82 protein-coding genes, 2 tRNA genes and 3 pseudogenes are annotated in these 89,989 nt (G+C 71.9%); 35 read left to right on the forward strand and 52 right to left on the reverse strand.

Features of this window, described 5'->3' with window-relative positions; all coding sequences use genetic code 11:
* The first annotated feature begins 81 nt into the window (after nt 1-81).
* Nucleotides 82-531 carry a DUF4265 domain-containing protein gene (locus tag ACIQV3_RS34990; RefSeq protein ID WP_403719743.1) on the forward strand — a complete coding sequence of 150 codons (450 nt, stop codon included), beginning with the start codon at nt 82-84 and terminating at the stop codon, nt 529-531.
* A gap of 119 nt (nt 532-650) precedes the next feature.
* On the opposite strand, the gene ACIQV3_RS34995 is transcribed toward ACIQV3_RS34990, so the two are convergent.
* From ACIQV3_RS34995 to galU, 7 genes are all read right to left on the reverse strand, one after another.
* Nucleotides 651-724, reverse strand: a tRNA-Ala gene (locus ACIQV3_RS34995).
* Nucleotides 725-802: 78 nt separating this feature from the next.
* On the reverse strand, nt 803-1,813 hold the full coding sequence (locus tag ACIQV3_RS35000; protein ID WP_403719746.1) for a hypothetical protein: 1,011 nt from the start codon (nt 1,811-1,813) through the stop codon (nt 803-805).
* A gap of 157 nt (nt 1,814-1,970) precedes the next feature.
* Nucleotides 1,971-2,591, reverse strand: coding sequence for a GNAT family N-acetyltransferase (locus ACIQV3_RS35005; protein ID WP_403719748.1), 621 nt, complete (start codon nt 2,589-2,591; stop codon nt 1,971-1,973).
* A 17-nt stretch (nt 2,592-2,608) separates the two neighbouring features.
* Entirely contained in the window at nt 2,609-3,211 is a 603-nt protein-coding gene (locus ACIQV3_RS35010; RefSeq protein WP_403719750.1) for a molybdenum cofactor biosynthesis protein B, read from the reverse strand.
* On the reverse strand, nt 3,208-3,711 hold the full coding sequence (moaC, locus tag ACIQV3_RS35015; RefSeq protein WP_403719751.1) for a cyclic pyranopterin monophosphate synthase MoaC: 504 nt from the start codon (nt 3,709-3,711) through the stop codon (nt 3,208-3,210). Before moaC ends, ACIQV3_RS35010 begins: the two co-directional genes overlap by 4 nt.
* Before the next feature lie 73 nt (nt 3,712-3,784).
* Complete coding sequence (gene glp / locus ACIQV3_RS35020) at nt 3,785-5,128, reverse strand: gephyrin-like molybdotransferase Glp (RefSeq protein WP_403719755.1); 1,344 nt, start codon at nt 5,126-5,128, stop codon at nt 3,785-3,787.
* A 4-nt stretch (nt 5,129-5,132) separates the two neighbouring features.
* A complete protein-coding gene (galU, locus tag ACIQV3_RS35025) occupies nt 5,133-6,035 on the reverse strand; it encodes a UTP--glucose-1-phosphate uridylyltransferase GalU (RefSeq protein WP_327253136.1) in 903 nt (300 codons plus the stop codon).
* A gap of 92 nt (nt 6,036-6,127) precedes the next feature.
* On the opposite strand from galU, the gene ACIQV3_RS35030 reads away from it, so the two are divergent.
* Entirely contained in the window at nt 6,128-6,739 is a 612-nt protein-coding gene (locus ACIQV3_RS35030; RefSeq protein ID WP_403719758.1) for a 5-formyltetrahydrofolate cyclo-ligase, read from the forward strand.
* Nucleotides 6,740-6,748: 9 nt separating this feature from the next.
* Here the strand turns inward: ACIQV3_RS35030 and ACIQV3_RS35035 are convergent, their stop codons facing one another.
* Complete coding sequence (locus ACIQV3_RS35035; protein ID WP_403719761.1) at nt 6,749-9,649, reverse strand: penicillin acylase family protein; 2,901 nt, start codon at nt 9,647-9,649, stop codon at nt 6,749-6,751.
* A 301-nt stretch (nt 9,650-9,950) separates the two neighbouring features.
* Between ACIQV3_RS35035 and ACIQV3_RS35040 the strand changes: the two genes are divergently transcribed.
* The 7 genes from ACIQV3_RS35040 to mscL all read left to right on the forward strand — a co-directional run bounded on the left by ACIQV3_RS35040 (nt 9,951) and on the right by mscL (nt 16,311).
* Nucleotides 9,951-11,501: a potassium/proton antiporter gene (locus tag ACIQV3_RS35040; protein WP_403719764.1), complete on the forward strand. Its 1,551-nt coding sequence runs from the start codon at nt 9,951-9,953 to the stop codon at nt 11,499-11,501.
* A 365-nt stretch (nt 11,502-11,866) separates the two neighbouring features.
* Nucleotides 11,867-13,207 (forward strand): MFS transporter, encoded by a 1,341-nt coding sequence (locus ACIQV3_RS35045; protein ID WP_403719767.1) that lies wholly within the window; start codon nt 11,867-11,869, stop codon nt 13,205-13,207.
* 67 nt (nt 13,208-13,274) lie between these two features.
* A complete protein-coding gene (locus tag ACIQV3_RS35050) occupies nt 13,275-13,586 on the forward strand; it encodes an FmdB family zinc ribbon protein (protein ID WP_403719769.1) in 312 nt (103 codons plus the stop codon).
* 97 nt (nt 13,587-13,683) lie between these two features.
* Entirely contained in the window at nt 13,684-14,517 is an 834-nt protein-coding gene (locus tag ACIQV3_RS35055; RefSeq protein ID WP_389686312.1) for an S-methyl-5'-thioadenosine phosphorylase, read from the forward strand.
* The gene (locus ACIQV3_RS35060) at nt 14,469-14,945 is read left to right on the forward strand and encodes an orotidine 5'-phosphate decarboxylase / HUMPS family protein (RefSeq protein WP_403719774.1); all 477 of its coding nucleotides are present in this window, start codon (nt 14,469-14,471) and stop codon (nt 14,943-14,945) included. The genes ACIQV3_RS35055 and ACIQV3_RS35060 overlap by 49 nt, the downstream gene beginning before the upstream one ends.
* A 139-nt stretch (nt 14,946-15,084) precedes the next feature.
* Nucleotides 15,085-15,687, forward strand: a complete 603-nt coding sequence (locus ACIQV3_RS35065; protein ID WP_403719779.1) for a hypothetical protein — start codon at nt 15,085-15,087, stop codon at nt 15,685-15,687.
* 123 nt (nt 15,688-15,810) lie between these two features.
* Nucleotides 15,811-16,311 (forward strand): large conductance mechanosensitive channel protein MscL, encoded by a 501-nt coding sequence (gene mscL / locus ACIQV3_RS35070; protein ID WP_403719782.1) that lies wholly within the window; start codon nt 15,811-15,813, stop codon nt 16,309-16,311.
* 13 nt (nt 16,312-16,324) lie between these two features.
* Here mscL and ACIQV3_RS35075 read toward each other — a convergent pair whose 3' ends face one another.
* From ACIQV3_RS35075 to nirB, 12 genes are all read right to left on the reverse strand, one after another.
* The gene (locus ACIQV3_RS35075; RefSeq protein ID WP_403719784.1) at nt 16,325-16,552 is read right to left on the reverse strand and encodes a hypothetical protein; all 228 of its coding nucleotides are present in this window, start codon (nt 16,550-16,552) and stop codon (nt 16,325-16,327) included.
* Between the two features lie 37 nt (nt 16,553-16,589).
* Nucleotides 16,590-18,017 carry a NarK family nitrate/nitrite MFS transporter gene (locus ACIQV3_RS35080; protein ID WP_403719785.1) on the reverse strand — a complete coding sequence of 476 codons (1,428 nt, stop codon included), beginning with the start codon at nt 18,015-18,017 and terminating at the stop codon, nt 16,590-16,592.
* Nucleotides 18,018-18,019: 2 nt separating this feature from the next.
* Nucleotides 18,020-18,388: a hypothetical protein gene (locus ACIQV3_RS35085; RefSeq protein ID WP_403719789.1), complete on the reverse strand. Its 369-nt coding sequence runs from the start codon at nt 18,386-18,388 to the stop codon at nt 18,020-18,022.
* On the reverse strand, nt 18,385-19,068 hold the full coding sequence (locus ACIQV3_RS35090; RefSeq protein ID WP_403719792.1) for a ubiquinol-cytochrome c reductase iron-sulfur subunit: 684 nt from the start codon (nt 19,066-19,068) through the stop codon (nt 18,385-18,387). Before ACIQV3_RS35090 ends, ACIQV3_RS35085 begins: the two co-directional genes overlap by 4 nt.
* On the reverse strand, nt 19,065-19,664 hold the full coding sequence (locus ACIQV3_RS35095; RefSeq protein ID WP_243335392.1) for a 4Fe-4S dicluster domain-containing protein: 600 nt from the start codon (nt 19,662-19,664) through the stop codon (nt 19,065-19,067). Before ACIQV3_RS35095 ends, ACIQV3_RS35090 begins: the two co-directional genes overlap by 4 nt.
* Nucleotides 19,665-19,670: 6 nt before the next feature.
* Nucleotides 19,671-22,007, reverse strand: coding sequence for a molybdopterin oxidoreductase family protein (locus ACIQV3_RS35100; RefSeq protein ID WP_403719794.1), 2,337 nt, complete (start codon nt 22,005-22,007; stop codon nt 19,671-19,673).
* Complete coding sequence (locus ACIQV3_RS35105; protein ID WP_327306314.1) at nt 22,004-23,098, reverse strand: MFS transporter; 1,095 nt, start codon at nt 23,096-23,098, stop codon at nt 22,004-22,006. The genes ACIQV3_RS35100 and ACIQV3_RS35105 overlap by 4 nt, the downstream gene beginning before the upstream one ends.
* Before the next feature lie 116 nt (nt 23,099-23,214).
* The gene (pflA, locus tag ACIQV3_RS35110) at nt 23,215-24,042 is read right to left on the reverse strand and encodes a pyruvate formate-lyase-activating protein (RefSeq protein ID WP_403719797.1); all 828 of its coding nucleotides are present in this window, start codon (nt 24,040-24,042) and stop codon (nt 23,215-23,217) included.
* A 109-nt stretch (nt 24,043-24,151) separates the two neighbouring features.
* The gene (pflB, locus tag ACIQV3_RS35115) at nt 24,152-26,422 is read right to left on the reverse strand and encodes a formate C-acetyltransferase (RefSeq protein ID WP_403719799.1); all 2,271 of its coding nucleotides are present in this window, start codon (nt 26,420-26,422) and stop codon (nt 24,152-24,154) included.
* A 240-nt stretch (nt 26,423-26,662) separates the two neighbouring features.
* Nucleotides 26,663-27,967, reverse strand: coding sequence for an anaerobic C4-dicarboxylate transporter family protein (locus tag ACIQV3_RS35120; RefSeq protein ID WP_403719912.1), 1,305 nt, complete (start codon nt 27,965-27,967; stop codon nt 26,663-26,665).
* A 186-nt stretch (nt 27,968-28,153) separates the two neighbouring features.
* Complete coding sequence (locus ACIQV3_RS35125; RefSeq protein ID WP_403719803.1) at nt 28,154-29,575, reverse strand: NarK family nitrate/nitrite MFS transporter; 1,422 nt, start codon at nt 29,573-29,575, stop codon at nt 28,154-28,156.
* Between the two features lie 199 nt (nt 29,576-29,774).
* Complete coding sequence (gene nirB / locus ACIQV3_RS35130) at nt 29,775-32,555, reverse strand: nitrite reductase large subunit NirB (RefSeq protein ID WP_403719806.1); 2,781 nt, start codon at nt 32,553-32,555, stop codon at nt 29,775-29,777.
* A 272-nt stretch (nt 32,556-32,827) separates the two neighbouring features.
* On the opposite strand from nirB, the gene ACIQV3_RS35135 reads away from it, so the two are divergent.
* The 3 genes from ACIQV3_RS35135 (at nt 32,828) to ACIQV3_RS35145 (ending at nt 36,153) form a co-directional block, all read left to right on the forward strand.
* Nucleotides 32,828-33,550, forward strand: a complete 723-nt coding sequence (locus ACIQV3_RS35135) for a sirohydrochlorin chelatase (RefSeq protein ID WP_403719809.1) — start codon at nt 32,828-32,830, stop codon at nt 33,548-33,550.
* A gap of 28 nt (nt 33,551-33,578) precedes the next feature.
* A complete protein-coding gene (locus ACIQV3_RS35140; RefSeq protein WP_403719811.1) occupies nt 33,579-34,766 on the forward strand; it encodes a low temperature requirement protein A in 1,188 nt (395 codons plus the stop codon).
* Between the two features lie 112 nt (nt 34,767-34,878).
* Complete coding sequence (locus tag ACIQV3_RS35145) at nt 34,879-36,153, forward strand: cytochrome P450 (RefSeq protein WP_403719814.1); 1,275 nt, start codon at nt 34,879-34,881, stop codon at nt 36,151-36,153.
* A 159-nt stretch (nt 36,154-36,312) separates the two neighbouring features.
* On the opposite strand, the gene ACIQV3_RS35150 is transcribed toward ACIQV3_RS35145, so the two are convergent.
* Nucleotides 36,313-36,807 carry a DUF5949 family protein gene (locus ACIQV3_RS35150; RefSeq protein ID WP_403719816.1) on the reverse strand — a complete coding sequence of 165 codons (495 nt, stop codon included), beginning with the start codon at nt 36,805-36,807 and terminating at the stop codon, nt 36,313-36,315.
* Nucleotides 36,808-36,864: 57 nt separating this feature from the next.
* Nucleotides 36,865-37,470 (reverse strand): DUF4352 domain-containing protein, encoded by a 606-nt coding sequence (locus ACIQV3_RS35155; protein WP_403719819.1) that lies wholly within the window; start codon nt 37,468-37,470, stop codon nt 36,865-36,867.
* A gap of 174 nt (nt 37,471-37,644) precedes the next feature.
* Here ACIQV3_RS35155 and ACIQV3_RS35160 point away from each other — a divergent pair, with 174 nt between their 5' ends.
* Nucleotides 37,645-38,106 carry a DUF6299 family protein gene (locus ACIQV3_RS35160; protein ID WP_403719821.1) on the forward strand — a complete coding sequence of 154 codons (462 nt, stop codon included), beginning with the start codon at nt 37,645-37,647 and terminating at the stop codon, nt 38,104-38,106.
* Between the two features lie 135 nt (nt 38,107-38,241).
* Here the strand turns inward: ACIQV3_RS35160 and ACIQV3_RS35165 are convergent, their stop codons facing one another.
* From ACIQV3_RS35165 to ACIQV3_RS35185, 5 genes are all read right to left on the reverse strand, one after another.
* Nucleotides 38,242-38,421, reverse strand: coding sequence for a hypothetical protein (locus tag ACIQV3_RS35165; RefSeq protein WP_403719823.1), 180 nt, complete (start codon nt 38,419-38,421; stop codon nt 38,242-38,244).
* Nucleotides 38,422-38,488: 67 nt separating this feature from the next.
* On the reverse strand, nt 38,489-40,600 hold the full coding sequence (locus ACIQV3_RS35170) for a SpoIIE family protein phosphatase (RefSeq protein WP_403719914.1): 2,112 nt from the start codon (nt 40,598-40,600) through the stop codon (nt 38,489-38,491).
* Between the two features lie 14 nt (nt 40,601-40,614).
* Nucleotides 40,615-41,061, reverse strand: a complete 447-nt coding sequence (locus ACIQV3_RS35175) for a hypothetical protein (RefSeq protein WP_403719826.1) — start codon at nt 41,059-41,061, stop codon at nt 40,615-40,617.
* Between the two features lie 31 nt (nt 41,062-41,092).
* The gene (locus tag ACIQV3_RS35180; protein ID WP_403719917.1) at nt 41,093-42,358 is read right to left on the reverse strand and encodes an NAD(P)-binding domain-containing protein; all 1,266 of its coding nucleotides are present in this window, start codon (nt 42,356-42,358) and stop codon (nt 41,093-41,095) included.
* Nucleotides 42,359-42,518: 160 nt separating this feature from the next.
* The gene (locus tag ACIQV3_RS35185; RefSeq protein WP_403719829.1) at nt 42,519-43,799 is read right to left on the reverse strand and encodes an ATP-grasp domain-containing protein; all 1,281 of its coding nucleotides are present in this window, start codon (nt 43,797-43,799) and stop codon (nt 42,519-42,521) included.
* A 294-nt stretch (nt 43,800-44,093) separates the two neighbouring features.
* Here ACIQV3_RS35185 and ACIQV3_RS35190 point away from each other — a divergent pair, with 294 nt between their 5' ends.
* Nucleotides 44,094-45,698, forward strand: coding sequence for a glycoside hydrolase family 26 protein (locus ACIQV3_RS35190; RefSeq protein WP_403719832.1), 1,605 nt, complete (start codon nt 44,094-44,096; stop codon nt 45,696-45,698).
* A gap of 14 nt (nt 45,699-45,712) precedes the next feature.
* Here ACIQV3_RS35190 and ACIQV3_RS35195 read toward each other — a convergent pair whose 3' ends face one another.
* The 9 genes from ACIQV3_RS35195 to ACIQV3_RS35235 all read right to left on the reverse strand — a co-directional run bounded on the left by ACIQV3_RS35195 (nt 45,713) and on the right by ACIQV3_RS35235 (nt 57,412).
* Nucleotides 45,713-46,855, reverse strand: coding sequence for a GNAT family N-acetyltransferase (locus ACIQV3_RS35195; protein ID WP_403719834.1), 1,143 nt, complete (start codon nt 46,853-46,855; stop codon nt 45,713-45,715).
* Complete coding sequence (locus ACIQV3_RS35200) at nt 46,852-47,562, reverse strand: lipopolysaccharide biosynthesis protein (protein ID WP_403719836.1); 711 nt, start codon at nt 47,560-47,562, stop codon at nt 46,852-46,854. Before ACIQV3_RS35200 ends, ACIQV3_RS35195 begins: the two co-directional genes overlap by 4 nt.
* A 71-nt stretch (nt 47,563-47,633) precedes the next feature.
* Nucleotides 47,634-49,019 (reverse strand): glycosyltransferase, encoded by a 1,386-nt coding sequence (locus ACIQV3_RS35205; RefSeq protein ID WP_403719837.1) that lies wholly within the window; start codon nt 49,017-49,019, stop codon nt 47,634-47,636.
* The gene (locus tag ACIQV3_RS35210; RefSeq protein ID WP_403719838.1) at nt 49,016-49,792 is read right to left on the reverse strand and encodes a polysaccharide deacetylase family protein; all 777 of its coding nucleotides are present in this window, start codon (nt 49,790-49,792) and stop codon (nt 49,016-49,018) included. Before ACIQV3_RS35210 ends, ACIQV3_RS35205 begins: the two co-directional genes overlap by 4 nt.
* Complete coding sequence (murJ, locus tag ACIQV3_RS35215) at nt 49,782-51,563, reverse strand: murein biosynthesis integral membrane protein MurJ (protein ID WP_403719920.1); 1,782 nt, start codon at nt 51,561-51,563, stop codon at nt 49,782-49,784. The genes ACIQV3_RS35210 and murJ overlap by 11 nt, the downstream gene beginning before the upstream one ends.
* A gap of 332 nt (nt 51,564-51,895) precedes the next feature.
* Nucleotides 51,896-53,347 (reverse strand): O-antigen ligase family protein, encoded by a 1,452-nt coding sequence (locus tag ACIQV3_RS35220; RefSeq protein WP_403719841.1) that lies wholly within the window; start codon nt 53,345-53,347, stop codon nt 51,896-51,898.
* Nucleotides 53,348-53,350: 3 nt separating this feature from the next.
* Nucleotides 53,351-54,946 (reverse strand): exopolysaccharide biosynthesis polyprenyl glycosylphosphotransferase, encoded by a 1,596-nt coding sequence (locus tag ACIQV3_RS35225; RefSeq protein WP_403719843.1) that lies wholly within the window; start codon nt 54,944-54,946, stop codon nt 53,351-53,353.
* Nucleotides 54,943-56,199: a glycosyltransferase gene (locus tag ACIQV3_RS35230; protein WP_403719845.1), complete on the reverse strand. Its 1,257-nt coding sequence runs from the start codon at nt 56,197-56,199 to the stop codon at nt 54,943-54,945. Before ACIQV3_RS35230 ends, ACIQV3_RS35225 begins: the two co-directional genes overlap by 4 nt.
* Nucleotides 56,200-56,218: 19 nt before the next feature.
* On the reverse strand, nt 56,219-57,412 hold the full coding sequence (locus ACIQV3_RS35235) for a DUF3344 domain-containing protein (RefSeq protein ID WP_403719847.1): 1,194 nt from the start codon (nt 57,410-57,412) through the stop codon (nt 56,219-56,221).
* Between the two features lie 102 nt (nt 57,413-57,514).
* Between ACIQV3_RS35235 and ACIQV3_RS35240 the strand changes: the two genes are divergently transcribed.
* The 5 genes from ACIQV3_RS35240 to ACIQV3_RS35260 all read left to right on the forward strand — a co-directional run bounded on the left by ACIQV3_RS35240 (nt 57,515) and on the right by ACIQV3_RS35260 (nt 60,598).
* Nucleotides 57,515-57,769, forward strand: coding sequence for a chaplin (locus tag ACIQV3_RS35240; RefSeq protein WP_327306291.1), 255 nt, complete (start codon nt 57,515-57,517; stop codon nt 57,767-57,769).
* Between the two features lie 117 nt (nt 57,770-57,886).
* Nucleotides 57,887-58,297 carry a rodlin gene (locus ACIQV3_RS35245; protein ID WP_403719850.1) on the forward strand — a complete coding sequence of 137 codons (411 nt, stop codon included), beginning with the start codon at nt 57,887-57,889 and terminating at the stop codon, nt 58,295-58,297.
* Nucleotides 58,298-58,538: 241 nt separating this feature from the next.
* On the forward strand, nt 58,539-58,772 hold the full coding sequence (locus ACIQV3_RS35250; protein WP_403719852.1) for a chaplin: 234 nt from the start codon (nt 58,539-58,541) through the stop codon (nt 58,770-58,772).
* A 121-nt stretch (nt 58,773-58,893) separates the two neighbouring features.
* Nucleotides 58,894-60,075 (forward strand): chaplin, encoded by a 1,182-nt coding sequence (locus ACIQV3_RS35255; RefSeq protein WP_403719853.1) that lies wholly within the window; start codon nt 58,894-58,896, stop codon nt 60,073-60,075.
* Nucleotides 60,076-60,250: 175 nt separating this feature from the next.
* On the forward strand, nt 60,251-60,598 hold the full coding sequence (locus ACIQV3_RS35260) for a hypothetical protein (protein WP_403719855.1): 348 nt from the start codon (nt 60,251-60,253) through the stop codon (nt 60,596-60,598).
* Nucleotides 60,599-60,684: 86 nt separating this feature from the next.
* Here ACIQV3_RS35260 and ACIQV3_RS35265 read toward each other — a convergent pair whose 3' ends face one another.
* Both ACIQV3_RS35265 and ACIQV3_RS35270 read right to left on the reverse strand, forming a co-directional pair.
* Nucleotides 60,685-60,924, reverse strand: a complete 240-nt coding sequence (locus ACIQV3_RS35265; protein ID WP_327306287.1) for a chaplin — start codon at nt 60,922-60,924, stop codon at nt 60,685-60,687.
* 156 nt (nt 60,925-61,080) lie between these two features.
* The gene (locus ACIQV3_RS35270) at nt 61,081-61,680 is read right to left on the reverse strand and encodes a hypothetical protein (protein ID WP_403719858.1); all 600 of its coding nucleotides are present in this window, start codon (nt 61,678-61,680) and stop codon (nt 61,081-61,083) included.
* Between the two features lie 279 nt (nt 61,681-61,959).
* Here ACIQV3_RS35270 and ACIQV3_RS35275 point away from each other — a divergent pair, with 279 nt between their 5' ends.
* Nucleotides 61,960-62,370, forward strand: coding sequence for a rodlin (locus ACIQV3_RS35275; RefSeq protein WP_403719860.1), 411 nt, complete (start codon nt 61,960-61,962; stop codon nt 62,368-62,370).
* A 144-nt stretch (nt 62,371-62,514) separates the two neighbouring features.
* Here ACIQV3_RS35275 and ACIQV3_RS35280 read toward each other — a convergent pair whose 3' ends face one another.
* Nucleotides 62,515-63,156 (reverse strand): vitamin K epoxide reductase family protein, encoded by a 642-nt coding sequence (locus ACIQV3_RS35280; RefSeq protein ID WP_403719864.1) that lies wholly within the window; start codon nt 63,154-63,156, stop codon nt 62,515-62,517.
* A 192-nt stretch (nt 63,157-63,348) separates the two neighbouring features.
* Between ACIQV3_RS35280 and ACIQV3_RS35285 the strand changes: the two genes are divergently transcribed.
* Nucleotides 63,349-64,119 carry a DUF6227 family protein gene (locus tag ACIQV3_RS35285; protein ID WP_403719866.1) on the forward strand — a complete coding sequence of 257 codons (771 nt, stop codon included), beginning with the start codon at nt 63,349-63,351 and terminating at the stop codon, nt 64,117-64,119.
* Nucleotides 64,120-64,155: 36 nt separating this feature from the next.
* On the opposite strand, the gene ACIQV3_RS35290 is transcribed toward ACIQV3_RS35285, so the two are convergent.
* The 4 genes from ACIQV3_RS35290 to ACIQV3_RS35305 all read right to left on the reverse strand — a co-directional run bounded on the left by ACIQV3_RS35290 (nt 64,156) and on the right by ACIQV3_RS35305 (nt 69,661).
* Entirely contained in the window at nt 64,156-66,192 is a 2,037-nt protein-coding gene (locus ACIQV3_RS35290; RefSeq protein WP_403719869.1) for a fructose-specific PTS transporter subunit EIIC, read from the reverse strand.
* Nucleotides 66,189-67,142: a 1-phosphofructokinase gene (pfkB, locus tag ACIQV3_RS35295; RefSeq protein WP_403719871.1), complete on the reverse strand. Its 954-nt coding sequence runs from the start codon at nt 67,140-67,142 to the stop codon at nt 66,189-66,191. The genes ACIQV3_RS35290 and pfkB overlap by 4 nt, the downstream gene beginning before the upstream one ends.
* A complete protein-coding gene (locus tag ACIQV3_RS35300) occupies nt 67,139-67,900 on the reverse strand; it encodes a DeoR/GlpR family DNA-binding transcription regulator (protein ID WP_403719873.1) in 762 nt (253 codons plus the stop codon). Before ACIQV3_RS35300 ends, pfkB begins: the two co-directional genes overlap by 4 nt.
* A 153-nt stretch (nt 67,901-68,053) precedes the next feature.
* On the reverse strand, nt 68,054-69,661 hold the full coding sequence (locus tag ACIQV3_RS35305; RefSeq protein WP_403719875.1) for an MFS transporter: 1,608 nt from the start codon (nt 69,659-69,661) through the stop codon (nt 68,054-68,056).
* A gap of 62 nt (nt 69,662-69,723) precedes the next feature.
* Between ACIQV3_RS35305 and ACIQV3_RS35310 the strand changes: the two genes are divergently transcribed.
* The gene (locus ACIQV3_RS35310) at nt 69,724-70,677 is read left to right on the forward strand and encodes a helix-turn-helix transcriptional regulator (RefSeq protein WP_403719877.1); all 954 of its coding nucleotides are present in this window, start codon (nt 69,724-69,726) and stop codon (nt 70,675-70,677) included.
* Between the two features lie 201 nt (nt 70,678-70,878).
* Here the strand turns inward: ACIQV3_RS35310 and ACIQV3_RS35315 are convergent, their stop codons facing one another.
* Complete coding sequence (locus ACIQV3_RS35315; protein ID WP_403719879.1) at nt 70,879-71,856, reverse strand: RNA polymerase sigma factor RpoD/SigA; 978 nt, start codon at nt 71,854-71,856, stop codon at nt 70,879-70,881.
* A gap of 497 nt (nt 71,857-72,353) precedes the next feature.
* Here ACIQV3_RS35315 and ACIQV3_RS35320 point away from each other — a divergent pair, with 497 nt between their 5' ends.
* Complete coding sequence (locus ACIQV3_RS35320; RefSeq protein ID WP_403719881.1) at nt 72,354-72,998, forward strand: Uma2 family endonuclease; 645 nt, start codon at nt 72,354-72,356, stop codon at nt 72,996-72,998.
* Here ACIQV3_RS35320 and ACIQV3_RS35325 read toward each other — a convergent pair.
* The 4 genes from ACIQV3_RS35325 to ACIQV3_RS35340 form a co-directional block, all read right to left on the reverse strand.
* On the reverse strand, nt 72,992-73,366 hold the full coding sequence (locus ACIQV3_RS35325) for a hypothetical protein (RefSeq protein WP_403719883.1): 375 nt from the start codon (nt 73,364-73,366) through the stop codon (nt 72,992-72,994). The genes ACIQV3_RS35320 and ACIQV3_RS35325 overlap by 7 nt on opposite strands.
* On the reverse strand, nt 73,359-74,165 hold the full coding sequence (locus ACIQV3_RS35330) for a dioxygenase (RefSeq protein ID WP_403719885.1): 807 nt from the start codon (nt 74,163-74,165) through the stop codon (nt 73,359-73,361). The genes ACIQV3_RS35325 and ACIQV3_RS35330 overlap by 8 nt, the downstream gene beginning before the upstream one ends.
* 123 nt (nt 74,166-74,288) lie before the next feature.
* Nucleotides 74,289-75,818 (reverse strand): MFS transporter, encoded by a 1,530-nt coding sequence (locus tag ACIQV3_RS35335; RefSeq protein ID WP_403719887.1) that lies wholly within the window; start codon nt 75,816-75,818, stop codon nt 74,289-74,291.
* A gap of 85 nt (nt 75,819-75,903) precedes the next feature.
* Nucleotides 75,904-76,611 (reverse strand): TetR/AcrR family transcriptional regulator, encoded by a 708-nt coding sequence (locus tag ACIQV3_RS35340; protein ID WP_403719923.1) that lies wholly within the window; start codon nt 76,609-76,611, stop codon nt 75,904-75,906.
* A 435-nt stretch (nt 76,612-77,046) separates the two neighbouring features.
* On the opposite strand from ACIQV3_RS35340, the gene ACIQV3_RS35345 reads away from it, so the two are divergent.
* The 8 genes from ACIQV3_RS35345 (at nt 77,047) to ACIQV3_RS35380 (ending at nt 86,503) form a co-directional block, all read left to right on the forward strand.
* Nucleotides 77,047-78,327 (forward strand): M6 family metalloprotease domain-containing protein, encoded by a 1,281-nt coding sequence (locus tag ACIQV3_RS35345; protein ID WP_403719888.1) that lies wholly within the window; start codon nt 77,047-77,049, stop codon nt 78,325-78,327.
* 109 nt (nt 78,328-78,436) lie between these two features.
* On the forward strand, nt 78,437-79,357 hold the full coding sequence (locus tag ACIQV3_RS35350; protein ID WP_403719890.1) for a zinc-binding dehydrogenase: 921 nt from the start codon (nt 78,437-78,439) through the stop codon (nt 79,355-79,357).
* Nucleotides 79,354-79,842 carry a RidA family protein gene (locus tag ACIQV3_RS35355; RefSeq protein ID WP_403719891.1) on the forward strand — a complete coding sequence of 163 codons (489 nt, stop codon included), beginning with the start codon at nt 79,354-79,356 and terminating at the stop codon, nt 79,840-79,842. The genes ACIQV3_RS35350 and ACIQV3_RS35355 overlap by 4 nt, the downstream gene beginning before the upstream one ends.
* A gap of 249 nt (nt 79,843-80,091) precedes the next feature.
* Nucleotides 80,092-81,936, forward strand: a complete 1,845-nt coding sequence (locus ACIQV3_RS35360) for a helix-turn-helix domain-containing protein (RefSeq protein ID WP_403719893.1) — start codon at nt 80,092-80,094, stop codon at nt 81,934-81,936.
* Between the two features lie 70 nt (nt 81,937-82,006).
* Entirely contained in the window at nt 82,007-82,735 is a 729-nt protein-coding gene (locus tag ACIQV3_RS35365; protein WP_403719895.1) for a tyrosine-protein phosphatase, read from the forward strand.
* Nucleotides 82,736-83,521: 786 nt separating this feature from the next.
* Nucleotides 83,522-84,448, forward strand: coding sequence for a helix-turn-helix transcriptional regulator (locus ACIQV3_RS35370; RefSeq protein ID WP_403719896.1), 927 nt, complete (start codon nt 83,522-83,524; stop codon nt 84,446-84,448).
* Between the two features lie 178 nt (nt 84,449-84,626).
* Nucleotides 84,627-85,301, forward strand: a complete 675-nt coding sequence (locus ACIQV3_RS35375; protein ID WP_403719899.1) for a hypothetical protein — start codon at nt 84,627-84,629, stop codon at nt 85,299-85,301.
* A gap of 2 nt (nt 85,302-85,303) precedes the next feature.
* Entirely contained in the window at nt 85,304-86,503 is a 1,200-nt protein-coding gene (locus tag ACIQV3_RS35380; protein WP_403719903.1) for an MAB_1171c family putative transporter, read from the forward strand.
* Here the strand turns inward: ACIQV3_RS35380 and ACIQV3_RS35385 are convergent.
* Nucleotides 86,497-86,610: pseudogene (locus tag ACIQV3_RS35385) on the reverse strand (LuxR family transcriptional regulator); the annotation flags it as partial. The gene ACIQV3_RS35380 and the pseudogene ACIQV3_RS35385 sit on opposite strands and share 7 nt — an antisense overlap.
* An 83-nt stretch (nt 86,611-86,693) precedes the next feature.
* Here ACIQV3_RS35385 and ACIQV3_RS35390 point away from each other — a divergent pair.
* The 3 genes and pseudogenes from ACIQV3_RS35390 to ACIQV3_RS35400 form a co-directional block, all read left to right on the forward strand.
* Nucleotides 86,694-87,053 (forward strand): annotated as a pseudogene (locus ACIQV3_RS35390) (thioesterase II family protein); the annotation flags it as partial.
* A 97-nt stretch (nt 87,054-87,150) separates the two neighbouring features.
* A complete protein-coding gene (locus ACIQV3_RS35395; RefSeq protein ID WP_403719905.1) occupies nt 87,151-87,351 on the forward strand; it encodes a DUF6875 domain-containing protein in 201 nt (66 codons plus the stop codon).
* A gap of 48 nt (nt 87,352-87,399) precedes the next feature.
* Complete coding sequence (locus ACIQV3_RS35400; RefSeq protein WP_403719908.1) at nt 87,400-87,585, forward strand: hypothetical protein; 186 nt, start codon at nt 87,400-87,402, stop codon at nt 87,583-87,585.
* Nucleotides 87,586-87,689: 104 nt separating this feature from the next.
* On the opposite strand, the gene ACIQV3_RS35405 is transcribed toward ACIQV3_RS35400, so the two are convergent.
* Nucleotides 87,690-88,436: a 4'-phosphopantetheinyl transferase family protein gene (locus ACIQV3_RS35405; protein WP_403719927.1), complete on the reverse strand. Its 747-nt coding sequence runs from the start codon at nt 88,434-88,436 to the stop codon at nt 87,690-87,692.
* Between the two features lie 177 nt (nt 88,437-88,613).
* On the opposite strand from ACIQV3_RS35405, the gene ACIQV3_RS35410 reads away from it, so the two are divergent.
* Nucleotides 88,614-88,686 (forward strand) — tRNA-Arg (locus ACIQV3_RS35410).
* 341 nt (nt 88,687-89,027) lie between these two features.
* Here ACIQV3_RS35410 and ACIQV3_RS35415 read toward each other — a convergent pair.
* Nucleotides 89,028-89,387: pseudogene (locus ACIQV3_RS35415) on the reverse strand (hypothetical protein); the annotation flags it as partial.
* A complete protein-coding gene (locus ACIQV3_RS35420; protein ID WP_403719909.1) occupies nt 89,269-89,628 on the reverse strand; it encodes a hypothetical protein in 360 nt (119 codons plus the stop codon). The pseudogene ACIQV3_RS35415 and the gene ACIQV3_RS35420, both read right to left, overlap by 119 nt.
* Nucleotides 89,629-89,989: the final 361 nt, after the last annotated feature.

Genomic DNA, 89,989 nt, shown 5'->3' on the forward strand with positions numbered 1-89,989 from the left:
CAGCAGGGCGTCTAGGTTGTTCGTCACACAACGATCTTGGACGCCCTGTCTGCGTTCCCGAACACACCGTCAGCATTCGGAATGACTCGTCTAGGCGAGGACGGCTGGCCGCCGGCGAGTGTCGAGAGCCTGTGGGCCGTGGACCTCGGCGACGGCACGGTGCGGCTGGACAACACCCCCTGGTTCGTCCGGGGAGTGGCCAGCGACGACATCCTCCGGGTGGAGGTCGATGACGACGGTGTCCGTTGGGCCGGCGAGACGGTCCGCGCATCGGAGAACTGTACGATCCGCCTGATCGTCCTCAAGGATGGCGGTTCGGCGGCCGCCCGGCAGAGCGTGCTGGAGGTCTTCCACCGACTCGGCACGACCGGCGAGGGCATCGAGCGGTACGGGATGGTCGCGCTCGATGTCCCGCCGGAGGCGGACCTCCCCCGGATCCGCAAGCTGCTGGAACACGGTGCGGTGGAGGGGTGGTGGCACTGGGAGGAAGGCTGCATCACCGCCGCTTGGAAATCCACGGCCGAAAGCTGAGCGCTGTGATCTGCCCGGCGGAGCCGCCGCGCCCCCGAAACGACGAAGATCCCGCCCGATCTTTCGATCGGACGGGATCTCGTCACCGTTCTCGGGAGCAACCCGTGAACTGTCGTTTGTGGACCTGTGGGGATTTGAACCCCAGACCCCCTCGATGCGAACGAGGTGCGCTACCAGACTGCGCCACAGGCCCTTGCGACGTGTGAAACATTAGCATCCCCTCGCGGGTGCTCCAAAACCGGTATCGGGGAGCGTCCGCGCAGGTCATCGATCACTCGTTCGCGGCGCGCGGGCGTTCGTCGCCCTCGTACTGGTCGAAGAGCGGCGTACGGGCCGCGTCGCGCGGGCGGGGGCGGGGCGACGGGGTGGACGGCTGGGCGCGCAGGCGGGGTTCCGTCGGCTCGGCCGTGCTGGAGCGGGTCGCGCTCCAGGGGTCCGGGGTCGCCGGGCCGGTGGCGCGGGGAGCTACCGGGGCCGTCACGTACGTGGGCAGCGGGACCGGGACGGGCTCCCAGCTGTCACCTCGGGCGGGGCCGCGCTCGCGTTCGCGCTGCTGGTCCACCCACTCCGCGTGGTCGGTCTGCTCGACCAGGGCGCGCCGCCCGGCCTCCTGCGGGGAGACGGGTGGCGCGGGGTCCGGGTCGGAGCCGGCCGCCGCCTCGGACTCCCGGCGGCGCGGGCGGTTCTCGCGCAGGTGGCGGGCGGCCGCCTCGGCGCGCCGCCGGTCCATGGTGAACTCGTAGCGGCGTCGCTCCTGGACCCGCAGGTGCACGATGTACGTGCTCAGCAGCAGGGCGGGCACGGCCGGGGCCCACAGGTACTGGAGTCCGCCGACGGCGGCGGCGACCGCGCCGAAGGTGAAGATCAGGAAGAGCAGCGCGGTGGTGCGCCGGCGGCGGGCCAGGACGACGAGCCGCTGTTCGCGCCGGGCGCGCTCCGCGCGGTCGGCCCGCTCGGAGGCGGTCGATCTGGGCTCGGCGCGGGTCGGCGGGGGCACGACGACCGCCCGGGCGTCGGCGGCGTCCACGGGTTTCACCGTTTCCGTCGCGGCGTCCGGGTCCGCGGGGGGCTGGGGCTGCGCCTCCTCGTCACCGCGCTCACGCAGTCCCTTGGCGTAACGGCGCTCCATTCCCGCCCGGCCGGAAAGCAGCCGGATTGCGGTGGAGAAGCGTTCCGTCGGACGGGCTTCGTTCAGCTCGTCCTGCCTCCGGAGCCACATGGGCACCAAGTAGGCGGCCCAGGCCCCGACAATGACTGCGTAGATGAGGCCGCTGCTGCTCACACCCCACACCGTAGAGGGGCGCGGCCGGGCGGATCCGCCAATTGGGACGGCGTGTCGCACGATCTCGCTGATATCACGGACTTTTTTTGTGATTCTTCGGATCAGGTTATGGGCGAATCGGTCATTGCACGAAAGAATTCGAACAGATATCGGATTTCTATTGTCCGGGCGGGGTGGGCGGACCGGACGGATGACGTTCGCGGTGCCATCGGCGCAGCAGCCCCTCGCGCGCCTCCTCCGCCGTCAGCGCGTACACGAGGTGATCGCGCCAGGCCCCGTCGATGTGCAGGTACTGCGGGCGCAGTCCCTCCTCGCGGAAGCCGAGCTTCTCCACCACCCGCCGGCTCGGACCGTTCTCCGGGCGGATGCACACCTCGATCCGGTGCAGACCGACCTTGGTGAAGCAGTGGTCCACCGCCAGCGCGACCGCCGTGGGCATCACCCCGCGGCCCGCCACGTCCCGGTCCACCCAGTAGCCCACGTGAGCCGCGCACATCGAGCCCCAGGTGATCCCGGCGACCGTCAGCTGGCCGGCCAGCCTGCCCTGGTACTCGATGACGAACGGCAGCATGCGCCCCGCGTTCGCCTCCGCCCGCAGGTGGCGGACCATCTGACGGTAGGTCGGCCGCTGGATCACCGGCCCCCAGGGAGCGGGGGGCGGGATCGTCGCCTCCCAGGGCCGCAGCCAGTCGCGGTTGCGGCGGTTGACCTCGCGCCAGGCGGCCTGGTCCCGCAGCTTTATCGGCCGGAGCGTGACATCGCCGTCCGCCAGCACCACCGGCCAGGAGGGGCCGTTCAGCTCGCGCTCCCCGGCGGTCTGCCCTCGGGGCGAGGGTGGTCGCCGCCGCGGATCTGGTCCACGGCGTGCAGCAGGACGCGGGACAGGACCGCGATCCCGTCGCGGACGCCGCCCGTGGAACCGGGCAGGTTCACGATCAGGGTGTGTCCGGCCACGCCCGCCAGGCCCCGGGACAGGGCCGCGGTGGGCACCTTCGCCAGGGACTCGGCGCGGATAGCCTGCGGGATGCCCGGGATCTCGTAGTCCAGTACCCGGGCGGTGGCGTCGGGGGTCCGGTCGGTCGGCGAGATGCCGGTGCCGCCGGTGGTCAGGATGACGTCGTATCCGGCGGCCACGCCCGCGCGCAGGGCCGCCTCCACGGGGTCCCCGTCGGGGACCACGCGCGGGCCGTCCACCGCGAAGCCGAGCGCGCTCAGGCCCTCGGCGAGCACCGGGCCGCCCTTGTCCGCGTAGACGCCCTGGGAGGCCCGGTTCGAGGCCGTGACCACCAGCGCGCGCAGCGCGGGGGGTCCGGGCGTCACCGGCTCCGCCTCCGGGGCGTGGGCGTGGGCGTCGGCGTGGGCGTGGCTGTGGACCTCGCCGCCGCGCGGGGCGTTCACGAGCGCGCCCAGTCGCCGGACTTGCCGCCCGTCTTCTCCTCGACCCGGACGTCGGTGATGACCGCGCCCTTGTCCACGGCCTTGACCATGTCGATGACGGTGAGCCCGGCGACCGCGACGGCGGTCAGCGCCTCCATCTCGACGCCCGTGCGGTCCGTGGTCTTGACGGTGGCGAGGATCTCGACGGCCTCGTCGGTGACCTTCAGGTCCACCTTCACCCCGGAGACGGCCAGCGGGTGGCACAGCGGGATCAGGTCGGGGGTCTTCTTCGCCCCCATGATCCCGGCGATCCGTGCGGTGGCGAGGGCGTCGCCCTTGGGAACGCCCTCGCCCCGCAGCAGTTCGATGACCCGGGGAGAGACGAGCACGCGGCCGCTGGCCCGCGCCGTCCGGGTGGTGACGTCCTTCGCCGAGACGTCGACCATCCGGGCCGCGCCGGCCTCGTCGATGTGCGTCAGCCTGGTGCCGGCGGCGCCGCCGGCGCTGCTCTGCGTACTCATATCTGCGTGCCGCTCCCGTCCGGGCCCCGCAAGGGCCTGTGTGGTGCAACACGCTACCCGCATCGGCCCGGCCTCAGCCGAGCAGGACCACTTCCAGCTCGGCCCCGGGCTCCACCGAGGTCACGTCCTCCGGTACGACCATCAGCGAGTCGGCGTGCGCCAGCGCGGCGATCAGGTGAGAGCCCGCTCCGCCGACCGGGCTGACCGTGCCGCTCTCCGCGTGGTACTTGCCGCGCAGGAACTGGCGGCGGCCGGCCGGGGAGCCGATCGCCTTGTCTGCCTTGAGCACCGCGCGCACGCTCGGCCGGCTGACCTCGGAGGCGGGCAGGCCCATGAGGGTGCGGATCGCGGGGCGCACGAACAGCTCGAAGGAGACGTAGGAGGAGACCGGGTTGCCGGGCAGGGCCAGCAGCGGGGTGTGGTCGGGGCCGATGGTGCCGAAGCCCTGGGGCTTGCCGGGCTGCATGGCGAGCTTGCGGAAGTCGATGCCGGCGCCGTCCACATCGTCGTCGCCGGTGGAGAGGTCCGTGAGGGCCTCCTTGACCACGTCGTACGCGCCGACGCTGACCCCGCCCGTGGTGACGAGCAGGTCGGCCCGGATGAGCTGGTCCTCGATGGTGGAGCGCAGGGTGTCGGCGTCGTCGGCGACGGCTCCGACCCGGTAGGCGATCGCTCCGGCGTCCCGCGCGGCGGCGGCCAGGGCGAAGCTGTTGGAGTCGTAGATCGTGCCGGGCGCCAGGGCCTCGCCGGGCTGGACCAGTTCGCTGCCGGTGGACAGGACGACGACGCGCGGGCGCGGGCGCACCCGTACGGTGCCCCGCCCGATGGCGGCCAGCAGGGCGATCTGCGGCGGCCCGAGGACCGTGCCCGCGGCGAGCGCGAGGTCCCCGGCCTGTACGTCGCTGCCGCGGGAGCGGACGTGCGCCCGCGCCTCGGCGGGGCGGTGGACCCGTACCTCGCCCGCGGCGCCTTCGGGCGACTCGCTGGCGGGGGTCATCCCGGAGGCGGCGCCGCCGCCCGTGCCGCCGTCGGTCCACTCGACCGGTACGACGGCTTCCGCGCCGGGGGGCAGCGGGGCGCCGGTCATGATGCGGGCGGCCTCGCCGGGGCCCACGGTCGGCAGCTCGCCGTCGCCGGCCGCCACGTCCCCGATGACCGTCAGCACCGCCGGGAACTCCACGCTGGCCCCCTGGACGTCGGCCGTCCGGACGGCGTACCCGTCCATCGAGCTGTTGTCGAAGGGCGGCAGGGCGACGGGCACGGTGACGTCCTCGACCAGGACACAGCCCTGGGCGTCCAGCAGCTGGAGCTCGATGGGCTCCAGCGGCCGGACGGTGCCGAGGACGTCCGCCAGGTGCTCGTCCACCGACCAGAGGCGCTGGGAGCCTGTGTCCTGCGGTGCGTCGGGCTTGCTCAAGGTCCTACATCTCCTCCGTGACGTAATGGTGAAGCCAGGTACGGAACTCCGGGCCCAGGTCCTCACGCTCGCACGCGAGTCGGACGATGGCCCGCAGGTAGTCCCCGCGGTCCCCGGTGTCGTAGCGGCGGCCCCGGAAGACCACGCCGTGCACCGGGCCGCCGACGGTCTCGTCCGCGGCCAGCTTCTGCAGGGCGTCGGTCAGCTGGATCTCACCGCCGCGGCCCGGCTCGGTCTCACGCAGTATGCCGAAGATCGCCGGATCGAGTACGTATCGTCCGATGACCGCGTAATTGCTGGGCGCGTCCGCGGCGTCCGGCTTCTCCACGAGACCGGTGATGCGGACCACGTCCGACTCGTCGGTGGGCTCGACCGCGGCACAGCCGTAGAGGTGCACTTGAGAGGGGTCGACCTCCATCAGCGCGACGACGGTGCCGCCGGCGCGCTGCTGGATCTCGGTCATCCGGCGCAGCAGCGGGTCACGGGGGTCGATGAGGTCGTCGCCGAGGAGGACGGCGAAGGGCTCGTCGCCGACGTGCGGCTCGGCGCACAGCACGGCGTGGCCTAGGCCCCGGGGGTCGCCCTGGCGGACGTAGTGCATGGTGGCCAGGTCGCTGGACTCCTGGACCTTCTTGAGCTTGTCGTCGTCGCCCTTGGCGATGAGCGCCGACTCCAGCTCGTAGTTGCGGTCGAAGTGGTCTTCGAGGGCCCGCTTGTTACGGCCCGTGATCATGAGAATGTCGTCGAGGCCGGCCGACACGGCCTCCTCGACGACGTACTGGATGGCCGGCTTGTCCACCACAGGAAGCATTTCCTTGGGTGTCGCCTTGGTTGCGGGAAGGAACCGAGTGCCGAGGCCCGCGGCCGGGATGACGGCCTTTTTGATCACGGGGTGCAACTGAGTCATGGGCGGAACGATAGTCGCTCGCGATGAGACCCACGTGAGGTTCAGATGAACATGATCAGCTTTACCCGGATAGAAAGGGATACGAGCCAGCCATGACGGAGAACCAGCCTTCGAGGGCCAAGACGGAGCTGCGCCGGGAACTCCTCTCGGCCCGCCGCGCCTTGTCCGCGGACACCCTGCGCACGGCGGCCGGCGCCCTCTCCCGCACCGCCCTGCGGCTGCCCGAACTCAGCTCCGCCCACACCGTGGCCGCCTACGTATCCGTCGGCTCCGAACCCGGTACCCACGAGCTGCTCGACGCCCTCCGGGCGGCCGGCGTCCGCGTGCTGCTGCCCGTCCTGCTGCCCGACAACGACCTCGACTGGGCGGCGTACGAAGGCCCGGAGAGCCTGGCCGGGGCCGCACACCCGGGGAAGATGCGGCTCCTGGAGCCCGCCGGGCCCCGCCTCGGGCCGGACGCGGTGACCGGCGCCGACGCCGTCCTGCTGCCCGGACTGGCCGTGGACCGGCGGGGGATGCGGCTCGGCCGGGGCGGAGGCTCGTACGACCGGGTGCTGGAGCGGCTGGAGCGCGCCGGGGCGCATCCCGCGCTGGTCGTGCTGCTCTACGACGACGAGGTGGTCGCGCGGGTCCCGGAGGAACCGCACGACCACCCCGTTCAGGCGGTGGCCACCCCGTCGGGGGTGCTCCGCTTCAGCTCTTGAGCGCGGCCGTTACGAACCCTCCGGCTGGAGGGTCAGGGTGTCGACCGTGGCCTGGTCCACGGCGTCCTTCCCGAAGGGCCAGTCGAGCAGTTCACCCTTGGCCCACAGCGAGGTCTGGTCCGTGTAGTGGTCGTGGTACGCGTGCCCCGAGGCGCCCGTCAGGTTGATCCAGCGGGACTTGTCGAAGTCGGCGAGGTTCACGACCATCCGCATCGACGGCACCCAGGTGACCCCGTACCCGCTGGAGGCGTTCCAGCCGGTCGCGTTGACGGTGGCCTCGCCGCCGCCCAGGTTCCAGGGGCCGCGGTTGAGGAGCCACTGAAGGTAGCCGGGGCCCTCGGTGCCGATCGTCTGGTTCTTCAGCATCAGCTGGTGCATGCGGCCCCAGCTCCAGGTCGACTGGTCCTTGCCGAGCTTGGCGGTCAGCTCCCAGCGGGCGTCCTCCATGGCCCGCGCGAAGAGCTGGTCGCGGGTGGTGGTGGCGGCCACGGTGCGGCCGACGGCGGGCGCCTGCCACCAGGCCGAGTCCTCGTCCTTGACCAGCCGGCGGACCACCTCGAACCAGCGGTCCCCGCCGTCCGGCTGCGCCGAGTCGGAGGCGCGCTCGCCGCATTCGCGGACCATCTTGACGAGGTCGTCGGCCGGGCCGGTCGTCGACTCGGGGACGTTCATGCAGCTGCCCTCGACCCGCAGCTCCTTGGGCATCTTGTCGCCGAAGGCCAGCTTGAGGATGTTGCGCCAGACCGCGTTGAAGTACGCGGCCGCCGCCGAGTCGGGCTCCTGCGTGTAGTTCCAGCCCTCCAGGAGCTTCTGCGCGGAGCGGACGTCCGGGTCCGAGATGTTGATCTTGGCCAGCATCGGGGTCAGCAGCGCGGCGATCTCGCTGCTGTTGTCCATCTGCATGGTGCGCATGTCGTCGGTGGAGATCTTCCCGCTGTCCTTGATCTTCGCCTCGATGAGGTCGTTGATCCGCTGACTGCGGGCGCCGTAGCCCCAGTCGGTGGTCAGCAGGTGCGGGTACTTGCCCTGGCCGGTCTCGGTGACGGCCTGGTTCGCGGTCACGATGAAGCCGCGGTCCGGGTTGTACGCCCACGGCATCTCGTCCTGCGGGACGTAGCCGGCGTTGCCGTCCTTGCCGTCCTTGCCCTCCTTGCCGCCCTTCCAGGCGTACTTGGAGTCCCAGCCGGGGGCCGGCATCTTGCCGTCGCCGCTGGTGCGCATCGGGATGCGGCCGGGGGCCTGGTAGCCGATGTTGCCGTTGGCGCCCTTGTTGTCCGCGTAGATCAGGTTCTGCGAGGGGACCTCGAAGTCGCGGGCCGCGGTGCGGAACTCCTGGAAGTTCTTGGCCCGGTTGAGCCTGAAGACCGCGTCCATCGACTTGCCGGGGTCCAGCGCGGTCCAGCGCAGGGAGACGCCGTAGCCGTTGCCGCGGTCGGGGGCGGCGCTGCTCACGGGGGCCCGGGAGCCGACCGTGGCGATCTCGTCGCTGCGGTCGGAGATCAGCGGGCCGTTGTTGGTGGACCGGACGGTGATCTTCTTCTCGCCGCCGCCGGCGATCTTGATGACCTCTTCGCGGGTGGTGAAGGGGAGCGTCTTGCCGTCGTAGACGTAGCCCTCGGGCTTGACCTGCTCCAGGTAGAGGTCGGTCACGTCGGCGCCGAGGTTGGTCATGCCCCAGGCGATGTCGGCGTTGTGGCCGATGACCACGCCCGGCATGCCGGAGAAGGTGTAGCCGGCCACGTCGTACTGGCACGCGGCCGATGCCGCCCGGCAGTGCAGGCCCATCTGGTACCAGACCGAGGGCAGCTGCGGGGAGAGGTGCGGGTCGTTCGCGAGCAGCGGCTTGCCGGTGGTCGTGTACTTGCCTGCGACGACCCAGGAGTTCGAGCCGATGCCGCTGCCGGCGGGGCCGAGGATCGCGGGGATGGTGTCGAGGGTGTCGGCCAGCGCACCGAGCGAGGTGCGCAGGCCCACGGTCGCGCCCTGGGCGGTGGCGTTGCCGGCCAGGCCGGTCTCGCCGGCGGTCTGCGAGGAAACCTGGGAGCCGCTGGTGCCGCCCTGCCCCCCGGTGCTGGAGCCGGTGCCGGTGCTGGAGCCGGTGCCGGTGCCGGTGCCGGTGCCCACCGGGCTGCCCGAGCCGGGAGCGGCCGCGGGGGTGTACTTGCCGCCCTTGACGGTGCCGCCCTCGACGATCGGACGGTTCCGGTCGAAGGGGTACGGCGGGTAGAGGTCGTTGATCTGCGCCTGCGAGAGCTTGCCCGTCATCAGCGCGCGGTCGATCTCGTCCTGCATGTTGCCGCGCAGGTCCCAGGCCATCGCCTTGAGCCAGGCCACCGAGTCGACCGGGGTCCACTGCTCGGGCGCGTAGTCGCCGCTGAGCTTGAGGGCCGCGTGCTCGACGGAGAGGTCCTTGCCGGACTTGTCCTTCAGGTACGCGTTGACCCCGTCGGCGTAGGCCTGCAGGTACTTCTTGGTGTCGGCCGACAGCTTGGTGTCGTACTCCTGCTGCGCGACCTGGCGCCAGCCGAGCGTGCGCAGGAAGGCGTCCGTCTCGACCTGGCCGGAGCCGAACATCTCGGAGAGGCGCCCGGAGGTCATGTGGCGGCGTACGTCCATCTCCCAGAACCGGTCCTGCGCGTGCACGAAGCCCTGCGCACGGAAGAGGTCCTCGTCGGAGTCGGCGTACAGCTGGGGGATTCCGTTGGCATCGCGCTTGACGTCGACCGTCCCGGTCAGGCCGGGCACCTTCAAGGAGCCGGTGGCCTGCGGGAACGAGGCCCGCACGCTGTCAACGCTCCAGTACGCCCCGTACCCGAGGCCAGCGAAGAGCGCCAGCACCAGGACGAGCACGATCAGACGGGCGCGTCGTCCCTTCTTCTTGACGGAAGGGGCGGTTTCGTTGGCGGGCATCGCTGTCCTTAGAGGGGCAGGGTGGTCCTGGGAGTGCTGGGAGCAACCATAGGCGCAGGACCGGGTGCGTTGATCCGCCAGGGGTCGAGGTCATGACGACAGGTCATGAGGACAGAGCCCCTCAGGCGTTTCACAATGTGGCTATCGAGTAAAGGGCGCGTCAAAGATTAGGTAAGGTAACGAAGTACTTGCGTCCGTGCCCGTGCCGGAACAATCCGTCCGTGAGACGTCCCCGTTCCGCCATCGTCAGGCACGTCGAGGAAAGGGCCGCCCGCTGACTGTCCACACGCTCAATGAGCTCATGCTGGTCTGCTCGCTCGTGCTGCTCGTCGCCGTGGCGGCGGTGCGCGTCTCTTCGCGCAGCGGACTCCCCAGCCTGCTCATTTACCTCGGCATAGGCATCGCGATAGGCCAGGACGGCATCGGCAACGTCGTGTTCGACAACGCCGAGCTGACCCAGGTGATCGGCTACGCCGCGCTCGTCGTGATCCTCGCCGAGGGCGGTCTGGGCACCAAGTGGAAAGAGATCAAGCCGGCCCTGCCGGCCGCGATCGTGCTGTCACTGGTCGGTGTCGCCGTCAGCGTGGGCGTGACCGCGGCGGGCGCGCACTACCTGGTCGGACTCGAATGGCGCCAAGCCCTGCTGATCGGCGCGGTCGTCTCCTCGACCGATGCGGCGGCCGTCTTCTCCGTCCTGCGCAAGGTCCCGCTGCCCTCCCGGATCACGGGCGTGCTGGAGGCCGAGTCGGGCTTCAACGACGCCCCCGTCGTCATCCTGGTCGTGGCCTTCGCGACCGTCGGGCCGGTCGACCAGTGGTACGTCCTCATAGGCAAGATCGCGCTGGAGCTGGCGATCGGCGTGGCCATCGGCCTGGCGGTGGGCTTCCTGGGCTCGTACGGGCTGCGGCACGTGGCGCTGCCCGCCTCGGGCCTCTACCCGATCGCGGTGATGGCGATCGCGATCACCGCGTACGCGGCCGGCGCGATGGCGCACGGCTCCGGCTTCCTCGCGGTGTACCTGGCGGCGATGGTGCTCGGGAACGCGAAGCTCCCCCACTGGCCCGCCACCCGGGGATTCGCGGACGGACTCGGCTGGATCGCCCAGATCGGCATGTTCGTGCTGCTGGGCCTGCTGGTCACCCCGCACGAGCTGGTCCACGACTTCTGGCCGGCGGTGATCATCGGGCTGGTGCTGACGATGGTGGCCCGGCCGCTGGAGGTCTTCGTCTCCCTGCTGCCCTTCCGGCTGCCCTGGCAGGAGCAGGCGCTCATGTCCTGGGCGGGCCTGCGCGGAGCCGTGCCCATCATCCTGGCGACCATCCCGATGGTGTCCGGGATCGAGGGCAGCGAGCGGGTCTTCAACATCGTCTTCGTCCTGGTCGTCGTCTACACCCTGGTCCAGGGCCCGACGCTGCCCTGGCTGGCACGCAAGCTGAAGCTGGGCAACAGCGACGAGACCGCCTCCGACCTGGGGATCGAGTCGGCGCCGCTGGAGAAGCTGCGCGGGCATCTGCTGTCCTTCGCGATCCCGCCCGCCTCGCGGATGCACGGGGTCGAGGTGAGCGAGCTGCGGCTGCCGCCGGGGGCTTCCGTCACACTGGTCGTACGGGACGCGCGGAGCTTCGTACCGGCGCCGTCGACCGTGCTGCGGCGCGGGGACGAGCTGCTGGTGGTGGCCACGGACCCGGTACGGGACGCGGCCGAGGCGCGGCTGCGGGCGGTGGCCCGGGGCGGCAAGCTGGCGGGCTGGCTGGGGACCGGCGGGGGCGCGGCCGGGAAGGCCAGAGGCACTGGCAAGGGCACTGGCAAGGGCAGCGGCAAAGGCTCCGGCAAGGGCTCCGGGAAGAGTTAGAGCGGCGCTCTAATTCTGCATTTTCGACGACTTCTGTCCATATTCACCCCTGTTTGGGTGGCACCTGAATGCGAAGTTCCAGTTAATCGCAGGTGAAGACACGCCCTGTAGCCGGAATCACAGGGCGTATCGGTCGATCTACCTGTATGATTAAGGAACAACACATCGAACCAACTCTGTCTGACGCAGAGCTGGCGCGACCGCAAAGCGGCCGTGGCCCCCTCCCGCAGTGGGTGCCCAGGTATCACTCGGTTCTGCGCAAGAGGACAGCTCTCGGGTCTCCCACATGTACGGGTGCCACCGCTCACAAAGCGGGGCATCGTCCGCAGACGGGGAGTTCTACCAGGCAGCGGAAAGGCCAGGCCGTGACATCCGCGGTCACGACCGACAAGTCCGCCAAGTCCACCCGACCCGGCTACGGGCAGCTCCTGCGCACGCCCGGCGCCCTCGGCTTCGTTCTCCCGGGATTCGCCGCGCGACTCCCCTTCGGCATGCTGACGATCAGCATCCTGCTGCTCGTCCAGCACACCACCGGTTCCTACGGAAGCGCCGGCATCGTCGCCGCCTTCACCGGTATCTCCATGGCCGTGTTCGCCCCGGTCATGGGCAAGCTCATCGACCGGCACGGCCAGAGCGCCGTCCTGGTCCCGGTGGCCCTCGCACACGCCGCCGCCGTCAGCTCCCTGGTGGCGTTCGCGCTGCTGGGGGCGCCCGTCTGGGCGCTCGCACTGGCGGCCGTCCCCGCCGGTGCATCCGTCCCGCAGGTCGGACCCATGGTCCGGTCCCGCTGGGCGGCCAAGCTCGAGGGCTCCCCGCTGCTGCCCACGGCCGCCGCGTTCGAGTCCGTCACCGACGAGTTCACCTTCGTCGTCGGTCCGGTGCTCGCCACCGCGCTGTGCACCGGCATCAACCCGGCGGCCGGTCTGGTCACCGAGGCCGCGCTGACCCTGATCGGCGGCCTGCTCTTCGCCGCCCAGCGCGCCACGCAGCCGGGGCCCGTCGCCCGCCCGGCGCACGGTGAGAAGCGCGCCCCGGCCCTGTCGTTCCACGGCCTGCGCGTCCTGATCGTCGCCTTCATCGGCATCGGCGCCGTCTTCGGCGGCATGCAGGTCTCGCTCGCCGCCTTCTCCGAGGAGATCGGCAACCCGAGCGCCAACGGCCTGCTCTACGGCGTCTTCGCCGCGGGCAACATGATCGCCGGCATCGCCTGTGGCGCCATCGCCTGGAAGATCGGCCCGCGCCGCCGCCTGATCCTCGGCTACATCGGCCTCACCGCGGCCGCCTCGGTCCTGTGGGCCGCGAACTCGATGATCCTGCTGGGCGCGCTCGGCCTGATCGTCGGTCTGTGCATCGCCCCGGCGCTGATCACCGGCTACACCATGATCGAGAAGCTGATCCCGGCCGCCTCGCGGACCGAGGCCTTCACCTGGCTCACCGGATCGATCGCCTTCGGGCAGGCCGTCGCCGTGACCCTGGCCGGCCGCCTGACGGACGCGCACGGGTCCTCGTACGGGTTCCTCGTGCCGATGGTGGCCACCGTGCTCGCGCTGGCCATCCTGCTGGCGCTGCGTGCGAAGCTGGCCCCGAAGGCCCCGAGCCGGATCGTCAGCTCGTCCAAGCCGGCCGCTCCGGCCACCTCCGCGGCACCCGCCGCGGGTGTGAACGAGCGTGGTCTGGGTCACCGCGTGCCGGTGACGGTGGACTGATCCGCCGGAATACGTCACCATGGAGCGTCGTTAGCACTCATTGAGTCAGAGTGCCAGGAGGAAATTCGTGCCGACCTACCAGTACCAGTGCACCGAGTGCGGTGAGGGCCTTGAGGCCGTGCAGAAGTTCACCGATGACGCACTGACCGTGTGCCCGAGCTGCGACGGACGCCTGAAGAAGGTGTTCTCCGCGGTCGGCATCGTCTTCAAGGGTTCCGGTTTCTACCGGAACGACAGCCGTGGCGCTTCGTCGAGCAGCACCCCTGCCTCGAAGCCCTCGTCGACGCCCGCCGCCGCCCCGGCCGCGTCGTCGTCCTCGGCGTCGTCTTCGTCCTCGACCTCGACCTCCTCGTCGTCGTCGAGCACGTCGGCCGCCTGACGCGCTCCAAGGCTTCACCGGCTCCATCCGCTTCATCCGCAGGCCCTGCCGTCCCCACCGACGTCGGGGCCTTCGGCATGCCCGTTAGGGTGGCCGCATGGCGAATGCAGAGATCGGTGTCATCGGCGGATCGGGCTTCTACTCCTTCCTGGAGGACGTCTCCGAGATCCAGGTGGAGACGCCTTACGGCCCCCCCAGCGACTCCCTCTACCTCGGCGAGCTCGCCGGCCGGACCGTGGCCTTCCTGCCCCGGCACGGCCGCAGCCACACGGTGCCCCCGAACAAGATCAACTACCGGGCCAACCTGTGGGCACTGCGCTCCGTGGGCGTCCGCCAGGTCCTGGGCCCCTGCGCGGTGGGCGGCCTGCGCCCCGAGTACGGCCCGGGCACCCTGCTCGTCCCCGACCAGCTGGTCGACCGTACGAAGTCCCGCGCCCAGACCTTCTTCGACGGGGAGCCGCTCCCCGACGGCTCGGTCCCCAACGTCGTGCACACCACCTTCGCCGACCCGTACTGCCCGGTGGGCCGCTCGGTGGCACTGGCGGCGGCGCGCGGGCGGGAGTGGGAGCCCGTGGACGGCGGCACCATGGTCGTCATCGAGGGGCCCCGCTTCTCGACCCGCGCCGAATCGCAGTGGCACGCCGCGGCCGGCTGGTCGGTGGTCGGCATGACGGGCCACCCCGAGGCGATCCTCGCGCGCGAGCTGGGGCTCTGCTACACCTCGATGGCGCTGGTCACGGACCTGGACGCGGGTGCGGAGACGGGCGAGGGGGTCTCCCACACCGAGGTCCTCAAGGTCTTCGGCGAGAACGTCGGGCGGCTGCGCGAGGTCCTCTTCGACGCGGTGGCCGCCCTGCCCCCGACGGAATCCCGCGCCTGCCTGTGCACCCACGCCCACGACGGCTGGGACCTGGGCATCGAGCTGCCGTAGCGACGGGACGCCTGAAGCTCTTCGAGATCCCCAACTCCGTGGCCGGCGCCGTCCGCGCCGCGGGCGGCCTGGGCGCGTCCGTGGTCACCGTCCACTCCATGGGCGGTACGGGCATCATGGCGGCCGCCGTGGAGGCCGCGCGGGAGTTCCCCGGGCTCCGGGTGCTCGCGCTGACGGTGGTCACGAGCATGACCGGGAGCGACCTCGCCGACATCGGGATCGGCACGGGCACCGACGAGCAGGTGCTGCGGCTGGCCCGGCTGGCGGCGGAGGCCGGCTGCGACGGCGTCGTCGGATCGCCCCGGGAGGCCGGGGCGCTGCGGGAGCTGCTGGGGCCGGAGCGGCTGATCGTCACGCCGGGGGTGACGCTGCCGCGAGCACCGGGGGCGGGCGCGGAGACGGTCGGGGAGTCCGATGGATCCCTGTAGCTCCTGCGGGTGACGGGGATATCCACAAGCTGGGGACGGTCCACAGGTCCGAGCGGGATCCGGCGCGGCAGCGGATCGTGTGGGGTGTCCGGGCGCTGGGCCCGGGCTTCGGATCCCTCCCCGTCTGGTGGTGGCCTTCATGACCGCGAACTCCCGCGTCCCGTCCCTCTCCTCCCTGTCCCCCCTCTCCTCTCCCTCCGCCCACTCCTCGCCCCACGTCCATACCCCGGTACACCCCGCCCCCGTCCCCCGGCACCCCTCGTCCGCCACGTGTCCCCCCGCGCGCTCCGTTCCCCTCTTCGCCCCGCTCCGCGTGGGGCGGGCCGGGGACCGGCTGCGCAGGGCGGTGCGGCGCCGGCGGCGCGGGGCCGCGGCCGGGCTGGCCGTCGTGGCGGCCGTGCTCGTGGTGGGCGGCACCGAGGCACGGGCCTCGCGGGGCTCGTCACCGCCCGCGGCGCAGCCCCCTCCGGCGGCGGTGCGGCTGGTGTCGGCCCCGGTGCGCATCGCGGACGCGGCGACGGTGCGGCTGCTGCGGCCCGGGGACCGGGTGGACGTGGTCGCCGCGGAGCGCGGCGGGCCGCCCCGGGTGGTGGCGGCGGGGGCGCGGGTCGCCGAAGTGCCCGCCGCGGAAGAGGGTGTTGGGGACGTCGGGGCGCTGGTGGTGCTGTCGGTCCCCCGGGACACCGCGCGGGCGCTGGTGGGGGCGGGGAGCGTATCCCGGCTGGCGGTGACGTTGTGTTGAATCGTACGAACGTGCGGCCAAGTCACCGTGAGGTGAGGGTTGATTGGACAGGCCTCACCCAAACTGCCGTAACTTTCGGAACCGTTGGCTCCGTGTTCGGCAGATGCGAAGAAAGGCTCAGTAGTGAGCGAGAAGAAGAAGGCGAGCCTCCTGGCAGGCTTCAAGGCCTTCCTGATGCGCGGCAATGTGGTCGACCTGGCGGTCGCCGTGGTCATCGGTGCCGCGTTCACGAACATCGTGAACTCCGTCGTGAAGGGCCTGATCAGCCCGGTGATCGGCCTCATCGGTACGCAGAGCCTGGATGCCTACAAGAGCTGCATCAAGGATCCCTGCGGGATCGGCCCGGACGGCAAGCCAACGGGCGTGGAGCTCCTCTGGGGCTCGGTGCTCAACGCGGCGCTCACCTTCCTGATCACCGCTGCGGTCGTCTACTTCCTGATGGTCCTGCCCATGGCGAAGTACCTCGCCAAGGTGGAGCAGCGCCGCAAGGCGAAGGAAGGCGTCCAGGAGACCATGGAGATCACCGAGCTGGCGGTCCTCAAGGAGATCCGCGACGAGCTGATCGCCCAGCGCGGCGCGGGTGGCGGGAACGTCCACTCCGACGCTCCGAGCCCCCGGCTGTAGAGGGGTCCCGCGGTCAGACGTGGTGCGGAGGCTTCTCGTCGAGGAAGCGGGCCAGGTCGGCCGCGCTTCCTCCGGCGGGCGGCCGCTCTCCCCAGCCCCGGTCGGTGTCGTCCGAGGACTGCTGGTCCAGCGGGTCACCGAAGTCCAGCCGCGGCTTCGGCCGGGCCTTGGGCCGGGATTCGGCCTCGTGTGCCGGCGGGGACTTCGGGGCGTGGGGGTCGGTGGCGGGGGCGTCGCTCATGCCTCCAGGGTACGGCCGCTCCCGCCACCGGCCCCGCTCAGCTGGGGGCCTCGGCGCCCTTGCGGGCGTAGAACCAGTAACAGACCACCAGGCACGTGGCATAGAAGCCGATGAAGATCCACAGTGCGTTGGTGATGGCCATGGCCGCGAACATCGCGGGGATGAAGAAGAACCCGTAGGCCGCGATGGCCGAGGAGAAGCCGGTGACGGCGCCCGACTCCATCTCCGACTGCTTGAGCGCCGCTGCCTGCGCCTCGGGGCCCTTGCCCTCGGCCTCCTTCATGTGCTGGTCCCGGAAGATCACCGGGATCTGCCGGAAGGTGGAGCCGTTGCCCAGGCCGGAGAAGGCGAAGGCCACCAGGAAGCCGATGTAGAAGGGCCAGAAGTTGCCCTCCTGGCCGCCGGACGGCAGCGCGAAGATCACGACGACGAGGGCCGCGGCCATGCCGATGAAGGACAGGATGGTGACCCTGGCTCCGCCGATCTTGTCCGAGAGCCAGCCGCCGCCCCAGCGCGTGAGGGCCCCGATGAACGGGCCGATCCAGGCGTAGGTGGTGGCCTGGTAGCCCTGCCCCTCGAAGTTGTTCTTGATCAGCAGCGGCAGGGCGGCCGCGAAACCGATGAAGGAGCCGAAGGTTCCGACGTAGAGCCAGGTCATCAGCCAGTTGTGCTTGCGCTTGAAGATGATCTTCTGCTGGCTGAAGGGGGCCGCGGCCACCTTGAGGTCGTTCATCAGGAACCAGGCGGCCAGCGCCATGATGACCAGCAGCGGCACCCAGAGGAAGGCGCCGTTCTGCAGCCACACGTCGGTGTTCTTCTTCGCGTCGCGCTGGGGTCCGCCCGCCGGGGCGCCGAGGACGGCCGCGGTGACCACCAGCGGGGCGACCAGCTGGACCACGCTCACGCCGAGGTTGCCGAGGCCGCCGTTGAGGCCGTTGGCACTGCCCTTCTCCCGCTTGGGGAAGAAGAAGCCGATGTTCGCCATCGAGGAGGCGAAGTTCGCGCCGCCGATGCCGCAGACGGCCGCGATCAGCGCCAGCTCCCAGTACGGCGTACCGGTGTCCTGGAGGGCGAAGCCCAGCCACAGCATCGGCCCGACCAGGATGATCGTGCTGAAGGCGGTGAACTTCCGCTCTCCGAAGATCGGCCCGATGAAGGTGTAGAGGATCCGGAAGGTGCCGCCGGTGATACCGGGGATGGCGGTCAGCCAGAACAGCTGCGACTTGGAGAAACCGAACCCGACGTCGTTCAGCCTGACCACGGTCACCGACCAGACCTGCCAGACCACGAAGCCGAGCATCAGGGCCGGGATCGAGACCCACAGGTTGCGCTGGGCGACCCGGTGGCCCTTGGAATTCCAGAACTCCTCGTCCTCGGGCCGCCAGTCGGCGATGGTGGCCCCGGGCTTGTAGCTCTCCGCACGGTGGCTGCGGGGTGCCGACGAAGTCGGCGTGGGCATCGACATGGTCATCGGTCCTTCGGGTCGAGGAGCCACAGTCCGATCACGACGAGGAAGGACAGGATCAGGAACCCCGCTCCCCACCAGGCCGTACCGGTGTTTCCCTTCATCCACTCGTTGACGGTCACGGTGAGCGCCCAGAGCTGGCCGATCACGACCGTGAGGGCCAGGGTGAGGCGCGCGTTGAGGCGGGAGGAGCGCTCGGGCTCCTGCTCGGTGCCGGCTCCCGGGCCCGGGCCCGTGTGCCGGATCCGGGGGTCCCCGTACCCGCTGGTGGAGCGGATCTGCGGGTACCTCTCGCGCACCGGCCGGTTGAGCCGTGGCTGGGCGCTGCCCGGGTGGTACTCCGGGCGGGGTGGCAGCGGTGTCTCGCTCATGTGGGCCTCCTCTCGGTGGTGCCGGCCCGGGCCCCGCCGGGGCAGCCCAGGCGGGCGGACTCCTGCGGATGGGAGTCGCCGAACTGCCGGCAGAGCGCGTCCTTGACCGGCTCCCCCGACCGGGCGGTCGCCACGGCCCAGACGCTGCCGTCGGCCTGCTCGGTCAGGTAGATCCGTGGCAGTGGGCGCGGCGGCGGACCGGCCGTCACCTCGCCGGTACGGGCGTCGAAGACACCTTCGTGGCAGGGGCAGTACAGCTCTCCGTCGGGGCCCCGGTCCTCGCGCCACAGCACCCCGCAGGCCAGGTGGGTACAGACGGCGGAGTAGCCCACGAGGGAGCCGTCCCCGAGGCGCACGGCCAGCGCCCGGTCGTCCTCGCCGGGGAACCGGAAGGCCACGGACTGACCGGGGGGCAGCAGGTCGGCGACCTTCTTCGGGTCGGGCAGGCCCTCGTTGTCCCCGTGCCGGTGCAAGATGCCCGCGGCGACGCCGACACCGCCGATGGCCAGGCCTCCGGAGACGGTGGCGACGATCCGCAGGTAGTCACGGCGGGTGGTGAGGGAGTCGGCGCTGATCCGGTCGCGCAGCTGCTCGATCGCGGCGTCGGCGGCCGCGCCGCCGTCCGTGGGGCCGTCGCCCCGGTGCCCTGGGTGTGGAGGGGGCTGTTCGGTGACGCTCATCGGACGTCCCTTCCGTTGATCTCGACGACGGGCAGGCCGCCGGGGACGGGCCACTGGACCTTGTCGGCGGGGACGACCATGGCCACGCCCGTCTGGACGACGACGTCGCCGAAGACGAAGGAGTCGGCCACCTGGACCCCGGGGCGCTCCGCCTGGAGCTCCTCGAGGGTTCCGTAGAAGAGGGCCCCGGTCGGGCAGACGGTCGCGCACATCGGGGCGAGGCCGTAGGCGGTGCGGTCGTAGCAGAGGTTGCACTTCATCTGCAGCTTCGCCTGGAGGTCGATCTTCGGGATGCCGAAGGGGCAGGCGTTGACGCAGTTGGAGCAGCCGATGCAGCGGGTGGTGTCGGCCTGCTGGACCACCCCGTCGGCGGTCACCAGGATCGCGTCGGCGGGACAGACCTCGGCGCAGGGCGCGACCGGGTCCTCGCAGTGCATGCAGACGCTGGGGAGGGAGGCGACGGACATGCCGGGTTCGGTGTAGTCCAGGTGGATCATCGACTTCCCGCGGTGCGAATCGCACTCGCGGCAGGCCGAGACGCACGCCTGGCAGCCGATGCAGCGACCCGGGTCGATGAAGATCGTGCGGCCCATCATGGCGGGTCAGCTCCTCTCCGCCGTGCCACGGCCCTGCGGGGCCGTGGGGGGCAGGGGGTCGGTGCGGGAGACCTGGGTCTCCGGATAGGCCTCACGACCCGGCGGCATGGGCGGGGCGGGCACCTCGTCGACCCGCTCGGCGGCCTCGATCCGGGCGGCGCAGACCTTGTACTCGGGGATCTTCGAGCGGGGGTCGAGGGCGTCGATGGTCAGGGCGTTCGCGGACGTCGGGACCGGCCAGTGGTACGGGATGAAGACGGTGTCGGGGCGGATCGCCTCGGTGACCAGGGCCGGGAACACCTCGCTGCCGCGCCGGGTGACCACGCGTACCGGGTCGCCGTTGCGGAAGCCGTGCGAGGGGTGGACCTCCACCCAGGGGCGGGGGGTCTGCTCGACGAGGGCGCCGAGCCTGCGGGTCTGGTTGCCGGAGAGGAAGTGCGCGACGGTGCGGCCGGTGGTGAGGGAGAGGGGGTACTCCTCGGTGTAGGCGTCCATGGGTGGATGCCATTCCACGACCTGCATGTGGATCTTGCCGTCGGGGTGGTAGGTCCTGCCGTCCTCGAACAGCCGGGGGGTGCCCGGGTGCTCGGTGGAGGGGCAGGGCCAGGCGATCCCGCCGGTCTCGTCGAGACGGTCGTAGGTGATGCCGTAGTAGTCGTTGACCGTGCCGGCGGAGGCGACGCGCAGCTCCTCGAACACCTCGCGGGAGCCGGGGAACTCGAAGTGCTTCCCGGCGCCGAGCCGCCTGGCGAGCTCGCAGATCACCCAGGTGTCGGTGCGCACCCCCGCGGGGGGCTCCTGGGCCTTGTTGTGCTTGACCACGCGGGCCTCGGCGTTGGCCATCACGCCCTCGTCCTCGGCCCAGGTGGTGACGGGGAAGACCACGTGGGCGTTGGCCGCGGTCTCGGAGAGGAAGAAGTCGAACTGGGCGTGGAACTGGGCGGTGTCGTAGCCGTCCTTGACCACCGCGTAGTTGGGGAGGGAGACGAAGGGGTTGTTGCAGATGCCGATGAGGCCGCGGATCTCCTTGCGCTGCATCTGCCAGACCATCTCCATCATGGAGGTGCCGGCGGTGGGGAGTTCGGACTCCTCGATGCCCCAGATCTGGCAGATCTGCCTGCGGTGCTCCGGGTTGGTGATGGAGCGGCCGCCGGGGAGCATGTCGGACTTCTGGCCGTGCTCGCGGCCGCCCTGTCCGTTGCCCTGCCCGGTGATGGTGCCGTAGCCGGCGCCGGGCTTGCCGATGTGGCCGGTGGCCACGCACAGGTTGATGACGGACAGGCAGTTCTCGACGCCCTGGGAGTGGTGCTCGATGCCGCGGGCGTGCCAGGCCATGGCCTTGTCCGCGCCGGCGAAGACGCGTGCCACCTGGACGATCTGCGAGGCGGGCACCCCGCAGATCTCCGCGGAACGCGACGGCGGGTACTCGGCGACGGTCCTCTTGACCTCTTCCCAGCCGGTGGTGTGCGCCGCGATGTAGGCCTCGTCGGTGAGGCCCTCGGCGATGACCACGTTGAGTACGGCGTTGAAGAAGGCCGAGTCGGTGCCGGGCTTGAGCGCGACGTGGATGTCGGCGGTGCGGGCGATGGCCGTCTCGCGCGGGTCGACCACGATGAGTGAGGCGCCGCGGTCCCGGGCGCCCCACAGGTACTGGGTCATCACGGGGAAGCACTCCCCCACGTTCGACCCGGCGATGAGCAGGCAGTCGGTGAGGAGGATGTCGGAGAAGGGGTTGCCGGCCCGGTCGATGCCGAAGGCGAGCTTGTTGGCTCCGGCGGCGCTGACCATGCACAGGCGGCCGTTGTAGTCGACGTGCTTGGACTTCAGCGCGACCCGGGCGAACTTGCCGACCAGGTAGGTCTTCTCGGAGAACAGGCTGGCTCCGCCGAGCAGCCCGAAGGCGTCGTTGCCGTGGGCCTCCTGGATGCGCCGGATCTCGGAGACGGTGAAGTCCAGGGCCTCGTCCCAGGAGCACTCCTTGAACTCCTCGTCCCGGGAGCGCCGCATCAGCGGGGCGGTCAGCCGGTCGGGGTGGTTGACCTGCTGGTAGGCGTTGATGCCCTTGGGGCACAGCCGCATCCGGTTGATGTCGTGGTTGCGGGGTTCCACGCCGAAGACCTTGCCGCCCTTGTCCACGCGCAGGTACATCCCGCACTGCACCCCGCAGAAGCAGCAGTGGGTGGGGACCAGCGTTTCGCCGTTCTGGTCGGCGTGCCACTGGTCGGCGGGGATGCCGCCGGCGTCGCGGAAGTTGCGGGTGCCGGGCGGGGCGATGGACGGGTCGATGGAGACGGGCACGGGCGCGGGCCGGGCCGCGGCCCTGCCCGGGTCGGTCGCGGTCACTTGAACCCCTTCTTGACGTGGGTCAGGTAGGCGTTGCCGCGCAGGACCCGCTTGCAGCGCGGGCAGTACTCGGCCCAGGCGTCGAAGTCGAGCTTCAGGTCCTTCATCGTGCCGCGCAGGTTCTCCACGTAGGGCGCGGTGTCGATGGGCTCCTCGCAGCGCTTGCAGAGGAAGACCTGCTCGTCCTGGCGGGCCGTGTACTTGAAGAGCTGCATGCCGACGGCGGCCGGGCGCTGGACGATGTGGAAGAACTTCCCGAACGGGATGTAGATGAGGGTGAACACCACCGACACCATGTGCAGGATCGCGAGGAACTCGTATCCGCCGCCGTGCAGGAAGATCGAGGAGAAGGTCAGCAGCAGACCCGTCACGGAGATGACGATCAGGCAGATCAGCGGGAGCAGGTCGTAGGCGAAACGCTGGCCGGTCATGGCGCCGCGGTCCTTCATCCGCCGGTACAGGAAGTACGAGGCGCCGGGGATGACGAGGACGGCGGCGATGTCCAGGCCGTGGAACATCAGCCAGCCCAGGACGCTGAGCGCGTCGAAGCCGAGGACCTTGATGCCCCAGATCCGCATGTCGTAGCCGGGGCCCGCACCGCTCTCCGAGGTGAAGGTGAACCAGCCCCAGGTCAGCGGGAAGGTGATGGCCGCGGCGAGGAGACAGCCCCAGAACATCAGCTGGTGGGCGATCCAGCGGGGGCGCGAGCGGGCACCGAGGAACTTCTGGAAGCCGAGGTAGGTGGCGATCATCTTCGGCAGGGCGGTGGGCGCCTTGCGGAAGTTCTCCACCGACCAGAAGCTGCCGATGCCCTTCTTGAAGAGGCGCCGTGCGCCGGGGGCCGAGACCCACACGGTGTACCGGTAGGCCACGCCGAAGGCCAGGAAGACGGTGGCGACGGCGTACGGCAGCAGGGCCGAGTCGAAGTCCCGCAGCAGCCGGCTGCCGAGCACGATCGCGAGGATGAGCAGGAGCGAGACGACGGTGCCGGCCAGGGTGGCCCGTGCGGTGACGGACCGCCCGGCCGGCGGCGGGGTCTCGGGCGCCGGTGGGGGCGGCGCGGCGTCGATGACATCTGAGGGCTCGGACACAGCACCACGCTAGGTGGTATGTACCGATTGAGACTGTTATATGGAGCTTATGGGTGCGCCGTTCGAGTGAGCCTCGGGTGAGCCCGTGGGAGAGCCCGCGTGAGGGTCCCCGCCGCTCAGACCGCGTTCAGCCCCTGCGCGGCGAAGATCGCCTTCGCCTCGGCGACCTGTGCGGCGGTCGGCGACGGCGTGTCGTGCAGGGTGAACTTCATGTCGAGCGCCTCCCACTTGCTCTCGCCGAGCTTGTGGAAGGGCAGTACGTCGACCCGCGAGACGTTGTCGAGGGCGCCCGCGAAGGCGGCGACGCCCTCGATGTTCTCCCGGGCGTCGGTCAGTCCCGGCACCAGCACGAACCGCAGGTGCACCTCCTTGCCGAGGTCGGCGAGGCGGCGGGCGAAGTCCAGGGTCGGCTCCAGCGGGCGGCCGGTCACCTTCTTGTACGTCTCGCGGTCCCAGGACTTGATGTCCAGGAGCACCAGGTCCACGTCGCGCAGCAGCGCATCGGTGGCGCGGGCCCCGAGGAAGCCGGAGGTGTCCAGGGCGGTGTGCAGCCCGAGGTCGTTCTTCATCCGGTGCAGCAGTTCGCCGGCGAAGACGGGCTGGAGCAGCGGTTCGCCGCCGGAGATGGTGGCGCCGCCCCCGGAGGCGGAGATGAACTTGGTGTACTTGCGGGCCTCGGCGATGACGTCGTCGGCCGAGGTGCGCTTGCCCTTGCGCATCCGCATGGTGTCGGGGTTGTGGCAGTACAGGCAGGTCAGCGGGCAGCCGGACAGGAAGGTCACGAACCGGGTCCCGGGGCCGTCGACCCCGGTGGACAGGTCCCAGGAGTGCACCGTGCCCTCGCTCGGCCGCTGCGTCGCGGCGGCGGCGGGCGTCTGGCCGGCGCTCACGCTGATCGCGTTGGCGTGGCCGACGGGGAGGCTCGTACCGAAGAGGACGGTCATGGCAGGTGCTCCAGCTTCCAGATTCCGTGGGCTGATCTGGTGACGCGCGGTCCCGGGGCCGGGTGAGGGCCGGCCCCGGGCCGCGCGTGCTCGTGGGCTCTCGTAGGGGTCAGAGAGAGCCGTGGAAGGTGCGGTTCAGCACGTCGAGCTGCTGAGCGCGCGTGAGGCGGACGAAGTTCACCGCGTATCCGCTGACGCGGATGGTGAGCTGCGGGTAGTTCTCCGGGTGCTCCATGGCGTCCATGAGCGTGTCGCGGTTGAGCACGTTCACGTTCATGTGGAAGCCGTCGACCGCCATGTAGCCGTCGAGGACGCCCGCCAGGTTCTTGATCCGCTCCTCGGGGGTGCGGCCCAGGCCGTCGGGGGTGACGGTGTTGGTCAGCGAGATGCCGTCCTCGGCGTCCTCGTACGGGAGCTTCGCGACCGACAGCGCCGAGGTGACGTAGCCGTGGGTGTCGCGGCCGTTCATCGGGTTGGCACCCGGGGAGAAGGGCTCGCCGGCGCGGCGTCCGTCCGGCGTGTTGCCGGTCTTCTTGCCGTAGACCACGTTCGAGGTGATGGTCAGCACCGACTGGGTGTGCTCGGCCTCGCGGTACGTGGGGTGCTTGCGGATCTTCTTCATGAACTCCTCGACCAGCCAGACGGCGATCGAGTCGACGCGGTCGTCGTTGTTGCCGTACGCCGGGTAGTCGCCCTCGATGGTGTAGTCGGTGGCGAGGCCGGTCTCGTCGCGCACGGCGGTGACCTTGGCGTACTTGATGGCGGCCAGCGAGTCGGCGGCGACCGAGAGGCCGGCGATGCCGCAGGCCATGGTGCGGCGCACGTCGCGGTCGTGGAGCGCCATCTCGATGCGCTCGTAGGCGTACTTGTCGTGCATGTAGTGGATGACGTTCAGGGCGTGGACGTAGGTGTCGGCGAGCCATTCCATCTGCTCGTCGAACTTGGCCATGACCTGGTCGTAGTCCAGCACCTCGGAGGTGAGGGCGCCGGTGGACGGGCCGACCTGGGCTCCGGACTTCTCGTCGCGGCCGCCGTTGATCGCGTAGAGCAGCGTCTTGGCGAGGTTCACGCGGGCGCCGAAGAACTGCATCTGCTTGCCGACCGGCATGGCCGAGACGCAGCAGGCGATGGCGGTGTCGTCGCCGAAGCGCGGGCGCATCAGCTCGTCGGACTCGTACTGCACCGAGGAGGTGTCGATCGAGACCCGGGCGCAGAACTCCTTGAAGCCCTGCGGCAGCTGGGGCGACCAGAAGACGGTCATGTTCGGCTCGGGGGCCGGGCCGAGGTTGTAGAGGGTGTGGAGGTAGCGGAACGAGGTCTTGGTGACCAGCGGACGGCCGTCCTCGCCCATGCCGGCGATCGACTCGGTGACCCAGGTGGGGTCGCCGGAGAAGAGCTCGTCGTACTCCGGGGTGCGCAGGAAGCGGACGATGCGGAGCTTGATGATGAAGTCGTCGACCAGCTCCTGGGCCTGCTCCTCGGTGAGGATGCCGGCCTCGATGTCGCGCTGGAGGTAGACGTCGATGAAGGTGGAGGTGCGGCCGAGCGACATGGCCGCGCCGTTCTGCTCCTTCACGGCGGCCAGGTACGCGAAGTACAGCCACTGGATGGCCTCGCGGCCGGTGGTGGCCGGGCCGGAGATGTCGTACCCGTAGGAGGCGGCCATCGCCTTGAGCTCGGCGAGGGCGCGGATCTGCTCGGAGAGCTCCTCGCGCAGGCGGATCGTCTCCTCCAGCGAGCGGTTGCCCGCGGGGAGGGAGTTGATCTCCTCCTTCTCCTCCTTCTTCACGGCGATGAGGCGGTCGACGCCGTAGAGCGACACGCGGCGGTAGTCGCCGATGATGCGGCCGCGGCCGTACGCGTCCGGCAGGCCGGTCACGATGCCGGCCTTGCGGGCGGCGCGGATGTCGGGGGTGTACGCGTCGAAGACGCCGGCGTTGTGGGTCTTGCGGTACTCCGTGAAGACCTTCTCCAGGTCGTCGGAGACCGGGTAGCCGTAGGTCTCCAGCGCACCGGCGACCATGCGCCAGCCGCCGTAGGGCATGATCGCGCGCTTGAGCGGGGCGTCCGTCTGGAGGCCGACGATCAGGTCCTTGTCGCGGTCGATGTAACCGGGGGCGTGTGCGGTGATCGACGACGGGATGTCGTACGCGACGTCGTAGACGCCCTTCTCGCGCTCCTCCGGGAACTTGTCCGTGATCGCCTTCCACACGGCGGTGGTGCGCTCGGTGGGGCCGGCGAGGAAGGTGTCGTCACCCTCGTACGGCGTGTAGTTCTGCTGGATGAAGTCGCGGACGTCGATGGCGTCGCGCCACAGACCGCCCTTGAAGCCGTTCCAGGCTTCGCCGTTCTTCGTGGTTTCCGCAGGGGTGGCAGTCATCGCCCGCACCTTCCGAGTCGCCTCATTGCTTGTATCCATTGCACGCCTTTTGATCGATCATTTGGCGCCGCGTTGGTCCCGAGCTGGGGCCCGAAAGCCCCCTGATCCCCAGCCCCAAGGGTGTCCCATCCCGGCTGACCTGGCACTTTGAGCAGGTCAAAGGTCCATCGTGCGCTTGTGAAAACTTTCACAAGATTCTCGGAAAAGCCTGGCGGAACAGGCGGATGGGAGCCGGACCGGTCAGACAATCTGAACCAGAGCGAAGCCTGTGGATACCGCGACGCACGTGGTGATCAGGCCGGGCAGCATGAAGGAGTGGTTGACGACGAAGCGGCCGACGCGGGTGGTGCCGGTCCTGTCGAAGTTGATCGCCGCGATGAAGGTGCCGTAGGTGGGGAGGAGGAAATAGCCGTTCACGGCCGGCCACATCGCGATGAGGAGGGGGGCCGGGATACCGAGGGCGAGCCCGAGGGGCATCAGCGCCTTGGTGGTCGTGGCCTGGCTGAACAGCAGCGCGGACAGGAGGAGCAGCATGATCGCGAAGAACCAGGGGTGGTCCTGTGCGACCCCGCCGAGCGCACCGGTGATCCGGGTCTCGTTGGCGCCGATGAAGGACAGTCCCAGCCACGACAGCCCGAAGACACCGATGACGGCGACGAGGCCGGACTTGGCCACGTCCGTGCCGGCTATCCGCTTGGCGTCGACCTTGCACAGCAGCAGGATCAGCGCGGCCACGGCCATCATCAGGATCTCGATGGTGGCGGGCATCGAGAGCGGCCCCTCGGCCGTCTCGGGGCGCAGCGCCGGGAAGAGTCCGCTGAGGACGACGCCGACGGTCGCGCCGAGGAAGAGGTACGCGGACCAGCGCGCCCGCGGCCGCAGCGGCGGGGCGGCTTCGGCCGGGGCCGGAGCCTCGATCTCACCTGCCGCCAGCCGGCGCAGGTACTCGGCGTCCTGCCCGAGCTCCTTGCCGATCCGGGACTGCACGGTGGCCGCGACGAGCACGCCGAGCAGCGTGGACGGCACGGCGACGGCCATGATCCGCGGCAGGTTCCAGCCGTCCCCGTCGAACATCACGATCATGGCGGCCATGGCCGCGGAGACGGGCGAGGCGGTGATACCGAAGGTGGCCGCGATGGAGGCGACCGCGATGGGCCGCTCGGGCCGGACGCCGCCTTCCCGGGCCACGTCGTGGATCACGGGGAGCAGTGGGTAGAAGACGTGGGCGGTGCCGGCGCCCAGGGTGAAGGCCCAGGAGACGAGGGGAGCCACGTAGACCACCCGGCTGGGCTTGCGCCGGATCGCCTTCTCGGCCAGTCCGACGAGGTAGTCGATACCGCCGGCCGCCTCCATCGCGGCGGCCGCCATGATCACCGCGAGGATGATCAGCATGACGTCGACGATCCCGGAGGTGTCGGCGGGGGTGACCCCGAAGAACGTCGCGAGCACGAAGACCCCGACGGCTCCCCAGAGCCCCATGGCCACCCCGCCCTTGCGGGACCCGAGAGCGATGGCCGCCACCATGACACCGAGTTGCAGGAACATGCCGAGCACGGGCGTGGCCTTTCAGTCTGTGGGGGCCCCGGCCGAATCCAGCTCCTCCGGCGCTTGAGGAACGGGGCCGGGGGCCGGGGGCCGGGGGCCGGGCCCCGAGAAGCCCGGGCGGGGTCGGGTTCCGCTGGAGCGGAGGCGCGCTGACCACGCCCGGGCCGGCCCGGCCAGGGCTACTGACTAGCTGGGGGCCTCCGCGCCCTTGCGGGCGTAGAACCACCAGGCCACGACGACGCAGCTGGCGTAGAAGCCGACGAAGCCCCACATCGCGCTGGTCACGGCGAAGTTGGCGAACATCGCCGGGATGAAGAAGAAGCCGTAGGCGGCGATGGCCGCGGTGAAACCCGTCACCGCGCCCGACTCGATCTCGGCCTGCTTCAGGGCCTTCGCGTACTGGGGGGTGCCCTCGGTCAGGCCCGCGAGGTGCTGGCCGCGGAAGATGACCGGGATCTGGCGGAAGGTCGAGCCGTTGCCGATGCCCGAGAAGAAGAACGCCGACAGGAAGCAGAGGAAGAAGCCCTGGAAAGAGCCCTGGTCGGAACCGGCCGGGAGGAAGGTGATGACACCGATGATCGAGGCAGCCATGCCCACGAAGGACAGGATCGTCACCCGCGCGCCGCCGAACTTGTCGGCGATCCAGCCGCCGGCCCAACGGGCCAGAGCGCCGAGCGCCGGGCCCATCCAGGCGTAGGTGGCCACGGAGTACGCCGGGAAGGTCGTCTTGATCAGGAGGGGGAGGGCCGCCGCGAAGCCGATGAAGGAGCCGAAGGTGCCGACGTAGAGCCAGGTCATCAGCCAGTTGTGCTTGCGCTTGAAGATGATCTTCTGCTGGCTGAAGGGGGTGGAGGCCACCTTCAGGTCGTTCTGGCCGAACCAGGCGACGGCCGCGAGGACGATCAGGACCGGCACCCAGACGAACGCGGCGTTCTGGAGGTAGATCTCCGAGCCGTCGGCCTTCTTCTGGCCCGAGCCGATCGCCAGCACCGAGGTGGTGATCAGGATCGGGGTGAGCAGCTGGACCACGGAGACGCCCAGGTTGCCCAGGCCGCCGTTGATTCCGGTCGCGTTGCCCTTCTCCTGCTTCGGGTAGAAGAAGCCGATGTTGGCCAGCGAGGAGGAGAAGTTGGCGCCGCCGATGCCGCAGAGCGCGGCGATGGCGACCAGCGTGGTGTACGAGGTGGTGGGGTCCTGCACCGCGAAGCCCAGCCACAGCAGCGGCACGATCAGGATGACCGTGGAGAGCGCGGTGAAGCGGCGCTGGCCGATCATCGGGCCGATGAAGGTGTACAGGATGCGGGCGGTGCCGCCCGTGATGCCGGGGACGGCCGTCAGCCAGAACAGCTGGGACTGCGAGAAGCCGAAGCCGACGTCCTTGAGGTTGGTCGCCGTGATGCTCCAGACCTGCCAGACCACGAAGGCCACGAGCAGGGCGGGCACCGCGATCCACAGGTTGCGGGTGGCGACCTTCTTGCCGGTGGTCTGCCAGAAGGACGGGTCCTCCGGCGTCCACTCGGTGATGGTGCGACCGGGGCGGTACTGGGCCGGATCCGGCGCCTGCACCCGGGCGGTCGCCGCGCGCGCTTCCTGCTTGGCGGAACTCATGGCATGTCCTGAAAGTTCGAAGGGGTCTGAAGGTTCGAAGGGGCCTGAAAGTTCGAAGGGGTTGAGAAAAATGAAGCTGAAAGCCCTGACCTTCTTAGGGTCCGCCTACAGGGGCGCCCTGCATCAGGGGAGAACGTCGTGTGGGCGACAGGACAAGGTCCCATCGCCCACAGTGCGTTGGTACGGCCGCCGCAGAGCCTTAGGGCTTGAGCTCCACCAGCGGCAGGGACACCTCGGGGTCGTCCAGGCAGATGCCGGTCCGCAGGTCGAAGACCTGCTTGTGCATCGGCGAGGCCACGACGGGCACCCCGTCGCGCGAGCCCATGATGCCGTTGGCGATCACGTCGGCGCCCGAGAAGGGGTCCCGGTTGCCGACCGCGTAGACCTCGCCCGCACGGTCCTTGAAGACGGCGGCCTCCGTGCCGTCCGGCAGCACCGCCGTGCGGCCGCGGCCCGGTTCCAGGGACTGCGCCGCCGCCTGCGCGGCCGCTCCGAAGTCCACGGTCCCGAAGCGCTCCAGCGCCGCCGGGTCCTCCAGGACCGCCGACCACTCGTCCTCGTACGCCGACACGTGGCGCTCCATCTGCGCCTCCAGCTCCGCGCAGAGGCCGAGCGAGTCCTCGATCAGGACGGCCTTCAGGTGGTCCAGGCCCGCGCCACTGCCGCCGAGCCGCTCCAGCCAGGCGGACGTCCGCTCCAGGCGCTCGCCGGTGCGGATGTAGTACATGAGGAACCGGTCGATCAGCGCGAAGAGTCCGGCGGTGTTCAGGTCCGAGGCCAGCAGGTCGGCGTGGCGCGGGGTCGCGCCGCCGTTGCCGCTGACGTAGAAGTTCCAGCCGTTGGCGGTGGCGATGACGCCGATGTCCTTGCCCCGCGCCTCCGCGCACTCGCGCAGGCAGCCCGAGACGCCGCCCTTGAACTTGTGCGGGGTGCGCAGACCCCGGTAGCGCAGCTCCAGGTCGATCGCGAGCTGGATGGAGTCGCCCTGCCCGAAGCGGCAGAAGCGGGCTCCCACGCAGGACTTCACCGCGCGCAGGGACTTCCCGTACGCCTGTCCGGACTCGAATCCGGCGCCGCCCAGGCGCCGCCAGATGTCGGGCAGCTGCTCCTTGCGGACACCGAAGAGGCCGATGCGCTGAGCTCCGGTGATCTTCGTGTAGAGGCCGTAGTCCCGGGCCACCTCACCCAGGGCGATGACCTGCTCGGCCGTGATCTCGCCGCCGGCGACGCGCGGGATCACCGAGTAGGTGCCGTCCTTCTGGAGGTTGGCGAGGAACAGGTCGTTGGAGTCCTGCAGGGCCGCCTGCTCGCCCGCCAGGATGTGTCCGATGCCGAGGTCGGGGGCGAGGGTGCCGAGCACGTTCGCGACGACCGGCTTGCAGACGGCGCAGCCCTCGCCGCCTTCGCCGTAGGACTCCAGCAGTTCGCTGAAGCTGCGGATGCGCTCGGTGCGGATCTTCTCGTAGATCTCCGCACGGGTCAGGGTGAAGTGCTCGCACAGCCCGCGCGGCTTCTCGATGCCCGCCGCGGCCAGTTCGGCGTCCAGGACCGCTTGCAGCGTGCCGATGCAGCCGCCGCAGCCCGTACCGGCCTTGGTGCACTTCTTGATGCCGCCGATGTCGGTGAGGGACTCCGCGACGACCGCCTCGCGCACCCGCCCCTTGGTGATGTTGTGGCAGCTGCACACGACCGCGTCATCGGGCAGCGCGTCCGCGCCGGGCAGCGCCACGCCCTCGCTCGACGGCAGGATGAAGGCCTCCGGCGGGGCCGGGAGCTGCCGGCCGGCGTGCGGCTTCAGCGAGCCGTACGCCTCCGCGTCGCCGACCAGGATTCCGCCGAGCAGCGCGCCGTCGGGGCCCAGCAGCAGCTTCTTGTAGACGCCCTCGCGGGCGTCGGAGAAGACCACCGAGACGGCCCCGTCGCGGCCCTCGGGGGCGAAGGGGTCGCCGAAGGAGGCCACGTCGGCGCCCATCAGCTTGAGCTTGGTGGAGGTGTCGGCCCCGGTGAAGGTGAGCTCGCCGGCGCCCGCGAGGGCCTCCGCGACGGTCTCCGCCATCTGGTAGCCGGGCGCGACCAGGCCGTACACCTTGCCGTCGACGGTCTGCGCGCACTCGCCGATCGCGTAGACGTACGGGTCGCTGGTGCGGCAGTGGCCGTCCACGACGACCCCGCCGCGGTCGCCCACCGCGAGGCCGCACTCGCGGGCGAGGCGGTCGCGCGGTCGCACACCGGCCGAGAAGACGACGACGTCGGAGCCGATCTCCTCGCCGCTGGTCAGCCGGAGCGCCTGGGCCCGCCCGTCGGGGTGGATCTGCACACCGGCCGCGCCGACGCCGGTGTGGACGGCGACGCCCATGGACTCGATGGTGGCCCGCAGGGCGGCCGCGCCGCCGTCGTCCACCTGCAGCGGCATCAGCCGGGGCGCGAACTCCACGACGTGCGTGGCCAGTCCGAGGGTGCGCAGCGCGCCCGCCGCCTCCAGGCCGAGCAGCCCGCCGCCGATGACGACACCGGTGCGGACCCCGGGGTCCGCGGCGTACGCGGTCAGGGCCTCGACGTCGTCGAGCGTGCGGTAGGTGAAGCAGCCCTCCGCGTCGGCGCCGTCGATGGGCGGCACGAAGGGGTAGGAGCCGGTCGCCAGCACGAGAGCGTCATAGCGGAGCACGTCGCCGGAGCGGGCGGTGACCGTGCGGGCGGCGGTGTCGATCAGCTCCGCCGGGTCGCCGAGGCGCAGGTCGATGCCGTACTTCTCCAGGAAGCCGGGCTCCACCAGGGACAGCTCCTCGCCGGTGGAGCCGGTGAAGGCCGCCGACAGGTGCACACGGTCGTAGGCAGGGCGCTCCTCCTCCGCGAGGACGGTGACCTGCCAGCCGCCGCGCTCGGGGCGGGTCGGGTCGGCGAGCGCGTCACGCTCGGCGAGCGCCTCCAGCAGGCGGTGCCCCACCATGCCGTGGCCGATGACAACCAGCGTCTGCCCCATGGATCTCACTCCGTGTGTCCCTGTGCCGCGCGGTCCCCGGGAGGCCAAGGCGGCCGGGCGGAGCCGTCGCGCGTGCATGCGTTCCGACCTTTCGACGGTAGGTCGCCGCGGTGGCCCCGAACGCCCGAAAAGGACCCCTGGGGACGGGGAAACGACCCTTTCCGCACAGGACCTCCGGCCTGCCGCGCGGGCCCTTGGCCAGGCTGCCGGAGGCCCGTCCGGCGCCTAGCGTGGGAGGGGGACCCACGGGGTGGACCAGGGAGGCAGACCACATGCTCGTCATCGCCGTCCACGGCAGCGCGGTCCCGGAGGCCGCCGCCACTTTTCGCCGGCTGGTCGCCGCCGTCGAGGCGATCAGCGGGGTGCACGCGCTGGTCGGCCACCTCGACGTGCAGCGCCCCTCCCTCGCCGAGGTCGTACGGGAACACCCTCGCGCCGTGGTCGTCCCCCTGCTGCTCGGCGACGGTTTCCACCGCCGCGTCGACATCCCCGCCGTCCTGGAGGGCACCGGCTGCGTGCTCACCGAGGGCCTCAGCGGCGAGCGCGACGTGGCCCGCGCCCTGCACGGCCGGCTCCGCGAGGCGGAGCGGCGCCGCGGCCCGTACACCCGGGCCGACGCGGTGGTCGTGGCCGGCGCCGGCTCCTCCCGCCCCGGCGGCAATGCCGGTACGGAGGCCTGCGCGGCCCAGCTCTCCGCCCTGCTGGAGTCCGAGGGCAGCGGCGACCCCGTCCCCGTACTGCCCGCCTACCTCACCTCCGCCGGGCCGACCGTGCCCGAAGCCCTGGCCGCGTTCCAGGACGCCGGGTACCGCCGGATCGCCGTGGCCGCGCACCTGCTGGCACCGGGCCGCTTCACCCGCGCCCTGAACGCCTCGGCCGCCTGGACGGTCTCGGAGCCGCTGGCCGACCACCCGCGCCTCGCCCGGCTCGTCCTGGGCCGGTACGAGTCCGCCCGGGGCACACGGGCCCTGAGGGCCGCGCGCCTCGCCAGCTGAACCCCGTAGGACTGCTGTCCTGGGCGGTATGGCTCTGGCTTACGTACCCATGACCGCCCGCAGCCGGGACGAGGGCCACCGTGCCGCGACCCCGCTGGAGCTGTTCTTCGACCTGTGCTTCGTCGTCGCCATCGCGCAGGCGGGCGCCCAGCTCGTGCACGCGCTGGCCGAGGGGCATCCCGGCACCGGCGTGACCAACTACTTCTTCGTCTTCTTCGGCGTGTGGTGGGCCTGGATGAACTTCACGTGGTTCGCCTCCGCCTACGACTGCGACGACGTGCCGTACCGGATCGCGACGCTCGTACAGATCGCCGGCGTGCTCGTCTACGCGGCCGGCGTGAGCCGTGCGTTCGACGAGAACGACTGGACGGTGGCCGTCATCGGCTACCTGATCATGCGCGTCGCGCTCACCGCCCAATGGCTGCGGGCCGCCTCCGGCGAGCGCGGCGAGGCCCGCACCGCGGCCCTGAAGTACGCGGCCGGGCTGGTCCTGTGCCAGGCCGGCTGGGTGGTCCTGCTGTTCGTCCCGGACGACGCCAAGCACTGGCTGTTCCTGGTCGTGGCCGCCGCCGAGCTGCTGGTTCCGGTGGTGGCCGAGCGCGGCCACCAGACGCCGTGGCACGCTCACCACATCGTGGAGCGGTACGGCCTGTTCACGATCATCGTGCTCGGCGAGACGATCTCCGCGAGCACGGTGGCCGTGAAGTCGGCGCTCGACGAGCACGAGGCCCTGGGCGAGCTGCTGCCGATCGCGGCCGGCGGGCTGCTCATCGTCTTCGCCGCCTGGTGGATCTATTTCGCGGTGCCGATGCACGAGCACCTGACCTCCAACCGGGAGGCGATCCCGTGGGGGTACGGACACCTGTTGATCTTCGCCTCGGGCGCCGCGATCGGTGCGGGCATCGAGGTGGCGGTCGAGCACGCGGTCGGCAAGGCCCACATCTCGCAGCTCGCCGCGAACGCGGCCGTCACCGTCCCGACCGCGCTCTTCCTGCTGATGGTCTGGCTGCTGCACTCCCGCCACTTCAAGCGGGGCCCCGCCCAGCAGCTGACCCTCCCGGTCTCCGCCCTCGCGATGCTGGCCTGCTCGTGGACGGGCACGTACGCCGTCCTGTACGCGGGCCTGGTCGCGGTGGCCACGGTGGTCATCGGGATGGCCCTGGCGGACCGCGGCGGGCATCCGGCATCGCCCGCGTCCAGCCCCGCCGGTGCTTGAGCCGATCCTCAGCCCCGCCGGCGTGTGAGGCGCGGGGGTCCGGGGGCGGAGCCCCGGCAACGGCGCCGGGCCGGACCCGTCACCCCCGCGCCCCCGCCGCCGTTTCCAGGCCATGACACTCCCCGCGCAACGCCCCGGCCCGGACCCGGACCCAGCCCCCGGCAGGGCTGCCGACTCCGCGGAGCTGGCCGACCCGGCCTTCTGGCAGGCGCCCCCCGCCCACCGGCTGGCCGCCTTCGCCCGCCTGCGGGCCCTGGACTCCCCCGTGTTCGTCCCCGAAGGCGGCGGGCATTGGGCCCTCGTACGGCACGCGGACGTGCAGGAGGCGAGCCGGCTGCCCAAGGTGTTCGCCAGCGCACCCGGGGTGACGACGCCCGAGCCGGCCCGCTGGGTACGGGCGCTGTTCGGGGACTCGATGGTCAACCTGGACGGCGCCGAGCACGCGCAGTTGCGAAAGATCGTGCAACGGGCCTTCACCCCGAGGCTGCTGGCGGCGGCCGAGGAGGACATCCACGCGGTGGCGGCACGCATCGTGGACGACGTGCTGGACCGGCGGCCGGACGAGTTCGTCGAGGCGGTGGCCTCGAAGCTGCCCCTGGAGGTCATCTGCAACATGATGGGCATCCCGGAGCGCTACCGCGCCGAGATCGCCGACCGCGTCAACCACGCCTCCGAGAACATCGGCGTCGAACGGGGACTGACCGCCCGGCTGCGGATGCCCGGACGCGGACTGCGGGCCCTGGCCCGGATGCAGCGGATGGTGGCGGGGATCGGGCGGGAGCGGCGCGAGAACCCGACCGGCGACCTGATCTCGGCCCTGGTCTGCGCGAACGTGGACGGCGAGGCACTCGGCGCCCGCCAACTCGGGGCGTTCTTCTCCCTGTTGATAGTGGCCGGGGTGGAGACCACCCGCAACGCCATCACCCACGGCCTGACCCTGCTGACCGACCACCCGGACCAACGCGACCTGCTGGTGGCGGACTTCGAGGCGCACGCGGACGGCGCGGTGGACGAGATGATCCGGCACTCCACGCCGATCATCCAGTTCCGCCGGACCGTGGTCGCCGAACACACCCTGAGCGGGCACACGTTCACCCCCGGCGACAAGGTGGTGCTGTACTACGCCTCCGCCAACCGCGACGAGTCCGTCTTCCCCGATCCGGACGCCTTCGACATCACCCGCTCCCCCAACCCCCACCTGGGGTTCGGCGGCGGCGGGCCGCACTTCTGCCTGGGCGCGCACCTGGCCCGGGTGGAGATGAAGGCGCTCTTCCGCGAGCTGCTGACCCGCCCGGTGGGACTGCGCGCGGTGGGCCTGCCGGATCTGGCCGGCTCCAGCTTCGACAACCGGGTCCGCTCGCTGCGCTTCGCCTTCGACCGGCCTTAGGCCGGCCTTGCCTGCCTTAGGAGGCCGACCCGTAAGACCGGAGGAGGCGTACCGGCCACCGAGCGGGCTGGGAGCCCGGCGGCCGGAGCGGGGGGGGTGCGGGGGGGGCGGGGGGGGCGGGAGATGCGGGGGTGCGGGGGCACCTGGCGCCGAAGGTGCCTAGCGCTGCAGGCGCCGTACCGCGAGGACGGCGTGGGCGCTGTGGTTGAGCACCTCGGCGTCACCCGCGAAAGCCTGCAGCGTCTCGGGCGCGACCGGCTGTCCCGGAACCGCCTCGGGCCAGGCGCGGGTGGCGAAGAGGAAGTACGCCTGCCCGCTGTCGGCCGCCGCCTTGACCCACTCCGGCGGGGCGATGCACTTGGCGTTCATGCCCGGCAGGGTCAGCGCGATCTGGTTGCCCTCCAGGAGGATCTGCACCGGGAAGGAGGCCGGGTTGCGGACTCCGTCCATCACCACGTCGCCGATGGGCAGGCCGATCTCCTCCAGCAGCCCGCGGGCGGCCGCCTCGCTCGCCTCGGGACCGTCGGGACCGTCCCCGAGGATGTAGGCGAGGAGATAGGGAATGTCGTGGGCCTCTTCGGGGTCGCCGATCCACGCGAGCACCGAAAGGGTGCCGAGCTTGGAACGGTCGAGTTCGGCCTGGGTAGAAGTCATGCGCCGCACCTTAATGGTCGACGGCCCGGCCCTTTGACGCCGTTTCACCCGGGCGGGCTAGACCGCCCAGAATCCACCTCCGGAATTCGCCAGCATGTTCGCGTCCTGGTACTGGAGACGCACGATGCGCGTGTTTTCCGGAATTTCGAACACCACCCATCCTTCGGCCCGCTCACCGACCGAGAGCGAATCGAAGACGAGTGGTTTGCCGGTCGTGAGCTCGCCCGTGGGCACCACCGGGTGGCGCTGCCCCGCGCCGTCGAGCGCCCACATGCGCCCGAGAGCCCCGTACGAGGCTCCGCCGACGTTGACGAACGACATCGAGGCGGCCACCCAGCGCTTGCCCGCCGCCGGGGCGAAGTTCTTCTCCACGCTGACCGCCGGATCGACGTAGGCGCCCAGCACCACCTGGAGGTGGCGGCCGACCTCGCGGCCCCTGACCCGTACGGAGTCACCCACATGGGCGTCCTTCGAGGCCGCCCGCGCCACCCCGTCCCGTTCGGCCGCGGGGTCGTCCCCGACCCCCGGCACACCGTCGTCCACGGGCACGGCGGGCACCGCGGCCGGGGCGAGCGCGGCCCCCTCGGGGGCGTCGGAGCAGGCCGTGACACCGAGGAGCAGGAGCGGGAGGAGGGCGGCCGTGGCAAGAGCGGACTGACGCATGCGGGATCCCTTCGGGGATCTTCGGGGACGTATTCCGGTCAGTCTCACGCGCCCGAGCGGGAAATTGCACACACCGACACGATTCCGCAGAACCCATTGACCTCCATATGCCAGCACAATGCGTTCCGGCGGAATTCCGCAACCCCTTGCACCCCTCGTCCAACAGGAGGAACGATGGCCACGACCGGCCCCCGCATGGCCTTGGCCGCACTCGCCGCACTGGGCGCCACGGCGGTATTCACCGCCCCGGTGAATGCCGCGGCCCACGGCAGCGACATTCACGGCAGTGACATTTACGTATCTTCGGAAGCGCACATCGCCCCCGACGGCACGATCCACCTTTTCGGTGAATACCACTGCACCGCCCCGTCACCCTCGGGGGCGGTGCAGATCAAGGCGACCATCGAGCAGGAGGACGTCCGCCTCAGCATCGGCGGCGGCGACGCCCAGTGCGACGGCGAGGTCCACGACTGGTCGGCCCACGGCACGCTCCGGCTCACCCCGACCGTGCACGCCGGCGAGGCACTGGCCAGGGCCGAGCTGCAGGCGATCCACTTCGGCGGCGGGCTGCTGCCCCGGTCGATCGACACGGTCGCGCGGGACGCCCACACGGTCCGGGTGATCGACCACCGGTAGGCACCGCCCGCGGTGCGCGCGTACGCCCTTCCGGTAGCCGCCGCTACCGGAAGCCGGGCTTCGCCCGAGGCAGGGCTTCGCCCGAGGCAGGGCTTCGCCCGAGGCAGGGCTTCACCCGAGGCCGGACGGAGACCGTCAGCGGCACGCGGGCGCCTCGCCCGTCATCGACATGAAGGCCACCGTCTGGCACCCGGGGTCCGTGTCCGGACGCCCGGTCGACCAGTCCACCGCCGTCGCCGCCCCGGCCGCGCACAGCAGCAGCGCCAGGACGCCCGTCACCGCGCGCCTGCTCAGCCGGCGCACGGCGGGTTCCACATAATCCGTTCCATGGCGGCATCATCACCCCGCCCCCGCCGCCCCACAACTCGACGTGAACATCCGGTCACGGGGCGTTCCGCGCCGCGCTGCCCGCCGCGGAGAACTCGCACCACACGGCCTTGCCGTCGCCCCGGGACTCCACGCCCCAGTGCGTGGCCAGCGCGTCCACCAGCAGCAGCCCGCGACCCGTGGTCGCCGACTCCCCCGGGGTGCGCCGCCGCGGCCACACGCTGGAGCGGTCCTTGACCCACAGCCGGATCCGCCGGACCGGCTCCGGCAGCACCTCCATCGTCAGCACCGCGCCGCCCTCGGTGTGCAGCAGGGCGTTGACCAGCAACTCTCCCGCCGCCAGCTCCACGTCGTCGGCGAGCTCCGGCATGCCCCAGTCGCGCAGCGCCTGCCGCAGGGCGTAGCGGGCTTCCGAGAGCCCCTCCGGGTCCGCCTGGTGGACGTACTGGTGGATGCGCGGTGCGCGGTGCGTGCCCGGGTCGGGCGCCCGGCGCAGCACCAGCAGGGCCACGTCGTCGCCGGAGCCCCAGCGCTCCCACAGCCGGTCCGAGAGGTGGTCGGCGAGCGCTCCGGCCTCCTGCGGGCCGCTGCGGACCGCGTGGGCGAGGGCCTCCATGCCCTGGGTGATGGCGGTGCCGGGCTCCTCCACGAGCCCGTCGGTGCACAGCACCAGGGTCTCGCCGGGGACGAGGTCGAGCCGGGTCTCGGGGAACTCCTCCTGCTCGAAGACCGTGGCCAGCCCGAGCGGCAGGCCGCCGCGCACGTTGGGCCAGCCCGTTCGCCCGTCCGTGTGGCGGATCAGCGGTCCGAGGTGGCCCGCGCGGACCGCTCGTACGCCTCCGGTCTCCAGGTCCACCTGTGCGTACATGCAGGTCGCGAACCGTTCGGTGTCCAGCTCGGCCAGGAAGCGGGAGGCGCGCGCCAGCACGGTGGAGGGCGGATGGCCCTCGCCCGCGTAGGCCCGCAGCGCGATGCGGAGCTGGCCCATGATGGCGGCGGCGTGCGTGTCGTGGCCCTGTACGTCGCCCACGACGATGCCGACGCGGTCGCGGGGCAGGGCGATGACGTCGTACCAGTCCCCGCCGACCTCGCGGCCGCTCCAGGCCGAGTGGTAGCGCACGGCGATCTCCCCGCCGGTGATCTCGGGGATCCGCCGCGGCAGCATGGCCGCCTGGAGCATGGTGGCGAACTCGCGCTCCTGGTCGAAGAGGAGCGCCCGCTGGAGCGACTGGGCGACGATGCCCGCCAGGCCCAGGCAGAGGTTGCGCTCCTCGGGGCTGAAGTCGGTGCGCCGCCGGTAGAACAGCACCAGTCCGCCGATGGCCTCGGCCTGCGCGATGAGCGGGAGGTAGGCGGCCGCGTCGTACTGGATGCGGTTCAGGTAGTCGGCGAGCAGCGGGAACTCGCCCGCGAGCTCGGTCAGCGAGGTGACGAAGCGCGCCTTCCTGCTGAGCACCGCCTGCGCCAGCGGCAGCGAACCGTCCAGCCGCGTGAACTTGCGCTCGCTGAGGATCTCCAGGGACTCCCCGCTGAGCGCGATGATCTTGATGTGGCCGCCCTCGACCAGCCCCAGCGCCATCCCGTCGACGCCGAGCCGCTCCAGCGCCCCCGCGCCCGTCAGCGTGGCCGTCACGTCGTCGACGGTCACCGCCCGCGACAGGGCCTCCGTGGTCCGCTGCACGATGGTCGCCTGCTGGGCGCGCGCCGACTCCAGCCTGCGCAGCGCCGTGAGGTGGGCGAGCTCGGCCGTCGCGTCCCGGACGATGCCGACGATGCGCACCGGGCGCCCCTCCGCGTCCCGCAGGACCCGGCCCTGGGTGTGCGTCCACTGGTCGCGGCCGTCGCGCCGCTGCACCGTGAAGTACTGGCCGTACGTCTGCTCACCGCCGTCCAGGACGCCCTGGACGGTGTCCCGCAGCCGCGCGGAGTCGTCGAGCGGGATCCGCAGCCCCAGGCTGTCGGGGGTGCCGTCGAAGTCCTCCGGGTCCAGGTCGAAGACCGCCCTCCCGGCTTCGTCCATGTCCAGGGTCCCGGCGCCGAGGTCCCACTCGAAGCTGCCCATGCTGTTGAGCGCGAGCCGCTCGCCCGGGCCGATGAGGGGACTCCCGGCGGCCCCCGTGCTTTCGGGGCCCTCCAGTCTCTTGTCGCGTCGCTCCGCCGCTGCCACGAGACTCACACCACCTAACGGCCGGGCCAGCACGGCTGGGAAATGAGCCGCTCCCACTCCTCGTCAGGATGCCCCGGAAGGGTGCGTCCGGCCTCCTGCCAGCGCTTGACGAGGGAGAGATAGATCGTCGAGGGGTCGTACGGGGCCTGCGGATACGGGGCCTGGGCGTGCTGCCCGCGGGGATGCCGATCGTGCGGGTGCTGAGGATGCGCGTACAGGTCCTGCGGGTACGGATCCTGCGGGTACGGATCCTGCGCGTACAGGTCCTGCGGGTACGGGTCCTGCGGGTACAGGTCCTGCGCGTACAGGTCCTGCGGTGAGGAGGCCTGCCCGTACGGCGACTGCGCGTACGGCGGCTGCCCGTACGGTGGCGCGGGCGCCGCCCTCGTCGTGCCGGGCTGCTCCGCACGGCTGGCCGGAATCCTCACCCAGCCCCGGCCCTGTGCGCGCTCCTCGCTCATCGCGACACCTCTCACGTCGTGTGACCGGCTCTCACGCTCTATGCCCGGCAGCCGGAGCCCGGTCGTTCCGGGCCGTGCCGGTGGATCCCGTCAGCGGGCTCCGGGCCCCCAGACGCTTGCGGACTCCTGACACCAGTCTCCCCGCCGTGAAGCCGGCACCGTGCACGAATCGCATGGAAGGGCCGAATGAGGGAGCGGTCAGCAGCCCCGCGAAGAACAGCCCGGGCCACGAGGACTCGAAGCCGGGACTCAGCTCCGGCGTCCCGCTCTCCCCTACGGTGACCAGCGCGGCCCGCAGCCCCGCGTCGAGCAGCTCCAGCCGGGCCAGGTCCGGGGTGAAGCCGGTCGCCGCGATCACGTGCGCGGTGTCCAGGACGACGGACTCCCCGGCGGCGGTGGACAGCCCGAGCCGGGTCCGCCCGCCCGTCGGGACGGCCCGCCGCAGCCGGTGCCCGAGCAGGACCGGGACCCGGTGCTCGAAGCGCTCGCGCAGCCACCAGGCTCCGGCCGGGCCCAGCGCGGTGGCCGCGATCCGCTCCCGGGTGGGCGCGGGCAGCCGGCGCACCGCCCAGGGCAGCTCCGACCAGGCCCAGCTGCGCCAGCCGGTGCCCAGCCCGCTGTGCGGATCGCGCAGGGCGCGCAGCGGGGGCCGCCGCAGCGGCTGCGGGACGGTGTTCCAGTTCAGCCGGGAGCGCCGGGCCACGAGGCACGGCCGGGCGCCGCTCTCCGCGAGCAGGGCCGCGGTCTCCAGGGCCGCCTGCCCGGCGCCGAGCACGGCGACCTCGCGGCCGGCGAAGCGGGTCAGGTCGCGGTGGCCGCTGCTGTGCGAGTAGTGCGCCGCGGGCAGCTCCCGTAGCGCCTCGGGGTACCGGACGAACGGCATCACGCCCACGGCCAGCGCGACGGTCCGGGCGAGCAGCGGCGGCCCCTCGGCGGTGCGGATCAGGAAACCCCCGCCCTGCGGGGTGACTTCGGTGACGGTCGCCTCCTCCACCGGGGGTACTGCCTGGCGGGCGAACCAGAGCCCGTACGCGCTGAACGTCCCGATGGGCAGCGGAGTTCCGTGTTCGGCGGCGATCCCGCGGCCCGCGCAGTACTCGGCCAGCGTGTAACGACCGCCGGGCGCCGACAGGTTGGAGGACCACGGCTCCGACTTGAGGTACATGCCCTCGGGCATGTGGTCCCGCCAGGAGGCCATGGGCCGCCCCAGGATCCGCACCCCGAGCCCCGCCCCGGCCGCGTGGGCCGCGATCGACAGCCCGTAGGGCCCCGCTCCGACCACCACGAGGTCGTCCATCCGTGTCACCGCAGTCCCTCCAGCCTCATGGTTCATCCCCTGCCACCCACGCCACCCACGCCGCGCGACGCCACGCGACGCGATGCGATGCGATGTGCCCTGCGCTCCCTGCTGCCTGCTCCCCTGCTCCCCTGCTCCCTGCTCCCTGCTCCCGCGCTCCCTACCGCGTCACCAGCTCGTCCGGCTCCGCCGGGGCCTCCGGCGGAGCGGACCGGGCGCCGGGCCCCGCGGCGGACCCTGCCGCGCCGGCCGGGGGCAGCTCCCGGCCCCGCTGGCGCGGGGCGCGGACCACCGCCCGGGCCGTCCGGCGGCCCTGCTCGGGGACTCCGCGCAGCACCCCCAGCCCCTTGAACGCACCGCGCCCCAGGAAGGCGGCGAGCATCCCCAGGAACGGCATCGGGTCGTCGGCGGCGAACCACGCCGCCTCCACCTCCCCCCGCTCCCGACCCCGGCCCCGGCGCGCGGGGGTGGTCGCGGTGCCCGCTCCGGCGGGCGGAGCCGGGGGCCGGCGCGGGAGCGAGCGGCCCCGTACCGCCGCGAGCAGGGCGTAGTTCTCCGCCACGAAGACCCGGCCCGGTCCGCCGGAGGGCTCCGGGACCCGCTGGCCCGTCAGGTCCAGGTACATCGCCTGGACCACGTCGAGGCCGCCCGCGTCCGTGAAGAGCCGGAACTGCGCCCCCGGGCGCGGGTTGAAGTCCACCAGGCGGAATTCGCCCTGCTCGTCCCGGCGGAAGTCCAGGTCCAGGATCCCCTGGTAGCCGAGCCGCTCGGCGAGCCGCAGTCCCGCCTCCTCCACCGCCGGATCCGGCAGCCAGCGCCCGACCGCCGTCAGCCCCGTCCGTACCGGCCAGGACAGCTCCTTGCGGCCGGACCCGGTGATCAGCGGACGCCCGCCCCGGGCGAACGCGCCGTGGAAGAACCAGTCGGTGTCCGGCCCGGCCGGCAGGAAGCGCTGGAGCAGCAGCCGGCTGCCCGCCTCCGCCGAGCGCTCGTACAGCCGCCGCGCCTCGGCGGCCGACTGGAGCAGGGTGGTGCTGCGCAGGCCGGTGCCCGGGGGCAGCAGCCACGGCCGGCTCCACTTGGCGATCACCGGGAGCCCGAGGCGCCATGCGGCATCCGCCGCCTCGGCCCCGCTCGCCGGGATCACGGTCTCCGGGTGCGGTACGTCCCACCGGGCGCAGAGCCGCGACAGCTCCGCCTTGTCCGCCACCCGCGCCGGCAGGTCGTCGGGCTGATGGGGGATCCGGAAACGGTCCGTCAGCATCGGCGCGACCCGTGACACCGCGATCGCGCTGAGGTCGTCCATGGCGATGAGCACCGCCGGACGGCCGATCAGTTCGGAGACCCCGGTCAGGCACTCCAGCAACGCCTCGGGCGCCTCGGGGTCGAGCCCGCCGACGGGTCCGGGATGCACGGCGCGCAGGTAGCGCGAACGCCCCATGGGACCTCCCCCGGCCTCGACGACGGCATGGACCTCCACACCCGCACGCCCGAGGGATCTGACGGCGCCGAGGGTTCCGTGGTGGAACGGATTCCGATCGAGTCTGAGCAGAACTGCGGGCACTTGGCTGGGATGCGCGTGCATGGGAACGGTGTCTTTCACCTAGTCGGACCAAGCGGGGACGGTGCGCACGTGCGAATGGCCTAGGAAGAGGTCACCTGACAGGCCATTCGTCAGATGTGATGCCTAACGTCTTTGGTAAGCACACCGATTCAGGAAAGCTCGGGAGACGCCATGCCCAGACCACGCCGCCGACTGGCGAGCACCTGCATCGGAACGGTGACGGCCGGGCTGCTCGCCACCGGGGCCGCCCTCGCGGCCCCCGAGGAGCAGAGCACCGGATCCGACGTCGCCATGGGTGCCTACCTCGACTACGGGCCGCCCGGAGTGGCCCGCATCCCGTTCCTGTCGAACTGGCTGGGCGGCAAGGAGATCCGGGTCGGGCACACCTATCTGCCCGGTGACCAGTGGGCCGGCATCGAGGGCAACGTCAGCTTCCTCGACGACTGGGCGCGGTGGCGGCGCCAGCGGGACGACCGGCTGTTCGTCCTCAACGTGCCCATGCAGGAGCGCAACGAAGCCCGGGTCCCCGACTACCAGGTGGCCCAGCTGATCCGGGCGGGCGCGGACGGCCAGTACGACCGGCACTTCAAGAAGCTCGCCGAACGGCTGGTGTCGCTGGGCGTCCCGGACACGGTGATCGTGCTCGGCTGGGAGATGAACGGCACCACCTACACCCACCGCTGCGGTCCCGACCCGGAGAACTGGAAGGTCTACTGGAAGCGCGTCGTCAACACGATGCGCTCCGTGCCCGGCCAGAAGTTCAAGTTCGATTTCAACCCGAACCGCGGCACCGACGCGATCGGCTGGACCAAGTGCTACCCGGGCGACGACGTGGTCGACATCGTCGGGATGGATTCGTACGACCAGGGTCCCGGCCGGAACTTCGACGAGCAGATCAGCCAGCCGTACGGGCTCCAGCACCACGTGGACTTCGCGCGGGCACACGGCAAAGAGATCTCCTACCCGGAGTGGGGACTGTTCCGCAACGGGGACAACCCGGAGTACATGCGGCGCATGCTGCAGTGGATCGAGAAGCAGAAGCCGCTCTACCACACCATCACCGACTACTGCCCGCACGGCGTCTGGCAGTGCAAGCAGAACCCGGCCTCGACGAAGGTCTTCCGCGAGGCGCTGACCCCGCAGCGGCCCGACCCGGTCATCCCGACCCCGGTCGTCCCGACCCCGGTCGTCCCGACCCCGGTCATCCCGACCCCCGTGGTGCCCACGCCGGTCATCCCGACCCCGCAGGTCCCCACGCCCGAGATCCCGACGCCGGTGGTCACCCCGCCGGTCGTGCTCCCCAGCCCGGAGGTCCCGAGCCCGGTCGCCCCGAGCCCGGTCGTCCCCAGTCCCGCCGTCCCGAGCCCGGTCGTCCCGAGCCCGGTCGAGCCCAGCCCGGAGGTCCCGACGCCCTCGCCCGTGGTCCCGAGCCCGCAGGTCCCGGTCGAGCCCAGCCCGGAGGTCCCGAGCCCGGTCGCCCCGAGCCCCGTCGAGCCCAGCCCGCTGGTCCCGTCCCCCGAGGTCAGCCCGAGCCCGGTCGTGCCCAAGCCGAGCCCCGAGGTCCCGTCCCCGGTGCCCTCGCCGCTCGTCCCGAAGCCGGAGCCGTCCCAGCCGCCCAAGCCGACGACGCCTCCCGTAGCGCCCGTACCGCCCGTCAACAGCACGGAGTGGTGCGTGCCGATCAACTTCGGCGAGTGGCTCTCCAAGCTGGTCGGCAAGCAGTCGGTCTGCGTCAAGGTCGACTGGGGCAGGGAGTCCGGCTTCTGGCCCTTCTAGGCGGGGCGTCCGGGTCATCGGATCCGCAGTTCGTTGAGCCGCGCCCGCCAGTCCCTGGCGGCCGGCAACGCTTCCCGCAGCGCTTCCACCGCCCGCTCGCGCCCCGTCACCTGCGACTCGTGCAGTCGCAGCAGGGGCGCGAGCGCGGCCGTGGCCATCAGGAAGCGCTGATTGACCACCGTCCGCGGCCGCCAGTGGTTCTTGTACGGTTCGTTGCCGCGCAGGAAGCTCACCACCGGGCGTCCCTCGGCGAGCGCGCGGGTGGCCTCGTAGCGCAGCAGCAGCGTGGCCACGTCCACCTTCCGGTCCCGCAGGTCGGGATCGGCGCCGTAGAGGTAGCCGCCGCTGAGCGCGCCCGAGAGCAGCGTGAGGTTGGCGGCCACGACCTTCCCGTCGAGCCGGAACTCGGCCAGCCGGCCCTCTCCGACGCGCACCATCCGCCGCGTGGCCCGGGTCAGGTGTTCGGCGAAGCGGGGCTTGAGGTGTTCGGGGGTCACCCCGCGGCCGCGCCACTGCTTCTCGTGCAGCCGCAGCAAGGTCCGTACCGCCCGCGGCACTTCCTGCTCGGTGACCTCGTGCTCCTCGATCCCGGCCGCGTCGGTCTTGCGGAGCTTGGCCCGCACCCGCTGGGCGCCGGAGGCGGGCATCCGCTTGACCAGCTCGTCGAAGGGCATGGCGGGCAGCTCCATGCAGGTGGAGTCGGCGAGCTTGCTGCCGATCCCCGGCCAGGCCGCGTACACGGCTTCGGCCGCGGCCCCGGGCCGCACCTCGCGCAGGTCGACGACCGCGCCCCGGGCGGCCCGGTGCAGACCGTTGGCCAGGGCCGGGACGACCTGGTCGGCGTACCGCGCCGCGACGATCACGTCGAAGTAGTCGGTGATGCCCCCGCCGAGCGGCACGAGCAGCGGCATCGGCCGGTGTACGAGCATCAGCGCGGCCGCGCCGACCAGCTCCTCCCCGCGCCGCACCAGGACGATGCGGAGCCGGCCGTCCTTGCCGTAGGACAGCCACCAGGAGTGCAGCCAGGCATGGCTCTGGAAGGGAGTGGCGGTGGGACAGGCGCGGACGAGCCGGTTCCACGGCTCCTCCAGCGCTGCGAACTGCCGGGGATCGCGGCACAGCGTCACCGACAGGGCCCCGGCGGAGCCGGAGGTCATCGCACCGACTCCTTCTCCTTGGTCGCGGCCGGCTCGCCCTGCGCGGGCAGCGAGGCGTACTCCTCGACGGTCTCCACGGCGTCCGCGCCGGTCCCCTCGCCGGGACCCTCGCCGCGCCGCCGGCCGGCCGTCGGCCGGGCCAGCAGCCACAGCCCGCCCAGCAGCCCGCCCGCGCACAGTCCGACCGCCCCGCTGAGGGCGGGGGACGCGGAGGCGGGGTCGCTGGGCGCGACCGCCTGGTTGAAGAGGAGCAGCTGCACGCCGGTGTTCTTGGCGGCCGTGTTGCTGCTCAGCGACAGGGCGTCGGCCACGGCATTGGCGATGTCGGCGGCCTCGGCGGCGCTCTTCGCGGTCCCGGTGATGGCGATCATCGGAGACTCGGGGGAGGTCTCGGCGCGGACCTGGGTGCGCAGCTTCTGCACGCTGATGCCCGCGCGGGGCTGCGCGTACGCGAGGGTCGAACTGCTGGTGGCGATCCGGGCGTAGGCCTGGGCGAAGCCGAGCGCGGTGGCCGGCTCGGTGGTGTCGTCGGGGACCGCGACGACGTAGCTGGTGGCGGCGTACTCGGGCGCCTTGAGCACCCCGTACGCCCCGCCCGCGGCGAGCCCCAGCAGCGCGGCGGCGGGCAGTGGCCACCACACGGGCGGCGACAGCAGCCGTACCCGGCGCCGGTGGGTGGACTTCTTCTGGTCGGCGGTGTCCGCCATGTGCGTACCTCTTTCCTGGTGACGGGTGGTGTGGTTCGGGTCCTTCTCCGCGGACCCCTACGGGTGACGGATCAGCCGGCCTCTCCACCCAGGGCGGCCCGCGGCAGTGACGCCGCACCTTCGGGACGGGCCGAGCCCGGATCCAGCCCCTCCGGCGTCAGATCCAGCCCCTGCGGCGTTTGCGGAGCGGGGGTCCGGGGGCCGGCCCCCGGCAACGGCGCCGCACGGTCCGAACCGGCCGAGCCCGGATCCAGCCCCTCCGGCGTTTGAGGAGCAGGGGTCCGGGGACTGGTCCCCGGCAACCGCGCCGCCCCCCGGGACCCGGCCGGCGAAGCGGCCATCGCTAGGTCGTACACGCGGAGCAACTGCTCCGCGCTCCGCCCGATGTCGTAGCGCCGCACCACCCCCGGCGGCGGCAGCCGCATCGCGCCGGCCTCCATGTGCCCCCGCAGCGCCGCGACGAGTTCCTCCGTGCCGGTGCCGATCCGCCGCGCCCCCGGCGCCTGCGCCGCGGGCAGGTCGTCGATCGCCGGGCAGGTGACGTGCAGCACCGGCAGCCCCGCCGCCAGCGCCTCGATCACCGCCAGTCCGAAGGCCTCCTCCCGCGAGGGGGACACGAACACGTCCATCGCGGCGAGCAGCGCCGGGATCCCCGGGGTCCGCCCGTCGGTGCTGTCGCCCAGCGGATCCCGCTCCCCCAGCAGGTGGATCCGGCTCTGCGCCCCCAGCTCGGCGGCGAGCCGGCGCAGCGCGGCCCGCTCCGGCCCGTCCCCGGCCAGCAGCAGGTGCGCGCCGGGCAGCGCCGCCACCGCCCGGACCAGGACGTCGAAGCGTTTCCCCGGCACCAGCCGGCCGACGCCGCCGACCACGAAGGCCCGCTCGGGCAGTCCGGTCCGGGTCCGGGTGGCCCGTCGTACGCCCTCGTCGAAGCGGAACCGCACGGCTTCGATCCCGTTCGGGACCACGTGCACCCGTCCGGCCGGCACGCCCCAGGCCTCCAGGCGGGCCGCCACGGTGTCCGACACCGCCACGGTCGCGGCTCCCAGCCGCTCGCTCGCCAGGTACAGGGCCCGTACGCCGCCCGTGAGCGGCCGGCCCTCGATCTCGCCCGCCCCCAGGGAGTGTTCGGTCGCCACGCTCACCCGCACGCCCGCGAGCCGCGCCGCGAGGCGCCCGTACACGCAGGCCCGGTACAGGTGCGTGTGGACCAGGTCGTAGCGGCCCCGCCGGATGAACTTCACCAGCTTCGGCACCGCCCCCAGGTCGCGGTTTCCGCGCATCCCGAGGTGGACGACGCGGACCCCGTCCGCGCGCAGCCCCTCCGCGACCGGCCCGGGGTTGGTCAGCGTCAGGACGTCGCAGCGCATCGGCATGTGCCGCAGCAGCAGCCGCAGTTGTTGCTCGGCGCCGCCGACGCCGAGGCCGGTGATGACGTGCAGCACCTTCCCGGGGCTCACAGGTGCACCGCCCGGCGCAGCTCGCGCACCTGGTGGCGCACCTGCTTGATCCGCAGGCGGGGGCCGCCGTCGGCCTGGCTGATGTGGGTGCGGGGCATCGCGTGGGGTCCGGCGAGGCGGCCCGGGTCGATCGCGCAGGCGTAGCCGTACCCGGCGGCCCGGGTCGCGGCGACGACCCGGGCGTCGAGGTGCCCGTACGGGTAGCAGAATCCGGCGGGCAGCTTCCCGGTCAGCTCCCGGATCAGCTCGCGGCTGCCGCGCAGCTCCTGGGCCAGTACGTCGTCGGGGGCCGCGGTGAGGTCCTGGTGGAGCAGCCCGTGCGAGCCGATCTCCTGCCCGGCGGCGGCGGCTTCGCGGATGCCCTCGGCGGTGAGGAGGGGCTTGCGGGGGCCCAGCGGGTCCCAGACGTTGTCCACGCCGAGCCGCCCGGGCAGCACGAAGAGGGTGGCGGTGCAGTCGTAGCGGCGCAGCAGCGGCAGCGCGCGGGTCAGGAAGTCGGTGTAGCCGTCGTCGAAGGTCAGCCCGACCAGTCCGGCGGCCCGCCCGGCGGCGCGGGCCCGCAGCAGCTCGCCGACGGACACCCCGCGCAGCCCGCGGGAGCGCAGCCACAGCAGCTGCGCCTCCAGCGCGTGCGGGGTGACGGTGATGCCGTACGGGTCCTCGGCGGGATCGGTGAACTCGGCGACGGAGTGGTACATCAGGACCCACGGCGATGCGCCGCGGCGGGCGGTGACCGCCGCGGCGGGGGGCGCCGTTTCGGTGTCAGCGGACATTGCGGAACCTCTGGGTGATCTGGGAGGTGAGGTGAGCGGTGAGCTGGGCGAGCTGGCCCGGCAGGGCGATGACCTCCAGGGCCCGTATGGCCATGCCGGTGGCGCCGAACATGGCCGGGACCAGCAGGCAGCCGAGGGCGGCGCTGACCAGCGGGTCGGGGATCATCGGTCCGGCGATCCAGCCGGTGGCGCAGGCGGCGAGGGCCGCGACGGAGAGTCGGCCGATGCTGATGGCGACCCGGCGGACCTGGATGGCGATGATCCGCGAGCCGAGTCCGGTGAGCAGCAGTACGGCGGTGGTGGAGATGCCGGCGGCGTTGGCGGCGGCGATCCCGTAGATGCCCCACCAGCCGACGGCGAAGGCTCCGGCGACGATGTTGACGAGGAGTCCGGAGCCCATGGCGAGGGCGGGGAACCAGATAGGCCGGGCGGTGGAGAAGAAGGGCCGTGAGAGCGCCCCGACGAGGCAGTGGCCGAGCAGGCCGAGGCCGTAGACCCGCATGACGGAGGCGGTGACCTCGGTGTCGGCGTGGGTGAACGCCCCGCGTTCGAAGAGCACTTGGATGATCTGGGGGGCGTACCCGATGACGAGCGCGGTGCCCATGAGGACGGCGAGCGAGGCGAGCGCGAGGTCCCGCTCGACCCGCCTGCGGGCCTTGTCCCGCTCCCCGCCGGCCATGGCCTGGGCGACGACGGGGAAGGTGACGGTGCAGATCATGAGGGAGAGCACCATCGGCATCTGCGCGACTTTTTGGGCGTAGTTGAGGTGCGAGATGGCGCCGGGCGGCAGTCCGGCGGCGAGGAACCGCTCGACGAGGACCTGAGACTGCCGGAAGACGGCGAAGAAGATGACCGGGGCGATCACCCCGAAGGCGATCAGCGTCGGCCGGTCGCGGTCGCGCTGGCTGCGCGGGGCGCCCTTGGCACGGGGCGGTCCGAAGCCCACGTTGCGGATGAAGGCCGGCAGTTGGACCAGGACCATCAGCACGCCGCCGACGGCGACCCCGGCGGCGGCGGCGCGCACCCCCCACAGGGCGTGCAGGGCGACCATGGTCCCGATGATGCCGACGTTGTACGACACGTAGATGGCGGCGGGCGGCACGAAGGAGCGGTGCGCTCTGAGCGCGGCGCTGAAGTAGCCGGCGACGCCGAAGGACAACACGGTCAGGGCGGTCAGCCGGGTGCATTCGACGGCGAGCCCGGGGTCGGGCAGCCCGGGCGCGAGCACGCCCACGACGAGCGGCGCGGCGACGACGAGTACGGAGGCCACGGCGGCCAGGAGCACCAGCAGCCGCGGCAGCGTGGCCCCCACGAGGAGCCGTACGGGATCCTGCGCGCGGGCCTCCTGGCGGGTGAGCCCGGCCCTGCTGGCGGCCCGGCGGGCCAGGGCGTGGCTGAAGGCGGGGACCATCAGCAGGGCCATGGCGTCCTCGATGAGCAGCGTCGAGGCCATCTCGGGGACGGTCCAGGCGATGAGGAAGGCGTCGCTGTCGTGCCCGGCTCCGAAGAGGTGCGCGATGGTCTGGTCGCGGACCAGCCCGAACACCGCCCCGGCGGCGGTCAGCCCGGCGGTCACGGCGGCCGCCTTGGCGAGCGCCCCGCCGCCGCCCGACCGGTTCCCGTCGGCCGCCGCCTCGGGGCCGCCACCCCGGCTCCCGTCCCCCGCCGTCCGGCGCGGGGCGCCGTTCCGCCCGGCCGCGGCACCCCGATCCCGGCCCTTCCCGGCCCGTACGGACCGGGCCACCGCAGCGCCCCGTACGGACCGGCGCACGGCCTCCGCGTCGCCCGGCGCCGCGGTCCCGGCGGCCCCGGATCCGACAGGCCCCGGGGCCGGAGCGGCAGCGCCCCGGTCGGGTCCCGGGCCCGGCCCGCCGGTGGCCACCACGCGGCCCGCTCCGGCGTCGCCGGCGGGGACCGGAACGCCCACGTGCGCGGCGCCGCGTCCGGCGGACAGCGGCCCGCCCGAGACGGCCACCCGGCTCGCGCTGTCCGCCGGCCCCGTGGTCGGCGCGGCCGGGGCCACCGGCGGGTGCGGCGGACGGCCCGCAGCCGCGGCGACCTCGGTCGCCGCGGCTGCGGGCCGCCGCCAGGGCGTCGTATCCGTCACCGGCCGGCCGCACCCTCAGGGACCGCGGCCCGGGCGGCCGCGCCCGGCCCGCGGCCGGGGGCGGGAGCCGGAACGACCCGGCTCCGCTCACCCGTCCGACCGCCGGAGGCGAGCTCACCGGTCCCGCCCCCGGAGGGGAGCGCCCACCAGGCCGCCAGGCCGATGATCACTCCGGTGAGGACGGTCGACGGGCCGCCGATGTCCGCGTAGAGGAAGTCGGTGAGCTGCCACACGAGCAGGCCCATCGCGACCAGTCCGCAGTCCCGCACCGCACCGGAGCCCGCCAGGCACCGCCGCAGGCCCGCCACCAGGACGGCCAGCCAGCCGCCCGCCAGTGCGACCAGCCCGATCAGCCCCTGCTCGCTCAGCACCAGCAGGTACATGTTGTGCGGGGAGAGCAGCGGCTGGCGGACGTACCCCTGGCCCGCGCCCGCGGTGTCACTGCCGGAGGACAGCGCCAGCCCGGAGTGCGAGTCCCGGTTGGCCGGGAAGCCCTTCAGCCCGACCCCCACCGCGGGCCGCTCGCGCCACATCGACCCGGCCGCGTCCCACATCGTGTAGCGGTCGGTCACCGACTGGTCGGGGGCGTCGGAGACCTGTGTGATCGAGGTCAGCCGCTCGGCGACCATCGCGGAGCCGACGCCGAACCCGCCCACGAGGACCACCCCGGCGGCCACCAGCGCGAGCAGCACCTTCAGGGCCCGCCGGATCCCGGCCAGGGCCATCACCAGTCCGGCCGCGGCGAAGGTCGCGATCCACGCGCCCCGGCTGAAGGACAGCACCAGCGGGAGCACCAGGACCAGCGCCGCCGTGCCCGAGGCCCGCCGGACCCGCGCCGGCAGCCCCGGCGCGAGCGCGCCGGCCGTCGCGACGACCAGGCCGTAGGCCACGACCGTGGCCATGCCCATGACGTCCCCGGGGCCGAAGGTGCCCACGGCGCGGATGTCCTCGCCCTGGTAGGAGGCCCCGGTGTGGGTGGCGAACTGCACCACGCCCACCGCTCCCTGGACCAGTGCCAGCACCACGAAGCACCCCGCGGCCAGCCGGAACTCGAAGGCGTCCCGCACCAGCAGCACGATCGCCGCCGGGACCAGCACGAACACCTGGAGGTATCGCACGAACCCGGGCAGGGCCGCGTACGGGTCCCCCGCGGTCACCGTCGCGACGGCGAGCCCGACGGCCGGCAGGCCGAGGACGAGCACCCCCAGCGGGCTCAGCGGCCGGACCCGGCCCCGCAGGGCCTGGACCCCGCAGACGAACACGAGCAGCAGTGAGGCGGCGTCGGCCGGACCGACCTTCCCCGAGGCGCTCGCGTCGCCCGCCGGAACGGGGATCAGGAGGGCCAGTACGGTCGCGGCGAGCGGCAGCAGCGGCCAGTGCCGGCGCAGCAGATCGGCGGGGTCCGGGCAGGACCATGACGTCGGGGACGTCGGTGCGGCAAGGCTCATGCTTTAGCTGCCCCCCAGCCGGAAGCGGAAGAAGGAGGCCGCGGTGCGGGCCAGGATCCACAGGTCCTGCCACAGCGACCAGGTGTCGATGTAGTGGTTGTCGAAGCGGGCCCGGTCCTCGATGGAGGTGTCACCGCGCAGCCCGTTGATCTGGGCGAGCCCCGTGATGCCGACCGGCATCCGGTGCCGGGCTTCGTACCCGGGGTGCAGGCTGCTGAACTTCGCCACGAAGAAAGGCCGTTCGGGACGCGGACCGACCAGGCTCATGTCACCCCGGACCACGTTCCACAGCTGCGGCAGCTCGTCCAGCGAGGACTTGCGCAGGAAGGAGCCGATCGGGCTCATCCGGCAGTCGCCGGCCACCGTCCAGCGGGTGGCGGACTCGTGCGCGTCGGCGCGCAGGGTGCGGAACTTCAGCAGGGTGAAGGGCCGTCCGTACAGGCCGACCCGCTCCTGCCGGAAGATCACCCCGGGCCCGTCGGAGACCCGTACGGCCAGCGCGCAGGCCCCCATCACGGGGGCGGCGGCGAGCAGCGCGATCGCGGCGAGCGTGGAGTCGATGGCCCGCTTCGCGTACCGCTCGACCGGCCGGGCCGGACGCGGCAGCAGCGGCTGGACGGCGTACCCCCACAGCTGGTCGGCGGGCTGCGCGACGCGCATCCCGGTGACCTTGGCGGTGCCCGCCGGGTCGGCGAGCCAGAGCCGGCACCCGTGGTCGTGGAAGAGCCGCACCAGGGAGGCGGTGCGTTCGTCGGCCTCGGGCGGGCGGGTGAAGACGGCGTGCCGGACGGAGTTCTGGATGACGGCCCGCCGGATGTCCTCGTGGGTGGCGAGTACGGGAACTCCCGCATCCCCCTCCCCGCCGGGCCCGGTGTCCGCGAGCCCGACGGGGCGCAGTCCGTACTCGGGGCGCCCGTGCAGGGCGGCGGCCACCGCGCTCGCCCCGGCGCCGGGTCCGACGACCAGGGCGGAGGCGGGGCGCCGGACGCGGGTGCGCCGGCGGAGCTGGTTGACAAGGCCGCGTCCCGCGCAGGCCAGGACGACCTGGACGCAGACGGCGCCGAGCAGCGCGCTCCAGCCCAGGGCGTCGCCCGGGGCGGTGGCGGCCAGCACGGCGGCGGCCGCGCACCACAGCGCGGCGGACCGCCCGGCGAGCGCGGGCAGTTCGAGGAGCGCCGAGGGGGCGAGCCGCGGCCGGTACAGCCCGGCCTGCGCGTGCAGCGCGACCAGGGCCAGGCCGAGGGGGGCGGCGGCCCCGAGGGACAGCCCCGTTCCGGGCAGCGCCGCCACCGTCGCCGTGGCGGCGAACGCGTCGGCGGCCAGCAGCGGGGCGATCCCGTCCCGGCGGCGCACCCGGCTCGGCCGTACGGTGGCCCGGGCGCGGTCGGCCTTGGGTCCGCGCGGGGGGTGGATCGCGGTCACGGAACGGCGCACGGCGGCGGCGCCGGTCCCGGTGCCGGTGGCTGTACTGGTGGCTGTACTGGTGGCCGTGCTGGTCGCCCCGGCGCCGCTGGCGGTACCGGTGATGCCGGTGATGCCGCCGGCGGGCCCCGTACCGCCCTGCCCGGTGTGCCGGGCGGGTGCGCTGTCCATCGTCATCGGCTGATGCGCTCCTGGTTCAAGGGCCGGGGCCTGCCCAGCAGTTCGTGATACAGACCGGTGACCGCGTCCGTGGTGCGCCGCACGTCGAATTCCATCCGCGCGTGCCGCTCCGCCTGCTCCCCGAGTGCGGCGAGCAGCCGCGGCTCGGCGAGCAGCCCGCCCAGGGCCTTGGCCAGCGCCGTCGGGTCCTCCGGTTCCACCAGGCACAAGCGCCCCTGGCCGGGCGGAAGGCTCTCGCGGGCACCGCTGACGTCGGAGACCAGGACCGGTCGGCCACAGGCCATGGCTTCGAGCGGGGCGAGCGCCATGCCTTCCCACCGCGACGGCAGTACAACGAGATCGGCGGCCCGAAGCCACGGCCGGATGTCGAAGGCGGACCCCGCGAAGTGGACCGAGGGCGGGGCGCCGCGGCGCAGCCGTTCCATGTCGGGGCCGTCCCCGACGAGCACGAGCCGGGCCCCGGGAACGGCTCCGAGCAGCTCCGGCCAGGCACGCAGCAGGACGTCCTGCCCCTTCTGCTGACAGAGCCGGCCGACGCAGACGGCGAGCGGCCCGTCGCCCAGGAAGGCGGCGGGCAGCGGCAGTTCGGCGCGCGCCCGGGCCTTGTCCTGGACGGGGTCCGGGCCGCCGGGGCGGAAGTGACCGAGGTCGACGCCGTTGCGGATCACCGACCAGCGGGCGGCGATCCCCTCGGACTCGCCGGTGCGGCGTTCGGCCTCGCTGACGCAGAGCACCCGGTCGGCCCAACGGGCCCCGAAGCGCTCCCAGCGCAGCGCGAGCGCGGCGGTGGCCCCGCCCACGGCGTCGAAGGACCAGGCGTGCGGCTGGAAGACGGTCGGGACGGCCCCGCGCACGGCGAGCCGCCCGGCGAGTCCGGCCTTGGCGCTGTGGGCGTGCAGGACGTCGGGCCGGACCCGCCCGATCAGGCGGCGCGCGCCGAGCACTTCGGCGGCCAGGCCCGGTCCGGGAGCCCGACCGGCACGCCAGGTGAGCACCTCGGCCCCGGCCTCGCGGGCGGCGTCGGCGAGCTGTCCGCCGCGCGGGCAGCCGACGAAGGTCCGCAGGCCGGCCGCGGACTGGGCGCGTACGAGGTCCACGACGACGCGGGCGACCCCGCCCTCGACCGGCTGGACGAGGTGGAGGACGACCGGAGGCCGGGACGCCGAGGGCGAAGGATCGGAGGAAGGAGAGGGGGAGGGGGAGGGGGAAGCGGAAGGGGAAGGGGAAGGAGAGGAAGGCTGCGTGGGCACGTGGAGTGGTCTCCTGCGTTCAGCGGCGCGCGTCTGTCTGAACGAAGAGCACACCGAGAAAATGACCCTGGTTTTCGCCCGTGAACCCGAAGGTCAGGCTGCGGGCGCCACCGGACAGGGCGGGGCTCAGATCGAACACGTCCGCGTCATATCCGAGGTTATTCATATGTTCGGGCTGTCGCACGAACGAGTGATCGCCGAATTCCGTGATCGTGGAATTCATAACATCATTAAAAGGATTTTCTCCGTCACTGAGGCTGATCCGGCGCCCGCTGTCGGCGGTCACCGTGAGTGAGTCCCCGAGCGTTCCGCGGTCCCCGTCGTACGCGACCACCCCGGCCCGCCCCCGCGCTCCGGGCGCCGCGTCCAGACCGGTGAGCTCCACCGTCTCGCCCGCCGCCTCGCCGGCCCCGGCGGCCAGCCCTTCGAAGCCGTCCCAGATCGAGACCCTGCGCACCGGCTCCTGCGGGTGCTCGTAGGCCACCACCAGCGTCCAGCCGCCCCAGGCACCCGCGTCCGAGTGCCCCATGGCGATGTTCAGCTGGGCCACCGTCCACATCCCGGCGCCGCCCTTGCGGACCAGCGGGGTCACGTCGGCGGAGGCCTGGTAGGCATCGCCGGCCGCATCGCTGCGGTGCCCGATGGCCGTGTCGGCCAGCACTTCCTTGTACGCGCCGCCCGGCTCGGCGACGAGCACCCGGCCGTTGTCCTCCGGCGGCTTCTGTTCGCCGACCCGCAGGTTGCCGCCCCAGTACAGCCGGGCGTACGAGACCTTCGAGCCGGCCGGGACCTTGAGCTCGGCCCGGGTGGAGTTGTAGGTGTCCGGGTCCTTGTCGACCTCGTCGTAGAACATCTCGTAGTCGCCGTTGGTCCCCGCCGCACCCTTGTTGACCGCGGCGCACGGTTCGGCCTGCGCGGACTCCACCTTGCGGCAGCCGATGGAGGAGTTCGAGGCCCGGACCAGGCCGCCGTGCTGCACGGCCTGGTAACGCTGGGTGAACGGCACCCGGGGCGCCTCCTTGACCAGCGGCCCCCGCACGCCCGGCGGGGCGGCGGCGGCCCCGGCTGCGGGGAGGTTCACCGAAAGTGCGAGGCAGGACAGCAGACCGAGCGTGCCGAGGATTCTGCGGGAGGAACCCATGACCCTGTCTCCATTTTCGATCAGGGGGACAAAACAGGAGTGAACTTTGTCAGAAGTCAGGAGGGAAATCACGCCGGACTCGCCCATACGGCCTTTTGGGCGATAACTCGCACCCAGAAGACGGGCGGGTCGTTATGGCTTGCACCATTGTTCGAACAGAAAGGAAAAAGCGAGATGAAGAAGAGGCTGGTGCGCGGCGCCACCCTGGCGGTCGCGAGCACCGCGCTGCTGATGGGCGGCGCGGGCCTCGCCTCCGCGCACGGCGACGGCGGCGCGACGGCGAACGGCTTCACCGGTGAGTCCCCCGGCGTCCTGAGCGGCAACCTGCTCCAGGTCCCGGTCCACGTCCCGGTGAACGTCTGCGGCAACACCGTGAACGTGATCGCCCTGCTGAACCCCTCGTTCGGCAACACCTGCGTCAACGCCTGACGTCAACCGTGCCGCCCGAAACTTCGGCATCCGAGTGAAGACACGCAACCCGAACCGCGGTTGCGCCGTTGGTCCGGGTGCTTGAGTACCGGGCAATCCTGCAAAAAAGGGACCATCATGATCAAGAAGTTTGCGGCCGGCGCAGCGGTTGCCGCCTCGTTCGTCGGTCTGGGTGCCGCCATGGCCCCGCAGGCCATGGCCATCGGCAACGACCACGGCATCAACACCGTGAACGGCAACGGGGCCTCGCAGATCTACGGCAACCAGGCCACCTACGGCAACATGAGCCCGCAGATGGCGCTCATCCAGGGCTCGTTCAACAAGCCCTGCATCGCCCTGCCCGCCAAGGCCAACGTCCAGTCCGTCCTGGCTCTGGTCAACGTCGGCGTCCAGGACATCCCGGTCCTGTCCAGCCCGCAGAACCAGCAGTGCACCGAGAACTCCACCCAGGCCAAGGGCGACGAGGCTCTCTCGCACATCCTCAGCAACATCCCGATCCTGTCCGGCAACGCCTCCGCAGGCAGCTGACAGCGCCGCGCCGGCTGACACAGCACCGCGCCAGTGGGGCCGTCGCACCTTCGGGTCGCGGCGGCCCCGCCGCATGTCGGAACTCGAATAGGGGCGCGGAACAATACGGCCACAATTCAGGGAGCACAGGCATCTGAGTGAATTGGCCGGAGGCGCGCAAAAATCCCCGGTTTCTTTTCCCGGACCCACTCGTTGTTATTTCTGCAGCGGATAGACCTCTGCGGGAAGGAAACGAAAACAAATGACGTACAAGAAGGCAGTGGTGCTGGCCGCCGGCGTTCTGATGGCCGCCGGTGCCGCCTCCCCCGCCATGGCCGACGCGGCGGCCGACGGCAAGGCCGTCGGTTCCCCGGGCGTCCTGTCCGGCAACGTGCTCCAGGTCCCGGTCCACGTCCCGGTCAACGTCTGCGGCAACACCGTCAACGTGATCGCCCTGCTGAACCCCGCGTTCGGCAACACCTGCGTCAACGCCTGACGAAGCGCCTGTGCCCGCAAGGGCAGACCTCCTCGGGGTGGCCTCGGAGTGCACGGCGGTGCACTCCGAGGCCACCTTCGATTCAGCACCGGCCGCAGGGCCGGTAGACAGGGAAGGACCCATGCGACAGGTACTGAGCCGACAGGTACTGGGCAAGGGGGTGCTCACCGCGGCCGCCGCGTCCAGTCTGCTGTCGATCGCGACCGGCGCGGCCTACGCGCAACCCGGGGCGATGGCCGAGGCCTCCCATTCACCGGGCGTGCTGGCCGGCAACAGCGTCTCGGTACCGATCACCTTCGCGCCGAACGTGTGCGGCAACACCGTGGACGCCGGAGCGGGCCTCAACCCCGCCATGGGCAACACCTGCGCCACCACGACCGGATCGGACGCCGGACACGACTACGAGCGCTACCTCAGCCCGCAGCAGGCGGAGCAGGTCCGCCGCTACGTCGACCAGCACGACCGGCAGGAGCGGGAAGACCGGCACGAGCAGGGCGGTTACGGGGACCGCGGACCCGAGCAGCACGGCGGCTACGGCGAGGACGGACCCGGGCCGCAGGGCGGCCACGAGGACCACGGACCCGGGCCGCAGGGCGGCTACGGGGACTCCGGGGACTCCGGCGAGGAGGAGTGCGACGACCACCCCGCCCCGGAGCGGCCCGAACCCCGGCCCCAGCACGAGCCCGAGCACCCCCCGGCGCCGGCCCCGCAGCACGCGCCCCCCGCGCCGCAGCCGCTGCCCGCGCCCGAGGCGGAGCACCCGGCGCCCGCTCCGGCGCCCGCGCCCGCTCCCGCTCCCGTAGAGCAGGCACCCGCGCCGCAGCCCGAGCCGGTACCGGCGCCCGTCCCCGCGCCGGCACCCGCACCGGTCGAGGAGGCCCCGCGGCCGCTTCCGGCTCCGGCCCCCGCCCCCGCGCCCGTAGTGGAGGAGGCTCCGCACACGCTCCCCGCTCCGGCACCCGTGGAGGAGGCTCCCGCGCCGATGCCCCCGCACGGCAGCCAGGTCGTGGAGCACCCGGCGCCGGTAGTGCCCCCGGCCGACCAGCCGCCGGCGGCCCCCGCCGGTGACCTGCCGGTCCCGCTCCCTCCGGCACCGCTGCCCGCCCCGGCGCCCGCCCCGGTTCCCGCGCCCGCGCCGGCACCCGCCCCCGAGGCCGTCCCCGTCGCGGCGGTCCCCGCGGCCCCCGCGCGGCAGGAGCTGGCCGCGACCGGTGCCGGACAGCCCGGCGCCGCGGCGGCCCTGGCCTCGGCCCTGATCCTGGGCGGCGCCATTCTGTACCGCAGGTCCCGCAAGGCCGCCTGACGGCAATACCGGTAATCAGAAGAAATATCGGCCGGAGAATCCCTTGTCGGATTCTCCGGCCGTCGCCGTGTTCGGTTCCGCGTTTCCGTGGCGCCGGGTAATCGTTAACCAGGTCGAAAGTGGCGCGACGGTCGCCACTGGCCGCCATTGGTCACCCCTGGAAGAGGATTTTCAAATGAAGCTCTCGAAGGTCGCCGCAGTCGTCGTCGGCTCCGTCGCCGCCCTCGGCGCCACCTCCCCCGCCTTCGCCGCCACCGAGGCGCCGGCCGTCCCCATGAGCCTGACGAGCGGACTGACGGCGGTGACCGACTCGGTGAACCCGGTGTCGGCGGCGCTGCCCCAGACCGTGGGCAACGGACTGGCCGAGCAGGGCGAGAGCGTCCAGAAGGTCGTGACCACGGTCCAGAAGGTCAACGAGGTCCGCAACGACGCTCCGGCCGAGGTGATGCACCTCGCCAACGGGGCCACCCAGGCCTCCCCGCTGCTCGGCGGAGTGAAGCTCAACGGCGGCGGCAAGCACTGACGGGCCCGTCCCGTTCGACCCACCACATGACTGTGGGCGCCCCCGGCCTCGCCGGTGGCGCCCACAGTCATGTGGTGAATCGAACGTCAGTCGTTGACGCAGACGTTGCCGAACGCCGGGTTCAGCGCACCGATCACGTTGACGGAGTTGCCGCAGACGTTGACCGGAACGTGGACCGGGACCTGACCCAGGTTGCCCGAGAGGACACCGGGGGAACCCACGGCCGCGCCCTCGGCCGACGAGTCGGCCATAGCGGAGCCGGCGGCACCGGCCGCAGCGAGACCAGCGGTGGCCAGGACCAGGGCGGCCTTCTTGGCAGTGTTCATGGGAAGTGCACCTTCTCTTCGATGTTCTGCCCCGATTCCGGGGCTCACATCGAGCGAAACGGTCCACCATCCCAGACGACACGGTTCCGCACGCGATCAGACCTGTTCAGCCCAATGGTCGTCACCGCGTGCGGGTCCGCGTACGGATCCCGGTGCCTACGGAAGGAACTCCGCGAACGAGGGGATCTTCGGGACGAGGCCCGCCGGTGTTCCGGGCACCGCCGGCACGGCGGGCACCGCGGCCGCGGGCGGGGCCGCGGGATCGGAGACCGGGAGCGCCGGGACGCCGGGGATCTCGGGGACCGGGACGTCGGGGATCTCCGGTACCGCGGGAACCGCCGGCACCGCGGGAACCGCCGGCACCGCGGGAACCGCCGGCACCGCGGGAACCGCCGGCACTGCGGGTACCGCCGGGATCGCCGGGAGCTGCAGGTCCGGGAGACCGGGGATCGCGGGGATCTCCGGCAGGGACGGGAGCGTGGGCAGTTTGATCTCGGGGATCTTGATCCCCGGGAGCAGGGTGCCCAGGCTCTTCGTCAGGTTCGCCAGGATCTCGGAGACGGCGGCGAGGGCGTCCTCGACGGGACCCGCCTTCGCCACCCTCTCGTTGATCTCCTCCTGGGCGGCCGCCACCCGGTTCGCGGCGGCACCGGCGCCTTCCGCGGCGCCCGCGGGAGCTGCCGCGCCGGTGAGTATGACGACCGCCAGGGCCGACGGGACGAGGACGCGGATGCGGGAGGCCTTGGTGCGGTGCATGGGTGTTCCTTCTGGTGGTCGCTCAGAAGCGGACCCGAGCGATCCGCCTCCTTACCCACCGTGCGAACGAGTTCTACGGAGCGCAACACGAGCGCGGGGCCGCCCGCCCCGCTGCGGGGTGCGTACGGGCTTCGCGCACGCGTCCGGGGGCGGCTCACCCCACTCGGGGAAAACCCGCCCGTGGACAGGCCGTTTGAGTGAAGCAGCGGAACCAACCCCCGTAAGAGCAGTTGATCAGGGCGCTCCACTAGCGGGCACTCGTGCGACAAAAGGATCAAGATGCTCAAGAAGATCATGACTGCTGCCGCGGTCACCGCCGCCGCCGTCGGCGCGGGCGCTGCTGCTGCCGCCCCCGCCATGGCGATCGGCAACGACAACGGGATCAACACCGTCAACGGGAACGGCGCCGTGCAGGCGTACGGCAACCAGAAGACCCACGGTGACATGAGCCCGCAGCTCGGAGTCGTCCAGGGCACCCTGAACAAGCCCTGCATCGGCCTGCCGGCCAAGGTCAACGCCCAGTCCCTGGTGGCGCTGCTCAACATCGGTGTCCAGGACATCAACGTCCTGTCCAACCCGCAGAACCAGCAGTGCACCGAGAACTCCACCCAGGCCAAGGGCGACGAGCCGCTCTCGCACATCCTCAGCAACATCCCGGTCCTCTCGGGCAACGTCTCCCAGGGCAGCTGATCTCCGCTCCCGACACACGGTCCGGGCACCTGGCGCCCGTGGAGCGATGCGTTCGAAGAAGCGGTGTGAAGTCGTGAAGCGACGAGGGCCCCGGCAGCGTCCAGCTGCCGGGGCCCTCGTGTGCCGTCGGCCGGTCCGGTGGGATCAGCCGGTCCAGAAGTCCCACCACCGGGTCAGGATCAGCATCCCGATCACGCCGGTGTGCAGGACGGGCGGGGCCCAGCCGAAGTCGGCGAAGAAGGTCGCCACCGGAGCGGGCGCGGGAAGGATCCCCGTGCGCACGGTGTGCGCGGTGACCGCCCAGAACATCACCAGGGTGGCCACCCAGGTCAGGCAGCACCACAGGCAGAGCGCGTTGATCTCGTAGAGCGACTGGACCATGAGCCAGGAGCAGAATCCGACGCCGAAGAGCATTCCGGCGTTCAGACCGAGCCAGAACCAGCCCCGGTGGCGGGCCCCGGCCAGCAGGCCGGCGCCGACGCACACGACCGCCCCGTAGGCGACCAGCCCCAGCATCGGGTTCGGGAAGCCGAAGGCCGCCGCCTGCTCGCTCTTCATCACGCTGCCGCAGGAGACCACCGGGTTGAGGCTGCACGCGGGCTTGAAGTCCGGGTTCTCCAGCAGCAGGAACTTGTCCAGGGTGATGACCCAGGCGGCCAGCACCCCGGCGGCGCCGGTGAGCAGCAGCAGCCAGCCCAGCGCACGGGGGGCCGCGATCGGTTCCGCGTCCTTGTGGTTGTGGGGCCGGCCCTGCTGGCGGGGGACGCCCACGGTATTTGTTGCCATACGGTCATGCTCCCGCCCTTGTGCCCGCTATCCGGCCCAACCATGCTCATCGACATGGAGGTTGACCTGAAGGGGTGGCTGGAACCCCCGGCGCTTCCCGGACGTTTTACCGAACCCCGGACGTGATGTCAGACCCAGGGGCTACGTTGAGCTTCCGCGAAGTGACAAGCTGCGACGGCCTGGAGACCCACCTTGAGCGATCCGCACGAGACCACCGAGGCGCACCTCGGCCGACTCCTGGGCCGCGCCCTCAACTCCTTCGACCTGCCGGACGAATTGGTCGAGCGGCTGAGCACCGCGCTCGCCCACAGGTCCTCGCTCCACACGAACCGGCGCAGCCCCGCGGCCGGACCGTGGCGGGAGATACACCGGCACGCCTACCTGCTGTCCGACGGCGACTCCGTGGTCCTGTGGGAGCTGGCGCACCGTCAGGACGACGGCCGGTCCATACGGTACGAGGTCTTCGCCAGCAAGGCGGAGACCTGTCTCGCGGCGGCCCGGCTCTTCGGCGAGGTCCCCTCGCAGGTGGCGCGGGACCTCGTGGAGGTGACGGTCGAGGAGGACCCGGAGAGCGACATCGCCGTGCTGAGCGCGCTGTTCACCAATCCGACCCCGGCCCAGCGACACCGTGAGTACGCGGTGGAGGAGTCCGCGGACCACGCCCGCCGGGTGCTGCGCCGCGCGGAGAACCCCGACCGGCCGGGCGAGCAGGTGGCCCTGCTGCTGCGGTCGGCCTACGCGCACGAGATCACGCAGGTGTTCGGCACCCGGCAGTGCCTCGCGGACGGGCGGGACGCCGGCTTCAGCCTGTACGAGCACTCCTTCGTCCTGCTGGACGGGAGCGAGTTCAGCCTGTGGGAGGTCGAGCACACGGTGACGCCGGACGGGCGGCACATGTGCGAGGTCTACGAGACCGAAACGGCCGCGCGCGGAGCCATGGAGCTCCGCGCGCGGGTGAGGTGACGGGGTCGGGGACGGGGTCGGGGACGGGGACGCCGGTCAGGCGGCGATGGTGACCTTCGCCGGGTCCGCCAGGGGCTCCGCTTCGGCGGTCGTGTCCTGCTTGCGCATCCCCTTGAGGAGGATGACCAGGCCGGCGCTGGTGGCCGTACCGGCCGCGATGGCGATCAGGTAGAGCAGCGGGTTGCCGATCAGCGGGATCACGAAGATGCCGCCGTGCGGGGCCCGCAGGGTGCACTCGAAGGCCATCGAGAGGGCTCCGGTGACCGCGCCGCCGGCCATGGCGGCCGGGATCACGCGCAGCGGGTCGGCCGCGGCGAACGGGATGGCGCCCTCGCTGATGAAGGAGGCGCCCAGGAACCAGGCGGCCTTGCCGTTCTCGCGCTCCGTCTTGGAGAAGAGCCGGCCGCGGACCGTGGTGGCCAGTGCCATCGCCAGCGGCGGCACCATGCCGGCGGCCATCACGGCCGCCATGACCTTGAGGCTGCCCTCGTTGGGGGTGGCGAGACCGCCGATGGCGAAGGCGTAGGCCACCTTGTTGAGCGGGCCGCCGAGGTCGAAGCACATCATCAGGCCGAGGATGACGCCGAGGATGATCGCGTTGGCGCCGGAGAGACCCGACAGCCAGTCGGTGAGGGCCCGCTGGAGCGAGGCCACGGGCTTGCCGACGACCAGGAACATCAGGAACGCGGTGACGGCGGAGCCGATGAGCGGCAGGACGACCACCGGCATGATCCCGCGCAGGGCGACGGGGATCTTCACCTTCTGGACGGCGAGGACGGTGCCGCCCGCGATGAGACCGGCGATCAGGCCGCCGAGGAAACCGGCGTCGATGGTGAGGGCCACGGCGCCGCCGACGAAGCCGGGGACGAGCCCGGGCCGGTCGGCCATGCCGTAGGCGATGTAGCCGGCGAGTACGGGGACCAGGAAGCCGAAGGCGAGGCCGCCGGTCTGGAAGAGCAGGGCCGCCCAGCTGGCGGCCTCGGTCCAGACGAAGTGCTCGGCGACCGAGGGGGCGTTGTTGATCTCGTAGCCGCCGATGGCGAAGGCCAGGGCGATGAGGAGGCCGCCGGCGGCGACGAAGGGAACCATGTAGCTGACGCCGGACATCAGCCAGGTACGGAGCTTCGCGCCGTAGCCGTCCTGGTCCTCTCCGGCCTCTTCGACCGGAGTCGGGGAGGTGGTGGAGATCTCGCCCCGGGCGGCCTTGTCGCGGGCCTCTTGGAGGAGTTCCGCCGGGCGGTTGATGCCGGCCTTGACGCCTACGTCGACGGTGGGCTTGCCGGCGAAGCGGGCCCTGTCCCTGACCGGGACGTCGTGGGCGAAGACGGCCGCGTCGGCGGCGGCGATGGTTTCCGGGGTGAGCTTGGTGAAGCCGGCCGAGCCCTGGGTTTCTACCGTGAGCTCGATGCCCGCCGCTTGCGCGGCCTGGGTGAGTGCCTCGGCGGCCATGTAGGTGTGCGCGATGCCCGTGGGGCAGGAGGTGACGGCCACGATGCGGAACGGCTGCACTGCGGGGCTCTCCCCCACCCCGCCCCTTCCCGAAACCGGGCTCTGCCCGGACCCTTCGGGGGCTCCGCCCCCGGACCCCCGCTCCTCAAACGCCGGAGGGGCTGGGTTTGGCGCCGGAGGGGCTGGGTTGCCCGCTACCAGGGCTGCCGCCTCCTCCGGAGTGGCCGCCGCGCGGAGGGCTGCCACGAAGTCCGGGCGCATCAGGCGACGGGCCAGGGTGGAGAGGATGGAGAGGTGGGCGTCGTCCGCGCCGGCCGGGGCGGCTATCAGGAAGATCAGGTCCGCCGGGCCGTCCGGGGCGCCGAAGTCGATGCCCGACGGGGAGCGGCCGAAGGCCAGGGTGGGGGCCGTGACGTGGGTGGAGCGGCAGTGGGGGATACCTATGCCGCCCTCCAGGCCGGTCGGCATCTGGGCCTCGCGCGCGGCCACGTCGGCCAGGAAACCGTCCAGGTCGGTGACCCGGCCCAGCGTCACCATCCGTTCGGCGAGGGCACGTGCCGCCCCCTCCTTGGACTCCGCTGACAGGTCGAGGTCGACCAGTTGAGGGGTGATCATCTCGCTCATCGCTCGTCACTCATTTCGGACAGAGGGAGGTCCAGGGGCAGGTCCTGGGTGATGTGGACCGCGTCGGGGCGCAGGTCGGAAGGGGCCGGCATGGCGCTGCCGGGAAGCTGGACCGCGGCCGCGCCGTGGGCCAGGGCGGAGGCCAGGGCCGCAGGCCCCGTACCCCCCGCGATCAGGAAGCCGGCGAGGGAGGCGTCGCCCGCGCCGACGTTGCTGCGGACCGAGGAGACGGCCGCCGTGCCGTAGTAGGTGCCCTCCTCGGAGACCAGGAGCTGGCCGTCCGCGCCGAGGGAGGCCAGGACCGCGCCCGCGCCCAGCGAGCGCAGTTCCTCCGCGGCCTTGAGCACGTCGCCGAGGGTGGACAGGGGCCGCCCGACCGCCGCCGCGAGCTCCGAGGCGTTCGGTTTGATCACGTCCGGGCGGGCCGGCAGCGCCGCGAGCAGCGCCGGGCCGGAGGTGTCCAGGGCGATGCGGGCGCCCGCCGCGTGGGCCCGGGTCACGATGTCGGCGTACCACTCGGGGCCGAGGCCGCGCGGGAGGCTGCCGCAGCAGGCGATCCAGGCGGCTCCGCCCGAGCAGGTGCGGACCGTTTCCAGGAGGAGCGCCGACTCCTCGGAGGTCAGCGCCGGGCCGGGGGCGTTGATCTTGGTGAGGGTGCCGTCCGGTTCGGCGAGGGAGATGTTGGAGCGGGTCTGGCCGGCGATGGAGACCGCCGTGACGTCCACGCCCTGAGCGCCGAGGAGTTCGGCGATCATCGTGCCCGGGGTGCCGCCGAGCGGCAGGACCGCCGTCGTACGGAAGCCCGCGGCGGCCACCGCGCGGGAGACGTTGACTCCCTTGCCCCCGGGGTCGACCCGGTCGGTGGTGGCGCGCAGTACCTCACCTCGGTCCAGCGAGGGGACTTCGTAGGTCCGGTCGAGGGAGGGGTTCGGGGTGACGGTGAGGATCATACGAGCACAACTTCCGTACCGGCGGCCTCGATCGCCGCCTTCTGAGCGGGGTCGAGCCCCGGGTCCGTGATGAGGAGGTCGACCCCCGCGAAGGAGCCGAAGCGCGCGAAGTGCTCTTGGCCCGCCTTCGCGGAGTCGGCGAGGAGGACGACGCGGCGGGCCGCCGCCATCGCGGCCCGCTTGACGGCGGCCTCGGCGAGGTCGGGGGTGGTCAGCCCGCCCTCGGCGGTGAAACCGTTGGTCGCGAGGAAGAGGACGTCGGCGCGGATCTCGGCGTAGGCGCGCAGGGCCCAGGCGTCGACGGCGGCGCGGGTGCGGTGGCGGACGCGCCCTCCGACGAGGTGGAGGTCGATGCCGGTGTGGTCGGCGAGCCGGGCGGCGACGGGCAGCGCGTGGGTGACCACGGTGAGCGCGGAGTCGACCGGGATCGCGGCCGCGAGGCGTGCCACCGTACTGCCCGCGTCGAGGACGATGCTGCCGCCGTCGGGGAGTTCGGCGAGCGCGGCGGCCGCGATGCGGTCCTTCTCGTCGGCCGCGGTGGCCTCGCGCTCGGTGAGGTCCGGCTCGAAGTCGAGGCGGCCGGCCGGTATGGCACCGCCGTGCACCCGGCGCACGAGCCCGGACCGGTCCAGGGCCTTGAGGTCGCGGCGCACGGTCTCGGCCGTGACCTGGAACTGCTCGGCCAGGGACAGGACGTCCACCCGGCCCGCCTCGCGGGCGAGGCGGAGGATCTCCTGCTGGCGCTCCGGTGCGTACATGTGGTTTCAGATCCGTTCGATGCCCGACTCTGTGGGTTCCCTTGGATCGTACGCCCGTTTGCGCCTGAAAACAAAACAAACGGGCATGTCCGCCCATGGAAGCGGACATGCCCGTGAGTGACCCGCACCCGTGAGTGCGCGGAGGTGCGCGGACTAGCCCGCGTGCTCCGTGCCGCCCTCGCGCTCGGCCATGGGGACGGCCTTGCGCGGCAGCATGAACATCACCGAGAAGATCACGACCAGGACGGCCACGACCCACCACATGGCGTTGTGGAACGCGTCCACGTAGGGCGGTCCGAAGACGCGGTCGTCCTCGATGAACCCGAAGTAGACGACGGAAGTCAGGCCGAGGCCCAGCGCGTTGCCCATCTGGCCGGTGGTGTTGATCAGCCCGGACGCCGAGCCGGCGTGCTCGCGCGGCACCTCGGAGAGCACGGTGTCGGTCAGCGGGGCGATGATCAGGCCCATGCCGGCGCCCATGACGATCAGCGGAGCGGCCATCTGCCAGGAGGTGATGGTCATGCCGTAGCGGTCCGACTCCCAGATGTAGAGGAGGACGCCCGCTGCCATGACCAGCGCACCGGCCTGGAGCACCTTGCGGCCGAAGCGCGGTACGAGCTTCTGCACGGACACGCCCGCGGCGGCCGAGACGGCGATCGAGAACGGGATGCCGGTGGAGCCCGCCTTCAGGGCGCTCCAGCCGAGGCCCATCTGCATGTAGAGCGTCCACACCAGGAAGAAGATGCCGGTCGCGAGGCCGAAGGTCAGCTGGACGGCGATACCGCCGGCGAAGCTCTTGACCTTGAAGAGGGAGAGCTCGACGAGCGGGGAGCCGTCCTTGCGGATCTTGTACTTCTCGTAGGCGATGAAGGCGCCGAAGACCACCGGCGAGGCGATCATGCAGACGAAGCCCCACGCGGGCCAATCGTTCTCGCGGCCGTGGGTGAGCGGGAAGATCAGCATGACCAGGGCGAGGGTGGCGAGCACGACGCCCACCAGGTCCAGGCGCAGCGCCTTGGGGGCCTTGGACTCGGAGATGAACTTGCGGCCCAGGATCACGCCGGCGATGCCGACGGGCAGGTTGATCAGGAAGATCGGGCGCCACTCGAGACCGGCGATGTTCCACTCGGTGAGCAGGGCGCCGAGCATCGGGCCCGAGACGGCGCCGAGGCCGATGATCGCGCCGAACAGGCCGAAGACCTTGCCGCGCTCGTGCGGCGGGAAGGTGACGTGGATGATCGCGAGCACCTGCGGGACCATCATGGCCGCCATGGCGCCCTGGAGGATGCGGGCGGCGACGAGCACGTCGGGGCTGGGGGCGAGACCGCAGAGCAGCGAGGCCGCGGTGAAGCCGGATATGCCGAGGAGGAAGAGGCGCTTGCGGCCGTAGATGTCACCGAGACGGCCGCCGGTGATCAGACCGGCGGCGAAGGCGAGTGCGTAGCCCGCTGTGATCCACTGGATGGCGCTGGTGGAGGCGCCGAGGTCCTCGCGCATCCGGGGTATCGCGATGTTGACGATCGTGACGTCGACCAGGTCCATGAAGGCGGCGGTCATCACGATGGCGAGCGCGATCCAGCGGCGGCGGTCGGCGGGGGCCGCGGGCTCGTCGCCGGCCGTGCTCGGGTCACCGGCGTTGCCGGAGTCGCCGGAGTCGCCGGCCTTGCTGATCGAGGTGGTCTCTACGGGAGGGTCGGTCCGCTCTTCTTGTACGGGCCCGTTCTTTCCTTCGGGCGATGACTGGGTCGTCTCGGTGCTCATGAGGAGAAACCTAGACGGCATGTAGGTCAGTTGGTGTCCTATTTGGCTGGCACCTTTGAACCATGACCGATACCCCGGCCCGCCTCCTCTCCCTGCTCTCCCTGCTCCAGACCCCGCGCGAGTGGCCCGGCAGCGAGCTGGCCGAGCGGCTGCGGGTCAGCGCCCGTACGATCCGGCGCGACATCGACCGGTTGCGGGAGCTCGGATACCCCGTGGAGGCCACGCTCGGCGCGGAGGGCGGGTACCGGCTGGTGGCGGGCGCCGCGATGCCGCCGCTCGCCCTGGACGACGAGGAGGCCGTCGCCATCGCGGTGGGGCTGCGGGCGGGGGCCGGGCACGCGATCGAGGGCGTGGAGGAGGCCTCCGTACGGGCCCTCGCGAAGCTGGAACAGGTCCTGCCGGGACGGCTCCGGCGGCGGGTGGGCGCGCTGCAGTCGGCGACGGTCGCGGTGGTGCGGGGCGACGGGGCGAGCGTGGACCCGCGGACGCTGACGGCGATCGCCTCGGCGGTGGCGGGGCCGGAGCGGCTGCGGTTCGCCTACCTGGACCGGGACGGGGTGGCCTCGCGGCGGCTGGTGGAGCCGTACCGGCTGGTCAGCACCGGGAGCCGGTGGTACCTCGTGGCCTACGACATGGAGCGCGAGGACTGGCGGACCTTCCGCGTGGACCGGGTGAGCGAGCCCGGCGCGACCGGGGTGCGGTTCGCTCCGCGGGAGCTGCCGATGGATGCGGTGGAGTTCGTGCGGCGGGGGTTGCGGGGTGGGGAGTCGACCTACCTGGTCGATGTCACCTTCGCGGTGGCCGTGGGGTTGCCCGAGTGGGTGCGGGAGCATGTGGTTGCGCCGGCGGGGGATCACACCGGGGTGCGGGTGCGGTTCGAGTCGGCGGATTCGCCGGAGTGGCTGGTGGCGCGGCTGGCCTTGGCCGGGGTGCCGTTTGTCGTGCACGGGCCCGGGGTGCTGGTCGAGGCGGCTCGGGTGCTGGGGGCACGGCTGGCGGAGGCGGCGGGGCCGTAGCGGGGGCCCTGCGGGGGCTGTCCCCTACCCACCCTTCCACCGTTCCCTGGGGCTCCGCCCCAGACCCCGCTCCTCAAACGCCGGAGGGGCTGGATTTGGCCGGACGGGCCGGGCTGGGACGGGTCGGGGGAAAGGGGAGCCCCCGGCGCCTGGGGGGGATAGGCGCCGGGGGCTCGTATGGGGGGCTTCGTCTGGGGCCGGTCAGGCCACCGCGTCGAAGCCGGTGTCGCGGGCCATCTTCTTCAGTTCGAGCAGCGCGTGCTTCTCGATCTGGCGAATCCGCTCGCGGGTCAGGCCGTGCTGCTTGCCCACTTCTGTCAGCGTACGCTCCCGACCGTCATCAATGCCGTAACGCATCTTGATAATCGACGCGGTTCGCTGGTCCAGCTTGCCCAGCAGGTCCTCCAGCTCCTCGCTGCGCAGCAGGGAGAGGACGGATTGCTCCGGGGAGATGGCCGAGGTGTCTTCCAGCAGGTCGCCGAACTGCGTGTCGCCGTCCTCGTCCACGCCCATGTTCAGGCTGACCGGGTCGCGCGCCCAGTCCAGGACGTCGCCGACGCGCTTCTCCGTGGTGTCCAGCTCGGCGGCGATCTCCGCGTGCTCCGGGTCACGGCCGTTCTCGCGGTTGAACTCGCGCTGGACCCGGCGGATCCGGCCGAGCTCCTCCACCAGGTGAACGGGGAGCCGGATGGTGCGGGACTGGTCGGCGATGGAGCGGGTGATCGCCTGGCGGATCCACCACGTGGCGTACGTGGAGAACTTGAATCCCTTGGCGTAGTCGAACTTCTCCACGGCGCGGACCAGGCCGGCGTTGCCCTCCTGGATGAGGTCGAGGAGGGGGAGTCCGCTGCGCGGGTAGCGGCGGGCCACGGCGACGACCAAGCGGAGGTTCGAGCGGATGAAGACTTCCTTGGCACGCTCGCCCTCGGCGGCCAGGAATTCGAGCTCCTCCTGGGAGGGCTTCTTGCCCTTGCGCTCTATCGCGCCGTCGAGGATCTGCTGGGCGTACACGCCCGCCTCGATGATCTGCGAGAGCTCCACTTCCTTGGCCGCGTCGAGCAGCGGGGTGCGCGCGATCTCGTCCAGGTACATGCCGACCAGGTCGCGGTCTGCGATCTCCCCGCCCACAGCACGAGCGCTGCTCGTGGACTGACGACGGGCGACGGCGCGGGTTGCCATGCGTGCTCCCTTGCGATGAGTTCGGTCGCGGTGGTGCGGTGACACTCTCCCGAGTGCCCGCTTCCGAAGGAAACAACGACTGGAATCGGGACAGAATTCCCACGTCGCTCCCTGTTTTCCGAGATCTTGCAGTATCCTGCCCCGCCACCCTCCGGTTCGAGGGGATGGGCGATGCCTCCGGACTCGAAGATCCGCAGGTCAGGGCGGGAAATACGGCTGACCCCGGAGGCCGGCCGACCGGCCCGAGCGAGGTGGCGATGAGACCACCGTCACACTTGACACGGCCGCTTTCGCCCCAGCCGAAGTACCGCCTCCGGCTGCGCTTCTACCCCGAGAGACGGCCCTCACCGGTTTCTGGTTGCCTCGGCCGACGGGGGCCTACTCGTCCGAGTGAGGGAGCGGCATATTCCTGCGGCATGAGCGCCACCTCCTCGAGGATCGGAGAGTCGCTTGTGCCGTCCGGTCCGCGACGCCCACACTCAGAGGAGGTGCTGCACATGACCGCTCTCGCCCACGAGACGCTGGAGGCCGTAATGCCGAAGGTCGCGACTCCCCCGTCGGACCTTGACGACGTCCTGTGGCAGGCATGGAAAGCCATGGAACTCCCCGAGGGCTACCACGCCGAGATCGTCGAGGGGTTCATCGAGGTGTCACCCACGGGTCGCTTGTCGCACAGCCAGATCGCCAACCGTCTTCGCCGTGCCTTGGACAGGTTCCTGGACCGGAGCGAGTTCGCGGCGTTCCAGGACACCAATGTCATCGAGGGACGGAAGGCCTGGATCCCCGACGTCCTGGTGGCGCCCGAGGACACCGAAGAGCACGGCAGCGAGGACGGGATCGGCATCAAGGCCTCCGCCGTCCAATTGATCGTGGAAGTCGTCTCCCCCGGCAGCGACAGCGTCACGCGCGACCGCACCCGCAAGCGGCGCGAATACGCGCGGGCCGGCATTCCCGTCTACGTCCTCATCGACGACCACGACGAGCACGGCATCGTGACCGTGCTGACCTCCCCCGATCCGGATCAGGCCATCTACGACGACGAGGTCCGGGCGGGCTACGGCGCCACGGCCACCATCCCGAGCGGGCCCGCCAAGGGGTTCGTCATCGACGAGGACATCACCGGGCAGCCCCGCGTTCACTGACCGGGGCGGGTGGAGACCTGAGGGCAGGCGCGGCAGGCGGGTGGCCCCGACTGGGTCCACCACTTGCAGACCGGGCGGAGGGGGCAGGGCGGGAGCGGGGATCCGGCCCGGGGGGTCGCCGTCAGGCGCGTGGCCAGGGTGCAGGTGTCCCCCGCGCGGTTGAGGCAGTGCGGGACGCAGTGGGAGGCCAGGCGCAGCAGGCGGCGCGGTTCCACCCCGGGCGGGAGTCCGGCCAGGGCCTCGGCGGCCGGGCGGGGTGCGGGGAGGTAGGACGGGGGGCCGTCGAGGCCTTCGCGGACTGCGAGGACCAGCGACTCCGGCGCGTACGCGGAGCCGCTGGGGCACCAGAGCTGCTCGGGGTCAGCCAAATTGCAGGGAGCGCTTCGAGAGGCCCATCCAGAAGCCCGAGACGGGGGTCGACGCCGCCGCGAGGTCGGATTCCGCGGCGCCCAGGGTGACGAAGAGCGGGGCGAAGTGTTCCGTACGGGGGTGGGCCAGGCGGCCGGCCGGGGACTTGGCCTCGAAGTCCAGCAGGGCGTCGATGTCGGAGGCGGCCAGGGCCTCGTGGCCCCAGGCGTCGAATTCGGCGGACCACGACGGAACGCCGGGGCCGGTGTGGCGCAGGGCGGCCAGGTTGTGGGTGAAGAAGCCGCTGCCCACGATGAGGACACCTTCGTCGCGCAGGGGGGCCAGTTTGCGGCCGATCTCCATCAGGCGACGCGGATCGAGGGTCGGCATCGATATCTGGAGCACCGGGATGTCGGCCCCGGGGAACATCTCCACCAGCGGGACGTACGCGCCGTGGTCGAGGCCGCGGTCGGGGATGTCCTGGACGGGCGTGCCCGGCGCCTTGAGGAGTGTGCGGACCGAGGCGGCCAGCTCGGGGGCGCCCGGAGCCTCGTAGCGGACCTGGTAGTAGTGCTCGGGGAAGCCCCAGAAGTCGTAGACGAGCGGGACCGGCTCGGTGGCGCCGAGGGCGAGCGGGGCCTCTTCCCAGTGGGCGGAGACCATGAGGATCGCCCGGGGGCGGGGCAGGTCCGCCGACCAGGCGGCCAGTTCGCCGGGCCAGACCGGGTCGTCCGCGAGCGGCGGGGCTCCGTGGCTCAGGTACAGCGCCGGCATCCGGGTGGGGGTGAGGGCTTCGGGCGTCGGCATCGACATCGGCATCGGGAGCTCCAGGAATCGTCGCGGCGGGGCGCCAGGAACAGACTAACCCCGCATCGTTCAAATTTGAACGATGCGGGGTCATCAGTCATTCCCGTACCCACCCCGGAGCGGGGCCCGGGCGGGTCAGTGGGCGATCACCGGGATCTTCATGTCGGCGTCCGCGCCCTCGGCGACCGGGTCGCCCGCGCCCGGCTTGCCCGTGGTGATGAGGGTCAGGGCGATGAGGGAGCTGGCGACGAGGATGCCGACCGCCCACCAGATCGCGGAGGAGTAGCCCTCCACCATGGCCTGGGCCTGGATCAGCTGCGCCGCCGGGCCGCCCGCCGCGGCCGCGGCCGCGTGGTCGGTCAGGTACGCGGTCGTCGCGGAGGCGGCGATCGTGTTCAGCAGGGCGGTGCCGATCGCGCCGCCCACCTGCTGGGAGGTGTTGACCATCGCCGAGGCGACACCGGCGTCGGCCGGGTTCACCCCGTACGTGGCCAGGGACATGGCGGGCATGAAGGCCGTACCCATGCCGAGGCCCAGCAGCAGCTGCGCGGGCAGGATCAGCGCCGGGTAGGAGGAGCCGACCTCCAGCTGCGTCAGCAGCAGCATGCCGCTGGCGGCGACCATGAAGCCGGGGCCCATCAGCAGGCGCGGCGGGACCCGCGTCATCAGGCGGGCGCCGATCTGCGTGGAACCGGCGATCATGCCCACGATCATCGGGAGGAAGGCGAAGCCGGTCGTGACGGGCGAGAAGCCCTTGACGACCTGCAGGTAGTAGGTGAGGAAGAGGAACAGGCCGAACATCGCGATGACGGCGAGGCCCAGCGAGAGGTAGACGCCGCCGCGGTTGCGCTCCAGCAGGACGCGCAGCGGGAGCAGCGGGTTCTTCGTACGGGACTCGACGAAGACGAACGCGGCGAGCAGGACGGCGGAGGCGATGAACATGCCCACGGTGAGGCCGTCCGACCAGCCGGCCGACTCGGCGCGGGTGAATCCGTAGACGAGGGCGACCAGACCGGTCGTGGACAGCAGGACGCCGGGGATGTCGAGCGGGGCGCGGTTACGGCCGCCGGCCGGCTCGCGGATGATCATCCAGGCGCCGACGGCGGCGACGATCGCGAACGGGATGTTGACGAAGAAGGTCCAGCGCCAGTTCAGGTACTCGGTGAGGACGCCGCCGAGGATCAGGCCCACGGCGCCACCGCCACCGGCGATCGCACCGTAGATGCCGAAGGCCTTGGCGCGCTCCTTGGCGTCGGTGAACATGACGGCCAGCAGCGAGAGCGCGGCGGGCGCGAGCAGTGCGCCGAAGGCACCCTGGAGGGCGCGGGCGCCCAGCATCATGGCCTCACCCTGTGCGGCGCCGCCCAGCGCGGAGGCCAGGGCGAAGCCGATCAGGCCGACGATGAAGGCGTTCTTGCGTCCCCACTTGTCGGCTATGCGGCCGCCGAAGAGGAGCAGTCCGCCGAAGGCCAGCGCGTACGCGGTGATGACCCACTGGCGGTTGCCGTCCGAGATGCCGAGGTCGGTCTGGGCGGACGGCAGGGCGATGTTCACGATGGTGGCGTCGAGGACGACCATCAGCTGCGCCAGCGCGATGAAGACCAGGGCCTTCCAGCGACTGGGGTCTGCGCCGGTCAGCTGCGGGTTCGCGGCTGTTTTTGACATGGGGGTACCCACTTCATGGTGCGAGATGACTGAAATAAGATGATCAGGGCGGTTTTACGACGCTAGAGGGCGCGACCCGGGGTCGTCACATGGTTTTCCGCCTCAGGTCCGCCAGGGTGATCGCCGAGCCCGGCAGGTGGGACCGGGCCGGGGCCATCAACCCGTCGAGGAACAGCTGCAGATGACGGTGGACGAAGACGTCCGCGTCGAAGCAGGCGGTGCCCGGGAGGGGACGGCTGAGCTGCGACAGCGCGATCATCAGGTCGCCGACGCCGACGTCCGTGCGCAGCAGCCCGGAGGCGCGGCCGGCGGCCAGCAGGGCCTCGATCGACTCCTCCAAGGTCTCGCGGGAGGCGAGCAGTTCGGGGTGGTCGTGGTCGAACTCGCTGGAGAGCACGGGGCACAGGGCGCCGATCCGCTCGTCCGCCGCCGCGTGCGTGAACCGGCGCAGCGCGGCGAAGGCGTCGGGCTCCTGGGCGAGCGAGTCGACGGCCAGGGCGGTCACCCGGTCCAGGCCGAAGAGCACGACGTGATGGATCAGGGCCGGGCGGTCGGGGAAGTGCCGGTAGAGCGTGGCGTTGCCCACGCCGGCCCGGCGGGCGATCTCGTCGAGGGGCGCGGCGGGGCCGAACTCCACGAGCACGTCCCGGGCGGCGGTCAGGATGCGCTCGCGGTTGCGGACGGCGTCGGCGCGCGGACGCGGGACCCCGTCCGCGGAGGTGCGTGCACGCTTGCCCGCCGCCTTGCCCGCCGCCTTGACCGCCGCCTTGACCTTGCCCGCGGCCGCGCCCACGACCGCACACGCACCCGTGCCCGCGCCCGTGCCCGCACTCGCGCCCGGCGCGCCCGGGGCACCCGCGGCCGGAGCCGTGAGGTCGAGGTCGGCCTCCGGGCCCGGTACGGGCAGGGCCGCCGGATCGGTGGTGGCGGGGCTCTTCATGGACGGCTCCCTGGCGGGGTGACGGGTACATCCGGTGACGGGACTTGCGGGTGGTGCGCCCGCCCCCCGAAACGGGGAGCAGCTCCCCGGTTCACGGGGACTCTGGTTCAAACGGGGAGAGGGTCCCCGCTTATTTCACCCTTCCGTGTGACCTGGATCACACCATCCCGGGTGTCCGTTCCCGTTTGGCCTCCTCCGGCGCGCGAGCCCGCTCCAGCCGTCGGAGGGTGAGCCCACAGAGCGCAGTCCGGACCCGGCCGGCTGCCGCGGACCCGAAGGCCGATCTCCATGCCGCAGACGCGCCACCGGATACGCAAGCCGAGCCGCACCAGCGTCTACATCGGCATCACCGCGCTGGCCCTCGGCATCACGGCTACGGCGAGCGCGGGCATATCCAGCCGCAGCCATTCGGCGGCCGGGCCGGTGGGCGCGACCAGCGCCGAATCGATGCTCGCGCCCTGCCGGATCGCCGGCGCGATGGGCGTGCAGATGTCCGAGGGGCTGCCGACGGCGCCGGGGTACTCGCGCTCGACCGGCGAGGTGCGGGCGCTGAACCTGATGATCGACTTCCCCGACGCCAAGGGCGAGGGCACGGCGGCCGACCGGATGGCGGAGTTCTTCCCGCAGACGTCCGACTGGTTTCGCATCAGCTCCTACGGGCGGCTCACCTACCGGGCCGAGGCGCCGATGAAGAACTGGCTGCGGATGCCGATGCCGTTCGCGGCGTACGGGATCGAGCGGGGTTCCGCGTACGAGCCCGGCTACCGCCAGCTCGTCGAGCACATCATCAAGGCCTCTGACGCCGAGGTCGATTTCTCCCGGTACGACCTGATAAACATCCTCGTCACCCCGAATGCCGGCCCCTCCGCCCTCGACACCGTCCTCTCCGTCACCTTCTCCGGCAACGGCGAGGCCCCGATGGCCGACGGCGTCCCGCTCGCCAACACGTCCTTCGTCTACAGCCGCCAGGACGACGGCTCCGGCTCCTACCGGGAGACCGGCTACCGCGTGCTCCCCCACGAGAACGGCCACGTCTTCGGCCTGCCCGACCTCTACACCGCCGACGGCGGCGGCACGGTGGGCCACTGGGACATCATGAGCGAGGACTGGGGCGCCAACAACGACCTGCTCGGCTGGCACAAGTGGAAGCTGGGCTGGCTCGACAGCAACCAGATCAGCTGCGCCGGGAAGTCCGGGGTCAGCGACCACGTACTGAGCCCGCTGGCCGTGGAGGGCGGCACCAAGCTGGCCTTCGTCCCCGTCTCCGAGAGCGCCGGGTACGCCGTGGAGGTGCGCACCCGCGCCGGGAACGACGAGGCCGTCTGCAAGCCCGGCGTGCTCGTCTACAAGGTGGACTCCGACGTCGACACCGGCCGCGGGCCCGTCACCGTCTCCGACAGCACCGGCGCGAGCGGCGGCTGCACCCGGCGCTCCAACGTGCACGCGGAGCTCTCGGACGCACCGTTCCGGCCGGGCGAGACCTTCACCGACGAGAAGTCGGGCATCAGCGTCTCGGTCGTGGGAGAGCTGCGCAACGGCAGCTACCAGGTCCGGGTCACCCGACCTTGAGCAAATGCTGACGGTCGGCCCGCCAGGTTCCGACCTACGGCCCCCCGCCGGGCCGGATCCGTACCCGCATGGTTGGGAACTACCGTGTAACGACGTAGTAAGGACACTCGTGAAGGCCTTCGCGCTGCGCCGTCCCGGCGAGCCGCCCTCCGTGCTGGAACGGCCCGTCCCCCACCCGCGGGCGGGCAAGGTCCTCGTACGCACCACGGCGGCGCTGATCTGCGCCTGGGACGGGCACACCGCCGCCGGGGCGCCCACCGGGCTCGGGCACGAGGCCGTCGGAGTCGTCGAGGCCGTCGGCCCCGGGGTCTGCCCGTCCTACGTCGGCCGGCGCGTCGGCGTCGAGGGCCACGGGCGGCTCGCCGAGTTCTTCCGCGCCCCCGCGGCCGGGGCCGGGCTGGTCGCGCTCCCCGACACCATCTCCGACCACCAGGCCCTCTACGCGGCGGGCGCGCTGCCCACCGGCTTCGCCGCCGCCGAGGAGTCCGGGCCGCCCCCGGGCGGGAGCGTCGTCGTCTTCGGTCAGGGCGCGGTCGGGCTCAGCGCGACCATCGCGGCCGGCCGGCTGCGCGGGGCCCGCGTCATCGCCGTGGAGCCGGAGATGAAGCGCCAGCGCCTCGCCCTGCGGTTCGGGGCCGACGTGGTGATCGACCCGGCCTACGAGGACACCACCGAGCGGATCCTGGAGCTGACCGGCGGCTCCGGCGCCGACCGCGCGATCATGGCGACGGCCGCGCCCGCCGCCGCGCGGGCCGCCCGCGGGGGGCTCTCCGGGAGCGGAAAGATCACGTACGCCCGCTGCCGGCCGCCGCGGAGCAGCGGGGCGCGTCTCGCGCGGGCGCTGCACCTGATCGGGGACGGGCTGGTGGACCCGACGGTGATCACCACGCACGAGTTCCCGTTCGACCGTGTCGGGGAGGCCTTCGGGCGGCTCGCCGCCAAGGAGCCGGGCATGATCAAGCCGGTCATCCTCTTCCCCCGGCCGGGCCCCGTCTCCCCCGTCGGCGACCACAAGGAGATCCGCACGTGACGCACGTGACCAGCACCCCCGAAGAGCGCCTCGCCGCCGCCGGCCTGAAGCTCCCGCCGACGCCCTCGCCGGTCGCCGTCTACGTGCCCGCCGTACAGAGCGGGCACTACGTGTACTCCTCCGGCCAGCTCCCGATGGTCGACGGCGCCCTCCCCCTCACCGGGAAGGTCGGCGCCGAGGTCACCCCGGAGCAGGCGAAGGAACTGGCGCAGCAGTGCGCGCTGAACGCGCTGGCCGCCATCACCTCCGTCGCCGGGGACCTGTCCGCCGTGAAGCGCGTGGTCAAGGTGGTCGGGTTCGTCGCCAGCGATCCGCACTTCACGGGACAGCCCGGCGTGCTCAACGGCGCGAGCGAGCTGCTGGGCACCGCCTTCGGCGACGCGGGCATCCACGCCCGCAGCGCGGTCGGCGTGAGCGTGCTGCCACTGGACTCCCCCGTCGAGGTGGAGATCCTCGTCGAACTGCACGCTCCGATGGGCTTCTAGGGCCGGCCTCGGGTCGGCCTCGGGTCGGCCTCCGCCGGGCGAGGGGGACCCGCGGGGGCTCCGGTTCGCCGTGCGGGTGGGCGAGTGCGCTCCCGGGGCGGGATGTCCGGCGGTCACCGATCCCACGAACCGGTGCGCTCGGACTCACCCCGATTTCCGTGGAATTACCCCAACGTAAAGGCCCTGACCTGCGGTTCAGCGGGGATACGTCGCGATCGGGAACCCGGCGGCACATGGCAAAGTGGGGCCATGAGGCTGCGTGATCTGCTGTCGTCCGATGAGACCCAGGCACCTGCGGACCTGTGTCCGCTGCGCCTGCTGCGCCTGCCCGGCGGCGAGCGGGACCTCGACCGGCCCGTCCTCGGAACGGTGACCATCGACCTGCCCGACCCCGGGCGCTTCGTGTCCCCCGGAGACCTGGTGCTGTCCGGACTGGCCTGGCACGGCCTGGACGCGGGGGCCCAGCAGGACCCGGGGGCCGAGCAGGACGCGGACGCGGCGGCCGGACCGGACGCGGACGCCGGGCGGGCCGCGGATGCGGAGGCCGGGCAGGCCGCGGATGCCGATGCCGATGCCGGACAGGACGCGGTGGCCGGCCGGTCCGACGCGTTCGTCCGGGTGCTCGTGGAGGCGGGGGCCGTGGCGCTGGGCGCGGGCGAGGCGCGCCTCGGGCACGTCCCGGACGATCTGGTGGAGGCCTGCGCCCGGCACGGGCTGCCGCTGCTCGCGGTGGGCGTGGAGGTGCCGTTCACCTCGGTCACCGAGTACGTGGCGCGCGGCCGGACCGAGGAGCGGATCGGCGGTCTCGCCGCGCTCGTGGACCGGCACCGGCGCTTCAGCACCCAGCGGCAGGCCGGGGCGGGGTCCGAAGCCCTCCTCGAACTGCTGCTGGCCGAGCTGGACCTGCGCGCCCACATCCTCTCCCCGACCGGGCGGCAGATCGCGGGCGCACACCCCGCGCTGCCGGAGAAGACCGCCTCGGCGCTGGCCGGGCGGTTCCTGGCCGCCGAACGGGCGGGCGAGCGAGCCCCGCACCGTACGGTCGCGCGCGGGACGGCCTTCTCCCTGTTCCCGGTCCGCTCCGGGGCCGGGGAAGGGGACTCCGCTCCCCGTGCGGCGCTCACCGACTGGCTGATCGCCGTCGAGGCCGACAGCGCCGACTGGAACGACGAACGCGTCGACCTGCTGAACCAGCTCGCGCGGCTGGTCGCGGTGGAGCGCGACGGCCGCGACACCGACCGCACGATGCGGCGGCGCGCCGGCGACCGGCTGCTGGCGCTGGTCGGCTCGGCCGCCGCCCGGGAGGGCGGGCCGTCGCTCTTCGAGGAAGAGGAGGCGGCGGCCCGGCTCACGGCGGGGGCCGCCGGGGCCGCGGAGGCCGCCGGTCCCGAGGGCCCGCTGCGCTGGCAGGCCGTATCGGCCCGGCTGGAGACGAAGGGAGCGCACGGGCTCCCCGTAGCGGCGTCCCTGCGTGGCCTGCTGGAGGAGGTCCTGCTGCATCCGCGCTGCCTGGGGCCGGACGCCGGACCGCGGATGGCCGTCACGGCGGCCGGGGACGGGGCGGAGGCCGTGGCCTTCGTCCTCGTCGGGGAGGACGCGCGCCTGACCCCCGACGCGGTCGAGCGGGTCGCCAGCGGCTCGCTGCCGCGCGGGCTGTGGGCCGGGGAGCGGCTGGCCTTCGGCGTCAGCGACCCGGTGGGCGGGGCCGCGGAACTGCGGCACGCGCTCTCGCAGGCCCGTAACGCCCGTCAGGTCGCGGCCCCTTCACAGCCGGTCGCCGCCTGCGGGCCGGACGCTCTCGCCGCGCACGTCATGGCACTGCTGCCGCTGATCCCGGCCGAGGTCCGGCGGGAGTTCAGCCGCCGGCTGCTGGCACCGCTGACGGACTACGACCGGCGCTACGGCTCCGACCTGGTGCCCACCCTGCGGTCCTTCCTGGAACACGACGGTTCCTGGGCGCGCTGCGGAGAGGCACTGCACCTGCACGTGAACTCGCTGCGCTACCGGATCAGCCGCATCGAGGCGCTGACGGGACGCAACCTGAGCCGGCTGGAGGACAAGATGGACTTCGCCGCGGCCCTGCGGATGGGCTGAACCCCGCCCGGAGTAGCCTCTCGTTCCGCAGGAAGATCATCGGTACGCCATCGAGGGGGATCCGCGCCGCATGACCCGTCACATCGAGTTCGAGCGACTGCACAACTTCCGCGACCTGGGGGGCTACCGCACGGAGGACGGCTCCACCGTCGCGTGGGGAGCCCTCTACCGGGCGGACTCGCTCGGCAAGCTCGCGGGCGCCGACTGGGACCGGTTCCTGGACCTCGGCGTGCGTACGGTCATCGACCTGCGCTACCCGTGGGAGATCGAGGCGAAGGGGCGGATACCGGAGCCCGAGCGGTTCACGTACGCCAACCTCAGCATCGAGCACCGGCCGTACGACCAGGCGGAGATCGACCCGGACACCGACCCGTGGCGGTTCCTCGCGGACCGGTTCGCCGAGGTCGCCGAGGACGGGGTGGCGGAGATCCGCGCCACGATCGAGCTGCTCGCCGAGGGCCCGGGCCCGGCGGTCTTCCACTGCACCTCGGGCAAGGACCGCACCGGCCTGATCGCCGCGCTCGTCCTGACGCTCCTCGGCGTGGACGAGGAGCAGATCCTCGCGGACTTCGCCCTGACCGAGCTGGCCACCGCCCGGCTGACGGCCGACTGGCACACCGCCAACCCGGGCCGCACGATGCGCTGGCCCGCGTACGGCCGTGCGCCCGCCGAGATCCTGCGGCTGACCCTGGCGGATCTCGCCACCCGCTACGGCTCGGTCGGCTCCTACCTCGCGGACGAGGTCGGCATCACGCCGGTCACGACGGCACGACTGCGGGACCGCTTCCTGACGCGGTGACGCGGATTCGCGGGGACGCGGGAACCCGGATTCGCGGTGCCTTCAGGCGTCCCGCCGGCGGCGGGCGACTGCTTCGAGCCGGCCGTCGCGGTTGCCGTCGCCACCTTCGCCGTCACCAGCGGGGGGACATCCGGCGGTACCGCAGGCACACCCGCCGAAACGACCCGCACGTGCGAGACGGCGGCGGATCCGGCGCGGAGCCCGGGATCGGCGCCGTGCCGACGCTGATGGAAAGCCGGCACCTGACCACCGGCGGCGCGGCACGGCGCGGGAAGACGAACCGCGCCGCGTGGCGTCGCGCCGCGTGGCGTCGCGCCGTCGTCGTGACGGCCGTGGGAGGCCGCTACGCGCGATTCCCACTCCGGCTCCTCCCCCTCCCCCTACTCCTCCCCCTACTCCTCCCCCTCCTCCGTCCCCTTGGACCGGCCAACGGAGCACTCGCCCTTCCTCCCGGAGCGAGAGGAGGGCCTTCCCGGGGGAGCCCGCACGCACGCACGCGCCTCCAGGACCTCCCATGCCGTGGCGCCCCAACTGCCCCTGGACTTGACGTTCCGGTCGCCGTGGGCAGCATGGCTGCCACGGACTCCTCCCGGGATGAGATTCATGACGTCCCTTCGGACGGTTGACGGGCTGATCTGACAGGCGTGCTTGGTAGCGTGGAGGGCCATGTGAGTCGACCCGCCTCGGATGACCTCCCCCGCGGGTCACCAGAAGCAAGTTATATGCATCCGGTGACCCAAATCAAGCAGCCGAAACCAGCCACCACCCCCGCACCGTGGAGTCCCGATGCCCGAACGCCGCTTTGACGCCTCCGGGTTGCGCAGCGCGCGCGTCGCGAAGGGCATGACCCAGGCACAGGTGGCCGCGGCGCTCGGCGTCAAGGACCCCTCCGTCGTCTCGCGTTACGAGAGCGGAGACGCGACCCCGCCACCGGAGAAGCTGCCCCGGCTCGCGGCGCTGGTGGGTGAGCGCGTCGACGACCTGTTCCCGCGGCCCGGCCTCCCGACCCTCGCGGACCTGCGGTGCGACGCGGGCATGACACAGAAGGACACCGCGGCCGTCACTCAGACCGGCTCGGCGTCCCCGGTACGCGCGGCCGAAGGCGGACGGCGCAAACTGGCCCCCCACTACCTCGCTCCGCTCGCCCGGGCCTACGGCGTCAGCGTCGAAGAGCTCCTCGCGGCGGAGAAGCGTTCCTTCGGCGAGGAGGCCGCGGCAGCACCCCGGCGGGCCCAGACCCCGCAGGCCCAGGCTCCGCAGGGCCACGCCCCACAGGCCCACCCCCCGCAGGCCGAGCTCCGGCAGCCCGTGGGGCCGTACAGCATCGCCAAGAAGATCGCCGTCCTCCTCGAAGGCGCCGCCGAGCAGCACCGCCCCACCGACTCCGAGATCGCCGAGCTCGGCAACGCCCGGACGGGCCGGACGGTGCTGAACGGGCCCCTCGTGACGAGCCTGCGCCTCGGCCGGTCGACGCACGCCGGCCCCGAGGTCCTGGAGGCCCTGGCGGCCGCACTCGACGTACCCGCCATGTTCTTCGAAACCGGCGACGCGGAAGTCGCGGCCGTCGTCACGAGTCTGCGTACGGCGCGCATCGGCCTGACCGCCATGGCGGCGCGCGGAGTCGAGGGCGACTCACAGAACGCCGAACTGATGCGCTGGGTCGCAGACATGTTCGACACGGGGCCCCTGTCCGGCGACAGCACAGCACCCTAGGCGTGGAGTTGATTTCAGCCGTTCGCGGACACGAGCACGATCACGGAAGAAGACTCCGGACCCTAGAGTCGGATCGAACACAGGGACTGGTCTGACGTCAGTCAGCGGAAACGGCGGCGGCGGGGGCGGGGGCGACTCCACCGCTCATCGGAGGGGAAAGCACAGTGGGGGCACACGGATGAACGACGGGCAGACGGCCGACTTGCGCCGGAGGGTGCTCACGACTCTCGGCAGGCTGCCGCTCCACGAGGGCGTGCTCAACGCACCGAGGGCCCAGTGGGCGCGACGGGCCAACGCACGGAAGATCGCGAAGTTCTGCGAGACGGTTCTCACGGAACTCGACAGGCCCGTTCCCGCGGACCCGGACAGCCTGTTCGAGGTACTGAGGGCCGATGTGGAGCGACGATTCAACGAGGACCCCGGGGAACTCCCTTTCCGGCCGGTCCTCCTGTACTTCCGCAGGTTTCCCGTGGATACGGCCAGTGGCCTCACGGCGAAGTTCGACGACCGGATCGTCATCATCGTCGAAAGCCAGACGACCACGCTTCACCAATTCGTGATTTTCGCGCATGAGATGTGGCACGTCCTGATGGGAGAGTGCCTGTCTCACGGCGCCTCCAGCGACGTGGCCGCCGCCGTCGCCCGGTCGCTCGGTGGGGAACTCGCGGGCGACGACCTCGTGGCCCTGGCAGCCAGGAGCCACGTCGACACCCAAGAGGAAAGCGACGCCGAGGAGTTCGGGCTGCGCATGGGAGCCCGAGTGCGGGATTGCCTGAAGAACGGTGGCTCCGTGCCGACGACCGGCCTGGCGGGCCGGATCCAGTCGAGCATGGGAAGAGGCAGAGGCTACTGAGCATGTCCGGATCGGACTACTACATTCCGGCCGGCGCCCTGCTGATCGCTCTGCTGGTGAAGTCTCCCTGGTTCTGGCGCAATTGGCACTCGCCCATGGCCAAGTCCATCTTGGTGATCCTCGCCTCACCGGCGGCGGGTTTCCTCTTCGGCGCTCCGCCGACGATCGAGCGGGTCAACCGATTCATCGGTGTCCCGAACATCTCCGCGCTCATCGTCTTCTGCATTCTGTCGTGCCTGTCATGCGCCTCCAACGTTCTCCTCATCCACTGGCGCGGGGATGCCGAAGACGTCCTCCGCAGACGCACCAGGATCTGGGTCGCCGCGACCGCCGCACTGATCGTGACGTTCTGCGTCCTCTTCCACCTCGGCAGCATGCCCGTCGAGCGGCGCCGGGACTTCGACACCTTCTACGCGAACACCCCCTTCGTCCGCGAGTTGATCGTGCTCAGCCTGACCGCGCACTTCGCCACGACCCTCCTGGTCGCGACGAGGTGCTGGCGGTGGGCCCGTGGGCTTCGGGAGCTCCACGCCGCGTGGACCCACGCGGGCCTGCTGATCCTCGTAGCGGCGTTCGGTTTCGGCTTGTCGTTCGCCCTGTTCAAATTCCTGGCCGTCGGAGCCCGATGGGCGGGTACGGACAGATGGGACTGGCTCAGCACCGACGTCGCCCCTCCCCTCGCGGGGGTGGGGGCCTGTATGACGGCCGTCGGAATCCTGCTGCCGGCCATCGGTCAAGGCGCCGAATCCCGCTGGCGGGCCCTTCACCGCTTCCGCCGCCTACGGCCCCTCTGGTCGGAGATCCGTCGCGACATACCGCCCACGAGTCCACCGCCGATGCCGTGGTGGAAACCCGTGGAACGCCGGCTCATGCAACGGGAGACGGACATCTTCGACGCGGTACTGCGACTGACCCCGTGGTTCGACCACACGACCGGGACGAAGACCTACGCCCTCGCCCTGGCCGACCACTCCGAGTCCCGCCGGGCCCGCAGCGAAGCCGACGCTTCCGTGCTGGCCCACGCGGTCATCCGAAAGGGCCTCGCCCGGCCGCCGGTCACTCCGGAGCAACGCTGGACGATCACCTCCACCGAGGACTCCGAAGACCTCGTCGACCTGTCCGCCGCCATGCTGCGCTCCCCGCACGTGCGCACGACACGGCGGACCACGGCGGGGGACGGGCTCGGCCACGGCGAGAGGTAGCCGCGCTGACCGGCGATGACGCCGGCCTGGAAGCGGCTCCGAGCGTCCAGGTGCACCATGAGCTCGGTCGCGATACGGCGGGCCGTGCGCGGGGAAACACCCGGTCGGCTGGGTTTCCGCCTGGTCGGGGCAGGAGCCCCGCAGCCCCGCAGCCCCGCAGCCCCGCAGCCCCGCAGCCCCGCAGCCCCAGCGGATCGTCGTCGCGGGGACCGCCGCCCCGTCCCACGCCTCCCGCGAGGCACTCGGCTCGGCTGATCCGGTCAGCCTCATGCGGAGGCTGCGGGGAGTGCCCCAAGAGGTCTTCGACTGGCCCGAACTGCCGGCGATCGCGGCCCCGACGCTCCGCGCCGACCTGCGGATGCTCGAGCGCTACCGGTGCGGGGGACTGCGGCTCGACGTGCCGCTCACCGTACTGCTGGGCGCGGACGACCCCGTGGTCGGCAGCCCGGAAGCCGCCGCCTGGCGCGACTTCAGCACGGCCGGGACCGCCTTGCGAACCCTGCCCGGGGGCCGTTCCTTCCTCGACCCCCACCACCCCCGGACTTGCTGACCGAGTGGTGCGCGTGGTCGGCCGACGTCTACGCCGCCCCCACCCATCTCGAACTGACCGACCTGATCGCAGCCCGGAGCGGTGCCGCCTCGGCGAGATGTACGAGGCCCTCAAGAACGCCGCGGTGTCGAGCGGCCTGATGATCGGCCAGTTCCACCCCCTCTGCGCCGAACGGGCCGTGCGTTCCCGCACGAGCGCCGCTCCTGGCTCGAACGAAGAGGTGTGGACCGACATGACGCCCAAGTCCGTGCGCGAGGCGGCGGCCGAACCGCGGCCCCCGTACGCCGCGGCGCTCTGAAGGGGACGGACGAGGAACGACGGCCAGGCTCGCGCCTCCCTCCAGGACATGATCGGCGGATACCGGACCACCGCGTGGGTGCGCACGGCCGCCCGGCTCAACCTGCCCGACCCTCTGGCGTACGGCCGCCGAACGGCCGAGGAGCCGGCCGCGTCCACCGGCGTACGCCCGGACCGGCTGCTGCAGTTCCTGCGGGCACTGGACAGCAAGGCCCGGAACCTGAGCACCACGTGATCGCCCGAGGCTGCGGGCCCGAGGGACATCCCGGACTCCGGGGACGGCACGGAGTCCGAAGACTCGGTCGCCAGGCCGTTCGTCCATTGAGCCGTCGACGGCGCCTACGTCAGGCGAGATCCGAGGCCGGGTCCGACGCCAACTCCGGGTCCGGAGTCCGGGGCTCGGAGGGCGAGGGCGGCCGCGTAATCGTGCGGGGCCGGCAGGTCCGTCAGGGTCCAGCCGGGGACCGCGGCCGGGGTGGGCGCGGAGCTCACGTACGGCTCCACCAGGCCGAGCGCCAGCCCCGTACCGGCGGCCTTGAGGCAGGCCTCCTTGCGGCTCCACACCCGGCCCAGCGCCGCCCGCCGCTCCGGCTCGGGGAGCGCGGTCAGCTCCGCGATCTCCACCGGATGCAGGGCGGTCAGCACGTCGGCCACCGCCGCCGCGCTCGGAATCTCCTCCACGTCCACCCCGACCGGCACCCTGGCGAAGGCGAGGTACGCCACGTCGCCGCTGTGCGAGAGGGAGAAGTGCAGTGCACCGCCGTCCACGGCAGGCCGGCCGTGCGGGCCTCCACATCCCGGGCACGCCTCGCGGACCAGCACGACCTCCGCCGGATCCAGCCCGAGGTAGCCGCCGAGCAGCACGCGAAGTCCCACGTGCGAGGCCAGGTAGCGGCGCCGGTCGCCTTCCCGCACCAGCCGCCCGGCCCGGTCCCGCTCGGCGGCGTCCATCATCGGCATGCCCTCGGCGACTTGGTACCCGCCGACCGCACCTGAGGTGGTGTCCAGAGCCCACACCGCGACGCTTGAGTCCGCCGACAGTGCGGTGATCTGCGGTGCACTGCTGCCCAGGCGGATCACATGCATGTTCACCCGACGAGGGTAGACGAGCAGGTCACCGCCCCACCGCGCCAGGCCTCCCACCGACCACCCCAGACGATCAGAACCCCAGGTCACGCCCACGTCTTCGCCTCAGCCCCGCTCCCGCCGCAATCCATGCGACCACTCCCAGCACGATCCGCTAGGCTGTCAGCGGTCAGACGCGCCTTCGTAGCTCAGGGGATAGAGCACCGCTCTCCTAAAGCGGGTGTCGCAGGTTCGAATCCTGCCGAGGGCACAACCTGCAAGCCGCTGACCTGGGGGTTCCCCCCAGGGAGGCGCCCTATTCGGCCCCGGACTCCTCGTCCGGGGCCGTTTGCGTGAGCGGTGCGTGAGCGGACGTGCCGGCGGGCTCCCGGATTCCCGCCGATCCGGCATGGACTCCGCTTCTCCGTCCGGGATTCCGACGGCCCTGGCGTGGGTCATCTGGGCAGCTGCACGGGCACGCGGTACGAGGCGGGCGGCGGCCTCGGCGATCGCGAGGTCGGCCTCGGGGAGCAGGCTCGTACAGGTGTCCGTCGTGATGGTGATCGAGGAGTGGCCGAGCATCTCCTGAATGCCCTTCAGGTCTGCCCCCGCCGCGTGGGCCCACGGCGCTGCGCCGTGGCGCAGGTCGTGGAGGCGGACCGGAGGGAGCCCGACCTCCTCGCCGGCATCCTCCTCCAGCTCCCCCGCGGCCACGACCTCGTCATCGGTCAGGCGGAACTGCGCCGGCCCCAGCACGCAGCCTGATCCGGCGCACCGGGACAGCGGTGAGGGCCCGACCCCATGCACAGGTCGGGCCCTCAGCCGTGCGGCGGGATCTCGCCGTGGTTGCGGGTCAGTGGTCGGAGTAGCTGAAGTCACCCACGGTCCAGGCGCTGACTTCCTCGATCGAGATGCGGTACATCCCGCCCGTCTCCGGGATACCCACGGTTCCCTGCAGGATCCGTGCCACATGGAAGTGCAGATGTGTGGGCGGTCCCTCCTTGGGTGTCGTGGCAGTGAAGATGGCGGAGAACTCGCCCAGGCGGGCGGAATCCGTCAGCACCTCCGACACCCGTTCTCTCCACACGGCTTCGGGGGCGAGCCGGCCGGTGATGACAGCACCGCCGGTGACCACGGTCAGGGACATCTGGTTGCTCTGCCCGGACTCCACCAGGGCGGCGACGTTCACGAGCAGCTCGTCAGGCTTCGACATGGAAGTCGATTCTATTCTCCACCGCGCCCCGGGCGGAGCCTGGGGTGTGTGCGGATCCTACGAGCCCACGTGTCACTCAGGCCAACATGTTCAACCCCGCACGTCGGGCAAGACGGTGTGTCGTGCAAGCCATCGCACGGTCCGAGCCGCCCGGGGAAGCAGCGAGCGCGCGTCGGAATCCGTCCCCTACACGCCTCCAACCGGCCGACTTCGCTGCCGCCTCCTACAGCCGGTGGCGGACAAGCAAAAAACGCTACGGTCGGGGTGAATCAATATCTGTCACCGCGACCTAAGGATTTAACGGATCCCGCGGGGAGAGTTTCTACCGCAACGCTGCCGACGGAAACGTTCAACGCACATT

It is taken from the genome of Streptomyces sp. NPDC099050 (assembly GCF_044759865.1).
Taxonomy (GTDB): Bacteria; Actinomycetota; Actinomycetes; order Streptomycetales; family Streptomycetaceae; genus Streptomyces.

Excerpts from the sequence above, each read along its gene's own strand:
- ACIQV3_RS34990 (WP_403719743.1), top strand. The coding sequence starts at position 82 with ATGACTCGTCTAGGCGAGGACGGCTGGCCGCCGGCGAGTGTCGAGAGC.
- moaC (WP_403719751.1), bottom strand. The coding sequence starts at position 3,711 with ATGAGTACGCAGAGCAGCGCCGGCGGCGCCGCCGGCACCAGGCTGACG.
- galU (WP_327253136.1), bottom strand. The coding sequence starts at position 6,035 with ATGACTCAGTTGCACCCCGTGATCAAAAAGGCCGTCATCCCGGCCGCG.
- ACIQV3_RS35030 (WP_403719758.1), top strand. The coding sequence starts at position 6,128 with ATGACGGAGAACCAGCCTTCGAGGGCCAAGACGGAGCTGCGCCGGGAA.
- ACIQV3_RS35035 (WP_403719761.1), bottom strand. The coding sequence starts at position 9,649 with ATGCCCGCCAACGAAACCGCCCCTTCCGTCAAGAAGAAGGGACGACGC.
- ACIQV3_RS35040 (WP_403719764.1), top strand. The coding sequence starts at position 9,951 with ATGCTGGTCTGCTCGCTCGTGCTGCTCGTCGCCGTGGCGGCGGTGCGC.
- ACIQV3_RS35055 (WP_389686312.1), top strand. The coding sequence starts at position 13,684 with ATGGCGAATGCAGAGATCGGTGTCATCGGCGGATCGGGCTTCTACTCC.
- ACIQV3_RS35065 (WP_403719779.1), top strand. The coding sequence starts at position 15,085 with ATGACCGCGAACTCCCGCGTCCCGTCCCTCTCCTCCCTGTCCCCCCTC.
- ACIQV3_RS35075 (WP_403719784.1), bottom strand. The coding sequence starts at position 16,552 with ATGAGCGACGCCCCCGCCACCGACCCCCACGCCCCGAAGTCCCCGCCG.
- ACIQV3_RS35080 (WP_403719785.1), bottom strand. The coding sequence starts at position 18,017 with ATGTCGATGCCCACGCCGACTTCGTCGGCACCCCGCAGCCACCGTGCG.
- ACIQV3_RS35085 (WP_403719789.1), bottom strand. The coding sequence starts at position 18,388 with ATGAGCGAGACACCGCTGCCACCCCGCCCGGAGTACCACCCGGGCAGC.
- ACIQV3_RS35090 (WP_403719792.1), bottom strand. The coding sequence starts at position 19,068 with ATGAGCGTCACCGAACAGCCCCCTCCACACCCAGGGCACCGGGGCGAC.
- ACIQV3_RS35095 (WP_243335392.1), bottom strand. The coding sequence starts at position 19,664 with ATGATGGGCCGCACGATCTTCATCGACCCGGGTCGCTGCATCGGCTGC.
- pflA (WP_403719797.1), bottom strand. The coding sequence starts at position 24,042 with ATGACCGTCCTCTTCGGTACGAGCCTCCCCGTCGGCCACGCCAACGCG.
- pflB (WP_403719799.1), bottom strand. The coding sequence starts at position 26,422 with ATGACTGCCACCCCTGCGGAAACCACGAAGAACGGCGAAGCCTGGAAC.
- ACIQV3_RS35120 (WP_403719912.1), bottom strand. The coding sequence starts at position 27,967 with ATGTTCCTGCAACTCGGTGTCATGGTGGCGGCCATCGCTCTCGGGTCC.
- ACIQV3_RS35125 (WP_403719803.1), bottom strand. The coding sequence starts at position 29,575 with ATGAGTTCCGCCAAGCAGGAAGCGCGCGCGGCGACCGCCCGGGTGCAG.
- nirB (WP_403719806.1), bottom strand. The coding sequence starts at position 32,555 with ATGGGGCAGACGCTGGTTGTCATCGGCCACGGCATGGTGGGGCACCGC.
- ACIQV3_RS35135 (WP_403719809.1), top strand. The coding sequence starts at position 32,828 with ATGCTCGTCATCGCCGTCCACGGCAGCGCGGTCCCGGAGGCCGCCGCC.
- ACIQV3_RS35140 (WP_403719811.1), top strand. The coding sequence starts at position 33,579 with ATGGCTCTGGCTTACGTACCCATGACCGCCCGCAGCCGGGACGAGGGC.
- ACIQV3_RS35145 (WP_403719814.1), top strand. The coding sequence starts at position 34,879 with ATGACACTCCCCGCGCAACGCCCCGGCCCGGACCCGGACCCAGCCCCC.
- ACIQV3_RS35150 (WP_403719816.1), bottom strand. The coding sequence starts at position 36,807 with ATGACTTCTACCCAGGCCGAACTCGACCGTTCCAAGCTCGGCACCCTT.
- ACIQV3_RS35155 (WP_403719819.1), bottom strand. The coding sequence starts at position 37,470 with ATGCGTCAGTCCGCTCTTGCCACGGCCGCCCTCCTCCCGCTCCTGCTC.
- ACIQV3_RS35160 (WP_403719821.1), top strand. The coding sequence starts at position 37,645 with ATGGCCACGACCGGCCCCCGCATGGCCTTGGCCGCACTCGCCGCACTG.
- ACIQV3_RS35175 (WP_403719826.1), bottom strand. The coding sequence starts at position 41,061 with ATGAGCGAGGAGCGCGCACAGGGCCGGGGCTGGGTGAGGATTCCGGCC.
- ACIQV3_RS35180 (WP_403719917.1), bottom strand. The coding sequence starts at position 42,358 with ATGGACGACCTCGTGGTGGTCGGAGCGGGGCCCTACGGGCTGTCGATC.
- ACIQV3_RS35185 (WP_403719829.1), bottom strand. The coding sequence starts at position 43,799 with ATGGGGCGTTCGCGCTACCTGCGCGCCGTGCATCCCGGACCCGTCGGC.
- ACIQV3_RS35190 (WP_403719832.1), top strand. The coding sequence starts at position 44,094 with ATGCCCAGACCACGCCGCCGACTGGCGAGCACCTGCATCGGAACGGTG.
- ACIQV3_RS35195 (WP_403719834.1), bottom strand. The coding sequence starts at position 46,855 with ATGACCTCCGGCTCCGCCGGGGCCCTGTCGGTGACGCTGTGCCGCGAT.
- ACIQV3_RS35200 (WP_403719836.1), bottom strand. The coding sequence starts at position 47,562 with ATGGCGGACACCGCCGACCAGAAGAAGTCCACCCACCGGCGCCGGGTA.
- ACIQV3_RS35210 (WP_403719838.1), bottom strand. The coding sequence starts at position 49,792 with ATGTCCGCTGACACCGAAACGGCGCCCCCCGCCGCGGCGGTCACCGCC.
- ACIQV3_RS35220 (WP_403719841.1), bottom strand. The coding sequence starts at position 53,347 with ATGAGCCTTGCCGCACCGACGTCCCCGACGTCATGGTCCTGCCCGGAC.
- ACIQV3_RS35225 (WP_403719843.1), bottom strand. The coding sequence starts at position 54,946 with ATGACGATGGACAGCGCACCCGCCCGGCACACCGGGCAGGGCGGTACG.
- ACIQV3_RS35240 (WP_327306291.1), top strand. The coding sequence starts at position 57,515 with ATGAAGAAGAGGCTGGTGCGCGGCGCCACCCTGGCGGTCGCGAGCACC.
- ACIQV3_RS35245 (WP_403719850.1), top strand. The coding sequence starts at position 57,887 with ATGATCAAGAAGTTTGCGGCCGGCGCAGCGGTTGCCGCCTCGTTCGTC.
- ACIQV3_RS35250 (WP_403719852.1), top strand. The coding sequence starts at position 58,539 with ATGACGTACAAGAAGGCAGTGGTGCTGGCCGCCGGCGTTCTGATGGCC.
- ACIQV3_RS35255 (WP_403719853.1), top strand. The coding sequence starts at position 58,894 with ATGCGACAGGTACTGAGCCGACAGGTACTGGGCAAGGGGGTGCTCACC.
- ACIQV3_RS35260 (WP_403719855.1), top strand. The coding sequence starts at position 60,251 with ATGAAGCTCTCGAAGGTCGCCGCAGTCGTCGTCGGCTCCGTCGCCGCC.
- ACIQV3_RS35265 (WP_327306287.1), bottom strand. The coding sequence starts at position 60,924 with ATGAACACTGCCAAGAAGGCCGCCCTGGTCCTGGCCACCGCTGGTCTC.
- ACIQV3_RS35270 (WP_403719858.1), bottom strand. The coding sequence starts at position 61,680 with ATGCACCGCACCAAGGCCTCCCGCATCCGCGTCCTCGTCCCGTCGGCC.
- ACIQV3_RS35275 (WP_403719860.1), top strand. The coding sequence starts at position 61,960 with ATGCTCAAGAAGATCATGACTGCTGCCGCGGTCACCGCCGCCGCCGTC.
- ACIQV3_RS35280 (WP_403719864.1), bottom strand. The coding sequence starts at position 63,156 with ATGGCAACAAATACCGTGGGCGTCCCCCGCCAGCAGGGCCGGCCCCAC.
- ACIQV3_RS35290 (WP_403719869.1), bottom strand. The coding sequence starts at position 66,192 with ATGAGCGAGATGATCACCCCTCAACTGGTCGACCTCGACCTGTCAGCG.
- pfkB (WP_403719871.1), bottom strand. The coding sequence starts at position 67,142 with ATGATCCTCACCGTCACCCCGAACCCCTCCCTCGACCGGACCTACGAA.
- ACIQV3_RS35300 (WP_403719873.1), bottom strand. The coding sequence starts at position 67,900 with ATGTACGCACCGGAGCGCCAGCAGGAGATCCTCCGCCTCGCCCGCGAG.
- ACIQV3_RS35305 (WP_403719875.1), bottom strand. The coding sequence starts at position 69,661 with ATGAGCACCGAGACGACCCAGTCATCGCCCGAAGGAAAGAACGGGCCC.
- ACIQV3_RS35310 (WP_403719877.1), top strand. The coding sequence starts at position 69,724 with ATGACCGATACCCCGGCCCGCCTCCTCTCCCTGCTCTCCCTGCTCCAG.
- ACIQV3_RS35315 (WP_403719879.1), bottom strand. The coding sequence starts at position 71,856 with ATGGCAACCCGCGCCGTCGCCCGTCGTCAGTCCACGAGCAGCGCTCGT.
- ACIQV3_RS35320 (WP_403719881.1), top strand. The coding sequence starts at position 72,354 with ATGACCGCTCTCGCCCACGAGACGCTGGAGGCCGTAATGCCGAAGGTC.
- ACIQV3_RS35330 (WP_403719885.1), bottom strand. The coding sequence starts at position 74,165 with ATGCCGATGTCGATGCCGACGCCCGAAGCCCTCACCCCCACCCGGATG.
- ACIQV3_RS35335 (WP_403719887.1), bottom strand. The coding sequence starts at position 75,818 with ATGTCAAAAACAGCCGCGAACCCGCAGCTGACCGGCGCAGACCCCAGT.
- ACIQV3_RS35345 (WP_403719888.1), top strand. The coding sequence starts at position 77,047 with ATGCCGCAGACGCGCCACCGGATACGCAAGCCGAGCCGCACCAGCGTC.
- ACIQV3_RS35360 (WP_403719893.1), top strand. The coding sequence starts at position 80,092 with ATGAGGCTGCGTGATCTGCTGTCGTCCGATGAGACCCAGGCACCTGCG.
- ACIQV3_RS35365 (WP_403719895.1), top strand. The coding sequence starts at position 82,007 with ATGACCCGTCACATCGAGTTCGAGCGACTGCACAACTTCCGCGACCTG.
- ACIQV3_RS35370 (WP_403719896.1), top strand. The coding sequence starts at position 83,522 with ATGCCCGAACGCCGCTTTGACGCCTCCGGGTTGCGCAGCGCGCGCGTC.
- ACIQV3_RS35375 (WP_403719899.1), top strand. The coding sequence starts at position 84,627 with ATGAACGACGGGCAGACGGCCGACTTGCGCCGGAGGGTGCTCACGACT.
- ACIQV3_RS35380 (WP_403719903.1), top strand. The coding sequence starts at position 85,304 with ATGTCCGGATCGGACTACTACATTCCGGCCGGCGCCCTGCTGATCGCT.
- ACIQV3_RS35395 (WP_403719905.1), top strand. The coding sequence starts at position 87,151 with ATGTACGAGGCCCTCAAGAACGCCGCGGTGTCGAGCGGCCTGATGATC.
- ACIQV3_RS35400 (WP_403719908.1), top strand. The coding sequence starts at position 87,400 with ATGATCGGCGGATACCGGACCACCGCGTGGGTGCGCACGGCCGCCCGG.
- ACIQV3_RS35405 (WP_403719927.1), bottom strand. The coding sequence starts at position 88,436 with ATGCATGTGATCCGCCTGGGCAGCAGTGCACCGCAGATCACCGCACTG.
- ACIQV3_RS35420 (WP_403719909.1), bottom strand. The coding sequence starts at position 89,628 with ATGTCGAAGCCTGACGAGCTGCTCGTGAACGTCGCCGCCCTGGTGGAG.